Here is a 113,060-nt window from a genome sequence, read left to right as displayed (position 1 = left end):
TGGTCGTCTTCGTCGCAGTCTCAGCCGCGATCACATGCCTGAACATGGTCAATCAGCTTGGGGCACTGCTCGTCGCGACGCAGACCTCCTACCTCACCGCTTTGGGAGCGGACGGCTCCCACGCGCTGGTCCTGCTCCTGATGGACCTACAACACTACGGCTACCTGATCGCCCAATTCACTTGGCTGTGGCTATTCGCTCTTGGCCTGCTCGGTTACCGATCCGGCCTGTTCCCCAAATGGCTTTCATTCGTGCTCATGCTCGCCACCGTTTGCTACGTCATCGACGCCCTGACACGGTTCCTCGCCCCCTCATTAGCGGACACATCAGCTGCCATCTTCATCCTGCCGGAGATCATTTGCGAGGTCTCACTGTTGGCCTATCTACTCATCCGCGGTGTGAAGACGCCCCGCACCACAGCTGCCGGGATCTCATCCGAACCTGAACCAGCTCGCTAACAGCGCACCGTCCAGGAGTAGCCATGGAACATATAGAGGCAAGGATTGACCTTCCGGCAGAACCGTCGGTGGTCTGGAAACACCTGATAGACACAGCATCGATGGCAAGCTGGAACCCCTTCATTACCTCCATGTCCGGGGTCCTCGCGGTCGGAGAACGTCTCCAGGTGCGCATCGCCCCGGCAGGGGGCAGACCGATGACGTTCAAGCCGCGGGTCACTATTGTCCAGCCCGATCAGCGCCTGGAGTGGCTCGGAACCATGGGCATCCCCGGACTCTTCGACGGCCGGCACTCATTCACACTGATTCCGCTCGAACAAGGCCGCACCCGCCTGGTGCAAGCAGAGACCTTTTCCGGAGCCCTCATCCCCTTCACCGGGAAACTCCTGCAGAGGACCGAGGCGGGCTTCCAAGCAATGAACACGGCCCTCCTGACCCGACTCAAGGTAGCTGCGGTAAAGGTCAGCGGCACCGAAGGAGTCGATCTCGCCTTTATCCATGCCCCAGAGCGAGCAGTCACGATCGATGGTCCACCGATTGGGTTTCTCCAGAACGACCGGAACGAGTCCGTCGACGGCAGCACGCCACAGGATCCAATCTTGGACAACACCGCGAACATCAGGCTGAACACGTCTGCGCCGCGCCCTCCAGACCGCTCCAGCGGGGTGCCTCGCCCTCACCAATACCCTGATCGCGACAAAGACCGGCGCACGCCGGATCCCCGGAATAACCAATCGATCTCCGGGTCAACCAATCAAAGGGAAGTAAACGCCATGTCGCGAAGGATGGTCGCAATCATCGTAGGGGCCTTGTTTGTCGTTCAAATGATCACTGCGGTGATCGGAAATTCTTTGATACAAAGCTTCGGGGACGGCGGTACCGCAACGGCACCGCCAACGATGGGCGTGCTGCTCATGCTGTGTTCAGGCCTTGCCGTGGTCGGCATCGGGCTGCTGATGTATCCGGTCCTGAAAACGGTCAACAGGGAACTGGCCCTCTGGTACCCGATCCTGAGGATCGTCGAGTTCATCGTCTCCACCGTGGGCGGTATCTACCTCTTGACCCAGCTGCACGTAGTCCCCAACCAGATGCTCTGGGTCTACATTCCAACAGGCCTCGGCGGTCTTGTCCTGTGCTACCTGCTCTACGTCTCCCGACTGGTTCCGCGACCCATCGCCGTCACTGGCCTCTTCGGATACCTCCTGCTCTCCCTGGGCGTCCTCCTTGACCTCCTCGGCGTTCTTGACATGAATGCCGGACCGGGACAGTTGATACTGCTCCCCGGCGGACTCTTCGAGGTCGTGCTCTTGCCGGTCTGGTTGATCGCCAAGGGCTTCAACTCCCCCTCACTTCGAGGGCAACTCAAGCCATACGCCGTAACGCCCTAACAGCCCCTTGCACTGTCCGCCCCTCCGGAAACGAGCAGACAAACCGCCACCGGTTTCTACCCACCGTTCCACCTCGATCTGGGAGAGAACGAACCACCACCGCGGACAGCCCACCCGGCCCGGCCGGGATCTACCGCCAAGAAATCCGATGCGGTTCCATCCCTGCCGCCCGCCGCAACGCACCTATTGATCCATCCACGTTCCAAGGAGCACGCCATGGCCGCCAACACCCACATCACTCCGCCGATCAAAGCACCCATCCCGCGGCGCCGCATGCACCCGACGAGGCAGATCTCCCTGGCCGCCGGCATCCTGTACGTGCTCACGTTCGTCTCCATCCCCACCCTCGCCCTCTACAAAGCGGTGAAGGATGACGCAGGTGCTTTCGTCCTGGGAACCGGCAGCACCGCCGGGGTGCAGTTGGGCGCCCTGTCCGAGGTCATTGTCGGTCTGGCCGGCATCGGCACCGCCGTGGTGCTCTATCCGGTGGCCAAGCGGGTCAGCCAAACCGCGGCCCTGGGGTTCGTGGCCGCTCGACTCGTGGAAACCTGCCTCATTTTCGTCAGCGTCGTCAGCCTGCTCACGATCCTCACCCTGCGGAACGACGTTGCCGGGACCGCCGGGACGGACTCCGCCTCGCTCGTCACAGTCAGTCATAGCCTCATGGCAACCTACAACTGGACATTCCTGCTCTCCCAAAGCCTGATGCCCGCGGCCTGCGACCTGCTCCTGGGCTACGTACTCTACCGCTCTGCCCTGGTGCCCCGGATCCTGCCGATCATCGCATTCATCGGCGCCCCGCTGCTCCTGGCCTCTGACATCGCAATCTACTTCGGCGCCTACGGCGCGGTGTCCCCGATCGCCGTTCTTGCCGCACTGCCCGTCGCCGTGTTCGAACTGTCCCTAGGTATCTGGCTGATCGTCAAAGGTTTCAAGCCAACGCCGCTGACCACCGACCACGCCGACACCAGCCAGTCCACAGCAACCTGAGGGGAATAACCCCGTTTTTGTTGACGCCCTCAGGCTAAGGCTGGTTGACTGCACCGCCCGCTAAAGGATCGGCTTACGGGCAGCCGTAGAAGGACGAATTCGGCGCCTCTACTCTTGCTGATGCGGTGGGGGGTCCTTGCGATGGGACTGGACGTGAGTTGATTGGACGGCCGAACCGCTTCCGGCAACGATAGAGGGGTGAACGAAGGACACGACGTTTCGGATCTAACATTCTTCACACGCATGCCAGGTCCATACCGGGTGGGTGTGCTCATTTTCGGCTTGCTCACGACGTCTGCGGTTGTGATTCCGTTGAGCGCTGAGATCCCGATAGTGACGAGCCTGGTCCTCGCGATTTTGCTTGCAGCTCTGTTCACTGCCGTCTTTTTGATGCGAGCGGTCGTGCACCTTGTGGTGCGTGGGGTGCATATTCGGGTCGCGGGTGTCTTCACGACGACCATCCTCTATGACCAGATAACAGGGGCTGCCCCCGACCGGACCACGGGAATCCGCGAGGGAATGGGCTTGCGCATACTGCCGAATAAGACGACTGGCTACTTGGTGGGGGCCCCTCCGTGCGTATCAACGCCCGCGGAGGTACCGCTGTCCTAGTCTCATCAAGCACCCCGAACGAGCTTTCAGAAGCTGTTGTGCGTCGTTCATAAGGGACGACACGGTTGAGGACGGGCGCCGAGGATCCCAACCCGAGCGGTGGCAACGGCACGCATGAAAGGCTAACATCCGTGAGCATAGCGGCGTAGTTAAAGTACGCCCGCTGAAGGATTCCCTATCGGGCGCCAAGGCGTCCACAGAACCTTGGGCCTGCCGGCAGAGTCAGCTGCGATCGGCACGTAGGCGTCGGAGGCGCCGATACGCGCGGGCACGCGTCGAAAACCTTCGAAACTGACCGCGGAAATACCAGGTCAGAGCGAGCCCGAGGATGACGAGCGGGAGCAGCTCCGGGGCGAGGGCGAACGTGCCGAAGACGATGTCGAACGCCTCGAATCCGATCAGCGAGCCGGCCGCGAACCAGACCCACCCGCCGAACAGAGTGGCTCGCATAGCCGCACGGCGAAAGAGCCGACGCGCGAGCCTCCAAAGCAGTCCAAGGCGGCGGCGCGCCGGCCAGCGGTACCTCGGAGGCTTGCTTCGGAGTGGGAGTGAGGAGAAAAGGGTATCGGGGGACATGGCGATGAGCTCCTTGTGGCGGCAGTCAGAGAAGTGTTCTGAAGGTCGTCCGGGAGGGGCAGCGCACGCAACGCGGAGGCACGTTCCAGCCGTGTACGGCTAGAGTGCCGGAATCAGTCGGAGTCGGATTCTAGAGGGCTGCGTGGAGGCTCCCGGGGCGACGGGGACGTCCGCCCGGAGCGCGGGGACCTGTCCCACCGACGGGTGCGGATAGAACCAAAGATAGGAAGCCTGGACCGTGCAGGTCACGCTGACCCAGCGCGACAGAGTGGGCCCCTGGAGCCGGAAGGGTGCAGAGCAGAGCGCGGAAAGTATGCGCCATGAGGATTGCCAGGGCAACGACCAGAGCAACGAGAACGAGAGCCGGTACCGGAGGCACACCCGCGCTGGCCGTCGTGCGGATCGCAACGTCGGCCTGGACGAAACGCTCCAACAAGCCCCACCCGAGTAATAGCACTGTTCCTCCCCCAATCGCCCTCACGCTAACACCGGCTGAGCGGCCGATCAACGATCCCTTATCGGACACTGCCCACGCTGGTGCGCCATCACGGTCTCGCGCCAGCTTCAATCCGGCTGTGTTTCGCAACCGTTGCCCGTGGTTGCCCCGTGCCGACTATTAGGCTGGCGCCATGAAATTGTTGCCCAATGCTGCGCCCGGTGAATGGCTCAAGCCTCTGATGGATACCGTGTGGCATGACATGCACGCTGTTGTGCCACGGGGCTTCCCCGCCTACGCCAGGATCTTCCATCCGGTGACGCGGGACCGCCCGCAAGACACCGGCACGTGGCACGGACATCCCGTAACGGACGTCTTCCCCCTCGACGAGGAACAGGTCCGCTGGTCAGCCGTGGCGGGTGCGTTCGGGACCAAGATGCACCCGTTGGCCCAATTCCACCGACTCCTTGGGCAAGCACCGAGCCGGCAGGAAACATTCGACAGCGAGGGCTGGCGCTATTCGGAACCCCTAACCGGCAACCTCGCACCGGACACACTGGCAGCAGTGGCTGCCCGCCTCTGTGAACACACCTCCACACCAACCAAGGGCGTGACCGCCATATGGGAAGGATGGGGAGGCCTGACAAGTTCCATCGGCTATGCCCAGCTCACTTTTTCAGACGACAGGACTCCCGTGGAAAATACCTCCGATTCTGCCGCACTGAACACGGGACCTGGTTCGGGCCTTCTACCGGCAGAGGTGGTCAACGGAGAAACACTGAACCTGCCGGGGCGCGCCCACTACCTCTTCAATGCAGCGCCACAGTTTTACCGTGACCCCGGGTGGGTGAATCATGTCCCATGGCACCATTCCCCGCAATTTCCGCAGTCACCGAGCATCCTGTGGCCAGCTGACAGAAGTTGGGTCATGGTGACGGAAATAGACTTCGACTCCACAGTGGTCGCCGGCAGCCATGAACTCGTATCGGCACTAGTGCGGGACCCCGCCATCGAAGCGCTGCCCCTGAATGAGGGAGCAGACCTGACCTGGGACGCCGACGTTCCCAACCGTCCCGGGCAGTAGCCAAGTCTTCACTTCAAGGCCCCTCAAATGGTGCCGGACCACCTGAACCGTCTGCCCCGGCAACGTGGGGGGCTAGTTCCGCGGTGGCGTAAAGGGAGTTGAGCTGGCGGTAGAGGATTCGGGCGATGTAGCGCTTGAGGGATCTGCGGATTTCGCGGTAGCTGCGGCCTTCTTGGGCGCGTCTGGCGACGTAGTCCCGGGTTCCGGGGTCGTGCACCATTCGGGTCATGGTGATGGTGTGCAAGGCTCGGTTGAGGCGCCTATCACCGCCCCGGTTGAGCCTGTGCCGGACAGTGTTACCGCTTGAGGCTGGCAAGGGATTCACCCCTGCCATTGAGGCAAAAGCAGCTTCACTGCGAACCCTTCCTGGATGCGACCAAGCTGTCAGGACAGCAGCGACCGTGACGGCCCGGCGCCCACCATCTCCAACAGCGGCGCCGCTGGGCTTTCCTGGATCAGCTCTGTCATACGCTTCTGGTTCGCAGCCAGCTGGGTGGTCACTTCGAGAACGCGCCGCGCCAACCGAACTGCTTCCCCGCGCGCGATGGACAGTTCGATCTGCTCCTGTCGTTCCCGCCATCTGGTGATCGTGGCGATCTGGGCCGGCACCAGAGGTTTGCGGGCGTCGATTCCCAGATCGTGTGCCCGGAGTAAGGCGATGAGTGCATTGACATTCATTGTTCGGTCCCGGGTCAACTGGTCCCGGGCTGCGCTCAGGATCCTGAGCCCGGCACGGGTTCCTTCATCCCGGCGCGGGGCTCGGAGCTGGGACTCCTCTAAGGCCAGGACTGCGGTTCCGATGGCTGCGGCGTCCAGCGGGTCGGATTTGCCGATTCCCCGGCGCCCGCGGGCGTTCATCCGTGGAGCTTCGGCGACGTCATAGCCGGCATCGGTTACTGCCCTGGCCACGCGCGCCCCGTAAGAGCCGATACCCTCGACGGCCCATAGACAGGCGACATCGCCGTCTGTCCGTCGGCCTACCCAGGCAAGTGCTCGGGAAATCCCTGCCGGGGTGGTCGGAAACTGCTCGCACGCGATACGTCGCTTGGTGCTGGCCTCGATGATGGCGTAGGTGTGGGTGCGGGCGTGGCAGTCCACGCCGATGACGAACGGGCAAGACTGGCCGCATAGCGACCGGCACTGGACCTGGGAAGTATCACTTCGAGGCAAAACTGTGATGAGCCACAACCTCAAGAGGCTGGGCAAGCTTCTAATCAAGCCACCGACGTGAGACAGGTCAACGCCGGCCGCTCCACCCAGCGCGGACAGGTCGGGGGAAACGCACCCTGGGGGCAATTGTTTTTTCGAGTCACGCGCCAGGCAGAACGACCGGCATCAACACTGCCAGCTAGTCCCAGACCAGCCACGTAAAGACTCACAGTTGTTTTTTGGCTGCTGGCGGAGCTTGCGGAGCTGTGCCCGACGGAGGCCTGTCTACCCGCAGGGCAAGGGAAAGGAAATTCCCGAAGGAAATAAGCGACGAAGGAGCGCCGGAGGGACATTTCCTGCACCGCAGGCCCCGACGAAGGAGGGGCTAGACGGGCTGGAGCGGGCACGTACGATCCGAAGGAATCTCAATGATGTTGTCAACGGATGCTGGCGTGCGGTTCCGGATGTCCCGGCCGGTTGGCGGCCGGGACATCCGGGGGTTTTCTAGTCCGCCCAGCCGGGGTAGGGCTTCCGGTCCTCAGCGGGCAATTCGGCGGCCGTGGCCGGGAGGTTCTCCGGGCCGTCTGACTGGCCGGAGGCCCAGTGGAAAAACACTTCGGCGGTGATTGCTTCGAAGCAGGCGTCCTGGGACCGGAACCAGTGTGTGGAGGTGTCGCCCTCGACGTAGGTGCCGTAACTGAACAGTTCCCCGTTGCCGTCCCGGGTGCGGGCGACGGCGAAGATGATGTACGGCCAGGATCCGGCGTCCCATCCTTCGCTGCCCCAGTTCGGCAGCACGGACCAGCCGGTGCCCTCGAGGGTGTCCATCCAGTCGTAGCCGTCCCCCGCCCGGTCGTCGGCGGGAAGGACAGGGGCGGAGACCGGTTCGGCGGTGTCGCCTGTGGTCGCGTGGGTCAATGTTTGGGTGTTCATGTGGTGATGCTCCGTTTCGCTGGGGCGGGTGCCTGGAGTACCGGCTTCCCTCTCCCCCACCATGTTTTTTGCCTGCGGGCGGAGCATCGCGTAGCTGTGTCCGACGGAGCCGGGGCAACCCGCAGGGCAAGCAGCGGGTGGCTTGTGGGAGGAAAAAAGCGCAGCGCCGACGCGAGCCCTCCGGTGCGCTGCCGTCCGCAGGACGGTTGCGGCGGTGGAGCGGGCACGTAGGATCCAACGGACAGCAGCAAAGTTCTTTCGCTCTTGTTTGATACCGCTGGAAGAAGTGCGCCGGACGGTGCCCGCGCGACCCTCCACCCTGCCCATTTTTCGGCTTGCACGCCGCAGCCCCGGGGTCGCTGATGCTGATCCTGCACGCCGCAGCGACTCTGGCCACCGCCCTGGTGCTGGCCCGGGGCGAGGCAGCTGTGTGGGCTTTGGCCGCGTGGCTGAGACCCCTGATCCGGATCCTGACAGCGGTGGTCATTCCTGACTGGCCGCACGTTCCGGCCCCGCGCCTGACCTTCATTCCTTCCCGGTGGAGAAACCTCCGGCTGCCTGCCCTGCGCAGGCCGCCGGGCGTTCAGCCCGCTCTCTGAGCGGGACCTGACCCTACGCCGCTGACCCGGCCGGACCCTGCCCATCCCATAGGCAGAAACTCCGGTGTCGGGGGATCAGCCGTGACCCTCTCATATGCGCCGCCGCACGAGCGGCCCGTTCGCGCACCCACTTTTTGGAAGGCATGTTCATAAAACCTCAATCCGTCGTACCCTCAAAACCCTCACCGCCGCCACCGCAACGGCGGGGATGATCGTCCTGGGCGCCACCGCCGCTTCCGCCCACGTCACCGTGAACCCTGACGACACTGGCGCCAACGGCTACACGCACCTGACGTTCAACGTCCCGAACGAATCCCCGACCGCGAAGACCAGCAAGCTCGAAGTCAAACTGCCCACCGATACCCCGTTCACTTCGGTCTCGGTCAAACCTGTCGAGGGCTGGAGCGTCCAGGTCATCACCAGCGACCTGCCCAAGCCGGTCACCGTTTCCGGAACGACAGTCACCAAGGCCCCGAGCTCCGTGGTCTGGACCGCCGACGCAACACACCAGCTCGGACAGAACGAATACCAGGCGTTCTCCCTCTCCGTTGGCAGGCTACCGGCAGCGGGCACGACCGTGACCCTGAAAGCCGCCCAGACCTACACCGACGGGACCGTCGTGAACTGGGATGAGGAAAGCGCTCAGGGCCAGCCTGAACCCAAGCACCCGGCCCCGTCATTCACCACCACCGCCGAGGACGGAGCAGCCGCTGAATCTCCGGCTGCAGCGTCCCCGGCGGCCGCGGCCCGGACCTCGAAGGCTTCCAGCGACGGAGCTTCGGTGTGGGGCGTTGTCCTGGGGGCAGCCGGATTCGTCCTCGGCGCAGCCGCGCTGGGACTGGTCCTTGCCGGCCGGCGCACCCGGACCGCCGAAAAGTAAGGACGCCGCCCGGGCTGTGGCGGGGTGGGCACCGTCCCGCCACAGCCCCACGGATCCCGCTCCCGAAAGGACCCCTCATGAAAACAACACACCCTCGCGGGCCAAGACGCACGCTTGGGCGATGCCTGCTGATCGTGGTCACGGCAGCGTTCCTGATGGTTCCCGCCGCGGCGGCACAGGCCCACGATGTCCTCGAGACCACCGACCCGGCCAACGGCTCCACGATCCGCACCGTGCCCGCCAGGATCGGTCTGACCTTCGACCACACCCCCCTTGCCATCGGATCCGTCATCCGGGTGCAGGATTCTAAGGGCACCGACCAGGCCGATGGGCCCGTGGCCATCGTCGATAACCACGTCACCCAGGCCGTCAAAGCCGACGCCCCGGAAGGAAAATACACGGTCGTCTGGCGGGTCGTTTCCTCCGACGGCCACCCCATCGAAGGAACCTTCACCTTCAGAGCCGGCGTCGCGAACGCCACCACCGCGGCGACGCCATCGACGTCCGCCGCCGCGTCAGGCACCGGAGCGGGCATCCGGGCCGAACTAGTCACGGCCGGTGCGGTCGGGATCGTCCTGGTGATCGCATTCGTTGCGGGGGCCATCTTCATCAGACGCCGGCTCTCCATCGGGGCGCGGTAGCCAGCTCAATGCCCCGCACGTCAGTCGCAGACTGATCGCGTTGGGCTCACCGCAGTTGAGTATCAGGGCCACGCGGTGTTCCATTGTTTCTTCCCTCCGGCCCCCGGTACTCTCGCCCTATGGACAGACCGGTCCTGGGCTCCGGAGAGACCCCGCCGACACCGCTGGTGCGGTTGGGTGATACGTCCGCGCGGGACAATGTGAACCGGTCTGCGGCGGGCTTCCGCCGGGCGACCATGGTGCTTGCGGCCGCCCTCGTGATTGTGGTGGCTTTCTTCTTCCGCACACTGGTGCCGGAAGCTACTGCCGGCATTGAGGGCGCCGCCAGGGACTTTTTCACGCTCTCGATCAGCGTGGTGATCGAGTCTCTGCCTTTCGTGTTCCTCGGGATTTTGGTCTCGATCCTGGTGCAAATCTGGCTGCCCGCCGACTTTCTCTTCCGCCGGCTGCCGGCCTCGCCCGTCCTGCGGCGCTTGCTGCTCTCCCTGCTGGGGATGCTGATGCCCGTGTGCGAATGCGGAAATGTCCCGATGGCGCGCGGGCTGATGGTCAACGGGCTGACGGTGGGCGAATCAATGACGTTTCTGTTCGCGGCCCCCATCCTGAACCCCATCACGATCATCACCACCCAGCAGGCATTCGGGTGGGACAACGGCATCCTGGCGGGGCGGATCGCCGGGGGGTTCTTCATCGCCAACCTTGTCGGCTGGATGTACCGGGACCGACCGACCGGAAGCGTTCTAACGCCCGGATTCGAGCAAACCTGCGCAACCGAAGGTCATCACCACCGGACCGAAGGAAAAGTCAGGCAAAGTATCCAACTCTTTACCCGGGAAACGAACGCGATGATGCCGGCCCTATTCATCGGCGCAGGACTGGCCGGACTCATTCAGGTCGGCATCCCGCGGGAAGTGATGGTGACGCTCGGCAGTGACCCCGTATGGTCCGTGCTGGCACTGATGGCCCTCGCCTTCGTGGTCGCCATCTGTTCCACCGTCGACGCGTTCTTCATTCTTTCCTTCGGTGCGACGTTCCTTCCCGGCGCGGTGGTGGGATTCCTCGTGTTCGGTCCGATGATCGACGTGAAGATGCTCGCCCTGCTGCGCACCACGTTTACGACCAAAACCCTGCTCCACCTGACCTTGGTCATCGGGCTCTGCTCCGCCGTGCTGGGATGGGCGGTGAACCTTGCTTTTTAAAGGCTTCGCCGGCCGCCACGGCGTGATGCTCAGCCTGATCGGGATCATCGCGACGCTCTGGCTGGCAATCACCGGCAAACTCGACCTGTATATCCACCCGCGGTACACCGTTTTCACCGTGACCATGACCCTGATCGCGGCCTCAGCCGCCCTGTCCGCGTTCGTCATGGTCCCAGCAGCCCACGACCGACACCCGGAACCAGCAAAGACACCCGGCCGCCTCCGGGCAGCCGGCAGCCTGCTGATCGTGTCCGCCGCCCTTATCGGCCTCTTGTTCCTACCGCCGGCAACCTTGAGCTCCGCCGCGGCCAATCAGCGGGACCTAAACGTCTCGGGCACCCTGGGCCGGTACCAGACCAGCACCCTGATGGCAGATGATCCGGCGACCTTCAACATCCGCGGCTGGGCGTCGTTACTGCGCTACAGCCCCGGAGACGCCTACTTCACCGGTAAAACAGCTACCGTCACCGGGTTCGTCACGGCGGACAAGGACGACCCCGCCAACACCTTCTACGTCACCCGCTTTGTGGTCACCTGCTGCACCGTCGACGCGCAACCGGTGGGTGTTCCCGTCCACCTCCCCGGCTGGCAAAAACTCTACAAAACCGACAGCTGGGTCACCGTCAGCGGCCAATTCAGCCCCAACCCGGGGCATGACAGCGCCTCCCATCTTCTTCTCAACCCCGGACAGATCGCCGCAACCACCCAACCCCAACAGCCCTACGTCTACTAGAGGCAATCCGCACGCCGGACCGCAGGGCGGGCCCGTCACGGGGCCGGGCGGGCTCCCAGCGCCGGGCCCGGAGTGTAGGGGGTGCCGTCGTGGAGCATGGCCCAAAGGACGTTCAGCCGCCGTCTGGCGAGGGAGAGCATGGCCTGGATGTGGGTTTTCCCTTCGGTGCGTTTTCGGTCGTAGTAGGTCCGGGAAGCCGGGCAGCTTTTCAGCGCCGAAAGCCCGGAAAGGTAGAAGACGCGCAGCAGCCTGCGGTCGTAGCGGCGAGGCCGGTGGTGGTTGCCGCTGATTCTCCCTGAATCCCTGGGGGCCGGTGCCAGTCCTACGACGCCGGCGAATCGGTCGGCGGTCTGGAAGACGGTGAGGTCACCGCCGGTGGCGCCAAGGAACTCGGCGGCCAGAACTGGTCCGAACCCTGGCATGCTCAACAGCACCTCGGTGTGCTGGCGTTCGGTGACTTTCTCGCTGATCAGTGCATCGAGTGCGGCGAGTTCCTCGTTCAGGGTCAGGATTTCCCGGGCGAGTGCGGCGACGATCTGTTCCCCGAGGTGCTGGGCCGGGACGGTGGTGTGCTGGGATTTCGCGGCCTCGACGGCGGCTGCGGCAACTGCTGCGGAGGAGCGGGTGGCGTGTTTCTTCAGCCAGGCGTGCAGCCTGGTTTGGCCGGTGCGGCGGATCCCGTCCGGGGTGCGGTGCTTGGTCAACAGCAGCAGCGCTCCTTTGGAGCGGCTGTAGTCGAAGGCCCGTTCCAGGGCGGGGAAGTATTCGAGCAGCTGGGCCTGCAGGCGGTTGATTGCCCGGACCCGGTCCGCGGATTTGTCGGCCCGCCGGGCGGTGAGGATCCGCAGCCCGGTGCTGACCTCGTCACCGGCCCGCAGGGGTTGGAGGTCTTTGCGCATCCTGGCCTGGTCGGCGATGACGGCGGCGTCTTTGGCGTCAGTCTTGCCATCGCCACGGTAAATTTTGGAGGCGTGGTGCACGGTCCGGCCGGGAATGTAGAGGATGTTCTGGCCGTGGGCGACGAGGATGGCGATCAGCAAGGCCGGTCCCCCGTGGTTCAGGTCGGTCGCCCAGGTGACCTCATCTCCGGCCGCGAGTTTGAGGACGTTGACGATGAGGTCCAGCAGGGCTGGTTCGTCGTTGGGGATTTTCTGCGAGAGCAGCCGTGTTCCGTCGGCGTCGATCACGACGCAGTGGTGATCGACGCCGACGTCGATTCCGGCCCACAATTTTGTCAAAACAGCCTCCAGTCTGTCGGATGGGTGGAACCCGGCAGATAACCGCGCCGTCGTGTCCTTATCCGGCGATCATGTCGCGTTTCTCAATCAGCGGTCGGGTCATCGCGTGGTGGCGGGTGGCCAATCCTTCGGAGCCGTCACGGATGAAGCCGTCCGGCCACAGCAACAAAGCCATACCCGCCTCCCCTGGGTAGCCACGACCCTACAATGGCCGCGGAACTTCACCCGGTAACAACATAAGGACAGCAGCCAAAAAAGCGGTAATACTGGAACAGTCCTTGAGCCGGCGTGACCCAGCCAAAAATTGACGTACCAGGCGGCACTGTCTTCCCGACGATCTGTCCGCCGGCTCAAGGTCCGTTAAAAGGGGTGTCGGGCCAGGCGGACATGACCTCATAGGAGCCTGATACGACCAGTCCCATTACCGTTTTGTCTGCCCACCTGGCCCGCGCCCGATCAATCAGCATTCGACGCGACTGAGGGGCAATTTCCATCTTGGCAAGCGAACCAATAAAAGTCATCGCGGGTATCGACACCCACGCCGACACACACCACGTAGCCGTGATCAACGAACACGGCAAACCCCTTGCAGACAGGGAATTCCTGGCCGTGGGATCCGGATACCGGAAAATCATCGACTTCATCACTTCCTACGGCACAGTCGTAGCCGTCGGGGTCGAAGGAACAGGCTCCTACGGTGCCGAACTCGCCCGAACTCTTCGGGGTGAAGGGCTCACCGTGCTGGAGGTAAACCGCCCGAACCGGGCCGCCCGTCGCCTCAAAGGGAAGTCAGACCCGTTGGATGCCTACCAGGCCGCCAAGTCCGTGCTCGAGGGGCGGACCAAGGCGATCCCTAAGGCCAAAGACGGCCCCGTCGAATGCCTGCGGATCGTACGTTCCGGGCGCGCATCAGCCATCAAGGCCCGCACTGCGGCCATCAACCAGATCAAGGCGCTCCTCGTTTCAGCCCCGGACAAGATCCGGGCGAAATACCGGGCACTGGCCACCTCAGCGCTGATTCCTGCCCTGCAGCGCACGAGACCTTCCGGGCATATGGCTGACCCCGAGTACGTGACTCTGCTGACGCTCAAGGCGTTGGCAGCCCGATGCCAAGCGCTGGGAACGGAAATCGCGGCTGCTGACGCTGCACTCAAGGAAATCCTGGACGGCTATGCTCCGATGCTTTGTGATCTCCCAGGAGTCGGAACCGAAGTGGCCAGCCAGTTGTTGATCACCGTCGGGGACAATCCGGACCGTCTGGGGAACGAGGCCCAGTTCGCTTCGCTCGTCGGCGTCGCCCCGGTGCCAGCCTCATCGGGCAAGACAACCCGCCACCGGCTCAGCAGGGGCGGCGACCGCAGCGCCAATAATGCCTTGCACCAGGTTGTTCTGGTGCGCATGGGCTCGTGCCAACGGACCAAGGAGTACGTGGCTAAACGCACGTCAGAGGGAAAGAGCAAACGCGAAATCATGCGCTGCCTCAAACGCTACGCAGCCAGGGAAATCTACCGTCAGATCACCAATCCCCGGCCCGCACCCGACAACTCCGACCTCCGCCGCAGGCGGACAGACCTCGGCATGACCTTAACGACCGTCGCCGGCGAACTTGGTCAATGGGTTTCCATCATTTCGCGTCTGGAACGCGGACATATCCGCAACGATGCCCTGGCCGGCGCCTACCGGAAATGGCTCATCGACCAGGCCGAAATGCCACGCCGCACACCTCCGACGACAGCTGCAGCAAGGACAAATGCGTTACCGGGCGCCGTTAGCTGAGACTCAAGGCTTGACGCTTTACTCAAACCAGACTTACTCTAAAACCACAAGGTTATATAACGACAAGGTTATGGTTTTGATGCTTGATGAATTGAGTGCAGTGTTCGCGGCGTTGGCCGATCCGACTCGGCGGGCTATTCTGCAGCGGCTCGCTGACGGTGACGCGCAGGTGTCCGACCTCGCGGCGCCTTTCAGGATCAGCCAACCGGCGATTTCGAGGCATTTGAAGGTATTGGAAAATGCTGGCCTGATCTCCCGGAACCGGGTAGCGACTGCCCGGTTCAGTCATCTGGAGCCCGACCGGCTTAAGGAAGCGAGCGAGTACATGGAGCGGTACAAGAAGTTTTGGGGTGAGTCCTTCGACAAACTCGACGGCGCGCTGGCCTCGTTTCAGCGCGACACCCCACCTACGGGAAAGGGCCGAGATGTCTGAGGGGCGCCAGCAGGAAGTCACAGAACACGATGTTTTCATTTCCCGCTCTTTCGCCGCCCCCAGGGACACGGTCTGGCGGTTCTGGACCGAACCCCAACTCCTCGCCTCATGGTTCGGGCCTGAAGGAGTTCACGTACCCGTGGACAGCATCATCGTGGAGCTCGTGGAGCAGGGCCGGTGGGAGTTGACCATGGTCGACAACGCTACCGGGGCCAGCCACCCCATCCGGGGGCGCATCACCGCCTTTCAGGCACCGGAATCCCTCGAGATTCAACTGACAGCGCTGACCGAGGCTGGGCCCGTGGACGACGTCGTGCTGCGGCTTCAGTTCCACGATCACGGCGACCGGACGCGCATGACCCTCCATCAAGGCCCGTTCACCGACGAGATCCGGGACATGACCCACGCCGGATGGATACTGTCCTTCACCAAACTCGACACCCTCCTCGAAAGGCCCACAGCATGAAAACCAGCGCCGCCCAAAGCCAGGTCACCCAGATCACCTCAGCGGACGGAACCCCCATCTCCGTCGAACACATCGGCTCCGGCCCCTCCCTGGTCCTGGTTGACGGCGCCTTCTGCGGCCGGTCCTTCGGCCCGGCGCGGGCCCTGGCCACCACGCTGGCCGACTCCTTCACCGTGTACTTCTACGACCGTCGCGGCCGCGGCGACAGCGGTGATACACGGCCCTACTCCGTGGAACGCGAAATCGAAGACCTAGCCGCCGTCATCACCCATGCGGGCGGAGACCCCTACGTCTATGGCATCTCCTCCGGTGCGGCCCTCGCCCTCGAAGCAGCAGCGGCGGGTATCCCGATGCGCAAGCTCGCCACCTACGAGGCCCCCTACACGGGAATCGGGAACGTCGACGGAACGCCCGTCGACCACGCCGGGCACCTGAACTCACTGCTCGCCCAAAACAAGCGCGGCGCGATGGTCTCCTACTTCTTGGTCAAGATGATCGGCGTCCCTGCATTTGTGCCCCTCATGCTGCGCCTCATGCCAAAGATCTGGAAGAGCCAAAAGGACGCCGCCAACACCCTCCCCAATGAAATTGCCGTTACCAACAACTTCACCGCACCCACCGGCCGGTTCGCCAAAATCACGGTGCCGACCCTTGTCATGGTCGGTGGAAAAGCCGCCCCGGTCATGACCTCAGCTCAAGCAACAACAGCCGCCGCGATCCCCCAGGCCCTTCACCGCACCCTCGAGGGCCAAACACACCAAGTCTCAGACGCAGCAATGGCAGCCGAACTCCGCGGGTTCTTCACCAACTGACCCGTTGACCACTCTCACCAAATTCATTTCGCCCACAGACCGGAATAGACCATGCCCAAAATCAGCTATCAGACCGAACATCAGGGATCCCAACGACGCCCGCCCGCCTCCTCTGCCACGCGGGTATTGCTGGCCTGTGGCATCACCGCCGGCCCCCTATACCTTCTGGTCAGCTATGCCCAGGCGTTTCTTCGCCCGGGCTTCGACGCGGCACATAACGACCTCAGCGTCCTAGCCAACGGCGACCTAGGCTGGATGCAAACCACAAACCTGATCCTCACCGGCGCCCTAACCCTCCTGACCGCCGTCGGATTCCGTCGCGCACTCAACCCCGGACGAGGAGCCACCTGGGGGCCGGTTCTCGTCGGAATCTACGGTGCCGGATTAGTGGGTGCGGGGATTTTCACCGCCGATCCCATGAACGGATTCCCTCAAGGCGCACCTCCCGGACCCCCTATCTCCGGGTCCCTCCACGGGTTTCTTCACTTCGTTACCGCAGGGATTGGCTTTGCCGCCTTCATCGCTGCCTGCTGCGTTATGGCCCGCCGGTTCTACACATCCGAAAACCGGAGGCTCGGAGCATTCTCCCTTGCTACCGGAATCCTCTTTCTCGCCGCCTTCGTCGGCATTGCCAGCGGGTCAACGTCAGCCGTCATCGTTCTTAGCTTCACAGCAGCCGTAGTCCTCGCTTGGACCTGGCTGGCAATAACGGCCGCCCACCTACGACGCAGCCAACCCCTGCCTCCCACCGTCCGCACCAGCTGAGCGAGCCAACCACTAAAAAGCACGATCAACAGCAATTTGACGACTATAGGAGCATCGGTAAAGACGTGGGAAAGGGCCAGGGATCCCGGAGCTCGGCGACGGAAGCACTGGACCCAACAGCCGGCCGCGCCAGCGGACGCCCGAAAAGGTGCGAGCCCTGCGAGGCCCCTCTGGTTTAGTACCGGAACCCTCGCTCCAGGTCGAATCCGGCGCGGGGTGGTCTCATCCTGGTCATCCTGAAGCCGGGCGTGGCGAGCCCTGTTGACCGTGGGGGGCTGGCAGGTGATGCTGAGGGCACTTCGGTGACCAGGGGGATCATGGGAGTGCACAAGGGGGGATTGGATGCTGACCTACATTCGCGAGCGGCAAGAAGCATGATCCTTGTCCTCATGGGGTTGGTTTTTGCGGGCCTGGCACCTCAGTCGATTTTCTGGATCGTGTTCCCGGCGTCTGTCGCCCTGGACTTGGTCCTCACCAGAGGATGGATCAGAGAAGATGCGCTCAGGGCTCACCGGGCCGGGCAGGCTCAGTAAAATTGCTGTGCCCCCGTCAGTGTGATCGGCGTCCGACGGAAATGTGTTCCTACAGACAAGCCGTGTGAGAGGCTTGCTTTCGAAAAAGCTCACACTGGGGGAAACGCATTGGACATTGTTTTGATAATTGTCAGACTGGCGGCGGTCGCTGTGCCGGTAGTTCTCGCTGTACTGGCCCTGTACTGGATCATTCGCCTCGGAGTAAAGCACGGATTGCGCTCATACGAGACGGAAAGGGCCCGGCACTCGGACACTGTGGTCTAAGCGCTTCAAGTCGGCTCTCGGCTGCGGGCTCCTGTACCAGCTCCTCGCCCATACAGCCCAGACCATCCCTTGCCCCTGCCTGGATCATGCGGCGCTTGTAGGAGAGTAATCAGGCGACGAACAACGTAAACACCAGGGCCAGGGATCCCGGAGCCCTGCGACGGAAGCCGTGGACCCAACAGCCGGCCGCGCCAGCGGACGCCAGGGCCGCCTAGGTCCGGGCTTCCACCCCCGGGCGCTTCAACGCGAAGCGCCCAGGTTCCCGGCAGGGACCCCGAAACTGGACAGGCGTCCCGCGGATTTGCAAGGATGGCCGGACCGGGCCGATCGGACCCGGTTCGGTGAATTTCCGGGACGAATGTCTCCGTGATGGACGAGGGGAAGTGAGCATGCGCATCGCAACGATGTCTGCTGCCACAGTCAGCGGGGTGGCCGGTATGGCCTGCTTCGCGGCCGCGCACCTGCCAGCCTCCACCGGACCGTCCGCCGTCGCCGCGGACTAATTTCACCGGAAGTACCCGGTAACACCCGGAATCACAGGCTGGCATTCCCTTGCCCTAGACCGCCCCGGCGCGCCATCAGGCCCCGGGACGGAACCATCCGATGCCGAAAGATTCCGTCATGCAAAAACTCACGCCCCAGCAGATCCGCTCGTCCTTCGTGAACGCGAGCCGCTCCGAAGCGGCCAAACTCAACCTCCCCGCGAACTTCGACTCCCTCGACTGGGACAGCCTCGAATTCCTGGGCTGGCGCGACGGGAAAATGCCGCTGCGCGGCTACCTTGTCCTGCCGGGCCCGACCGGTCCGACCGGAATCATGCTCCGGGCCCCGGAGGGCGGCGCCAAGAAGAACCGCTCAGTCCTGTGCGAGCTGTGCCGGGACATCTTCTCCAAGGATGACGTGGTGCTCTGGGTGGCGAAGCGGTCCGGCCAGTCGGGCCGCAACGGGAACACCGTCGGCACGTTGATCTGCGCCGAATTCGGGTGCTGCCGCAATGTCCGGGTGGAACCGCCGGCCAACGAGATCAACCCCGACCCGGCCGCCGTCGTACTCCGGCAAATCGAGGGCCTGGCTGAGCGGACCTCCAGGTTCCTGGACCGCGTCCAGGGGAAGTAACGCAGCAGCCAGGCGCAGGACGGGCTGTCCTCAGCGCAGGACGATGTCCACAGGGTTCGCCTCGGAGCGCCATGCGCCCTCCGGGGCGGCCCCTGCCGTGATCACCGGGGCGGTCAGGACGCCGGACCGGTTGGTGCGTTTGTCCCGGAGGATTTCGGTCACCGAACCGAGGTGCCGTGAGAGGTCGATGACGTTTTCCGGCGCGGCCAGGAGCAGCTGGAATCCGAACTCGTGCAGCGCCTTGATCCCGGCGCCGGCGAATTCCTCCGAGGCCAGCACAAAGGCCTCGTCCATCATGACCGTGCCGTAGGTGGTGAACCCCTGCTCGGCGATGCCCAGCTGGTAGCTCAGGGCCGCGGCCATGATGAACGCGGTGAAGCGCTGCCGCTCGCCACCGGACATCGACCCGGTGTCCGCGTGCATGTAGACCTCGGTCTTCGCCGCGCGCGGCGTCCGGCTGCCCTTGGCGGCCGCGTTTGGCCCGGCGGGCTGCACCCCGCGGTGCTCCTTGCACTGGATGAACAGGTGGCCCCGGACATCCAGGACCTCGGCGCGCCAGCGCCGGTCCTCGGGCGCCTGGGAACCGAGCCGCTTAACCAGCGTCTCCAGCGACTTGTAACGGCTGGTCAGCTCGGCGTCGTCGTCCTGCCCGGCCGCCTGGCCCGCGGGCGCACCCGCGGCGGCAGCCTTCCCCGGACGGGTGTGGCGGACCTTCAGCGCGTTCTGGATGGCGTCCTTGAACTGCTTCGCGGTGGCGGGCAGCGTCTGCTTGATGTCCAGTTCCAAGAAGCTGCCCTCGTGGAAGTTCACCTCGGAGAGGACGCCGTTCAGCGGCAGGATCCGGCTGGTGATGGAACGGCGTTCCTCGTCCAGCAGGTGTAGCAGCGTGCTGAAGGACTCGTGTGTCCGCTGGTTAAAGAACTGCCGGAACTCGGCCTCCTGGGCGGGCAGCCCGTCGCTGACTATGGCGTGGTAGCGGCCTTCGAACTCCCCGGCAGCCCCGATCGAGGTGCCGTGGTCCGCGGAGATGGCCGTGCCCCATTCACGCACGAAGCCCTCGAAGATCCTGGTCAGCCGCTCGGACGTGGCCTGCCCGCGGGACTCGGCTGCGTGCAGTTCCGCGAGGAGCCGGGTGCGGACCAGGTTGGCGAGGTTGTCCAGTTCGTGCATTTCCAGGACGTCGCCGAAGTCCACGAAGTAGGGTTCCAGTGCCGCTGCTGTGGCGTCCGACGGCGGCTGTTGGGCCAGCCGCCGTCGTGCGGCGTCCAGCAGTGAATCCGCCGTGGTGAGCCTGGCGTCGAGTGCCTTGTACTCGCTTTGCAGCACGGCCGCGGCCTCGGTGCTGGACTGGTGTTTCTGCCGGGCCGCCTCAATGTTGGCACGGAGCGGCTCGAGGTCGGCCTGGGCGGCGAGGGCGTCTTTGAGCCGTTGCTCGATTCGGGCGAGCTCATCGGCGGCCACGGCCGCGGAGACCTGTTCCCAGGGCCGGTGGTCGTCGGCGACACGGCGGAGTGCGTCGAGTTGCCGGGTCATGCCCTGGTGGGATTCCTCCCGGCTTTGCGCCAGGTCGGCGGCCTTGGCGAGTTCCTGCTGGAGGTCCTCGACCTGCGCGGCGACGAGTTCCAGTTTGGCGGCGTTATCGAAGCCCAGGACGTAGTCCTGCCGGGAGGTGAAGCGGTCATCCTTTTCCACGGTGTGGCGGTTCCGCTTGACCACGCCGCCCAGGCTCAGTCCCTTGTCCAGCCGGGCCAGTTCGTCCGGATCCTCGACGCAGGGGTACGCGTAATCAAGGGCGATCCGCTCCCGGATCCATTCGCCGGCCGCCGCGGCCGGCCCTGCGGTGAGGATGTCCAGCTTGGTCAGCAGGTCGCCGTCGGCCGCATCCTCCACGGCCAGCGCGCCGCCGGCGAGCGGCTTGGAGACGTCGACGGCGCGCAGTGCGCCGCGGACCGGATGATCGTTGAGGTACCGGGTGACGGCGGTGAAGTGCTCGCCGGGGACCAGCAGCGTGGTGGCGAGGCTGCGCAGGGCCCGCTCAGCGGCCGGCCGCCACTGCTCGTGGCCCTCTGCGAGGTCGATCAGTTCGCCGCCGAACGGCATCAGCTCCTCGGCAACGCCCGTGGCAGCCGCGATGGCGCTGCGGTTTTCGATGCTTGAAGGCGGCAGCAGGGACTTCCGGGTTTTGAGCGAGACAAGTTCCTGCTGCGCGGCGGCGAGTTCCCGCTTCCGGGCAGCGTGCCCGTCGAACGCCTCGAACCGCAGCTCCTTGAGGGCCTCGGAGTCGTCCTTCAGCTCGGCCGAGCGGGCGGCCGCATGTTCGTGCGCCTGCTCCCAGCCGGCGGCCGTCCATTCGAGCTCAAGGCCCGCATCCGTCAGGGCTTTTCGGGCGGACTCTTCGACCTGCTGGCGGAGTTTGAGGCCCATCCGGGCGTTCTCCAGCGACTGTTCGATCGCGGAGATCGCGTTGCCGCCCTGGTTGTTGTAGTCGGCCTCGAGCTGGCGGAGCTCCTTGGCCAGTCCGTCGCGGACACCGCGCTCGGCACCGAGCTCGCGGGCCTTCTCCTGTGCCTGGGCCTTGACGCGTTCAAGCGTCTTTTCGTGCACCGTAACGGCCAGCTGCTGCTTGTAGGCCTCGAACTCCTCGCCCGTGAGGTCCCGGAGCCGGTTCGCGTCGAGCAGGGCCTGCGCGTACTCCTTGTTCAGCCCGGGGACGGGGGCCAGCTGGTCGCGCTGCTGCCGGACGTCTTCGAGCCGCTGCCGGATGGACATCAGGTTGCTGAATTCCTCGACGACGTCGTCCGCAGCGGCCAGCGTGGCGGGCGCATCCAGGACCTGGTCGCGGAAGAAGGTGTTGACGCTGCCGCCGAGACCCTTGCCCGCCTGGATGACGCGCAGCAGCGGCAGGGCCTGGTCCGAGTTGATCCCGAGGAGGCGCCGGAAACGCTCTGCGAAGGCTTTGTGCACGTCGAAGATCTGCGCATCCGGGAAAATCGCGTCCAGCGCCGACTTGGTGAAGCGCTTCTCTGCGATGCCCTCCACAGCGGCCAGGTCCAGCGGCTTGTTATCGATCAGGTAGTAGCGTCCGACGCTGGATTCGGTGCCGTTCTTGGGCAGATCAAACAGCGCCGAAATGGTCACCCGGGTGCCGGCCGCGTTGTCGAAGGTCAGGGCGACGGCGGACCAGGTGGCGCCGGGGCGCTGGAAGGCACTGGCCGAGCCTTCGCCGACGGCCTTGTCCCCTACTTTGCCGCGCATGTAGGTGAAGGTGGTCCTCTTGTCCTCCACGGCCCCGCCGGCGCGCTGGGCGGCTGCCTCGTTGGAGCGCGGGCGGGCGTCGAAGACCCGCAGCATCGCGTCGAACAGTGTGGACTTGCCGACGCCGGAATTGCCGGTCAGGAGGGTGCCATTGCGGTCCACGTGCATGGTGTGGGCGCCGTGGAAGGTGCCCCAGTTGACCACCTGCACGAGGGCCAGGCGCATCTGGCCGGGGTTGGTGAGCTCGCCCATAGGCAGCATGGTGGCGATGCTCATTCGGCGTCCTCCGCTTCGTCGGTCACGCCGTTGTGGTCGCCTATCGCGACATCACCGGACACATGCTCTGCATGCTCGCTCGTTCCGCCCCTCGGACCCCCTCGCCTCGCAAGCTCGGCCAGGGAACCCTGTCCGAGTGGGCCCAGCTTAGACGCATGCTGCCGCATGTCCCCGGCGCTGCCGCTGCTGTTAAGGAGCGAATCGTCGTCGTCACCATCGCTCTGCGTCACCGAAATGTCGTCGTCGCCTTCTGCATCATCCACCGGAACGGCCGCGTCGGCGTCGAGGTCCAGCAGCGGTTCGGTGCCCGACTGGTCGGTGCTGGCGGCGATCAGGGCATCGATTTGGGCCGGGATGTCGCCGATGTTTTCGAACGGGAGGGCCAGTGGGAGGGCGTTGGAGATGGTGTAGACGTCATCCAGGCCTGTGGCGAGGAGGAGCTGGCGGGCCAGGAGCTTGGTGATGGCGCGGGTGACGACGTCGGAGTCGCGCAGGGCGTCCTGCTGGCCGGCCGGCTGGTAGTGGGCCACGAGGTCGGCGATTTCCTCGCGTGTGATCGTGGGGTCGGTCTGGGCCGTGACGTGGCGGTCCAGGAGCAGGCGGAGGCGGAGCAGGACGATGGTTTCGACCCGGCTCAGGGCCCGCTGCTGGCGCAGGATGCTGGAGCGGGTGCTCCCGCCGATCGCTTCGGGGTCCACCGGGCGCAGCACAGCGATCTTGCGTTCATGGTCCAGCTGCAGGGTAAGGAATAGCTCGGAGAGGCGGCTGCGCAGGATGACCTGGTTGTCCAGGAGTGTGGTCCAGAGTTTTTCGTCGCGGCCGCCGTCGATGTAGGGCCCCTTCAGGAGTTTCACCAGCGCCTGGCGGACCTTCATGGGGAGCACTCCGGTGTCGCCGGGGAAGAGCGCTGCGCCGTCGACAAACGTGTCCCGGGCAGTCACGGCGAACGGGTCCGGGTGCACGTGTCCCGGTTCGCTGGCGGGTTCCGGCTGGTGCTGCGGCTCGGCGCCCGGCGCTTCGAGGGAGACTTCGCTCATCTTCAATCCTTCTTGAGTGTGACGACGGGCAGGTAGGCGGCGCGGGTGGACCCGTCGATTTGTTCGAAGTCCAGGGGCGCCCAGGCGTCCCGGTCGAAGCCGGCGCCTAGGTGCAGTGCGTGCGAGAGCAGGGCCCGGATGGAGTTGATGTGCCGTTCGCCGTCCGGCAGTTGCTCCCAGGCCTCGGCCAGTGTTGTGGCGCCCGCGGCCGCCGCGCGGATCGCCTCGGGGTTGGCCTTCCCGGTCCGCGGCGAGCGCACCCGGTCCGAGTCGCTGAAGGCGATCGGATCGGCCAGTTTGGGCGGCGCCGCGAACTCGTCCGGATCGAAGAGCTTGACCATGGCAAGGGACTCGAAGCCGGCGTTGAACAGCACCGGTCCCCGGACCAGGCCGGGACGCTCGCGCTCGTACGGCAATGAACGGATCGCCTGTTCGGCCTCTCGCAGCACCTTCCGGAGCCGGACAGACTGCCGGTAGTCGTCGCTTTGGACGTAGGTGTTGAGGCTTTCGCTGAGCTTGCCGTAAATCCGCTGGATCTGGCTGTGCTGGCTGCGCAGCTCGGCCACCAGGTTCTTCAGCGTCTCGCGTTCGTCCTGGCTCAGGTCGTCGGCGAACTGCCGGCTGAGCACTTCGCCGATGGCGGACCGGAAGCGGAGCTGCTGCTGCGGGTCCTCCAGGAACGCCGTGAAGGACCGGAATGTCCTTCCTTCCGGGCTTTGCCGCAGCCGCTTGTCCGCCTCAAGCACCTGCGCCATGGTGGCGCCCTTGCTCAGGGACTCTTCGATGATCTGGTTCCGGAGCTCGCCCACCAGCTCCTCGATCCGGTCGCGCATCTTCTTGTAGTCCGCGGGCAGGCTCGCGGCGAGGTCCAGGATATTGCCGGCCGCCTCGACGGCTTCCTCGTCGTCGAGCAATCCGTCGAATTCACCGGAACTGATCTCCTCGATCAGCTGGCGGCGTTCGCCGATCTCCTCCTCCAGGGATTCCAGCCGGGCGCTCTGGTCCGGGTTGGTCTCATTGGCGAGCTTCTCGACATCGCCCAGCAGGGTGCCCAGCCGCGAGCCGTTGAGCGTGGAGCGTTCACTGGACAGGCTGTCCAGGAAGGCAAGGACACGCGCCGCGGGCTCGGTGACCTCGTACACGATCTGGCCGGACTGGTTCCGCCGGGTCAGGAAATTCTTGCGGGTCCACTCGTCGCCGAAACCTTTGCCGTTCGCGGAGCCGCCCAGCCCCGGATCCTGGCGGCGCAGCTGCTCAAGGAAGGCGTCGACGTCGGCGTGGAACTGCTCCAGCGGAAGCTGCGGCCGGGTGCGGGTGAAGGAGGCCTGCAACACGGCGATCACCCAGGGCGCCGAACGGGTCAGCGCCCAGGCGGGCCCTTTGGTGAGCAGTTCCAGGTCCCGGAGCCGGGCGCTGATGGCGTCGGCGGGGGACACAGCGGACCGGGACACGCAGTTCTCCTATCGATGCCGGGGGTGGGGTGGGCAGTGGATCCAAGAAAACTGCCAACTACAAGGTTAACGCAGGGCCTCCGGAATCCCTGCTGGGTCCCCGGAATGGCGGCGCACACCGCGGCAGAGACTGCTGCGGCGGGGAAATCCGCGACCTCCCCGTGACCTACGTGCGGGTAGCATTTCGATCCCGTATCAACCCCTTCCGACCCGCACGGCGACTCTGGCTGGTCCGGCCCGCGGCGCCCTACGCTCGGGCTACTGGTCCAGCCGAAGCGACGGTGCAGGAGGAAGAATGCAGTTCGATCCAAGTGCGGTGGAAACGGGCACCATGGTGTTCCTCGGAACCCTGCTTTTCGCCCTGGTCATTGGCCTCTTCATTACGGCGGCCGCCTTCGTGGCGCTGGCCCTGCTGGGCGTGGGCCGGCTGGCCTGGTTCGTGGTGGCCGGAGCGTTGCTGGGCCTGGTCCACGGCATCAACGCCGGCTGGGACCGCCTGCTGCACCACGCCGCCGCGGTGGAGCTCACCACGGACTTTCCGGGCGAGTTAATCGGGCAGCCCTCCCCTAGTACGGGCACCTACCCGCGGGTAGTATTGCGGGACAGCTGAAGGGTCCTCCACCCGCGGCGGATCCAGGGCTCGAGCCGGACAACCCGGTTAGAGGAGATGCCCAATGAGCTCCGCCGTCGACAACCCAGCAACTGGCGGCCCCGCAACCGACAGCCCCGCCGCCGAAGTGCCGGTGCCGGCGCAAAAGATCGGCCGCGAGGCCACCGCCGCCGACGCCCGGGCCGTCGCCGAAGCCGCCAGGGAGGCCAGCTGGGAACGGCCCAGCTTCGCCAAAGGCCTCTACCTGGGCAGCTTCGACCTCGGCCTGGTCCACCCGTGGCCGCAGGCGCCGGCCGACGACGTCGAACGCGGCGAGGCGTTTATGGAGCGGCTCACCGCGTACTGCCGCACCATGTCCGGCCGCCTCATTGAACGCGACGCGAAGGTCCCCGACGCCTACCTGTCCGGGCTGGCGGACCTCGGGGTTTTCGGCATGAAGATCCCGCGCGAATACGGCGGCCTGGGCCTGTCCCTGGTGTACTACGGCCGGGCGCTTGCCCTGCTGGGATCGGTGCACCCCAGCCTGGGGGCGCTGCTGTCCGCGCACCAGTCGATCGGCGTCCCGGAACCCGTCAAGGTGTTCGGGACACCCGAGCAGAAACGCGAGTACCTGCCGCGCTGCGCCGCCGGGGCCGTGACCGCGTTCCTCCTCACCGAGCCCGACGTCGGCAGCGACCCCGCGCGGATGGGCAGCACCGCCGTCCCGGCGGAGGACGGCCAGTCCTATGTGCTGGACGGCGTGAAGCTGTGGACCACCAACGGCGTCATCGCGGAGCTCGTGGTGGTAATGGCCCTCGTCCCGGCCCACACCGACTCCGACGGCACCGAACACAAGGGAGGTATCAGCGCCTTCGTCGTCGAGATGGACTCCCCCGGCATCACGGTGGAGAACCRCAACGCGTTTATGGGCCTGCGCGGTATCGAAAACGGCGTCACCCGCTTCCATCAGGTCCGGGTGCCCGCGGCCAACCGGCTCGGCCGCGAGGGCCAGGGCCTGAAAATCGCACTCACCACGCTGAACACCGGCCGGCTGTCCATTCCCGCCCTCTGTGTCGCGTCCGGCCGCTGGAGCCTGAAGATCGCCCGCGAATGGTCCAACGCGCGCACCCAGTGGGGCCGCCCGGTGGGCCAGCATGAGGCGGTGGGCAAGAAGATCGCCTTCATCGCCGCGAGCGCTTTCGCCTTGGATGCCGTGTTCGAGTTGTCCGCCGAACTGGCCGACGCCGGCCAGAAGGACGTCCGGATCGAGGCCGCCCTGGCGAAGCTCTGGTCCACCGAAATCAGCTGCCGGATCGCGGACGAACTGGTCCAGATCCGCGGCGGCCGGGGCTTCGAGACGGCCGACTCCCTCGAGGCCCGCGGCGAGCGCGCCGTCCCCGCCGAGCAGCAGCTGCGGGACCTGCGGATCAACCGGATCTTCGAGGGGTCCTCGGAGATCATGCGGCTGCTGATCGCCAGGGAGGCGGTGGACGCCCACCTGGCCGCCGCCGGTGCCCTCGCGTCCGAGGAGGCCAGCCTGTCCGAGAAGGCGAAGGCCGCCGTCGGCGCATCCGGCTTCTACGCCCGCTGGCTCCCGAAGCTGGTGGCGGGCAACGGCCTGGACCCGCGCTCGTATAGCGACTTCGGCCGGCTCGCCCGGCATCTGCGCTTCGTCGAACGCGCGTCTCGGCGGCTGGCGCGCCAGACCTTCTACGGTATGGGCCGCTGGCAGGCGAAGCTGGAGCACAAGCAGGCGTTCCTTGGGCGGATCGTGGACATCGGCGCGGAGCTGTTCGCGATGGCTGCCTGCTGTTCCCGGGCGGAAATGCTGCTGCGGACCGCCCCGGAGCGCGGCGCCTCCGCCTACCAGCTCGCCGACGCCTACTGCGCGCAGGCGCGGGTCCGGGTCGAAGAGTATTTCGACCAGCTCTGGCGAAACACCGACGACGGCGACCGTGGCCTGACCCGCCAGGTGCTGGCCGGGGACTTCGAATGGCTGGAGGCCGGTGTGCTGGACCAGTCCGAGGGGACCGGGCCCTGGATCGCGGACGCCAGCCCGCGCGCGTCCGCAACGGAAAACCTGCACCGAACATACCGCTGACGTGGGGCAATGCCGGGCGGGCGGCAACCTCCCCTGAATAGTAAGCATCCTTGCTATGTGCGGGGATGCCGTGGTTAGGTGTGGGGAAGACCTGATGACGGTCGAAGCATTGCCGTGCCCGGCCCAAACAATGGGTTCGGGTCAATCAATGAAAGCGAGCAGCCATCATGAGCAGCACAGGCCCCGAAGACCGTATGCCCCGCCGCGTTCCCGAGGACGACCGGACCGTGGACCGGGACGGCCGGATCCACGACGCGCGCCAGGACGGCGTGACTGCAGAGCGGCCAACCGACGCGGAGACCCGCCACGAAGTCCGTGCCGAGGAACGCACCGACGCCCGGGCGGATGCGCGCTCCAACGACACCAGGGCTTTCCCCGCCGCCCCCGTCGCCGGGGCAGCCGCTGCGGGCGCGGCACGACGCAACGACCGTGTGGTCGACGACCGCGCCGCCGACGATCGCGTGATCCACGGCTCGCGCGATGAGCGAGGTTACGTCGAGAACGACGCCGTCGTCGAGGAGGTGCCCACCCGCGAGGCCGTCGTGGCCCGCGAGAAGGAACAGTTCGGCGGCGTCAAGATCGGCTCGGCGTTCTTCGGCTGGCTCGCCGCCACTGGCATGGCCGTGCTGCTCACTGCGCTGGTCGCAGCTGCCGGCACCGCCGTCGGCCTCGCCACCAACACCAACGTCAATGAAGCCGTCAACCAGGCCTCACAGAACCAGAGCGTGGGCCTGGTGGGCATCATCACCCTGCTCGTGATCCTTTTTGTCTCCTACTACTGCGGCGGTTACGTGGCCGGCAGGATGGCGCGGTTCAATGGCGCCCGGCAGGGTCTGATGGTCTGGATCTGGGCCCTGATCGCGGCCATCATCGTGGCTGTCCTGGCCATGACGGCCGGGCAGAGGTTCAATGTCCTGGCGAACCTGAACAGCTTCCCGCGCATCCCGGTCAATGAAGGCGACCTGACCGCGACCAGCATCATCGCGGCCGTTGTGGTGGCCGTGGTGGCCCTGATCGGCGCCATGCTCGGCGGGCTGGCCGGCATGCGCTTCCACCGCAAGGTGGACCGCGCCGGTTTCACCCCGGTGGAAACCGTCGAGGAGCGCTAGGCGAGCGTCACCGCGTCCAAGTAGTACCAGCGCCGGTCCTCCCGCAGGAACCGGCTGGTTTCGCGGTGCACGCCGGGCTCGCCGTCGTGCCGGTAATAGGCAGCGAACTCAACCGTTCCTTCCGTGTCCAGCGGGCCGCCGCGGTGCGTCGAGACGATGTCGAGGCGCCGCCACTGGGTTTCCGCATCGAGCTCCAGCGTGGCCGGGCGCGTCTCCGGGTGCCAGGTGCGGAGCAGGTATCCGGCGTCGAGCACCACGAAGGCGCTGTACCGCGACCGCATGAGCTGCTCCGCCGTGGACGCGTCCGAGTCGTCGCGGTGGAAGCGGCCGCAGCAGTCGGCATATTGCTCCCCTGACAGGCACGGGCAGTTTCCCTCGAAGGGGACGCCGTGGGGCTCGGAAGCGGCGGCCTGGGCGTCTGTCACGTGGTTCCTTCCGGCGGGCCGGACGGTTTCCGGCGGGAGTCTCCTCCGACTATAAACGCGGAACATATCAGCTTGGACACAACCCTCCCGGCCGGGGCTTTCCGTGCGTGTCAGCCCGAAAAATTCCGTATGGTTAAGAAGGGCTGTTGCCCGGCGAGACAATGCGGAACGGACCTCACTGCGGGCTGGATAACTGCAGGCTGGATAGGAGAGGCGAAGTGGAAGACCCGACAACGATCGCCATGCACCTCACGTTCTTCGGCACCCTCGGTGTGGGCCTCGTGATGTTCTTCGGCGTCTTTGTTGCCTTCGTCATTACCCTCCTGCTTGCCGGCCTCGGACGCCTGGTTTCCCTTCCCTTCGTTGCACTGACGCGCGGACGCGGCCCGGCCCCCGAAACGGTCAGGTCCCCGGATCTGACCATGCCGGCCGGGGCGACGGAACCGGCCGAACGGGCCCACCCCGCGAAAACCGCGAAGCCGGCCAGGACCGCCAAGCCGGCCCGCAAGGAACCCCAGCTCTCCGCAGACTGGGCCGCCGCCGTCGAGCGCGCGGACGCCCGTGCCAGTGCCCGCGCCAAAGCCGAAGCCGTTCCGGAGATCAAGGTCTCCGTCCGCGAACTGCCCAGCCCGGAAGCCCCGGTGCGGGACATCAAGAAGGTGGCGCCGTTGATCGCGTCCGCCACGGACCGGAACGGTGCCGGGCCCCGCGCTTTCGCGAAGCCGGCGGTTCCGGCCAAGAGCCCCGTCCTGGACACCGGCTCCCTCGCCGCGCTCAAGCACCAGCCTGCGCGCCAGGGCCAGCAGCGCAAGGCCAGCTGAGGCCTTACCCCGGACGCCCATCTGGGCTACGTTGGGACCCATGGAATTCAGATACCTGGGTCACAGCGGCTTCAAGATTTCGGAAATCACGTTCGGCAACTGGCTCACCCACGGCTCCCAAGTGGAGAACGACGTCGCCACCCAGTGCGTGCGGGCAGCGCTCGACGCCGGGATCAGCACCTTCGACACAGCGGACGTCTACGCCAACACCGCCGCGGAAACGGTCCTCGGGGAAGCACTGAAGGACGAGCGGCGCGAGTCGCTGGAGATCTTCACCAAGGTCTTCGGGCCCACCGGGCCGAAGGGGCACAACGATCTTGGGCTGTCCCGGAAGCACATCATGGAATCCATCAATGGGTCGTTGACACGCTTGCAGACCGATTACGTGGATCTCTACCAGGCCCACCGCTACGACTACGAGACGCCGCTGGAAGAGACCATGCAGGCCTTTGCCGACATCGTGCGGCAAGGGAAGGCCCTGTACATCGGCGTCAGTGAATGGACAGCCAACCAGATCCGCGACGGCCACGCCCTCGCCAAGGACCTTGGGTTCCAGCTGATCTCCAACCAGCCGCAGTACTCCATGCTGTGGCGGGTCATCGAGGCCGAGGTCGTCCCCACCTCCGAGGAGCTGGGCCTGTCCCAGATTGTCTGGTCGCCCGTGGCCCAGGGTGTGCTCAGCGGGAAATACCACCCCGGCAAGCCTGCTCCCGAGGGCAGCCGCGCCACGGACGCGAAGGGCGGCGCCAGAATGATCGAGCGGTGGATGTCCGACGACGTCCTGACCGGTGTCCAGCAGCTGAAACCCATCGCCGAGGAGGCCGGGCTCACCATGGCCCAGCTCAGCATCGCCTGGGTCCTGCAGAACAAGAACGTGGCGTCGGCGATTATGGGGGCGTCGCGGCCCGAACAGATCGCCGGGAACGTGGCGGCCGCCGGTGTGAAGCTGGACCCGGCCGTCATGGACAAGATCGACGCCGCCATCGGCTCGCTCGCCGAACGGGATCCGGCGCAGACCAAGTCGCCGGCCTCGCGGGAGGCCTGACCCATGGCCGCACTGCCGGACCTCGCCGTCACCGGGTCCACCGGCCAGCTGGGCGGACAGGTGGCGCGGCTGTTGGCGGCCGCCGGCACTGCGCAGCGGCTCGTGGTGCGCGATCCCGGCCGGGCCCCGCAGCTCGACGGTGCCGTGACAGCCACCGCCACGTACGCGGACGCCGCGCAGGCCCGCGCCGCCCTGGCCGGTGTGAAGACCCTTTTTATGGTTTCCGCCGCGGAAGCCGAGGACCGGTTGCAGCAGCACTACACGTTTGTGGACGCCGCGGCCGACGCCGGCGTCCAGCACATTGTGTACACCTCGTTTTTCGGGGCCGCCCCGGACTGCACCTTCACCCTGGGCCGGGACCACTACGCCACCGAGGAGCGGATCAAGGGCTCCGGGATGGACTACACCATCCTGCGGGACAACTTCTATCTGGACTTCCTGCCATTGCTGGCCGGCGAGGACGGGGTGATCCGCGGTCCCGCCGGGGACGGCGTTATGGCGGCCGTCACCCGGGGCGACATTGCCCGCGCCGCCCTGGCAGTCCTCCGCGATCCGGCACTGCACCGCGGCAGGAGTTACGACCTCACCGGCCCCGAGGACCTGTCCCTGGCCCGGGCCGCAGAGCTGCTGACCGCCGGCACCGGCCGGACCATCAGCTACCGGAACGAGACCCTGGCGGAAGCGTACGCCTCCCGGGAACCCTACGGCGCCCCGCCATGGCAGGTGGACGCATGGGTCAGCACCTACACGGCCATCGCGGCCGGGGAACGGGCGGGACCGACGTCGACGGTGCACGCGCTGACCGGGCGGGAACCGCTGGGGCTGGCGGATTTCCTGGCCGAGGCGCGTTCGCTCTAAGGGGCAGCGTCGGGCCGGCCCGGTATTGACGGCTTCCGGGCCGGAGCGTAGACCTGAAGACGGTGACACCGGTCCAAAACCGGGCTGGTCCGGAACAGAATCGCAGTCCCATGCCCAAGCAAATGTCCAAGCACACCTCCCCCGTCATGGCCCGGCGCCGGCAGTCCCAGCAGCTGTCCGCCCATCCCGGCGAGCCAAGCCACGGCCCGCTGACCGCCGAAGAGCTCCAGCTGGCGGTCCGGAACCATTCGATGCCATTGGAGGCCCTCCGCGACGACGTCACTCCGCCCGGGCTGCACTACCTGCTGGACCACTTCGACATCCCGGCCATCACGGAAGACCGCTGGCACCTGCGGATTGGCGGGGCGGTCCAGCGGTCCCTGGAACTGAATCTTCGGGCCATCCGCCGCGCCCCGAGCATCAGCGTCCCGGTCACCCTGGAATGCGCCGGCAACGGCCGGTCCCTGCTGAAGCCCCGGCCGCTCAGCCAGCCCTGGATGCTGGAGGGCGTCGGCACCGCCGTCTGGACCGGGGTTCCGCTGGCGTACCTGCTGACCCAGGCCGGCGTGGACGAGGGCGCCGTCGAGGTCGCCTTCACCGGGGCGGACGCCGGGATCCAGGGCGGGGTGCGCCAGCAGTACGCCCGGAGCCTGCGTATTAGCGAGGCGCTGCGGCCCGACGTCGTGCTGGCCTACCGGATGAACGGCGCGTCGCTGCCGCCGCAGCACGGCTTCCCGCTGCGGCTTGTGGTTCCCGGCTGGTACGGGATGGCGAGCGTTAAATGGCTCACGTCGATCAAGGTCCTGACGCGCCCCTTTGAGGGCTTTCAGCAAGCGGTGGCGTACCGCTACCAGCAGGACGCGGACGACGCGGGCACCCCGGTTTCCTGGATAAAAGTCCGTTCGCTGATGGTTCCGCCGGGCATCCCGGACTTCTTTACACGGCAGCGGGTCCTGCCAGCGGGCCCGGTCATGCTGACCGGGCGGGCCTGGTCCGGCCACGGAACTGTCCGCAGCGTCGAGGTCGGGATCGATGGCAAGTGGGCCCCCGCGCAGCTGGAACACCCGGCGGGCCCGTTTGCGTGGGCGACCTGGTCGATGCCGTGGGTGGCTGATCCCGGGCAACACGAGCTGTCCTGCCGCGCGACGGACTCCAGCGGCGCCATCCAGCCGCTCGAACCGGTCTGGAACTACCAAGGCATGGGCAACAACGTGGTGCAGCGGATCAAGGTCACCGTGGAATAGGCCCCAGGTGGATAGGCCCTAGCGGCCGCGCCTCAGGTGCTCCGCGTTTAGTGCGTCGAGCTCGCTGTCGGTGAGGTCGTCGAAGCCGCGGGCCTCACGCTTGTCGCTCCTGGAAAACCGCATGAACATCAGGATGATCAGGGGCAGGTCCACGGCCTCGCAGATGAACCAGAGGACGTCGCCGGCCAGTTGCTGGTCGCGCAGGGCATCCGGAAACCACCCGGGGCCCGGTTGCCGCGCGGTGACGTGATCGAGGACCTGGCCGTTCAGGCGCAGCAGGATTCCGGGCACGGCGTCGATCAGCAACTCAATGAAGACGAAGACGAACTCCAGGGTGATGAACGCACTGGAGCGCCTGAAGGCCTCTTCTTCGATGATGGGGAGTGCCATCAGCAGGCCGAGCACGGGAATGCCGAGGGTGAGGAGGGCCCCTGCCACCGGATTCGTGCGCAGGGTGGAGAAGGCCGGGGTCAGGAACGTCGAGAAGAGGGCAAGCCCCAGCAGCGGGGCCGCCAGGGAGTTGCTCAGGAACCGGACCGCCCGGTGTGCCAGCACGGCGTCCAGGCGCCGGACGCCGTCGTCCCGAAGTGCCATGCGGGCCAGCGAAATCGGCTTGCCCAGCCCGATCAGGAGCGGCACCACGAACAGCATCAGGGTGATCTTCAGTGTGAAGGCCCAACGGAGCTGGGAACCGTACACACCGGGAAATCCGCAGGTCAGCAGCGCGAACGAGCCAAGGCCCAACGCGTAGAAGGCCACGGTCCGCCAGATCGGCCACCGGCTGCCATGTCTTGCCGCGGCCCGGAGTGCGAGCGCGTACAGCCCGCCGAAGGCCACCATGATGGCGAGGGCGGTCCAGTCAATCTGCCAGGCAGTGATGACGACGTCGAGAGGAGGCACGGGGTCAGGATAACGGTGGTTCCTAGGATTTTGCCGGGCCGGGTTCCGGCGGCGGGCTGCCCGGGCCACCCCGGCCTTCCTGGACCTCGGGCGGCACGGTTGCTGAGGGGCCGCCGATCCCGTAGAAGCCCGGCGGAGGCGGCTGGTATGGCCCATGGTCACCAGCCGGGCCCGAAGGCGGCCCGGGAGGCGGCCCGGCCGGTGGCCAGGGTGTCGGAACGGGGTGCGGGTCGCCCGGGTCCGTCGGCCCCATATCCAGGTGGAACGGCGGGTACTCGTCACGCATCAGCGCCACATAGGTGATGACCCGGTAGATCCAGCGGTTCAGGCCCATCAGGAGGTCGAACAACCCCCGCCAGTACTGGCCGGTGAACAGCAGGATGACGCCCGCTATCAGCACCAGCAAACCGATCAGCGAGATGCCGGCGTTTTGCCGGACCCACTCCCCGTCGGCCCAGTACCCGTCGCGGCCGCCCCAGCTGCGGGTCGTTCCGGTGAGGACGGCCACGATGAGCAGATGCGGGATGGCGAGCAGCCAGGACTTGACCAGCACCAGGCCATGGGAGAGCTTCTCCGGGTAGTCGACGTCGAAATCCGCGGGGTAGTCGGTCCGTGCCAGCGTGAACGGCGGGTATCGGTCCGTGCCGATCGCCGCATAGGAGTAGAACGCCACCCGCCAGCTCCAGCGGATCACCCCGACATTGAAGTTGAACAGCGAGCGCGGATACCGGCCGGTGAAGAGAATCGCGAAGCCGGCCACAATCGTTGTGACCACCAGGGCGAACCAGAGGAAGAACAGCACGATGTAGTGCGGGATGGCCAGGAACCACTTGACCAGCCACAGCCAGCGTGACAGCTGTGGATCCAGGTAGCCGCTGAGCCGCGAGGGGTAGACGTAACTGCCGGGCGGCGCGCCGGCGGGCACCGGACCGGCCGGATATGCGCCGGCGGAGTGCTGCTGGCCCGGGTACGGAACGGCGTACGGCGGCCCCGGTGGCGGCCCAGGGTACGGCTGCTGGCCCGGTCCGTGCGGCGGCCCGGCGCGGCCCAGCCCCGCCGCGCCCGCAACAATCAGGGGGACACCCACGGCCAGGAGCACAATGCCGCCGATCAGGAGGCCCAGGAAGACCGGCCACAGGAGGTCCGACCTGGCGCCCCCGCGGAGATCGACCGCGACGGGGCTGGTTGAGTCGGCGTTCATCACCACAACGGCCCAGTTTCCCGAGCGCAGGTCCCACGTGAGTTCCTGGCTGCCGGCGCCGGTGGCGGACGCGGACCAGAACTTCTGGTCGGCCGGGCGGGCGGGCGGCTTGGTGCCCTCAACGTCACGGTACTCGGCCCGGAAGGGCGAAAAGCGGACCTCGGTGAGCTCCGTGTGCTTGACCCCGTTGAGGTACGCCGCGACGTCGGCCTGGGGTCCGATCCCGATGAAGATCCGCTGGGCGGAGTCCGCGGCCGAACCGCGGAGCATCAGGCTGCCGGCCATAGCAGCCGGGTCGACGCCGGTCGGTCCGGGCCCGGTCATAACGTTCAGCCGCGGGGACGTGAGGGCGTACGAATCCACCGTGTACCGCTCGGACGGCGTGGTGAAGTACCCGCCGTCGCGCTGCTGGTAGTTGGCCCAGCCGGTGAAGCCGGCGCCGGCAAGCATCCCCAGGCCCAGCAACGCGGCAAGCGTCCCGAGCACCAGCATGACTATCCGGCCGGGTTTCATGACCGTTCCAGCGCCTCGAGCAAAGACTTGCCCCACCGTGAGGCTTTCTCCAGTTCACCGGGACGCAGTGGCCCCTCGCTCCCTTGCACGAAGAACGGCATGGGCTCGGAAATGATGTCCGCGCCATTGTCGCGGAGGGTGTGCGCCATCTTCTTGGCCGCGTCGCCGTGGACGAACATCCGGATGCGGGTATCGAACGCGGCGGCTTTGACGCCCGCCAGCTGGCCGTTTCCGAGCGTCGAGAGCAGCGCGGTGATCTTCGGCGTCGGACGCCATCCGTTGATGGGGCTTCCAACCACCAGCAGGTCCCCGGCGGCGAGGTCGCCCGGGTGGAATTCGCTGACGGAGACGGTGGTGGCCTCGAGTCCCCCGAGCGAGCCGGCGACGGCCTCCGCCACGGATTTGGTGTTGCCAAAGGCCGAGTCGTAGACAACATGGGCTTTCATGCGCTGATCACCACTTTCAGGGCCTTGGTCTCGGCGGCACGGGCGAAAGTGTCGTAGGCGTCCATGAACTGGTCGAAGCCGAACCTGTGGGTGGCGAACTTCTCGGCCGGCACCTTCTTCTGCGCCACGAGCTTGAGCAGCATCGGGGTGGTGTTGGCGTTCACCAGGCCCATGCTGATGTTGATGTTCTGGATCCAGAGGTTCTCCACGTGCAGTTCCACCGGCTTGCCGTGGACCCCCACGTTGGCCACGTTCCCGCCGGGCCGCACGATCGCGGTGCACATGTCGAAGGTGGCCGGGATGCCGACGGCCTCGATGGCCACATCCACGCCCTGGCCGTCGGTGAGCGCGAGGACCTGGTCCTTCCAGTCGGCGTCGCCGGACAGCACCACGTTGGTGGCGCCGAACTCACGGGACTTTTCCAACCGGTTGGAGTCAAGGTCGACGGCGATGATGGTGGCGGCACCGTAGAGGCCGGCCGTGGCGACCGCGGCGAGCCCGACCGGGCCGGTCCCGATCACGGCCACCGTGTCTCCCGGCTTGACCCGCCCGTACTGCACCCCGATCTCGAACCCGGTAGGCAGGATGTCGGAGAGCATCACGGCCTGCTCGTCGCTGACGCCCTCGGGCAGCAGGTGGAGTGAGTTCTCGGCGTACGGGATACGGACATACTCCGCCTGGGTGCCATCGATCAGGTGGCCGAACACCCAGCCGATCCCGGACTGCCCCTCCTCACCCATGCAGTGCGAGTACAGCCCGGTCTTACAGTTGGCGCAGTGCCCGCAGGACTTGATGCACGAAATGATGACGCGATCGCCCACTTTGAGGGCGGTCACGGACTGGCCGACCTCGGTGATGGTTCCGACGCCTTCATGGCCGAGGATCCGTCCCTTGGTCACAGCGGGCACGTCCCCCTTGAGGATGTGCAGGTCAGTGCCGCAGATGGTGGTGGTATCCACCTTGACGATCACGTCGCTGGGGTTCTGGATCTCCGGATCAGGGACGTCAGTCCAGGATTTTTGGCCGGGGCCGCCGTACACGAGGGCTTTCATGCAAGCTCCTTGGTTCTGAGAATGACCGGCGGATCGACGATCCGCAGGCGGCACGGGGTGACGGACGCATCGATCCCGGAGGAGACGATCGACTGCCGGGCGTGGTCGTGGAGTTCGTCGAAGGCCGCGGCAGTTACCCGCGCGTGGGCAAGATCCACCACGAGCTCATAACCGGACAGTTTGGCCGTGACCCGGCGGCATACGACGTAGAGGGCGCGGATGTTGGCCGTGGTGACGACGCCCCGCACCTCGACGCGGGCCAGTTCCGCGGAGGGGTCGATCCGGATGACTACCTTGATCCGGGGATCCCCGTGGGAGGGGTGCGCGTGGTAGGCCTTGGCGCGGCTGGCGGCGCTGACGTGGCGCAGCGGGCTCATGCGCTCTCAGCGCTCCCCCGCGGCCGCAACGTTGCGGCGGCACGCGAACTGGCGACTGCTGCGATTGCTTCGTGAATCGACATAGCGGCTGGTCTCCTGCCTTTCCTGCCCAAGCTGGAAAGTGCACTTGCCATTTCCTCACCCCAGGTCCTAGCGAGACCGCAACTGCCCCAATGTGGTTCATCCCCAATGGCCGTGCAGGAACCGCCCCAACTCCAGAATGACCTCGCCGCCAAGGACGGGCAAGGGGACGAAAGTCCCTTGCAGGGCGCGGAAATTGACGCCCTGTAACCCGTGTGCAGACAGTGGCCAAAGTGGCCGGAATTGCTGCGGCCACACCCCGGCCCTAGCCTGTTTCTATGCCGACCACCGCCACCTCTGCCGCCGCGTCCGCCCTTGTCCTGGCCTCGGTCCGGCAACCCGGCGAGGCGGCGCCCTCCGACATCTTTATTGCGGACGGAGTGGTCACCCGGATCGCGCCTGCCGGATCCTGGGAAGGGTCCGCAGGCGGTTCCGCGGCGGGTTCGCCGGCCAGCTTCGAGGTGGTCGACGCCGACGGTCGCTTCGTCGTTCCCGGACTGTGGGATGAACATGTCCATATGACCCAGTGGGCCCTGGCGACCGGCAGGATCGACCTATCCGGGGCCGCCTCGGCGGCAGAAGCGGCCGCCGTCGTGCGCTCGCGCCTGAACGGCACGACAGCTGCGGCGACGGACGGGGCGACGCTGGTGGGCGTCGGGTTCCGGGATGCCGTGTGGGCCGATGAGCCCAGTCTCGCGCTTCTGGACGCGGCGACTGCCGGCGTACCAACGGCCCTGATTAGCCATGACCTGCACTGCGTGTGGCTGAACAGCGCGGCCGCTTCGCGGTACGGGACGGCGGTCGGCGCGGACGGGCTGCTGCGCGAGGACCCCGCATTCGAACTCACCCGGGAACTCGGGCGCCTGCCTGACGACGCCGTGGACGCCCTGGTCCAAAAGGCCGGAGAGGCTGCAGCGGCACGGGGCATCGTGGGGATTGTCGACTTTGAGATGGTCTGGAACCGGGATCCGTGGCTCCGGCGGATGGCGGCGGGCTTCGACTGCCTCCGGGTGGATGCCGCGGTCTACCCCCACGACTTGGAGCGTGCCGTCGGCGACGGCATGCGGACCGGCCAGTTGCTCCCCGGTGCCGGCGGGCTGCTGCGCGTCGGCCCGCTGAAGGTCCTGATCGACGGGTCGCTCAACACGCGCACGGCGTACTGCGTCGACCCCTATCCCCACGGTGGCCGCGGCCTGCTGACGGTCACCGAACAGGACCTGATCCGGCTGCTTGCCAGGGCGGGCGAGACCGGATTTGTCCCGGCAGTGCATGCGATCGGCGACGGCGCCAACGAGGTGGCGCTGAACGCCTTCGCGGCGGCCGGCGTCAGCGGCCGGATTGAGCATGCCCAGTTTGTCCGGCAACAGGACTTTGCCCGTTTCGGCCAGTTGGGCCTTACCGCGAGCGTGCAGCCGGCCCACGCACTGGACGACCGCGACGCCGCCGACTCGAACTGGGCGGGCCGGACGGAGCGGGCTTTCCCGTTGCGCTCCCTGCTCGACGCCGGGGCCAGCCTGGCGCTGGGATCGGACGCCCCTGTTGCGCCGCTGGAACCGTGGACGGCGATGTCCGCAGCCACCACGCGGGCCCGCGGGGATGGCCGGCTCCCCTGGCATGCCGAACAGGCCCTGACCCGGCAGGAGGCACTGGCGGCATCAGCGCGCGGACGGCGCCGGATCAGCGTCGGTGACCCGGCCGACGTCGTTGTCCTCGACGCCGATCCGTTGGCGGTACCGGACGCCGGGTTTGCCGCCATGCCGGTGGCCGCGACGGTGCTGGCCGGACGGTTCACGTACCGCAGCGGGGTCTAGCCTAGGTCCGCCTCACCCGGGCCTGGATCAGGTTGGCGAACGGCAGGCGGCCATGGTCCCCGACAAACACGGCGTGATACGCGGCCTCTGCCGCCGTGAGCTCCTCGACGGGGAGTTCCTTCCAGGCGATGATCAGCGTCTTCGCCCCCGCGAGCTGCCAGATCAACCGCCCGTCCCAGTGGCCCGGGGGCTTGCCGGCGCCGAAATCCACGAACTCCTGGATTTGCCTGCGCAGCCCGCGGTTGCCCTTGCTGCCGGGGCCGGCTTTTCCGATGTACAGGACGTCCGCGCCCACAATCCACTCGGCGGCCAACGCCTCCGGTTTCAGGCTGGGGTCCTTCTTCTTGAAGACCCCCGCGGTGCTTTTGGCCAGGAACTGCGGGTTGGCGCCTGTCTCGGGGCCCGAAGCGCCGCCGGGGAGGGTGCCGGCGGGCAGCAGCACGGCGAAGATACCGGGTTTCTGCGGGATCCGGTTGACCTCCAGGTCAGCGATGGGCCGGAACCCGGTGAAGCCGTCCTGCTTCAGGGATTGTCTGGTGATGGGCATGGGGTCCTTGGCTCGGGTCGTTTCCTCAAGCTTACGGAGCACACGGGCACTACGGCGGGGCTTGTTGCCCGGGGCTTTTTGTCCGGCGCTTTTTGTCCGGCGCTTTGATGTCACAGGTGCCTGATTGACTGGATCTATGGACGGCAAGCAGGTGCCCGAAGTGGGCGCGGTAACAGTGACGGCAGCGGTGACCGACATCATCCGCGGCCTGGCTGGTGCACGGCCCCCGGCGGAGAGCGCAGCGTTGATCGACGAGCTCCGCATCCTGGAGGATTTGAAGTCCGCAGCTGCTGCCCGGCAGGCCCGGCTTGCCGTCGCACTCGACGGGCGCCAGCGGCACGATCAGTCCCGCGCCGGCGTGCCCCCGGACCAGCTCGGTACCGGAGTGTCAGCGCAGCTCGCCCTTGCCCGGCGCGAATCACCCGCCAAAGGAAGCCGCCTCCTCGGCCTGGCCAAAGCCCTCGTGACCGAAATGCCGCACACCCTCGCCGCACTGGAAACCGGGCACCTCAACGAATGGCGCGCCAGCCTGATCGTCCGCGAGACGGCCCGCCTGTCCGCGGCAGACCGGGCCGCCGTCGACGAAGAACTGGCGCCCGACGCCGGGGAGTTCGTTGGAGTTGGCGACCGCGCCTTGGTCGCCGCGGCCCGGGCTGCCGCCTACCGCCGCGACCCCCGCTCCGTCACCCAGCGCGCCGCCCGCGCCCAGACTGAACGCCACGTCAGTCTCCGCCCGGCACCGGACACCATGTGCCTTTTGACCGCACTCCTCCCGGTGGCCCAGGGCGTCGCGGTCCACGCTGCCCTCGCCCGCCATGCAGGCGCCATGCGTTCTAGCGGCGACGAACGCTCCCGCGGCCAGCTGATGGCCGACGCCCTGGTGGAGCGCATCACCGGAACGGCGGGCGGTATCAGCGGCATCGAAATCCAACTCGTTATGACCGACCGCACCCTGTTCCAGGGGGAGAGCGAAGCCGCCCAACTCCCTGGCTACGGCACCGTACCTGCCGGGTGGGCAAGGACACTACTCGGTCCGGATCCGGGGCAAGGCGTAGATGTCTGGCTCCGGCGGCTGTACACCGCCCCAGCCACGGGCGAGCTTGTCGGCATGGACTCCCGCGCCCGCCTTTTCCCCGCGGGGCTGCGGCGGTTCATCGAGGCCCGCGACCAGACCTGCCGGACACCGTACTGCGACGCCCCGATCCGCCACCTGGACCACATCATCCCCTGGCACGGTGGAGGTGCCACCAGTGTCACTAACGGCTCAGGTCTCTGCGAAGCGTGCAACCACACCAAGGAAGCCCCTGGCTGGAGCGCTCAACCCCGGCCGGGGCCCAGGCACACATTCCAGCTCACGACACCCACAGGGCACAGCTACTTCTCCACGGCGCCGCCACTTCCGGGGACGGTCCACCCTTCCAGGGCCGCGTCCGGCCGGCGGCACGAGCTCCGGCACCGCGCGAAATTACTCAGATTAGGCAGGGACAGGACGGCCACCGCAGCCTGATGCCGGCAGGCCTCCGGGCCGGTTAAAGGCGAAACCTGCAGGTACCTTCGCGATCTCGCTATGAGGCGGCTCGGACATTTTCACGTCCAGAACGACCCGGCTTAATCAATTGGCTACCTGCAGGCGATTTAAGCCTACGCCCGGTCCGGGACCCGTGACTAGGGGTCCGCCGTCTCTTCCGTGACGCTCGGAAACGCCGCTCGACGCAGAAGCGTAGAGTGGAACGAGACGCCTGATTCTGGACGCCGAGTGCTGAGGGAGAAATCGTGACGATTGACTGGGACGAAAAAAAGGCCCTGTTGCAGGAACCGAATATTGCGGCCGTGACACAGCTTTGCGACGAACTGATGGAGAAGAAGCCGGGGTCCGTAGTCCCGTACATCGACCCCGTCCACGACGAAGACGAATGCAGGATTGTCAGCCTTCATATCGCTCCCGGCAAGGGCTGCGAATCAGGATTTGTCTCGCACTTCAACGAGGACGAGGCCGCACGCCGGGCAACGTCCATCTACGAGGCAGTCGAACTCGACCCCCGCTACGTGATGCCGTGGAACGCGTACCCCTGGGTCCGGGACCCGGAGCTCCCCTCCGCCCTGAACGTCCAGGAAAAGACCGATGGCCTGCGTCCTTTCCGGCAGTTCATGAAGATCAACAAGCGCACGTCGGCCATCATCGCGCACGGCGCCGACGCCCACGCATTCCTCACGCTCTTCGAGAAGACCTACCACTCCTCGCTGAAGAACCGCGGCGTGAAGATATACAAGGCCACCGCCCTCGGCGGCCGCGCCTTCGCCGTGTCCCCGGCCAAGCAAGAGGAGCTCCTGGCCAAGAATGTGGGCGTTTACAAGGACGCCATGCAGCGGGCCGGGATCCAGCACCTCTAAGGGGCTCTTCGGCGCCAGCAGCAGGGAGGGGTCCATGTCCGCACATTCCGCATCCAAGCTGGCTGTCATCGGCGCCGGCAGCGTCGGCACGTCGTTGGCCTACGCTGCCCTCATCCGCGGCTCCGCCAGCCACGTTGCCTTGTTTGACGTCAACGCCGCCAAAGCCGAAGCCGAAGTCCTCGACCTGGCGCACGGTACCCAATTCACCGCGGCTGCGGCCACCGTCAACGGCGGTGCGGACATCAGCGTGACTGACGGAGCCGACGTCGTCGTCATCACGGCAGGGGCCAAGCAGGCGCCCGGCCAGACCCGCCTGGACTTGGCCGGTACCAACGTCCGCATCCTCGAACAGCTCATGCCGCAGCTGCTGGAGCACGCCCCGGACGCGGTCTATGTCCTGGTCACCAACCCGTGCGACGTGCTGACGGTCGCCGCCCAAAAGATCACGGGACTGCCGCCGTCGCGGATCTTCTCCTCCGGCACTGTGCTGGACACTTCACGGCTCCGTTGGCTGCTGGCGCACCGCGCCGGGGTGTCCGTCAGCAGCGTCCACGCCAGCATGGTCGGGGAACACGGCGATACCGAGTTCCCCGTCTGGTCCGGTGCGACCATCGGCCCGGTGCCGATCCGCGACTGGACGGTCGACGGCGAACGCATTTTTACGCCGGGCTACCTGGCCGAAGCGGCCCGGGAGGTTACCGGCGCGGCGTACAAGGTGATTGCCGGCAAGGGCGCCACGAACTACGCAATTGGTCTCTCCGGCGCCCGGATTGTCGAGGCGCTGCTGCGCTCCGAAAACGCGGTACTGCCGGTCTCCACCGTGCTGAACGGGCCCTACGGGATCAACGGCGTCGCCCTGTCGTTGCCCAGTATCGTCGGGAACGGCGGGGTCCGTGCCGTGCTGGAGACGCCGATGGACGAGGGCGAACTGGCATCCCTCCACCATTCCGCCGAGACGCTACGCCAGAGCCTCACCTCGCTCGGCATCTGACCGGCCGGAGGGCTCGCCGGGTTGGGCCGCTGCGGACCCCACCGCCGGGACCACCATCACCGAGCCGAGGTGCGGCAACGCGGCCCGGGCACCCTCTTCCAGGCTGGCGGCCGCGGCGGCAACGTCTGCCATGGTGGCTTCGGGACCGAGCGGAACGGTGATCTCCGCGTGCAGCCGATGGCCGGACCAGCGCAGCCGCGACGTTCCCCCCTGCGGCGAGCGCTCCCGGACGACGGCGGCCAGGGCGTCGCTCAGCTTGGGGTCGACGCCGTCCATAAGCCGGCGCCCGACGTCGCGCACGGTCCCCCACAGCAGCCCCATGATCGCCACGGAAATCAGCAGCCCGACGATCGGATCCGCCAGCGGGAAGCCCAGCCAGATGCCCACGACGCCGGCGACCACCGCCAGCGAGGTGAAGCCGTCCGTCCGGGCGTGGATGCCGTCGGCAATCAGCGCCGCCGAGCCTATCTGCCGTCCCACCCGGATGCGGTAGATGGCCACCAGCTCGTTGCCCGCGAAGCCGACCAGTCCGGCGGCGAGCACCCACCCGAGGTTCTGCACGGGCTGCGGCTCGAAGAAGCGGCGGATGGACTCGACGGCGGCGACCACCGCCGAGAGGGCAATCATGGCGACGATGAAAAGTCCGGCCAGGTCCTCGGCGCGGCCGAAGCCGTACGGGTAGGTGCGGGTGGGCTTCCGCCGGCCCAGGAGGAACGCGATCCAGAGCGGGACCGCCGTCAGCGCGTCGGAGAAGTTGTGCACCGTATCGGCCAGGAGCGCCACCGAGCCGCTGACCAGGACGATTGCGAGCTGGAAGAGCGACGTGGTGCCCAGGCCGAGCAGCGAGATCTTGACGGCCCGGATGCCCTGGGCACTGGATTCGAGGGCCGCGTCAATGGAGTCCGCTGAGTCATGCGAGTGCGGGACAAAGAGTTCGTGTAGCCAGCCCTTCAGTCCCGGAGCGTGGCTGTGGCCGTGGGCGTGGTCATGGTCTCCGTGGGCGCCGTGCGTATGGTCATGATCGTGACCGTGCCCGTGGCCGTGGTCGCCATGCGGGTGGTCGTGGTCATGCCCGTGATCGTGGCCGTGCCCGCCAACGGGATCGTGGCTGCGCCCGCCAACGTTGTGGTCCTTCCCGCTCATGCTCCGTGCCTCGGGGCCGTGCCGAGCGCGTGCTCCGCCTGGTGCACGGCATCCATCACCAGCTGGCGGGCGTGGTGGTTCTGCAGCCGGTAAAAGACCTTGGTGCCCTCCTGCCTGGTGGCGACCATCCCGCCGAGCCGCATCTTGGCAAGGTGCTGCGAGACGGTCGAGGCCGGCTTGCCCACGCGTTCTGCCAAGGCGTTGACCGGCAACTCCCCCTCCCCCAGGGCGAGAATGAGCCGCACCCGCGTGGCGTCGGCCAGCATGGCGAAAACCTCAACGGCCAACTCCACATGGGGACTGTCGACCTCAATCTGCATATCTGCATTCATACGCAGATAATGCCACATTCAAGACGGTATACCAACTCCCGGACGGGCGGCCGACTGCAGTCCCTGGACTCGGACCGACCCCGGCGGCGCGCGTCACGCGGTTGACACCCCGATGTGACCTCTGCCATATTTGAAATGTGAACCTGTCAGACAGCCGGACAGCAGGACAGCCCCTCGCCCGTCTCAGCGCGGCCGAGGCGGTCTTCAACGTCCTCCGCTCCGAAATCGAATCCGGCAAGCTGGGCATTGGCGCCAAGTTGAGCTCCGAGGCAACGCTTGCCCAGCAGTACGGGGTGAGCCGCTCGGTGGTCCGGGAGGCCCTCCGGTCGTGCACCGCACTGGGGCTGACCATCACCAGGACAGGGCGGGGAACGTTCGTCGTCGCTGACCACGTGGCCAAGGACCTGGTCCTGGGGCAGTACTCGGCCCTCGACCTCACCGAGGCCCGCCCCCACATTGAGGTTCCTGCCGCCGGCCTCGCCGCCGAACGCCGTTCACCTGAAGAGCTCGACACCCTCCGGGACATCCTGGCCGCCATGAACGCCGAGGACGACCCCGAGGTCTGGGTCGGCCTGGACTCGAACTTCCATGCTTTGATCGCCAAGGCCAGCCGCAACAAGGTCTTCGAGAATGTCGTCGCTGAGATCCGCGAGGCCCTGGCCCATCAGTCCGAAACCCTGAACATGGTCGCGGACCGCCAGCACGCCTCCGATGAGGAGCATGGACGCATCCTGGCCGCCATCGAGGCAGGCGACGCGGCCACGGCCCGCATCGCCATGAGCCAGCACCTGCACGCCGTCGGCGTTGCCCTCGCCTCAATCCTGGACCCCCGCACCGACTCCTGACCCCGCCGGCGCCACCGCCCGGCCGGCCTGCCGGCAGCCCCGCAGGCCACGAACCACACCCCAGCCAAAGGACCCCATGATTTCTCCAGCCCTCGCCCGCATTCCGACGCCGCCCGCCCCGGCGCGGCTACCGGAGCACGCCCCGCTTGCGGTCCAGACCCGCGACGGCGTGGTTGAGAGCGTCCACTACGGCTCCGCCGTCGCCACCGGGACGGACGACCGGACCCTCCTGGCCGCCGGCGACCCGCTGGCCGCCTTCTACCCCCGCTCCGCGCTCAAGCCCCTTCAGGCCGTGGCCATGGTCCGGGCCGGGCTCGACCTCCCGGAAGAACTCCTCGCCCTGGCCGCCGCGAGCCACTCCGGTGCCGCCATCCACCGCGACGGCGCACAGCGCATCCTGGACCTGCACGGACTGAGTGCCGCAGACCTGGAGAACAGCACCGATCTTCCGTACGGTGTCAGCGAGCGTGAGGAGTGGCTGGCCAGCGGCGGGAAGGCCACGCAGCTGACCCAGAACTGCTCCGGGAAGCACGCCGCGATGGCCGCCACGTGTGTCATCAACGGCTGGCCGGTCCGGGGCTACCTCGACCCGCAGCACCCGCTGCAGCAGCTCGTGGCCCGGACAGTGGTGGAGCTGACCGGCGAGGACCCCAGGGCCACCAGCACCGACGGCTGCGGGACCCCGCTCTTCGCGCTTACCCTGCCGGGCATGGCCCGCGCCTTCGGTACGCTGGCCGCGAGCGAGGACGCCGCGGAGTCCGCCGTCGCCAACGCCATGCGCCGGCACCCCGTGATGGTTGCCGGCGAGCACCGGGATGTCACAGCGCTGATGCGCCTGATTCCGGGCCTCCTGGCGAAGGACGGCTTCGAAGGGGTCCAGCTGGTGGGCCTTCCGGACGGACGCGCCGTCGCCGTCAAGATCTCCGACGGCGGGGACCGCGCCCGGATGCCCGTCACCGTCCGTCTCCTGGCAGCGCTCGACGTCGACACCTCCCCCCTGGCGGGTCTCGCGGCGACGGACGTGCTGGGCGGCGGCCGACCCGTCGGCACGCTGCAGGCCACGGATTTCCTCGCTGCCGAAACCCCCACGACTCCCACCACCTCCGAAGACCTGTAAGGACCGACCGTTATGACTTCGATCGACGAAATCGCAGAATTCCGCTCCGAGCACGACCTCCTGGGCGACCGTGATGTTCCGGCCGGCGCGTACTGGGGCGTCCACACCCTCCGTGCCGTGGAGAACTTCCCCATCACCGGCCAGCCGCTCTCGTCCAACATGCACCTGGTCCGCGGGCTGGCCGCGGTGAAGCTCGCCGCCGCCCGCACCAACCACGAACTCGGACTCCTCGACGCCGAACGCGCCCGGGCCATCGAGGACGCCTGCGCCGACGTTATGGACGGCAAGCTCAGCGAGCAGTTCGTAGTGGACGTCATCCAGGGCGGGGCCGGAACGTCGTCGAACATGAATGCCAACGAGGTGATCGCCAACCGGGCCCTGGAAATCCTCGGCCACCCGAAGGGCGACTACGCCCGGCTGCACCCGAACGACCACGTCAACCTCAGCCAGTCCACGAACGACGTCTACCCCACCGCGGTCAAGCTCGGCACCATCTTTGCCGCCCGGGAACTGCTGGCTGCCCTCACCGAACTGGAAGACGCTTTCGCCGCCAAGGCCCTGGAATTCCGCACGGTGGTCAAGATGGGCCGCACCCAGCTCCAGGACGCCGTCCCCATGACACTCGGCCAGGAGTTCGGCACCTACGCCATCACGATCGGCGAGGACCGGCTCCGGCTGGCCGAAGCCGACCTGCTGATCCACGAGATCAACCTCGGCGCCACGGCGATCGGCACCGGCCTGAACGCACCGGCCGGCTATGCGGAGGCCGCCTGCCGGCACCTGGCCGAGATCACCGGCCTGCCCCTGGTCACCGCGCCGGACCTGATCGAGGCCACCCAGGACGTGGGCGCCTTTGTGCACCTCTCCGGCGTGCTGAAGCGGGTGGCCGTGAAACTCTCCAAGATCTGCAACGACCTCCGGCTGCTCTCCTCCGGCCCGCGCGCCGGATTCGGCGAAATCAACCTCCCGGCCGTGCAGTCCGGCTCCTCGATCATGCCCGGCAAGATCAACCCGGTCATCCCGGAAGTGGTGAGCCAGGTGGCCTACGAGGTCATCGGCAACGACGTCACCATCACCATGGCCGCAGAAGCCGGCCAGCTCCAGCTCAACGCCTTCGAACCGATCATCGTCCACAGCCTCCACAAGAGCATCTCGCACCTGGAAGCCGCCTGCCGCACCCTCACGGCCCGCTGCGTCCGGGGTATCACCGCCAACACCGAACGGCTCCGCCTTACCGTGGAACAGTCGATCGGCCTCGTCACCGCCCTGAACCCGCAGCTGGGCTACGCGACGGCCACGGCCATCGCGCAGGAAGCCCTCGCCACCGGCAAGGGAGTCGCGGAACTCGTCCTCGAACACGGGCTGCTCACCGCCGAGCAGCTCACCGAACTGCTCAGCCCGCAGCGCCTGGCCAACCTGAGCAAGTAGCAACTCCGCCCCCCCAAAGGATTCCCCCATGACCCATCCAGAAACTGCCCGCGCCCAAAAACCGCCGGTGCAGGACCAGCCAACCCGGCAGCAAGCCGTCTCCGACCACACGATTCCGGCCCACGCCCACGCGTCCGAGGCCGCCCTCCATGCCGAAGACCAGGGCTATCACAAGGGCCTGAAACCCCGGCAGGTCCAGATGATCGCAATCGGCGGCGCCATCGGCACCGGCCTGTTTATGGGCGCAGGTGGCCGGCTCGCCGCCGCGGGCCCGGCCCTGATCATCAGCTACGCCCTCTGCGGATTCTTCGCGTTTATGATCCTGCGGGCCCTCGGTGAACTCGTAATGCACCGGCCGTCGTCGGGCTCTTTCGTTTCCTACGCCCGGGAATTCTTCGGCGAGAAAGCCGCGTTTGTCACCGGCTGGCTCTACTGGCTGAACTGGGCCATGACGGCGATCGTGGATATCACCGCCGTCGCGCTGTACATGAACTTCTTCAAGAAGTACTGGGCGCCCGTTGCGGACGTCCCGCAGTGGACCTGGGCGCTGGCCGCCCTCATCCTGGTGCTGGGCCTGAACCTGATCAGCGTCAAGGTGTTCGGCGAGCTCGAATTCTGGTTCGCGCTGATCAAGGTCGTGGCGCTGGTGTCCTTCCTGGTGGTCGGGATCTACTTCGTCATCTTCGGCACCCCGGTGGAGGGCCACGAGGTGGGCTTCAGCCTCATCGCGGATAACGGCGGCATGTTCCCCAACGGCCTGCTGCCGGCCATCGTGGTGATGCAGGGTGTGGTGTTCGCCTACGCCTCGATCGAGCTGATCGGCACCGCGGCGGGCGAGACGGAAAACCCGGAGAAGATCATGCCGCGGGCCATCAATACCGTGATCGTGCGTATCGCCGTGTTTTACGTCGGCTCACTCGTGCTGCTCTCGCTGCTGCTGCCTTACAGCTCCTACAAGGCAGGCGAAAGCCCGTTCGTGACGTTCTTCGGCTCCATCGGTGTGGACGGGGTGGACGCCATCATGAACCTGGTGGTTCTCACCGCGGCCCTCTCCTCGCTCAACGCCGGCCTGTACTCCACCGGCCGGATCATGCGGTCCATGTCCGTCTCGGGGTCCGCACCGAAATTCGCCGCCCGGATGAACAAGGCGGGTGTGCCCTACGGCGGCATCGCCCTCACCGCCGGCGTGGCCGTCCTGGGTGTCATCCTGAACGCCGTGGTCCCCGCCGAGGCCTTCGAGATCGTCCTGAACGTCGCGTCGCTGGGCATCATCAGCACCTGGGCCATGATCGTGCTGTGCCAGATGCAGCTCGCCCGGCTCGCGGCACGCGGCGAACTCCTCCGCCCGTCCTTCCGGATGCCCGGCGCCCCGGTCACCGGATGGATCACCCTGGCCTTCCTGCTGGCGGTCCTGGTCCTGATGGCCTTCGACTCCCCCGTCGGCACCTGGACCATCGCGTCGCTTGTTATCATCGTCCCGCTCCTGATGCTCGGCTGGCGCCTCTGCCGACACCGAATCCTGGAAATCGCGGCGGTCCGTGACGGTTTCACCGGCCCGTACCCGCTGGTGGCCAACCGTCCCTCCGGGCGCTCCGGAAACGCCGGCAGCTCCGGCACTTCCGGCACCGAGTAGCCCGCGGGCAAACCCGGCGGCGGCGTAACGCGGGTAACCGGTTCGCCGCCGCCGGGCACCGTTCGCCTAAGCTCGGAGGAACCGTTCCACCTGGCTCAGCGACGAACCACCCGGGAGACTTCTCATGACCACCTGGCGAATCAGGGATTTTCATTCCGCCGACCTGGACGGGATCCTGCACCTGTGGGAGTCCCTCAAGGCCACCAATGTCGAGCCGGTGTACGCCCTGTCCGAGGTCCTGGCCTCCTGCGAAAAGGACCACGCCGTCGTGGCAGTCCAGGGCGAGCAGGTGGTGGGCGCCGCCGCCGGCCGTGCCGCGCACGACCAGGGCTGGATCGTCTTCCTGGCCACCCTCCCCGAATTCCGCGGCCGCGGCATCGGCACGTCGCTGCTGGCCGCCGTCGAAAACCGGATGGCCCCGCACGGGCTGAACAAGCTCTCCGCGCTGATGCCGGAATCCGAGACCCGGGTGGAGGCGTTCCTGAGCCGGGGCTTTGTCCTGAAGCAGAACCTCCGCTATTTCGAACGCAAGATCCCGGTCCAGCGCCAGGAACTCGAACCGCTGAGCCAGCTGGGCGGCCGGATCCTGGCCCGTGACCTGTGGGAAAACGTCGCCGGGATGCGCAACGAGAAGGAACTCCTGGAACGCCGACTGGTGTTGCCCCTCGCCGAGGCGGACCTCGCCGACGAGTACGGGGTGGTCCCCCCGCGGGCTGTGGTGCTGTTCGGCCCGCCCGGGACCGGGAAAACGACGTTCGCCAAGGCCATAGCGTCCCGCCTGGAGTGGCCCTTTGTGGAAGTGTTTCCCTCCCGGCTGGCCGCGGATCCGCTGGGCCTGGCCGGCGCCCTGCGTGAGACGTTCCTGGAGATCGCCGAGCTCGAGCACGCCGTCGTCTTCATTGACGAGGTGGAAGAGATCGCCTCGCAGCGCGCCGGGGATCCGCCGTCGCCGCTGCAGGGTGTCACCAACGAACTCCTGAAGATCATCCCGGCGTTCCGCGAACAGCCCGGCCGGCTCCTGGTCTGCGCCACCAACTTCATCCGCGCGCTGGACTCCGCATTCCTGCGCCACGGCCGGTTCGACTACGTCATCCCGATCGGCCTGCCGGACCGGCTGGCCCGCGAGGCCATGTGGCAGCGGTTCATCCCGGCCACCGTGGTGGACGACGTCGACGTGGAGCTGCTCGTGGACCGCATCGAGGGTTTCTCCCCCGCGGACATCGAATACGCCGCCCGCAGCGCCTCCCAGCGTGCGCTTGAGAAGGCAGTGTACGACGACGGCGGTGCGGCCTCAGGCGGCCCGGCAGCTGTCCGCGACGCCGTCCGGAAGGGGCCCGCCACCCAGGATTACCTGGATGCCATCGCGGACACGCGGACCACCGTCAGCGCCGAGGTGCAGCAGGAGTTCCTGGAGGACATTGACCTGCTGGGCCGGGTCTAGTCTTCGGACCCGTCGCCGTACGAGAGGTTTTCGTAGTCGGTGTCGTCGGCCTCGTCGAGCATGTCGTCGAGCTCGTCCAGCAGCCAGGGGTTGATCCGGGCCAGGATCTTGCGGGTTTCTTCCACCGGCACCGCGGCGTAGAGGACCGGCCGGGCGTCGGCGTAACGGGTGACCGGGGGCTTGTCCGGCCATTTCTCGGCCAGCGCCTTAACCCGTTCCGGCAGGGAGTTGTGGGCATTGTCGGCGATTTTGACCAGGGTGGCGTCGTGGTCCTCGGCGATGTAGCGGATGCCTGACTGGTAGTCATCCGGGTTCTCGTGCAGACGCGTGGTGACCCGCTCGATGATGTCCACGGCCCGTTCCGGGACGCCCATTTCCAGCAGCGCCTGCCGCGTCATGGGCGTGTCTTCCGCGATGTCGTGCAGGTATCCGGCGATCCGGACATTGTCATCGAAGTCGGCCAGCGCATCTCCGACGGCCAGCACGTGCTCGCGGTAGGGGCGCTTGAGCTTGTCCTTCTGGCGGTTGTGGGCCACTTCGGCGAGGACCCGCGCCGTGTCGACGGTGAAGCCGGCTTGGGGCACGGACGCTTCGTTTGACTCTGGTTCTGACATGGTTCCAGCCTACGCGGCGGAGCCCCCGGCGCCGGGCCACACCCAGGGCTCCCGGGGCAGCGTGGCCGGATCGAAGACGCGCAGGGCCTCCTCCAGGGTGCCCGGGGGCAGGCCCAGGGACTCCAGCAGGGTGTCGCGCACCTGCCCGACGGCGGTGCCGGCAGCAGCGAGGTCGGCCAGGGTCACCGCACCGTCGCGTTTGGCGAGCCGGGCGCCGTCGGCGTTGACCACCAGCGGCACGTGGGCATATTCCGGAACAGGAATATTCAAAAGGGAGGCGAGGTGGGCCTGCCGGGGTGTGGAGGGCAGGAGGTCATCGCCACGGACCACCTGGTCGATTCCCTGCGCGGCGTCGTCCACCACCACCGCCAGGTTGTACGCGGCCACCCCGTCGTTCCTCCGCAGCACGAAGTCGTCCACCATCCCGGTGTAGGTTCCATGCAGCACGTCCTGGACCGTCGCTTCGGCCACGCCAGCGCGGAGCCGGACTGCCGCGGGACGGATCGCCCGTTTGCGGGCGCGCCCGGCCGCATCCAGGTCCCGGCAGGTGCCGGGGTACGCGCCCTGCGGGGCATGCGGGGCATGCGGGGCGGAGGGGGCCTCCTGGATTTCACGGCGGGTACAGAAACATTCGTACGTCAGCCCGGCGTCGGCGAGCCGCTCGATCGCCGCGGTGTAGTGCGCCTCGCGCTCCGTTTGCCGGACAATGTCGCCGTCCCAGGTAACGCCGATCGCCGCGAGGTCCCGGAGCTGCCCGGCCTCGGCACCGGCGCGTGCGCGGTCCAGGTCCTCGACGCGCATCAGGAAGCTGCGGCCCGTGGACCGGGCGAAGAGCCACGCGAGCATGGCGGTACGAAGGTTGCCGACGTGGAGCTCACCGGAGGGGCTGGGGGCGAAACGTCCGGCAGGGGTCATGGGATAAGCCTATGCGGGCCAACGCAAGAGCCCCTCAGCCACCGATGACTTCGGACATCCGACGTCGGGGGCTCAGGGGCTCTTGCCGTAAAGGGGTGCGGAAAGACGATGCGTGAACAAGAGTCATTCAGCGGCGGGCTCCTTGCGGGGCGCCTCATCCAGAGTCCGGGAGGTGTACCGGGGGATCTGTAGCCTTGCGGGTCCCCGGCGGTGGCCGGGGTCCCGTGTTGCCACTATTTGAGCAGTAGTCATACAGTTGGTGCAACGGACAGGCAACTGATTGGTCAGACTGACCAATGGCAGTCCGGGCGACTAGCAGGAAGTGGTCAGATTGCAGCAGCTCGACCCGACGGATCGCCGGATTCTCCTGGCCCTTGATGCCGACCCCCGGGTTCCCATCATGGTGCTGGCGCAGAAACTTGGCCTGGCCCGCGGGACCGTCCAGTCCCGCCTCGAGCGCATGACAGCGTCGGGCGCCCTGCGGGCCAACAGCAGCCGGGTGCTGCCGTCCGCGCTGGGGCGCGGGGTGGCCGCTGCCGTCAGCGCCGAACTGGACCAGAGCCACCTGGACGAGGCGATCGCCGCGCTGCGGAACATCCCCGAGGTGCTCGAGTGTCATGCGCCCGCCGGCGACACGGACCTCCTGATCCGGGTGGTAGCCACCAGCCCGGACGATCTCTACCGGGTGTCCGAGGAGATCCGGCTGTGTCCCGGGATTGTGCGGACCTCCACCAGCATGTTCCTGCGCGAGGTCATCCCGTACCGGACCACGGGGCTGCTGGGCGGCTGAGCCGGCGGCTCAGACGGGCGGGCCGGCGTTCGCCTTGAGGTTCTTCATCACCAGGGTTGAGGTCAGTCGCTCGACCCCGGGCAGCGAGGTCAGTTCGGCGTCGTAGAAGCGCTGGTAGGCGGGCAGGTCCTCGGCAATAACCTTCAGCAGGTAGTCCGGTTCCCCGAACAGCCGCTGGGCCTCGACGATGTTGGGGTTCTCGGCGACGCGGTTCTCGAAGATTTCCATGGTGGCACGGTCCACCTGCCGCAGCGTCACGAAGACTATCGCCTCGAAACCCAGCCCCACGGAGGCTGGATCAATATCGGCCCGGTAGCCCCGGATGACGCCTGACGCCTCCAGCTCACGGAGCCGGCGGTGGCAGGGCGCCACGGTCAGTCCCACCTTGGCCGCGAGCGCTGTCGCGGTCATCCGGCCGTCTTCACGAAGGTAGCGCAAAATACTTCGGTCAATATGGTCTATCACGCAAATATCGTATCGTCGGCGCGGAAAGGAGGGCGAAAAGGGGGAGCACTTTTGGGCCACAAATTCCTAGGCTTACTCCAGTCACCCGTTGGACAGGAGTAAGCCGTGAACCCCCAGTTGTTTCTTGCCTTTATTGGTGTGGCCGTTGCCCTGGCCTGCACCCCCGGGGTGGACTGGGCCTACTCCATCAGCGCCGGACTCCGGGAACGCAGCTTTGTCCCGGCAGTCGCCGGGCTGTGTGGCGGGTACGTTGTGCACACCGCGCTGCTGGTTGCGGGGCTGGCGGCCGTGATCACCGGGCTGCCAGGGCTGATGGGCTGGCTCACCGTGGCCGGCGCGGCCTACCTGCTGTGGCTTGGTGTCAGCACCGTGCGTTCCTGGCGCGGGGCAAGCTTCGGTGCCCGGCCGGGCGATCCTGTCCGGGACAACCAGTTCCGGGTCTTCCTCCAGGGCATGGGCACCAGCGGGATCAACCCCAAGGGGCTGCTCTTTTTCGTGGCCCTGGTCCCGCAGTTCGTCAGCCGTGATGCGGCGCTTCCGGTCCCGCTGCAGTCCGGCCTGCTGGGACTGACGTTTGTGGTGCTGGTGGCCGTGATCTACACCTGCGTGGCGCTGATGTCCCGGAAGCTCCTGCATTCCCGCCCGGGGGCGGCCCGGCGGGTGACGCTAGCCAGCGGGATCATCATGGTGGGCCTGGGCCTGGTCCTGCTGGCCGAGCAGCTGCTTCCCCTGGTTGGCAGGATCGCGGCGGCGGCCGGCTGACACCCGGGCCTGCTGATGCGCAGCGGCCGGTACCGGTCAGGCGGACGCCGCGACCCAGACGCCGATCACCCAGGTACTGGCCGCCAGGCAGGCCAGCCCGAATTCCGTGATCATGCCCAGCCCGGTGGCTTTGAGCGCGGCCCAGCTGGAAACCACCGCGGTACGCCAGACCCGGGTGCGGTGGAGTTCGCTCAGCAGCAGGCCGGCCGCGAACCCGACGAAGAGCCCCACCACCGGGATCACGAACATCCCCACCACGCCGAACACGAGGCCGGTGACGACCGAACGGCCCGGCACGCTGTGCTGTTTGAGTTTCCGGCCGGTGAGGACAGCGGACGCGGCCATCCCGGCCGCCACGAGCGCCAGCCCGATTCCGAAAACCACCCAGCCGGTGACCCCGGCCCCTCCCCAGAGCGCCCAGGCCAGCAGGCTCAGGGCGATCAGGATGCTGCCGGGCAGCACCGGGATGATGATGCCCGCGACGCCCACCAGGATGGCGAGCCCGCAGAGGATCGTGACGACGGTTCCGGGGTTCATGGCCCCAGTCTAGGCTCGGCGGCCGCGACGGCCCGTTACTCCGCTGCGACGGCCTCTGCGACGGCGGCTGCCACGGCCGGGGCGACGCGCGGGTCCAGGGGGCTCGGGACGATGTAGTCGGCGGAGAGCTCGCCCTCGGCCAACCCTGCAATGGCGCGGGCGGCTGCCAGCTTCATGGCCGGCGTGATGCGCCGCGCCCCGGCGTCCAGGGCTCCGCGGAAGATCCCGGGGAAGGCCAGCACGTTGTTGATCTGGTTCGGGAAGTCGCTGCGGCCGGTCGCGACGACGGCGGCGTACTTGGCCGCGACCTCCGGCAGCACCTCCGGGTCCGGGTTGGACAGGGCGAAGACAATGGCGCTGTGGTTCATCAGCTTGAGGTGCTCTTCATCCAGCCGCGAGGAGGAGACACCAATGAAGACGTCCGCGCCGAGTAGCGCCTCGCCGGGGCCGCCGGAGACACTGCGGGGGTTGCTGCGGGCCGCGAGTTCGGCCTTCTTGCTGTTCGGATCTGCGGCGATGTCGGTGCGGTCCTTGTGGATCACGCCGCGGGAGTCAAGCAGGACGACGTCGTCGATTCCGGCGGCCAGCAGGATCTCGGCGACGGCGATGCCCGCGGCGCCTGCCCCGGAGACCACCACGCGGAGGCTCCCGAGTTCGCGCTCGGTCACCTTGGCGGCGCCGGTCAGGGCTGCCAGGACCACGACGGCGGTGCCGTGCTGGTCATCGTGCATCACGGGGCAGTCGAGGGCTTCGATCAGCTTTTCCTCGAGCTCGAAGCAGCGCGGTGCCGACACGTCCTCGAGGTTGACCGCGCCGAAGCTGGGGCGCAGGCGGACCAGCGTTTCGACGATTTCGTCCACGTCGGTGGTGTTCAGGACCAGCGGGATGGAGTCGAGGTCGCCGAAGGCTTTGAAGAGCGCCGACTTGCCTTCCATCACGGGCAGGGACGCGCTGGGGCCGATGTTGCCCAGGCCCAGGACGGCCGTTCCGTCGCTGACCACCACTACGAGGCGCTCGGCCCACGTGAGGGTCCGGGCGAGGCCCGGTTCGGCCGCGATCGCGCGGCTGACCTGTGCGACCCCGGGGGTGTAGGCAATGGACAAATCGCGTTTGCTGGCCAGCGGGACGGTGCTGGTGATCGAGAGTTTGCCGCCCTGGTGGGAGGCGAAGATTTCCTCGTCGCCGAGTGCGGCGAGGGGGGCGTCTTCAGCCCCTGCGGAGGAGGTGCGGGCAGAGGGATTGATCGTTTCAGTGGACACGTCGTTGTCTCCTGGGGCTCACCGTGGGCGTACGGCACTTTGGCTGCTGGGGCACCGCGGTGCCCCGGATGGTCTGGGAAAACTCCGGGGCGGCCCCGGGGTGGCGGGCCTGCGGTATGGAGTTTCCGGAAGTGCTGGCGCTGGCGCCGCTCCGGTCCTGCCATGGTAAGCAGCCCGGTTGCCCGCCGAAGATTCGGCCGGACACATAGCGGTAACTGGTCTAGACCGGAGACCCGTTCCCGCCGCCGCGGGCCAGCAGCGAGCAGGCCTTCTTCAGATCTTCCTCCGCCTCGAACAGTGACAGGCGGCGGCACCGGACGGCCTGCACCAGGCCCGTGACGGTCAGGAGCAGGACCCGCGAGACGGCCGGATCGCCACTGACGGCGGTCACAGCCTTCTCCGCGGTGGCGTCGATGTCCCGGAGCAGCCGGGTGGTGTCTGTGTCCTTGGCGTACACCGTGCGGTTCAGGCATTGCTCGACGGCGGGCTGCATCAGGCGCATGTGGAAGATCTCCATCGCCGCTCCCGCCAGGGCGTGCGCGGGCGCCTTGGTGCCTGCCGGCCATTCGCCCTGGTGCAGTTCGCCAAGTTGCTTGCGGTAGAGCGCCAGCATCAGCTGAGTCGAGGAAGGGAAGTAGCGGTACAGGGTGCCCAGCGGCACGTCCGCTCCGGCGGCCACTTCGGACAGGACCACGGAGTCCAGGCCCTTCCGGGCGAAGCCGGCGGCGACGTCGAGAATCCGGGCATAACGCCGGCGCTGCCGGGGCAGCGTGGGCGGCGGGGCCATTGGCGGAAGATCCGAAGGGAATTCAGGCATCAGCAGCGTTCCGGGGGTCGTTTTTCTCGGCAGCCGGGAGGGTCAGTCCACAGCGCTGCCGCGGCAATCCCGTCCACTATACGGCACGGGACAGGGCCTTCCGCCAGTCATACAGTCCGGCTGGACGCTAGTCCACACCCTTGATTTTGACCACAAAAACGGCGCCCAGCAGACCGATGACCGCGGCCGCCACATACAGCGATACGTAGCCGCCCCAGAGGGCCACAAAGGGATAGGCGATCAGCGGGGCGAGCACCTGGGGCAGCGAATTAGCGATGTTGATAACACCCAGATCCTTGCCCCGGCTAAGCGCCGTCGGCAGCACCTGGGTGATGAGGGCGAAGTCCACGGCCAGGTAGGAACCGAAGCCGATACCCAGCACCGAGGCGCCGATCAGCGCCCCGGTCCAGGTGGGGGCGAACGCCAGGATCAGGGCGGCCGCGGCGATGACGACGGAGGAGAGGATCACCAGGGGTTTGCGCCGGCCCATCCGGTCGCTGATCCGGCCGCCGACCACGCTCGTAATGATGACCATCACCGCGTAAAGGCCGGTCAGGATCAACACGCCGAGCTCCGCCCCGATGCCCTGTGTCTGCGTCAGGCGCACTGCATCGGTGAGGAAGAAGAGCAGGTACAGCGTCACCATGTGGTTGCCGATGTTCACCAGCAGCCGGGTCAGCCAGGCCCACGCGAAATCCGGGTGGCGGGCCGGGGAGATCCAGAAGCTGCGGAGAAATGCGCCCAGCCGGAAGGCGGACCTGCCCTCCGCCGGCAACGCGACGTCGTCGTTCTTGAAGAAATACAGGACGACGCCGGCCAGCAGCGCCACTGCGGAGAACACGTACCCGAGCGCGAAGTTGCCCGAAACGACGGCCGCGATGACGGCGCCGAGGAGGATGCCCACGGTCTGGCCCATGGCGGCCAGCCCTCCGACGGTGCCGCGCTGGGGAACCGGCACCCGGTCCGGGATGGCGGCGGTGACGGCGGCATAGGCGGCGTTGCAGCCGGCCTGGACGAGGCACCAGAGCAGTGTCATCATGGCGACGTCCGGGGCGCCGGCCAGCGCTACCAGCGCGGCCGCCCCGAGGATCGCGCCGAAGAGGACCCACGGCACCCGCCGGCCCCGCCGTGCGGTGGTCCGGTCGCTCAGTGCCCCGAACAACGGGTTGGCAACCAGGGACACGGCTGCCCCGGCCCCGGTGACCAGGGCCAGGATGGCTTCCTTTTCGCCCTCGTTGAAGGCGGCTGCCTGTTGGCCGAGCAGCACCTGCAGCGGACCGAAAAACGCGGCGTTGATGCCCACGTTGACCAGGACCACCCCGGCGGTCCAGACCGGCCGGACGCGCTGCCGGGGTTCGGCGAGCGCCGGTGCGTCGGTGTTGGACAGGCTCATGTGGTTCCCCCGGAACGGATGACTGATGATCAGTGTGGGCCCAGACTATCGTGGGCATCACCCATGACCGCCGTTGAACCCCTCCAAGGAGAACCCGTGCCGGATGCCCCCACGAACCCTGTCAACACCGCCGACCTCTACGACGAGCGCGGCGGGGAGCTGGACTCGATCGCCCTGCAGTTCCAGTCACTCGGCGGCCGCACGCACTTCAGCGGCCCGGTCCGGACCATCCGCTGCTTCGAAGACAACGCCCTGGTCAAGGAAACCCTGGCCACGCCGGGACACGGAGCGGTGCTGGTGGTCGACGGCGGCGGCTCGCTGCGGACCGCGCTGATGGGGGACCTGATCGCGGCGAGCGCCGTCCGGAACGGCTGGGCCGGCGTCGTTATCAACGGCGCCATCCGGGACCGGGTGGCCGTGGCCGGGCTGGAGCTGGGCGTCAAGGCCCTGGGCAGCAACCCGCGCAAGAGCGCCAAGGCGGGCGCCGGGGAAACCGACGTGGAGCTGGAGATCGACGGCGTGGCCATCCGGCCGGGACAGCGGATCTGGTGCGACCCGGACGGGATCCTGCTGGAACGCTAAGCCGCGGCCCGGGCCGCCGGAAAAGTGGGCGGGCGGGAACAAAGCACACAGTAAGATAGTTACTGAAAGCAACCTTCCTGCTTAACCCCACTTTCTTCCCCTTGGAGCAGTTATGTCCAAAACCACATCCACCCGCCTGCCCGGCGAGGTCCTGACGCACCGCCAGACCATCACGGTCATGGTGGGCCTGATGCTCGGCATGTTCCTCTCGTCGCTGGACCAGACCATCGTCTCGACCTCCATTTACACCATCGCGAATGACCTCGACGGCCTTTCGCTGCAGGCCTGGGCGACGACGGCGTACCTGATCACCTCCACGGTCAGCACACCCCTCTACGGCAAGCTCAGCGACATCTTCGGCCGCCGCCCGCTGTACCTCGCGGCGATCCTGATCTTCCTGGCCGGCTCGCTGTATGCAGGCTCGGTCCACTCCATGACCGAGCTCGCGGTGGCCCGCGGCATCCAGGGCATGGGCGCCGGCGGCCTGCTGGCCCTCGCGCTGACCATCATCGGGGACATCGTGGCACTCAAGGACCGCGCCAAGTTCCAGGGCTACTTCATGTCCGTCTTCGGCATCTCCTCCGTGCTGGGTCCGGTGATCGGCGGCGCCTTCGCCGGTTCCGCGACGATCCTCGGCTTTGACGGCTGGCGCTGGGTCTTCTTCATCAACATCCCGATCGGCCTGGCTGCCCTCGCTGTGGTCTTCCTGTACCTGCACCTGCCTGCCAAGCACCTGAAGCAAAAGATCGACTACTGGGGCGCGGCGGCCATCACCCTGGCGATCGTGCCGCTGCTGCTCGTCGCCGAACAGGGCCGCACGTGGGGCTGGAGCTCCACCGGAGCCTTCCTCTGCTACGGCCTCGGCGTCCTCGGCATCATCGCGTTCCTGCTGGCCGAGAAGCGCGCAGGCGACTACGCCCTGATTCCGCTCCGGCTGTTCCAGAACATCACCTTCGGGCTCTCTTCGCTGCTGAACTTCATCATCGGCGTTGGTATGTTCGGTGCCATCGCGATGCTGCCGATGTACCTGCAGCTGGTCAAGGGCCTCACCCCCACCGAGGCCGGCCTGATGATGATCACCTTCACCGTGGGCATCCTGACCGGGTCCATCACCGCAGGGCGGACCATCTCCGCGTCCGGGACGTACCGCATCTTCCCGATCCTGGGCACCGCGGTCCTGACCGCGGCCGCCGTCGTTATGGGATTCTCGCTGGGCGTTGACACCCCGCTCTGGGTTCCCGGCGCCATCGCCGTGTTCTTCGGCCTGGGCCTGGGCTTCTGCATGCAGCCGCTCACCCTGGCCATGCAGGTCTCCGTTCCCGCGAAGGATATGGGCGTGGGTACGTCCTCCGCCGCGTTCTTCCGGTCCATGGGCGGCGCCGTGGGCACCGCGGTGTTCATCTCGATGCTGTTCAGCCTCGCCGCCGACAAGATCGCCACGGGGATGAAGGACGCCGTGAAAAACGCGGACTACCTCAAGGTCCTCAAGGATCCGGCCGTGGCCGCCGACCCGGCCAACGCCAAGCTCTACGAGTTCTTCAAGAACGGCGCCAGCAACGACTCCCTCAACGACACGAGCTGGCTGCACACGGCGAACGCCGCCCTGACCCGGCCCATCACCGAAGGATTCGCCCAGTCGATCGACGCCGTGATGCTCACCGCCGCCGTCCTGACCGGCGTCGCGTTCCTGATCAGCTTCGCTTTGCCGAACAAGAAGCTGACGGACCCCAAGGCCGCGGCGTCGGAATCCGTCCCGGCCCACTAGGCACAGAGGGCCCCGCCGGCGCCGCCGCGAACCGTATGTTTCACATCACTTGGCAAGCATGTGACATGCATCGCGGCGGCGCCAGTGCAAGACTGGGTAGTTGCGGCGTGAGCCGTCTACCGAGAATTGCCAAGGGAGCCTCATGACCACCACCCAAGACCAGACCGCCGCCAAGATCCCCAAGCGGGTCATTTGGCTGGCCGTGGCAGGCGCCGTTGGCGGCTTCCTCTTCGGTTTCGACTCATCGGTCGTCAACGGCGCAGTCGACGCCATCAAGGAAGAATTCGCGCTCAGCGAGGCCGTGACCGGCTTTGCTGTCGCCGTGGCCCTGCTGGGCTGCGCCGCCGGCGCCTACCTCGCCGGCAAGGTCGCTGACCGGTACGGCCGCATCCCCGCGATGAAGATCGGCGCGCTCCTGTTCCTGGTCAGCGCGTTCGGCACCGGCTTCGCGTTCGGCGTCTGGGACCTGATCTTCTGGCGTCTGATCGGCGGCCTGGGCATCGGCCTGGCCTCCGTGATCGCCCCCGCCTACATCTCCGAGATCTCGCCGCGGCACGTCCGCGGCCGCCTGGCGTCGCTGCAGCAGCTCGCCATCACCACCGGCATCTTCGCCGCCCTGCTCTCGGACGCGGTCTTCGCCAACGTCGCCGGCGGCGCGGACCAGACCCTGTGGCTCGGCATCGAAGCCTGGCGCTGGATGTTCATCGCCGGGGCCGTCCCCGCGGTGGTCTACGGCTGGATCGCCTTCACCCTGCCCGAGTCGCCGCGCTACCTCGTGTTCAAGGGCAAGGATGAGGAAGCCCTGAAGGTGTTCCAGTCCATCGCCCCGGACGATGACACCGACCGGCACCTGCGGGACATCAAAAAAGCCATCGAAGAGGACAAGGTCGCGGGCCAGAAGGGCTCGCTGCGCGGCAAGGCCCTGGGCCTGCAGCCCGTGGTCTGGATCGGCATCATCCTGTCGGTGCTGCAGCAGTTCGTGGGCATCAACGTGATCTTCTACTACTCCACGACGCTCTGGAAGGCCGTGGGCTTCCAGGAGAAGGACTCCCTCACCATCTCCGTGGCCACGGCCATCACCAACATCCTGGTGACCCTGGTGGCCATCGCGCTGGTGGACCGGATCGGCCGCCGTCCCATCCTGCTGGCAGGTTCCATCGGGATGGCCGCCTCCCTGGCGACCATGGCTGTGGCCTTCGGTTCGGCCACCGGCTCCGGCGAGGCGATCACCCTGCCCGGCGCCTGGGGTCCGGCAGCCCTGGTGGCAGCCAACGTCTTCGTCATCAGCTTTGGCGCCTCGTGGGGTCCGCTGGTGTGGGTGCTGCTGGGTGAAATCTTCCCGTCCCGCATCCGTGCCCGCGCCCTGGGCCTGGCCGCGGCCGCCCAGTGGATCGCCAACTTCGCGATCACGCTGAGCTTCCCGGTGATGGCGGCGGCGTCGCTGCCCCTGACCTACGCCATGTACGCCCTGTTCGCGGCGGCGTCGTTCTTCTTTGTGATGTTCAAGGTGCCCGAAACCAACGGCATGTCCCTGGAGCACGCAGAGACGCTGTTCGTCCCGAAGGGCTCCGCCAAGAAGTAGCGGCAACCGTTCGAACAGCAGACGAGGCCCATGTTCCACGGAACATGGGCCTCATCTGTTGTTAATGCAGGGACCGTACCCCTAGACCAGGTGCGGCTCGTGTGAGCTGAGGTACCGGCGGCCGCCGAGGACCACCGCGATCGCCAGCGCCATGGCGCCGGCCGCCGCGAAGAACGGAACCTGGGGCCCGAAGTGCTCACCCAACTGCGCCGCGGCGAACGGCGCCAGCGCACCGCCCATCCAGCGCACGAAGTTGTATCCGGCGGAGGCCACCGGCCGCGGTGAATCCGAGACACCCATGGCAAGTTCGGTGTAGATCGTGTTGTTGATTCCCAGCAGGGCACCCGAGACCACCACCAGGACGACGACGGCGGGGACGGAGTGTCCGGCGGCCAGGCCGAGGCCGGCCAGGTCCAGGAGGAGCAGCGCCAGCGTGCCGCTCAGCACCCGCACGGCGCCGAAGCGCCGCTGCAGCGCGGGGGCGACGAATACCGAGAAGACGGCGACAGCGACGCCCCAGCCGAAGAACACCCCGCCGATCCCGTAGGCATCCATCCCCAGGATGAAGGGCGTGAAGGCGAGGATGGTGAAGAAGCCGTAGTTGTAGAACAGGCCGCTGGCCGCCGTCGTCCGCAGTCCCTTGTGGCCCAGGGCCAGCAGCGGGTCCCGGAGCCGGACCTTTCGTGCCGGCAGCGGGGTCTTGGGCAGCAGGGCGATCAGGGCGATGAAGGCCGAGGCCATGAGCAGTGCGGTGCCGAAGAACGGGGCACGCCACTGCCAGCCGCCCAGCAGGGCCCCCAGCAGCGGACCGAGCGAAATGCCCAGGCCCAGGGCAGCCTCGTAGAGGATGATCGCGGTTCCGGCCCCGCCGCTGGCGACGCCGACGATCACGGCAAGGGCGGTGGCGACGAACAGGGCGTTGCCGAGCCCCCAGCCGGCCCGGAAGCCCACCAGTTCCGTAACGCTGCCGGACATCCCGGAGAGGGAGGCGAACACCACGATGATCGCGAGACCGGCCAGCAGCGTCCGTTTGCCGCCGATCCGGGAGGAGACAAACCCGGTGATCAGCATGGCGATGGCCGTGACCAGGAAGTAGCTGGTGAACAGCAGGGATACCTGGCTGGGGGTGGCATCAAGGTTCTTGGCGATGGCGGGCAGGATGGGGTCCACCAGTCCGATGCCCATAAAAGCGAAGACTGCGGCCAGGGCGGTGGCCCAGACAGCTTTGGGCTGCTTGAGTAGTGAAGCCTTTTCGGCCTCGAGGGTTGATGTTGCTTCCGGCGCGGGGGCCGTGAGCTGGCCGTCCATGGAGGGCGCTCCTCAGGTGTTGTGGTTTGTTCTATTCGTTGGTTCCAGCGGCTGGCTTTCCCGAAGGGAGCGGCCGTCAGGGCTGGAGGGTCTCGTTGATCCTGCCGATGACCGGGATGGCGGCCGCGAGGGCCCGCCGGTCCGCGTCAGTGAGTGAGCCGAGGATCTCCGCCATGACCGTGTTGCGGCGGTGGTTGGCCGATTCGACGGCGGCGTGCCCCTCGGGGGTGAGCCTGACCCGGACGGCCCGGGAGTCCTCGGGATCCGCCTCCCGCCGGACCAGTCCGGCGCGTTCGAGCTTGATGATCTGCTCGGTGGCGCTGGGGACCTTGACGCCCAGGTTGCGGGCAATTTCACCCACCCGCGCACCCGCGGCGCCGGCGCTGTCGCCGGAGTCGTCCACGAGCATCTTCAGTGTGCTGAGCTGGGCGGCGCTGAGCTCGCCATCGGCGTCCAGCCGGCGGACCAGGTAGATGCTGTGGCGGAGGGCCTCGCGGAAATCCCCGGCGAGGGCAAGCAGGCCGGCGTCCGGCAGCGGGTTCTCACTCATAGTTAGGTAGCCTAACAGTTAGGGTGCCTAAGAGTCAATGGGCGGGACGTAGGGGCGCGGCGAAGGGCCGAGCAGGTTCAGAGCTGGAGCTTCATGCCTTCATGGCTGGCCGCGAAGCCCAGCCGTTCGTAGAAGCGGTGCGCGGCCGTCCGGGACTTATCGGTGGTCAGCTGGACGAGCGAACAGCCCCGGCGCCGCGATTCCTCAAGTGCCCAGCCGACCATCGCCGCCCCGACGCCCTGGCCCCGCAACTCGGGGGCCACCCGGACCGCCTCGAGCTGCGCGCGCCACGAGCCGCGCCGTGACAGGCCCGGCAGGAAGCTGAGCTGGAACGTGGCCACAAGCCGGGAGGGGGCGCCCTGCTCCGGGGCGAGTTCCCCGACCAGCAGCAGGTGGGCGGGGTCCGCGTCGATCGCCTCGAAGGCGGCCTCGTAGGGCGCCGGATCCGAGGTTTCCTCCCGTACGGCCCCCAGCCGGTCGTCGGCGAGCAGCCGGAGAATGGCGGGCAGGTCCGCGCGGGCAGCGGGGCGCAGGCTGAACGTCCCGCCGTCGACGCCGAATGTTAGCAGGGGGGCCGGGCCGGCTGAAGTCGAAGTCACGTGCCCAGCCTGCCATGACGCCGGAGCGGCCGCCGGCAACGCGCCACGATTTCTAAGCCTGTACTTTAGAGAGGCTGATTTGTAACCGCCGTCACCCAATGCGGCGGACCACACTAAGGATTGTTGACATGTCCGAACAGACAACCGCGGAGCAGAGAACTGCCTCCAGCCGGGACACCGAGCCCCACCTTGCACGCTCGCTGAGCAACCGGCACATCCAGCTCCTGGCCATCGGCGGCGCCATCGGCACCGGCCTCTTTATGGGCTCCGGCAAGACCATCTCCGTCGCCGGGCCGTCCGTGATCTTCGTGTACATGATCATCGGCTTCATGCTGTTCTTCGTGATGCGCGCCATGGGCCAGCTGCTGCTCTCCAACCTGAACTACAAGTCCTTCAGCGACTTCGCAGGCGACCTGCTGGGACCCTGGGCCGGCTTCTTCACCGGCTGGACGTACTGGTTCTGCTGGGTGGTCACGGGGGTGGCCGACGTCATCGCGATCGCCGGTTACGCCGAGGAACTCTGGCCGGGCATCCAGCTCTGGATCCCGGGACTGGCCACCATCATCGTCCTGCTCCTGCTGAACCTGCCGACCGTCAAGGCCTTCGGCGAGACCGAATTCTGGTTCGCCCTGATCAAGATCGTGGCCATCGTGGCGCTGATCGTGGTGGGCCTGGTGATGATCTTCACCGGCTTCCAGTCCAACGCCGGCACCGCCAGCTTCAGCAACCTGTGGAACCACGGCGGCTTCTTCCCCAAGGAGTTCATGGGCTTCGTGGCCGGCTTCCAGATCGCTGTGTTCGCGTTCGTAGGGATCGAGCTGGTGGGCACCGCCGCGGCCGAAACCAAGAACCCGGAAGACAACCTGCCCCGGGCCATCAACGCCATCCCGCTGCGCGTCATGCTGTTCTACGTCGGCGCCCTCATCATCCTGATGTCCGTCACCCCGTGGACCGGCTTCAAGGCCGGGCAGAGCCCGTTCATCGCCATGTTCTCCCTCGCCGGGCTCGGCATGGCCGCCACCGTGGTGAACCTGGTGGTGCTGACCTCCGCAATGTCCTCGGCCAACTCCGGCATCTACTCGACGTCCCGGATGGTCTATGGCCTGGCCAACGACGGCGACGCACCCAAGCTTTTCGGCCGCCTTTCCACCCGCAAGGTCCCGCAGAACGCCCTGTTCCTTTCCTGCGTGCTGCTGCTCGCAGGCGTCGCCCTGCTCTACGCGGGCAAGGACGTGGGCGTGGCCTTCGACATGGTCACCACAGTCTCCGCGGTCTGCTTTATGTTCGTCTGGAGCATCATCCTGGCCAGCTACCTCGTGTTCCGGAAACGCCGCCCCGGGCTGCACGCCGCCTCGACGTTCAAGATGCCCGGCGGCATCCCCATGGTGTGGGTGGTGTTCGCGTTCTTCGCGTTCCTGGTCTGGGCGCTGACCACGCAGGCCGACACCCTGGCGGCCCTCCTGGTCACCCCGGTCTGGTTCGTGGTCCTGGGCGCGGCCTACGCCGTCGTCCGGCGCTCCCCTCTGCACCAGGCGCGGGTGGCCGAGTGGAAGGCCATGGCCGCCGCCGAAACGGCCGCCGCCGGCCGGGCCTGACGCCCGCCGCACGCACGACACCGGCCGACACAACAAACCCTCCCCTACCGTCAGGTGGGGGAGGGTTTGTTGTTCTGGTGCAGCAGGTGCGGCCGGGGAGGTTGCCGCTAGACGGCGGCCTGGGCCTCCTCGACGAGGGCACGGACGGCCGGGAACAGCGGGTGCTCGGCGGCCAGGCCCGTGATCTTGGTGGTGGCGTCCTCCGGGGCGGAGGAGTTCAGGATCTGCGCCAGCTCAACGGCCTCCGCATCGGCGGGATCGTTGAACCGCAGCGCGGCGGCAATCGCGCCGAGCAGCGCCTCGGGGACGATTCCGCGTTCGGCAAGCTCCGCCGCGGGGCCGATGAAGCGCTCGTGCCGGCTGAGCTTGCGCAGCGGCGCACGCCCTACCCGGTTCACGGTGTCCGGGAGGTGCGGGTTGGAGAAGCGGCCGAGGATCTTCTGGACGTAGGCCTCCTGCTCCTCGCGGTTGAACCCGTGCTTGGACACCAGGAGTTCCTTGGTCTCGTCCAGTACGGCGCGCACGTCCGCGGCAACGTCCTGGTCGGCCATGGCCTCGGAGATCTTGCCCAGTCCCGCCTCGAACCCGAAGTAGGCGGCCGAGGCGTGCCCGGTGTTGACCGTAAAGAGCTTCCGTTCGATGTACGGCGCGAGGTCTTCCACGAAGGTCGCCCCCGGGATGACCGGCTCCTTGCCCGCGAACGGCGTCCGGTCGATCACCCACTCGTAGAACGTCTCCACCGTGACGTCCAGGCCCTGGCCGGGCTCCTGGTTGGGCACAATCCGGTCCACCGCCGTGTTCGCGAACACGGCGGCCCCGTCCAGGGAGCCGGCGGCCGGATCCCACTGGGCGGCGATTTCGGTCTTCAGCAGGTCCGTCGCGTTGATGGCGTTCTCGCAGGCCATCACCTGGAGCGGCGCCAGCCCGGCCGCCCGGGCCGCAATCCCCCGGGCGATCACCGGCGCCACGAACTTCAGGATGTGCGGGCCCACCGCGGTGGTGACGATGTCCGCCGTCGCGATTTCAGCCACGACGTCGGCCTCCTGTGTACCGGAATTCAGCGCGCGGAAGTTGTCCACGGTCCGCTCGGCGGGACTGTCCCCCACCTCGTGGACCTGGTAGCTGTCCGCCGCGGCGAGCTGGGTGATCAGGGCGTCCGCGACGTCGGCGAACACCACCTCATACCCGGCCTCGTGCAGCAGCAGCCCTACGAATCCGCGGCCGATGTTTCCGGCTCCGAAATGAACAGCCTTCACTAGGAATTGACCTTTCCGAACAGGTCGAGCACTTCGTCGACGGTGGTGGCCGCCTCCAGCTGCGCGACCTGTGCCTTGTTGGTGAAGACCTTGGCGATCGAGGAGAGGATCTGGAGGTGCTCGTTGTTGATGCCGGCGACGCCGACCACGAACTTGACCTCCTTGCCGTTCCAGTCAATGCCGTTCGGGTAGCGGATGACCGATACCGCGGACTTCATGATGTGGTCCTTGGCGGCGTTGGTGCCGTGCGGGATCGCGAGGTAGCTGCCCATGTAGGTCGAGACGGATTCCTCGCGCTCGTGCATGGCGGCCAGGTAGCCGGTGTCGACGGCTCCGCGGTCCAGCAGCAGCCGTCCCGCCTCGTCGATCGCGGCGTCCCGGGTGGTCGCCGTGCCGCTGAGGACCACGCTTTCGGCCACCAGGATGTCGGACGGCGCGGCGCCGGTGACGGCCTCGGGAGCCGCAGGGGCCGCAGCCGTACCAGCCCCCGTACCCTCGCCCACGCCGGACGCGTCGGCCGGCGCGTTGCTGCTCTTGACCAGTTCCACGATCTCGTCGTATTTCGGCGAGTTCATGAAGTTGTCCACGGAGACGTGCACGGCGCTGGACGTCGCGGGCTTGGCCCGCTCGGTCAGGTCCTGGTGGGTGATGACGACGTCGTACGTGTCGCTGAGGTTCGCGATTGCGGAGTTGGTGACCTTCACGTCCGGGTAGCCGGCCGCCTTGATCTTGTTCCGCAGCACCGAGGCGCCCATGGCGCTGGAGCCCATGCCGGCGTCGCACGCGAACACGATGTTCTTGACCGGCCCGGCCAGCACCGCGACGCCACCCGCACCGGCACCCGCCAGGGCGGAGGACACGGAGCTCTTTTTGCCCTTCATGCTTTCCATCCGGGTGGTGGCTGCGCCGAGGTCGTCCTCGGCCGGGGCCTTGCTGGTCTTCAGGATCACCGAGGCGATCAGGAAGGACACGGTGGCGGCCAGGAGCACGGACAGGGCCACGCCCAGGAGGCTGTCCGCCGGGGTCGCGGCGAACACGGCGAGGATGCTGCCCGGGGCGGCCGGGGAACGCAGGCCGGCGCCGGTCAGGACGAGGGTGAAGATACCGGTCATACCGCCGCCGATGGCGGCGAGGATGATGATCGGCTTCATCAGGACGAACGGGAAGTAGATCTCGTGGATGCCGCCGACGAACTGGATCAGGGCCGCACCGGGGGCGGATGCCTTGGCCATGCCCTTGCCAAAGACCATGTAGGCGAGCAGGATGCCCAGGCCCGGGCCGGGATTGGCTTCCAGCAGGAAGAGGATGGACTTGCCCTGGGCGAGCGCCTGTTCAGTGCCCAGCGGGGTCAGGATGCCGTGGTTGACGGCGTTGTTCAGGAACAGGACCTTCGCGGGTTCGATGAAGATGCTGGTGAACGGCAGCAGGCCGTTGTGGACCAGGAATTCGACGACGGCGCTGGCGCCGTTGCTGAAGGCCTTCACTACCGGGCCGATCACCAGCATGCCGAAGATGGCCATGATGGCGGCCACGATGCCGGCGGTGAAGTTATCGATCAGCATTTCGAAGCCGGGCTTGACCTTGTTCTCCCAGAGGCTTTCGATCTTCTTCATGATCCAGGCCGTGAGCGGGCCCATGATCATGGCGCCGATGAACATCGGAATGTCCGTGCCGACGATCACGCCCATGGTGGCGGCCGCGCCGACCACACCGCCGCGGACGCCGTAGACCATCCGGCCGCCGGTGTAGCCGATGAGGAGCGGCAGCAGGTAGGTGATCATCGGGCCCACCAGTTTGGCGAGCTCGGTGTTCGGGGTGAAGCCCGCCGGGATGAAGAAGGCGGTAATGATGCCCCAGGCGATAAAGGCACCGATGTTGGGCATGATCATTCCGGACAGGAAAGTGCCAAATTTCTGCACACCTACCCGCATGCTGGTCCGGGGTGTCGCAACTGTCTCTGTTGCCATGTGATTTCCTAACCGTGATTCCTGCTGCACCGCAGGATTGTCCGATATTTTTTCGACGAGCTAGCTGGTGGCGCTGGTGGAGATCCGGTGGAGCCATTCGAGAAAGAGCTTGAGTTCGGAGCTGGAGAGCTGGTCCGAGTGCGAGGCCTGCAGCGCCGCATTCAGGGCGATGGCCGCCACCACCACCGGGGACTTGCCGGGGTCTTCGGGACCGGCGGCCCGCGCCTCCTCCGTGGAAACGGCGAAGATCATCGCATCGCGGGTCATGCTGGAGAGTTCGAGGTTCCGGTCCGGCGCCTTTTCCGTGATCAGCATGAGCGTCACGCCGACGTTGGCTGCCAGGATGCTGCGGGCGGCCTCCCGGGGCGGGACGTTGAGCTGACCGGCGACGGCGGCCTTGTTCAGCATCTCCTCCATCAGCGCCTCGGCGTCGGCGACGACGGCGGGGCGGCTTTCAGGACGGATATTGCCGAACATCACGAGGTACAGTTCCGGCTGCTTGAGCCCGAACTGGACGTGCTGGTCCCACATTCGCCGGATGTCCACGAGCGGCTGGCCGGACGGGGCAAAATCGCGTTCGCCGGCAACATATTCCTCAAAACCGGCGGCGACGACGGCGTCGAACAGTCCCTCTTTGTCACCGAAGTGGTGATAGAGCGTGGGTGCGGTGACCCCGGCCAGCTGCGTGATCTGGCGGGTCGAGACCGCCGCTCCCCCGGACTTGGCCAGCAATCCGGCAGCTGCACGCAGCAACCGGGTTTTGGGCGGTAGCTGGCCATCGATACTCATAACCGCTACCCTAGCACCTATAGCAACGCTATATGAAGTGCATCACATACACTTTTTTCAGGTACCGCAATTAGCCGGTTGACGTAGTGGCCAGCCGCAGGAAATCTAGGATCTAGCGGTTCAGTGGCGGCACCTGGACTGACTTACTGGCTCACGGCAGAGAATGAGGACTTTCAGTGCAGAACTTCCAAGGAGTAGGCGTCAGCCCCGGCCGGATCATCGGCACCATCCGCCAGATGCCGAAACCGGTCAGCGAACCGCCGGCCGGCGAACAGCTCCCTGAGGGCGTCTCGGCGGAGGACGCGACGGCGGCACTGAAAGCCGCAGCGAAAACTGTGCACGACGAGCTCAAGGCCCGGTCCGAGACGGTCAGCGGGGACGGCAAGGCGGTGCTGGAGGCCACGGCACTGATGGCCACGGACACCATGCTCCTGAAATCCGCCGCCAAACTCATCGGCCGCGGCACCTCCAACCAGCGCGCCATCTGGGAGGCCGGCGCCTCCGTCTCGGAAATGCTGCACAACCTCGGCGGGTACATGGCCGAACGGGCCACCGACGTCCTGGACGTGCGGGCACGGATCGTCGCAGCACTGCGCGGCGTGCCGGCCCCGGGCATCCCGTCCTCCCCCACCCCCTTCATCCTCGTAGCCGAGGACCTCGCCCCGGCGGACACGGCAACGCTCGACCCCGCGAAGGTATTAGCCCTGCTCACCGCCGGCGGCGGCCCGCAGTCCCACACCGCCATCATCGCCCGCTCGCTGGGCCTGCCCGCCGTCGTCGCCGCGGCCGGCGTGGACACCGTTCCGGACGGCACGGAGGTCTACGTCGACGGCGCCGCCGGCACCGTCACCGCAGAGCCGGACGACTCCCAGCGCGCCGCGGCCGAACAGTGGGCCGCCACCGCCTCCCTGCTCGAGGAATTTGACGGTACCGGCACGACGGCGGACGGCCACCTTGTGCCGCTGCTGGCCAACGTCGGCGGAGCCAAGGATGCCGTGGCCGCGGCCGGACTCAACGCCCAGGGTGTGGGGCTGTTCCGGACCGAATTCTGCTTCCTCGAACGGGACACCGAACCCTCCGTCGAGGAACAGGCCGCAGCCTACAAGGGTGTCTTCGACGCCTTCCCCGGCAAGAAGGTGGTGCTCCGCACCCTCGACGCCGGCGCGGACAAGCCCCTCCCGTTCCTCACCGACGCCACCGAGCCCAACCCTGCACTGGGCGTCCGCGGCTACCGGACCGATTTCACCACTCCCGGCGTCCTGGAGCGCCAGCTGCAGGCCATCGCCCGCGCCCAGCAGGAGTCCGACGCGGACGTCTGGGTGATGGCCCCGATGATTTCCACCGCGGAGGAAGCCGCACGCTTCGCCTCGATGTGCGCCGACGCCGGGATTCAGACCCCCGGCGTGATGGTGGAGGTGCCCTCCGCGGCCCTGACGGCGGAGGCCATCCTGCGGGAAGTGGGTTTCGCGAGCCTGGGCACCAACGACCTCACCCAGTACGCCATGGCCGCGGACCGGCAGCTCGGCCCGCTCGCCGGGCTGAACACCCCGTGGCAGCCTGCCGTGCTTCGCCTGGTGGGCCTCACGGTCGAAGGCTCCGCTGCGGAAGGCCACAGCAAGCCGGTCGGCGTGTGCGGTGAGGCTGCGGCGGACCCTGCCCTCGCCGTCGTACTGACCGGACTGGGGGTCACCACCCTGTCCATGACCGCGCGGTCTATCGCCGCCGTCGCCGCCGTACTCAAGACGGTCAGCCTCGCCGAGGCGCAGGAGCTGGCCAAACTGGCCCTCTCCGCGCCCAGCGCCGCGGACGCCCGCTCCTGGGTGCGGGCCAAGCTGCCCGTCCTGGAGGAACTGGGCCTGTAACCGGAGCCGTTGCCGCGACCCGGGGCGCTAGGATGCAGTCCATGACACTGATTGCTCCCCGGGTGACGGCCGGCCTGCCGGCTGACGACGCACACAAGCTCCAGTACGCGCTCAGCGGCAGCAACGACGTCACAGTGTTCGTCGATGGCACCGTCCACCGCCTGCCGCCGGCCGCGCGGGACGCCGTCGTTGACCTGCTGGGCCGCTTCAGCCGGGGTGAGTCGGTCACCGTCAGCAGCGTTGAGGAGATGCTGACCACCTCCAAGGCCGCCGAGTTGGCCGGGATCTCGCACACCTACCTGCGCAACATGACCGACCGGGGCGAGATCCCGGTGGAGTACCGCGGCACGCACCGGCGCATCCGGCTGGCCGACATCATGGCGTGGCTCGAGACCCAGAAGAAGAAAACCGCCGCGGAGAATGCAGCTGCGAACGCAGCGCCGGCGTCCGGCGGCGGCGAGCCCGCCGACGGCAGAGACGGCGCCACCGCCGATGCCTAGCGGCGGCGTGATAAGGATCAAACAACGATCCCGGCCGGGCGCGGAAACGCGGCGGAGGCCGGGGTTACGCTTGAATTGTGGATAAGTTCAGAGGGTGGCACATCCTGGCCGGCATCGCCGCCATGGTGCTCACCGGCATCCTCGGAACCGTCATGGGGCTGAACAACACCGCAGCCTTTATGTCCTCCTGCGTGGCGTTCGTGGCCGTCGCCCTGTGGACCGAGAGCCGGCTCTCCCGGCGCAAGCGGGACGCGGCGGGAAACCCTGGCGGGGACCGTGGCCTCGAACCGGGCCGGGAGCCGGACCGCGCACCCGACCGCGCACTCCGCGACGAACAGCAGTAGCCCCACCGGACCGGGTCCCCGGCCGAACTAGATCCTCGGCCGGGCCGCCCAGCGCCGCGCCTTCAGCGCCGCGTGCAGTTCCAGCCGCACCATTCCCTTGAGCGGGTCGACACCGAGCAGCTGGCGGATCCTGGCCAGCCGGTTGTAGATACTGCTCCGGTGCAGGTGCAGTTTGGCCGCCACCTCCTGGACCGACCCGTCGTTGTCATAGAACAGCTCCAGTACCGGCAGCAGCTCCCCGTTCCGGTCATGGTCCTCCAGCATCCGGAAATACACCGATCCCGCATCCGCCCACGCGCCGGCGCCCCCACCGGCGGAGGCCAGCAGCTGGTAGGGCCCCGTGGCTCGGCAGTCCACCAGTTCGCCCAGCTGCGGATCCACGGCCGCGGCCTGCGCGGCCTGCCGGGACTGCCGGTACGCTTCGGCCAGTTCCCGGGGCCGGGAGAAGCCCTCCGACGTGCCGAGAATGATCCGGCGGACGGGGCGTCCTGCCCGTTTGGCCAGTTCCAGCTGGTAGTGGACCAGCACCTGCGCGTGGTCGGCCCGGCCCGTGGATTCCTTGAACAGCACCACGGCGTGCGTCTCTGTGCCGGCGCTGAACAACGCGGCATCCACGCCGATGGTGGCCTGCAGCGCGGAGGACCGGTGGATCAGCGTCGCCGCGATCGGGTCCGACCCCTCGGCCCAGCCGTCGGCATCCAGGACGGTGACCAGCTGCCACGGCCCGCGGCCCTGCACTTCCTTCCAGCCCCCGACGGCCGCGACGGCGTTGGCCTCGCCCCGGCAGGCAGCCAGGAACTCCTGTTCGCGCCGGCGGCGGAATTCGGATTCGGCGGTGTTGGAGTCCAGCAGCAGGGCCGAGAGCTGTTCGAGCTCCTGCGCGGCCTCGGGGAGGCGGGCGAGCACGGAGCCGGCGGTGGGTTCTTCGGCGTCGAGCTGGACCCAGAGGTACCCCACCCGGAAGCCGCGGACCAACAGCGGGACGCAGACGCGGCCGAGCATTCCCAGCTCGGCGTTGGCGGGGACCACCACCGGCCGCACCGCCGTCGCGATCCCGTGGGAGAGCTGCCAGGCGCTGACGTCGGCGGCCACGCGCTTGCTGAGCAGGAAGTTCACCCGGACCCGGTCGGCGTGGGACTGGTTGGAGCTGTAGGCAAGGAGGACGCCGTCGAGGTCTTCGAGAGAGAGCCCGCGGCCCAGCCTGAGGGCCACGCGCTCGACGAGCTGCTCCACGTCCTGCTGCTGCATGCTGCCACACTACTGCCCCGCGGGGCGCGGCCGCGAGCGGAACCCCGACGGACAGCAGGCGACACCTGACGCTCCGGTGCTCGACAAATGTCGAACCATGATTTCGCTGGACCCCGGAAACACGGGGGCTGGGCCGGCGGCGGCCTCTCGGGTCCTGTCGCCTGCCTCACAGCCGGATCTATTCTGGAATCACGACTTCCCCCGCACACCAGGCCCAAATCGGCCGCCATCCCTGGAGCTGAAAAATGATCATCGGTGTCCCCAAAGAGATCAAGAACAACGAATTCCGCGTCGCCATCACCGCTGCCGGCGTGCACGAATTCCGCCACCACGGCCACACTGTCCTGGTGGAGCGCGGCGCAGGCCTGGGCTCCGGCATCACCGACGAGGAATACGCCATCGCAGGCGCCGAGATCGTCGCCGAAGCGGATGACGTGTGGTCCCGCGCGGACATGGTCATGAAGGTCAAGGAGCCGGTGAAGGCCGAGTACCACCGCTTCCGCAAGGGCCTGATCCTCTTCACCTACCTGCACCTGGCCGCCGAGCCGGAACTGACGCAGGAACTCATCAATTCCGGCGTCACCGCCATCGCCTACGAGACCGTCCAGGAAGGCCGTGCGCTGCCGCTGCTGGCCCCGATGTCCGAGGTGGCCGGCCGCCTCTCCGTCCAGGTCGGCGCCACCTCGCTGATGGCTCCCGCCGGTGGCAAGGGTGTGCTGCTGGGCGGCGTCCCGGGCGTCCGTCCGGCCAAGGTGGTTGTGCTGGGCGCCGGTGTGGCCGGCACCAACGCCGCCGCCATGGCCCTGGGCCTCGGTGCCGACGTCACCATCCTGGACATCAACATCAACCGCCTCCGCGAACTCGACGCCCAGTACCAGGGCCGCCTGAAGACCGTGGCCTCCAACGCCTACGAGATCGAAAAGTCGGTCGTGGACGCCGACCTCGTCATCGGCTCCGTGCTGATCCCCGGCGCCAAGGCACCGAAGCTGGTCACCAACGAGCTCGTGTCCCGCATGAAGCCGGGCTCCGTGCTGGTCGACATCGCCGTGGACCAGGGTGGCTGCTTCGAGGACACCCACCCCACCACGCACCAGGAACCGACGTACAAGGTCCACAACACGATCTTCTACTGCGTGGCCAACATGCCGGGTGCCGTCCCGAACACCTCCACGTACGCCCTGACCAACGTGACCCTGCGCTACGCGGTGGCGCTGGCCAACCTGGGCGTCAAGGCCGCGTTCGAACGCGACGCCGCCCTGGCCGCGGGCCTGAACATCGCCGCCGGCCAGGTGGCGCACCGCTCCGTCTCCGAGGCGCACAACCTGCCCCTCGTCGCCGACTGGCACGCCCTGGTCTCCGCATAAGGATCAGTCAGCCGTTTGAACGGCAGTCATCCAACGCGTGCTGCTCCCCGCCGCTCCCCTCGCCTCGCAAGCTCGGCCAGGGAACCCGAACGGCGTGGGCCCACTTCGTCGCTTTGACGCACGCTTTCTGGATGGCTGCCGTTCAACGTTAAGCCCTCTGCGTCGCCAGTTCCCGTGCCTGCTCGATCAGCCGGAGGACCTCCAGCGGTCCCGCGGGATCCACCGGGAGCGGAAGCGGGGAGCCTGCCCCGCCGTCGTTGATCTTCTCCGCCAGGATCCGGTAGAACTCCGGGTACGCGCCCCGTTCGGTGGGCAGCCGGTCCAGGTGGCCGTCACGGCCCAGCAGCCCCGCCCAGGCGCTGTCCTCCACCCCGTAGCCGGCATCGAGCGGGCTGCCGCCGGCCAGGATGTACGGCTCCTGCGGGTCGATGCCGTGCTTGGTGAAGCCGCCGTCCGCGCCCAGCAGCCGGTACCGCGGACCCTGCTGGGCGCACATCAGGTTCATCCACAGGTGGCTCACCACCCCGCTGTGGTGCCGCAGCGCGATGAACACGTCGTCGTCGGCCCGCTCCCCCGGCCGGCGGGCAGCCAGCTCCGCGTGGGTCACTGTGGCGGGGCCGAACAGCTGCAGCGCCTGGTCCATCAGGTGGGTGCCCAGATCAAACAGCACCCCGCCCCCGTCGTTGGCGGTGGCTGCGGCCTTCCAGGCCTTCGTCACGTCCGGCGCCCAGCGTTCAAAGCGTGATTCGAACCGCGTCACCGGGCCCAGGGCGCCGCTGTCCAGCAGGGCCTTGACCGTCAGGAAGTCCCCGTCCCAGCGCCTGTTCTGGAAGACCGTGAGCACCCTGCCGCGCTGCGCGGCGAGCTCCATGAGCTCCCGGCCCTCGGCGCTGCGGACCGCGAACGGCTTATCAACGACGACGTCGAGGCCCGCCTCGAGCGCGGCCTTGGCCAGCGGGTAGTGCGTGGCCGGCGGGGTTCCCAGCACCAGCAGGTCCAGCCCGTCGGCGCGCTCAAGGATTCCGGCCGGGGTGTCAACGATCCCGGCGGCCGGCTACGCCGCGGCCGCCGCGGCCTTCCTGCCGGCGTCGGACGTGGAAATCAGGTCCAGGGAGTAGGCGGGGTTGGCAGCGATGAACGGCGCGTGGAACACGCTGCCGGACAGGCCGAAGCCGGCGATGGCGGTGCGGATCGGGGCGGTGCCGGGGGTGGCGGAAGCGGAAGTCATGGCACCCACGCTACCCCCGGCGCCGGCGGCCGCGGAGTCGCCGGCGGCGTGACCAAGGCCGGCGGCTCAACGGCGGAGGCCGGCACCTCCCGGACAGGATCCAGGGGGTGCCGGCCTCGACGGGCGGCCGCTAGGGCCGAACCAGGCTGGGGCTTACTTCTGCCAGCCGACGACGCTCCAGTCCGGGGTCTGGAACAGCGACGCGCCGTAGTTGGCAAGGCCGGTGCGGGCGAAGTAGATCTGCGGGCCGTTCATAATGACGCCCATGGAGAAGTACTTCTCCATGTGCTTCTTCTCAACGTCCATGGCCGCCTTGTTGCGCTGGGCATCGTCCTGGATGGAGGCGAGGTCCTTGATGGCCTTGTCCAGTTCGGCGTCGCCGAGCTGGTTTTCGTTGGTCTTGGAATCGTAGAACTGCTTGACGCCGGAGGTGGCGTCAGAACCGACGGTGTAGCCGCTGATGGTCAGCTGGAAGTCGCGGCTGCCCACGACCTTGCCGAAGTCGGCGTCGCCGCGCTGGTCGATGCCGATCTCCATGCCGGCAGCCTGGAGCTGCTTCTGCAGGGTCTGCACGGTGGCCAGGGAGGTGGGATCGTCACCGAAGTTGGTGATCTTGAAGGAGACGACCTTGCCGCCCTTTTCCATGACGCCCTTGGCGTTGGGGGCGTAACCGGCGTCCGTCAGGACCTTCTTGGCAGCGTCCGCGCCGATATCCTTGACCGGGTAGTTGTCCTGGTAGTACTTGGAGAACGGCATCAGCATCATGGATCCCGAGCTCTCCTCCTGCCAGTTCAGGCCGCCGAAGCGCACGGCGCGGATGGCCGGACGGTCCACTGCGGTGAAGATCGCCTTGCGGACGGCGACGTCGGTCAGCGGAGCCTTCAGGGCGTTGAGGTTCAGGCCGCCGGCGAAGAGACGCTGACCGCGGCGGACCTCGGAGTTTTTGGAGCCCTCAAGCTGCTTGTACTTGGTGAGGGTACGGCCGTCGGCCATATCGATTTCACCGTTCTTGAAGGCGGCGATCTCGGCGCTGGCCTCAAGCTGGCGGAAGACCACCTTGTCGAGGACCGGCTTTTCGCCCCACCACTTGTCGTTCGGGACCATGGTGACGGTCTTGGCGGCGGAGTCGAACTTGTCCACCTTGAACGGGCCTGCCATCCACTCGGGGTGCAGCTGGCCGGAGAAGCCGGTGTTGAAGATTTCCGGGGTGTTGACGGTCTGCGGGATGAAACCGCCGAAGATGTCACTCAGCGGGTAGACCGGCTGGGTGGTGGTGACAACGACTTCCTTGTCGCTGCTGCCGGCCTTGACGGAGTCGATGAACTCGTAGGCGCCGGACGAGACGATGTCGATGTCCTTGTTCTTGCCGTTGAGCATCTTCCAGGTGTTCACGAAGGTGGCGGCGTTGATGGGGGTGCCATCGTTGTACATCGCCTTCGGGTTGATCTTGATGGTGATGGTCTGCTTGCCATCCTTGACTTCGCTCTTGAAGTCCTCGCAGAAGTTCTTGTTCAGGTTGGCGGTGCCGTCGAAGTCGAGCTTCCAGCAGCCAACGTAGCCGGCCTCATCGATCGGGTAGTGCAGCTCGGTGTTGTCTGCCGAGTTGCCCGCGTTGGAGAAGCCGTTGAAGTCCGGGCCGATGTTACCGACCGGCAGCGTCACGGTGCCGCCCTGCTTCAGCTCGTCGGCCTTTTTGGCGTTGACGCTGATGAGCTTGCTGATGTCGCCGGAGGCATCCTGTGCCTTGGCACTTTCAGCGGTCGTGGTCGCGCCGCCTCCGCCGCAGCCGGTCAGCGCGAGGGCTGCCACTACGGCAGCCACCCCGCCGATCTTGGTCAGATTCTTCATAATGATCCCCTTCATTTTTGGTGCGAGTAGTGATGCAGGTGCGGTTTGGTGCGTCAGAGGGACTCGTGGACAACCAACATGTCCGCGTCCAGTTCGCCGTCCGGATAGAAACAGGCGAATTGCTGGTCTGTGGGGGCCGACGGCGGAACGTCGGGCCGGGAAGCGGAGGCCGTTGCCGTTTCCAGCGGCGGCTCCAGGGTGAGGCACTTTTCCTGCTTGGCGGCGGGAAGTGCGGCAAAGACGGGGCAGCGGGTGGCGAAGTTGCAGCCCTTGGGGGCATCCAGCGGCGAGGGCAGGTCGCCCTCCAGGATGATGCGTTCGCGGGTGCGCTCCAGCTGAGGGTCCGGGACCGGAATCGCGGAGAGGAGGGCGCGGGTGTAGGGGTGGCGCGGGTTGTCGAAGACGCTGTCCACGTCCCCGATCTCCACGATTTTGCCCAGGTACATCACGGCCACGCGGTTGGAGATGTGGCGTACCACCGAGAGGTCGTGGGCCACCATGAGGTAGCTCAGGCCGAGTTCGGCACGGAGCTTGTCCAACAGGTTGATAACGCCGGCCTGGACCGAGACGTCCAGCGCGGACACCGGCTCGTCGAGGACCACCAGTTTCGGGTTGACGGCCAGGGCCCGGGCAATGCCGATGCGCTGGCGCTGTCCGCCGGAGAACTGGTTCGGGAAGCGGTTGACGTGGTCCGGCTGCAGGCCCACGAGCTCCATCAGCTCCATGATCCGTTTCCGGACGGCCGGCTTGGCCATCCCGGAGTTCTCGAGCGGTTCGGCCAGCACCTCGTAGACGGTGAAGCGCGGGTCCAGGGCACCGGTGGGGTCCTGGAACACCATCTGGAGTTCCTTGCGCATGGCGGCCTTGGTCCGGGCGTCGGAGGCGGCTTTGTTGCTGAGCCCGCCGATGGTCACCTCGCCGTCCTGGTCGCGGTGGAATTCCATGATTTCCAGCAGTGTGGTGGTCTTGCCGCAGCCGGACTCGCCGACGATGGAGAAGCACTCGCCTTCCCGGATGTCGAAACTCAGCCCGTCGACTGCCTTGACCGTGCCGATGCGGCGCTTGAGCAGCGCGCCCTTCATCAGCGGGAAGTGCTTCTTGACGTCCTTGAGCTCCAGGACCGCCTTGCGTTCGGCGCGCGGGACGGCGTCGAACCGGGACACCGGCACCTCGGGGGCGTGGAAGATCTCGTGGACATCCATGTCCCCGCCGAGCGACCCGGTCTTGATGCACGCGGCCTTGTGATCCAGGGTTCCGCCGCCGGTGCCGCTGACGGGCCAGAGCTCGGGTTCGCCTTCCAGGCAGGCTTCGCTGGCCAGCGGGCAGCGAGGGGCGAAGGAGCAACCGGTCGGCGCGTGGATGAGGTTCGGCGGGATGCCCTCGATGGGCACCAGCGAGGACTTCTCGGCCACGTCCACCCGGGGCACGGCGCCCAGCAGGCCCATGGTGTAGGGCATCCTGGCGTTGTAATAGATGTCGTCGACGCTGCCGGTCTCCACCGGTTTCCCGGCGTACATCACCATGATGTCGTCGGCCATACCCGCCACCACGCCGAGGTCGTGCGTGATCATTACGACGGCGGCGCCGGTCTCCTCCTGCGCCGTGTGCAGCACCTCCAGGACCTGCGCCTGGATGGTGACGTCCAGCGCCGTCGTCGGCTCATCGGCGATGAGCACGCGGGGGTTGTTGGCGATCGCGATGGCGATCATCACGCGCTGGCGCATGCCGCCGGAGAATTCGTGCGGGAACGCCTTGAGCCGGTCCTTGGGGCTGGGGATCCCCACCATGGCCAGGAGTTCGACGGCGCGCGCCTCCTTCGCCTGCTTGCTCATGGTGGGGTTGTGCACCGTGAGGGCCTCGATGATCTGGTTGCCCACGGTGTAGACCGGGGTCAGCGAGGACAGCGGGTCCTGGAAGACCATGGCGATGTCGTTGCCGCGGAACCGGCACATGGCCTTGTCGCTGAGGCCCAGCAGTTCGGTGCCTTTGAGCCGGACGGAGCCGGTGACCTGCGCGGTCTCCGGCAGGAGGCCCATGATGGCCATGGAGGTGACGGACTTACCCGAGCCGGATTCGCCCACGATACCCAGGGTCTTGCCCGGCATCAGGTCGAAGTCAATGCCCCGGACGGCGTGGACCACGCCGTTCTCGGTATTGAACCGGACGTTGAGGTCGCGGACGGAGAGCACGGCGCCCGCCGGGGCGTGCAGTCCGGCAACGTGCAGCCGCTCCGCGGTGCTCAGGTCGGTGGCGGTGGTGTCGGAGCTCATGAGGTCATCTTCTTTACGCTGTCGGTGCTCTTCCGGGCGGCATTCTTCTTCTTGGCGCTGCCGATCGAACTGGAGCTGGGGTCGAACGCGTCCCGCAGGCCGTCGTTCATCATGGCGAGGGAACCGGTCAGCAGGAACATGACGGTCAGCGGCACCCAGAACATCCACGGGAACGTGGAGACCTGGGACGTGGCCTGGCCGATCAGCACGCCCAGGCTGACGTCCGGAACCTTGATGCCGATGCCGATGAAGGAGAAGGCCACCTCGGCGAGGATCGCACCGGTCACTCCGCGGGTGATGTCCAGGACCAGCAGCGAGCCGATGTTCGGCACCAGGTGCCGCCAGACGATGCGCCGCGGCGGTATGCCCATGTACTGGGCGGCTTTGACGAAGTCGCGCTGCATCAGGGACATGGAAAGCGAGCGGATCAGGCGGGCGGTGCCCATCCAGTTGAAGATCAGCAGGACGATGATCAGCAGCAGCCAGCTGGGCAGGTTCTGCTGCAGCCCGTTGCCGCCGCCGCTGGTGGCCACGGCCACCACCAGGAGGGCCGGCATCATGATGAGGGCTTCGAGGATGAACAGCATGACCTTGTCCACCTTGCCGCCGAAGTAGGCCATGGTGCAGCCGTAGACCGCGGCGATCAGCACCGAGACCAGGCCGACGACGAGGCCGATCAGGATCGAGACCCGGGTGCCTTCCACCGTCAGCGCGTAGAGGTCGATGCCGGCCTGCGAGGTGCCCAGGAGGTGGTCCGAGGAGGGGCCCATGCCGATGGCGAACGGGTCGATGGTCTCCTTGTCCCAGCTCGAGAAGAGTCCGCCGATCAGGGACAGCACGGTCAGCAGCAGGAAGATCACCAGGCCGGTGACGGCCGTTTTGTTCCGGAGGAAGCGCCGCACGATGATCGTCGACTTCGCGATCACGACGTCGTTTTTCTCGATCTTTGCTTCTTCGGCGACGGCGGCCGGATCGATGGCGTTCAGGTTTGTCATGGCTACTGCACCCGCACTCTCGGGTCGACAAGGGTGGTGGCGAAGTCGGCGAGGATGGCGCCGATCGCGAAGATCACGGAGCCGTACGCCAGGGTGGCCGTCGCGGCGTTGACATCCTGTAGGGAGATCGCATCGATGCTCCAGGAGCCGACGCCGTGCCAGGCGAAGATCTTCTCGGCGAAGAAGCCGCCGGCGAAGATGGCCGGGATGGTGAAGGCGATGCTCTGCGCCACCGGGATAAAGGACACGCGGAGCGCGTGCCGGGTGATGGCCTGGTTCCGGGTCAGGCCCTTGGCGCGGGCGGTGCGGACGAAGTCGGCGTTGACGTTATCCAGCAGGTACTGCCGCTGCGCGATCTGGTACGCGCCCCAGCCCACGATTGTGATGGCGAAGGTCGGCACGGCGTAGTGGGCGAGCATGTCGATGAATTGCGCCCAGCCGTCACCGTCCATCCCGGGCGTCGAGATGCCGGTGACGAAGAAGATGCGTTCGCCGACGGTCTCGTTGATGTTGATGGCGCCGAGCTGGACCAGGAAGTACGCGATCGGCGCGGGCACGATGTAAACGAGGTAGCTGTAGGAGGTGATGGCCCGGTCGGAGAACTTGTACTGGCGGGCCGCGGTGTAGACGCCCAGGGCGACGCCGATGATCAGGGTCAGGACGATCGAGGCGAGGAACAGCCGGGTGGAGATCCAGACCCGGTCGCCGAACTCGGCATTCACAAAGGCGCCGTTGGGGCTGCGTCCCCAGTCCCAGCGCGTGACGATGCCGGTGAGCCAGTCAACGTACCGCTCCCAGGGGCTCTGCGCCGGGTCCAGGCCCTTGAGCCGGAAGGAGTTGGCAACCTGTTCCGGCGTCGGACGCGGGATTTTTTCCTGCTCCAGCAGCGCCGGCTTGAGGCTGGTGACCGCCAGGAAGTACCCGGCGCTGGTGGTCAAGAAGATCATGAACGCGTACGTGACGGCACGCTTGGCTAGGTATCGGAGCATGGGACTAGTTCAGGATCGCCGGTGCCTGCATGGTGCCGGGCGCCGCCGGAAGGGCTGGACCTGCCTGGCCGGGAGCCGGTGTCATTACAAGATTCACAGCATGGATCCTTCCGTTGTCCCCCCATGCGGCAGGGGGTGTCCGCTGCCGATCCAGGATCTTGGCCAGCGGGTGCCTGGCCGCCCGCACGCCTTCCGGCCAGCCCGGTGGGGCTATGTTGCGGGTCACATTCCAGAGGAAACTACCACATAGGAATTGCGTGGAGGCGCGCCAAAGAGGGCGAAACGGTATGCCCACTACCAGATCGTTATGAATAACTCACTTGGATTGATTTGACTTGGCAGTGCCCGCGAAGATCGGTTAGCCTACGCGCCGCTGACCACCCGGGAGACCAGCTCCCGCCAGGACTCAACCAGCCGGTCCGGGGCCACCCCGTGCACCCGGACCGAGTGCAGGATTCGCTCGGGTTCGAGGGTCACGCTGAGGGCCCCGGCCATCAGCCAGGGGTCCGCCGTCACGCCCGCGCCGCGCAGCAGCATCTCCAGGTGCCGGCGCCAGAGCACCGCGGCCGGAACATCAAACCGGTTGTAGGCAGAGACATCGGCGGCGCGGGCCAGTTCGCCGAACTCCAGCACCCAGCCCACGCGCTCGGCCCCGGAGGCAACGAGCCGCTCCAGCGCCGGCGCGCCCGGCCCCAGCGGCGGCGGCCCGAACATGAACCGGCTCTGGAACTGCGCCTCCGCGTCGCTGAGCAGCGTCATCATGAGCCCTGCCCGGCTGCCGAACCGCCGGAAGACGGTGCCCTTGCCCACCCCGGCGCGTCCGGCCAGGGACGCCATCGTGAGGCCGTCCGCGCCGTGTTCCTCTATGAGCTCCCGGGCGGCCCGGAGCAGCAATTCGCGGTTGCGGGCAGCGTCCCGGCGTTCGGACTCGGCGGCGCCGCCGTTGCCGGGGCGGGCCGCGGGGATGCCGGGGCGGATCGGGATGAGGCTCACAGGGCCAATTCTAGCCCCGGGGAATATTAACCGGACCGCAGTCCGTTTAGCATGAGTGAAGGCCCCAAAAGCCTCCGCGACCATCAAGCCGCCGAACCTGCGCGGCCCGATACAAGGAGTCCCCATGACCACCAACACCGTCCTCACCCTGGTCGGCAGCCTGCGCGCCGGCTCCACCAACGCCCAGCTCGCCGAAGCGATCCAGCTCAACGCCCCCGAGCAGGTGGAGGTTGTTATCCACGAGAGCCTGGGCAACATCCCGTTCTACAACGAGGACATCGACGTCGAGGGCCAGGTCCCGGCCGCTGCCGCGGCGCTGCGTGCCGCCGCCCACGAGGCTGACGCCCTGCTCCTGGTCACCCCGGAATACAACGGCACCGTCCCCGCGCCGCTGAAGAACGCCATCGACTGGCTCTCCCGCCCCTTCGGCGCCGGCGCCCTGAGTGGCAAGCCCACCGCCGTCGTGGGCACCGCCTTCGGCCAGTACGGCGGCGTCTGGGCCCAGGATGAGGCCCGCAAGGCCGTCGGCATCGCCGGCGCCCGCGTCCTCGAGGACGTCAAGCTCGCCGTTCCCGGCTCGATGGTCCGCTTCGCCGAGGTCCACCCGAAGGACGACGCCGAGGTTGTCGAGCAGATCAAGGGCGTTTTCGATGCCCTTGCTGACGCGCGCAGCACCGAAGCGGCCTAGCAGCAGCCGCCCCTCCGGACGCCCCCGGCAGCCTTCGCTCCCGGGGGCGTCCTACGTCAGGGCCCGGCGGGGCCGCCGTGGCGTGATTTTGTGAACAAAAGTTTTCCCTGTGACAACGCGGGCCTGTATCCTTGGAATTGTGACCCACGAAACACTTGATGCCGCCGCAGAGTTCCTTCCGGCCGAGGCAATTGACGCAATCGAACGTGCGGCTACGTCCGCCCACCGCCACGAGAGTCTCTTCTCGGAGCGCGCAGCAAATATCAAGCAGTCGGCCGTCCGGGACGTCTTCGACATCTCCCTGCGCCCGGGCCTCGTGTCCCTCGCCGGCGGCAGTCCCTACCTCCAGTCACTCCCCTTGGAGCGGCTTGGGCAGTCCGCGGCGAAGATCATCGCCGAGCAGGGCATGACGGCACTGCAGTACGGCGGCGGCCAGGGTACCGAGGAGCTCCGCACCCAGATCTGCGAGGTGATGGCGGCCGAGGGGATCCTGGACGCCAAGCCCGAGAACGTCATCATCACTGCCGGTTCGCAGTCCGCGCAGGACGTGGCCACAAAGGTCTTCTGCAACCCGGGCGACGTCGTCCTGGTCGAGGATCCCACCTATGTGGGCGCGCTGAACACCTTCGAGGCCTACCAGGTGGAGGTGGGCACGGTCCCGATGGACGGCGACGGAATCATTCCGGAGCTGCTCGAGGCCAAGATCGCGGCCCTGCAGACGGCCGGCAAGAACATCAAGTTCCTCTACACCATTCCGAGCTTCAACAACCCGTCCGGCATCACCCTCTCGGCCGAGCGCCGCCAGCAGGTGGTCGACATATGCCGCAATGCGAATATTCTGGTGCTCGAGGACAACCCGTACGGTCTGTTGCGCTTCGACGGGCAGCCGCTGACGCCCCTGCGGGCCGAGAACCCTGATGACGTCATCTACATGGGTTCGTTCTCCAAGATCTTCGCCCCGGGCCTCCGGATCGGTTGGGCCCTGGTTCCGGCGCACCTGCAGCGCCGCTACTACCTCGCCTCCGAGGCCGTCACCCTCTGCCCGCCCACGCTGAACCAGATGCTCGTCTCCGCCTACCTGCGCGACTACGACTGGCGCGGCCAGATCGCCACCTACCGCGGCCTGTACCAGGAGCGGTGCGAGGCCATGCTGGCGGCCCTGGCGAAGCACATGCCCGAGGGCCTTAGCTGGACCCGGCCGGAGGGTGGCTTCTTCGTGTGGGTGACGCTGCCGGAGGGGGTCGACACCTATCCGCTCCTGCAGAAGGCCATCGATGCCGGCGTCGTCTTCATCCCCGGGGCGGCTTTCGCGCACTCGGACGAGCCGTCCAACAAACTCCGGCTCGCCTTCAGTGCGGTGCCGCCGGATGCCATCGAGGAAGGCGTCCGCCGCCTGGCGCCGGTGCTGCGGGAAGCCATCGAGGCGTTGTAGCCTGAATCATTGTTGTGCCCTGAACCGTGCTTGACCAGAGGAGACCCTTAATGACCGGAATCATCGTTGTCGGCGTCGATGGCAGTGAAACTGCCCTCAAGGCCGCCCACTCGGCCCGTGACCTGGCGGTGTCGCTGGGCGCCACTCTGCATGTGGTCAGCGCCTTCGACAGTGACCGGACCGAGGTGTTCGGCAGCGGCAGCGACCGTTTTATTGTCTCTGACGCCGATGAGGCGGAAAAGGTCGCCAAGGGCGTCGCCGCAACGCTGCGGTCAGACGACATCAAGGTCACCTACACCGCCGCCCGCGGCAAGCCGGCGGAAGCCCTGATCCAGGAGGCCGAGCGTGCCGGCGCCCGGATGATCGTGGTCGGTAACCGCCGGATGCGCGGCCTGGGCCGAGTCCTGGGCAGCGTTGCGAACAGCGTGGCCCACAACGCCCCCTGCGACGTCTACATCGCCAAGACCGACACTTCCGACTAGGAAGGGACCGGCCGGAGAGCCGGCGCCGCGGCCCTAGGGCTGCGGCGCCGGCTCTGCCGTTTTAAGCATCCGGCGCAGGATCTTCCCGGAGGCCGACTTGGGCACGGCATCGATGAACTCGACACGCCGGATCTTTTTGAACGGCGCCACCCTTGCAGCCACGAATTCCTCCACTGCCGCCTCGTCCAGGTGCTCGCCGTCGGGCGAAGGCTGGCGCACCACAAAGGCCATCGGCACTTCCTGGCCGTCGGCGTCGAGGGTTCCGATCACCGCCGCGTCGGCAATGCCCGGGTGCGTGAGCAGGAGGGCCTCAAGTTCGGCGGGGGCGATTTGGTAGCCCTTGTATTTGATGAGCTCTTTGAGCCGGTCCACGATCGTCACCACCCCGTCTGCCCGGACAGTGGCGATGTCGCCGGTGTGCAGGTAGCCGTCGGAATCGAGGGTGTCTGCCGTTTCCTCGGGCCTGTTCAGGTAGCCCAGCATTATGTTGGGCCCGCGGCACAGCAAGTGGCCGGGGTCGCTTGTCCCCTCGGCCGGTACCTCGATCTCGCCGCCGGTGGCCGGGTCGATGAGCCGGCACTCCATGTTGGGCACCGTGTACCCCACGGAACTGACGGGCACGTCCGTGGCATCGACCGGAATGAGGTGCGAAACGGGACTCATCTCGGTCATCCCGTAGCCCTGGAGCACCCGGCAGCCGAGCCGTTCAGCCAGCCGCGTCCCCAGTTCGCCGTCCAGCGGCGCGGCGCCGGAGAGCGTGGTGTGGACCGAGCTGAGGTCGTAATCGGCCACTAAAGGGTGCTTGGACAACGCGACCGCCACCGGCGGGGCAATAAAGAGGTAGCTGCACCGGTGGTCCTGGACTATCCGGAGGAACTCCGCCAGATCAAACTTGGGCATGGTGACCAGCCGGGCGCGTTCCCTCAGGGCCAGGTTCAGGAGCACCGTGAGCCCGTAGATGTGGAAGAACGGCAGCAGGGCCAGGAGGCGGTCATCCGGACTGACCCGGAGCAGCCCGCGGGATTGCTCCACATTGGCCATAAGGTTCCGGTGGCTCAGCATGACACCCTTGGGCCGGCCGGTGGTTCCGGAGGAGTAGGGCAGGACGGCGATGTGGGTGGCCGGATCGAAGTTGATGTCCGGCGCGGGCGCGCCGCTGGCCAGCAAGTCCGCAAGCGACGGGTGGCCCTCGGCGCCGTCGAGCACCACCAGGCGGCTGGCGGGGATGCCGACCCGGCCGGCGGCCTCGCTGGCGGCGGGCAGCAGGGCCGAGATGGTGAACAGCCAGCTGGCTCCGGCGTCGGTGAGCTGTTTTTCGATCTCATCGGCGGTGTACAGCGAGTTGACCGTGGTGACGGTGGCTCCGGACCGGAGGAGGCCGTGGAAGACCACGGTGAAGGCCGGAATGTTCGGGCAAAGAACAGCGGCCACGCCGTTGATGCCCAGCCCCTGGGCGGCCACGGCTCCGGCCAGCGCGTCCACCCGGTCCCGGAGGACACGGTAGCTTGTTTCCGCACCGCTGGCTCCGTCCACGACGGCGACGCGGTCCAGGTCCTCCTCCGCCAGACCGCCGAAGAGGTAGTCGTAGAGGCTGACATTGGGAATCTCAACGGCGGGGAACGGGCTCGAGAACACGCAACATCTCCTTTGATCGGCGTTCGCCGGCTCGGCGGCGGCTGGTGCAACTCTAGTGCCGCCCTGCCGGTTCGGGACAGGGTTGCCCCCGATTTGACCCCCGTCACGCCCCGGGGTGGGCAGCCTCACCGGTTTTGGGCCCGTCCGGGCCACGGCGCGGCGGTAAAATGGGGAGTGCCCCCGATGGCGCGGACAGTCCTACCCGCCCTAATCCCGGGAGAGCCCTTGCCAATCCTTCAACGCCGCCAGCTGGTCGGGCACGACATTTTGCTGGCCCGGCACGGAAACCACATCAGCACCATGCGGGTGGACCGCGCCGCCGGCCGGGTGGTGGCCTACCTCGACGACGGATCCGTCGACAGCGCCCCCAACCTGATCTCCCCCACTCTGCGGATGCCGGACACGGTCCGGAGCATCCTGCGCGAGGACTGGAAGTTCCTCACCGGAGTGACGGCAGTCAGCTTCGGCCTGGCCGGCCTGGTGTTCGTCGCGGCCATCGTGGCTGCCGGGCTGGGCGGCAGCCCCGGCATGGCCACCCTGCTCGCGGCGTATTCCGGCTAAGAGCGCCGGCGTCAGTCGAGCAGCAGTGCTGGTTCTTCCAGGATGGAGGCGACGTCGGCCATAAAGCGGGCCGAGAGGTCCCCGTCCACCACGCGGTGGTCGAACGAGCCGCCAAGGGTGGTGATCCAGCGCGGGATCACCTCGCCATCCAGCACCCAGGGCTTCTGCTTGATAGTCCCGAACGCCACGATGGCCACTTCGCCGGGATTGATGATCGGCGTGCCGGTGTCGATGCCCAGGGCCCCAATGTTGGTGACCGTGAGTGTGCCGCCCTTCATCTGCGCAGGCTGGGTCTTCCCGGCCCGCGCGGTGGTGGCCAGCTGGTTGAGAGCGAGCGCGAGTTCCTTCAGCGAGAGGTCCTGCGCGTTCTTGATGTTCGGCACCATCAGGCCGCGCGGCGTCGCGGCGGCGATGCCGAGGTTCATAAAGTGCTTGACGTGGATCTCGGCCGAGTCGCTGCCGTCTGCGGCATCCACCCAACTCGCGTTGACGCTCGGGTTGCGCGCCGCCGCCCAGATAACAGCCTTCGCAAGGATCAGCAGGGGCGAGACCTTGATGCCCTCGAAATCGCGGGAGGCCTTGAGCCGCTTAACGAACTCCATGGTGCGGCTCGCGTCGACGTCGACAAAGATGCTTACGTGCGGGGCGGCGAACGCCGACTCCACCATGGCCCGGGCGGTGGCCTTGCGGACGCCCTTGACCGGGATTCGCTCGATCCGCTGCTCCTGGGGGCGGCCGGTCTTGCCCCAGAACGAATCCGCCTGGTCCAGTTCGGCGTCGCGCTGCGCCTGGTAGCTCACCAGGTCCTCCCGCGTGACCTCGCCGCGGGCGCCGGTGGGCACCACGTCGGCCAGATCGATGCCGAGGTCCCGGGCGATCTTGCGGACCGGGGGCTTGGCCAGGACGCGGCTCACGAGTCCGGTGATGGCGCCGCCCAGCGTCGGTCGCGGGTCAACGGCGCCTGACGGGACGGCTGCCGGGGCGGCCGCCGGGGCGAATGCTTCCGGGCTGATGCGGATGTCGTGTGCATCGACGGCGTCGACAGCGCGGGGCTCGACGGCGGCCGGCGCTGGGGCTGCCGGGGCTGGGGCTGCGGCGGAGATCCTGCGGCGCCGCTTGACGGCGTCGGCCTTGGGCCCGGACCCGACCAGCGGACCGCCGGCAGGCGGGGCACCGGCGTCGGAGGTGTCAGCCTCCAGCTTTCCGTACATCGGCGCAGGTTCGACGGCGGGCGCGGCCGGCGCCGGCGCGGCGGGCGCGGCGGAAGCGGCGGGCTGGACGGCGGGCACCGGCGCGGCGGGTGCACCGGCGTCGTCGGAAACACTGATGATCGGCGTGCCGACGTCCACCGTGACACCCTCGGCGACCAGCAGTTCGGCGACCCTTCCGGCGTACGGGGACGGCAACTCGACGAGGGACTTGGCGGTCTCGATCTCGCACAGCACGTCATTGACGGCCACGGTGTCGCCAGCCTTGACCTTCCAGGACACGATTTCGGCTTCGGTGAGGCCCTCGCCGACGTCGGGAAGGTTGAACTTGTTCACGGTCATGGAAATCCCCGTCAGTAGGCGAGGGCGCGGTCCAGCGCCTCTAGGATGCGGTCGATGTCCGGCAGGTAGTCTTCCTCCACTTTGGCGACCGGGTACGGCATATGGAAGCCGCCGACGCGGATGACCGGGGCTTCCAGGGAGTGGAACGCACGTTCGCTGACCCGGGCGGCGATCTCGCCGCCGATGCCTCCGAACGTGGGTGCCTCGTGGGCGACGATCAGCCGTCCCGTCTTCCGGACAGACTCCGTGACGGTGTCGAAATCGATGGGCGAGATGGAGCGCAGGTCGATGACTTCGACGCTGTGGCCGTCCTCGGCCGCGGCTGCGGCCGCCGCGAGGGCGACGGGCACCAGCGGGCCGTAGGCCACGACGGTCGCCTCAGTCCCGGCCCGCAGCACGTGGGCCTTGAACGGGTCGTCGGACTGGCCGGGGGAGGCGGTGTCGACGTCGCCCTTGAGCCAGTACCGCCGTTTCGGCTCGAAGACGATCACGGGGTCCAGGCAGTCGACGGCCTGCTGGATCATCCAGTAGGCGTCCTGCGGGTTGGACGGGGTGATGATTCGCAGCCCGGCGGTGTGGGCGAAGAGCGCCTCGGGCGACTCCGAGTGGTGCTCGATCGAGCCGATGCCGCCGCCGTAGGGGATGCGGATCACCACGGGGACGGTGAGGTTGCCGTTGCTGCGCGAGTGCATCTTGGCCAGCTGGGTGGTGATCTGGTTGAAGCCGGGGAAGACAAAGCCGTCGAACTGGATCTCGCAGACCGGCCGGTAGCCGCTCAGCGCCAGGCCGATCGCGGTACCGATAATGCCAGACTCGGCCAGCGGGGTGTCCACCACGCGGTCTGCACCGAATTCGCCGATGAGTCCGTCGGTAACCCGGTAAACGCCGCCCAGCGGGCCGATGTCCTCGCCCATCAGCAGGGTGCGGGGGTTGTTGGCCAGGGTCGCGCGCAGGCCCTCGTTGATGGCCTTGGCAATGGTCATGGTGGTCATCGCTGCGCCCCCTCCGTGTCGGCCTCGGCTGCTTGCTGCCCGGGGGCGCCGGTCTCATCGGCAAAACCTGCACTGTATTCCTCGAACCACGCCAGCTCTTCGGCCACCAGCGGGTGGGCCTCGGCATAGGTGTTGGCGAAGGCCGTCCGGATGTCCGGGGTTCCGAGGTCATGGATGGTCCGGCGCACATAAGCTGCGAGTTCGTCGCCGTCGGCCTTTACCTGTTCGAAGAACGCGTCATCGGCCAGGCCCTGGGCCCGAAGGTACTTTTCCAGGCGCTCCAGCGGGTCCTTGGCGCGCCAGCTGTCCTCTTCCTCCGAGGGGCGGTACTTCGTGGGGTCATCGGCCGTGGTGTGGGCGCCGACGCGGTAGGTGAAGGCCTCGATCAGCACCGGGCTCTTGCCTTCGCGGGCGCGCTCCAGGGCCCATTCGGTCACGGCATGGACGGCGATCACGTCGTTGCCGTCCACCCGGATGCCCGGGAAGCCGTAGCCCTTGGCGCGGTTGGAGAGCGGAATGCGGGTCTGCACGGCTGTGGGCACGGAGATGGCCCAGTGGTTGTTCTGGCAGAAGAACACAACAGGGGCGTTGTACGAGGAAGCGAAAACCATGGACTCGTGGACGTCGCCCTCGGAGCTGGCGCCGTCGCCGAAGTAGACCATAACGGCGGCCTTGGGTGCCGCCGCGGCCGGCGCACCATCCCCGGCGGCCGCGTTGGCTGCGGCCAGCTTCTGGTCGCGCTGGATGCCCATGGCGTAGCCGACGGCGTGCGGGGTCTGCGCGGCGAGGACCAGCGTGTAGAGATGGAAGTTGGTGTCTTTGGGGTTCCAGCCGCCGTTGGACACACCCCGGAATTGCCGGAGCAGCTCGGCGAGATCGACGTCGCGGGTCAGCGCCACCCCATGCTCCCGGTAAGTGGGGAAGATGTAGTCCTGCGGCTGGCTCGCCCGCCCGGAACCGATCTGCGCCGCCTCCTGGCCGGTCAGCGGCACCCAGAGCGCCAGCTGGCCCTGCCGCTGCAGCGCGGTGGCTTCGACGTCGAACCGCCGGATCTTGGCCATATCGGCGTAGAAACCGCGGAGTTTGCCGGCATCAAGGCGGGCTGCGTACTCGGAAAACACCGGATCGGAGCCGAGGGTCCCGTCCGGGCCCAGGAGCTGGACCATCGGCACGTCCGGGTCGCCCAGCACAGCCTCGGCCTGCGCCTCGCGCTGGTCGTCCACGTCGGTTCCATCGAACTCGGTAGCGGGCAGATGTGTGGCGCCCATACCGTCTCCTTGCCTGCCGCACTCGCATGCGTCGCAATAGCTGGGATATATGCCGGATCAGGAATACATTCCTGATCCGGCATATATTTTGGCTTACTCGTCCCTACTTTATCCGTAGCGGGTTCCCGGCGGGCGTCATGTTAAGCGCTAGGAACGCCGCGGGCCTTTTGTATAGATCGCACACAATTCCAGGAAGCGCGTGTTGGCCTCGGATTCGCCGATGCTAACGCGGACCCCTTCGTTGCCGAAGGCCCGCACGGACAGCGCCCGCTCCCCCGCCAGTGCGGCGAATTCGGCGCTGTTTTCGCCGAGATTGAGCCAGACGAAGTTCCCCTGGGCGTCCGGAACGAACCATCCCAGATCCCGCAGCCCGGCCGTCACGCGATCGCGCTCCTCCACCAGGCTTTGTACCCTTTCTACAACCTCGTCAAAATGCTCCAGCGAGGTGACGGCGGCGACTTCGGCAATCTGGGATACCGCGAAGGGTGTAGCCGTGACGCGCAGGTGCTGGGTGAGCTCGGGGCGCGACACGCTGTAACCCACGCGCAGGCCGGCCAGGCCGTGCGCTTTGGAGAACGTGCGGAGCACCACGACGTTCGGGTGTTTGCGGTACATCGCGATGCCGTCGACGGCGTCCTGGGCCCGGACAAACTCCTGGTAGGCCTCGTCAATGACCACCACAACGTCCGACGGGACGGTTGCCAGGAAACGCTCGGTCTCCCCCGTGGTGAGGATGGGCCCGGTGGGGTTGTTCGGGGTGCACAGCAGGATCACCCTCGTGCGCGCGGTCACGGCAGCAGCCATCGCGTCGAGGTCGTGCCGGCCGTCTGCCAGCAACGGGACCTGGACACTCTCGGCACCGGCAAGACCAACGCTGATTGGATAAGCCTCGAAGGACCGCCAGGCGTAGATCACCTCGTCGGCCTTGCCGTCGTCGTTCTGGCCTGCGAACGTGGCCAGAAGCTGGTTCAGGGCGCCGAGGCTGCCGGCACCCGTGACGATGTCCTCGGCGGGAACGTCCAGGAAGCTTGCCAGCGCCCCGCGCAACTTGCTGCTCAGGGGGTCCGGGTACCGGTTGAAGTCTGTCTGCGCTGCGATGGCCTGCTGCACTGCAGGAATCGGGGGCAGGGGGTTTTCATTGGAGGAAAGTTTGTAGCTCACGAGCCCCTCGACCGGAACCGGGGGTTTGCCGGCCGCGTAGCGGGGAAGGAGGTCTACTACCGGCCGCGGGCGGATCTCGCCGGCCTGGTTGTCTGATGAAGTCATGCTTCTTAGCCTACTTCGCCCTCCTGCCGGCACAACGGATCATGTGACAGCATGGGGCCATGCGCTCACTTTTCGTGCGGGTCATCGTCAATGCACTGGCCCTGTGGATCGCCAGCTGGATCCTCCCCGGCCTGGACATCTCCACCACCGCAACCACGGGTGCCGTGGCCAAAAGCGGCGTCACCCAGGGCACGGACACGATCGGGATCATCCTGGCGTATCTGTTCATCGGGCTCATCTTCGGGCTGGTCAATGCCTTGGTCAAGCCCTTGGTCAGCCTGCTCTCGCTGCCACTCACCATCCTCACCCTGGGCCTGTTCACGATTGTCATCAACGCCGCGATGCTTTACATCACCTCCTGGCTGAGCGCCTACACTCCGGTCCACTTCACCATTGATTCGTTCTTCTGGACCGCTGTCCTCGCTGCCATCATCATCACGGTGGTCTCCCTAGTGGCAGGCCGGCTTCCGGGCGGCCGCCGGCGCTAACCCGGCACCCCGGCCGGCACAGGCTGCGGGGCCTGCCCGGAGCGCGGCGCGGGACGGGCCGAGGGCAGGCCAGGCCGCGCCGCCGGCGGTGCCAAGGACGGGCCGGTGACAACGCGGCCCGGGCCCGGGCCCGGAGCCGTCACGACGCCCTTCGCGGGCGGCAGTTCGCGCCGCAGGGAAAAGCGCGTCACGGTCGCGCGGCCACCCGCACCCACCACACCGGCGAGCGCGGCAGTGGAAGCCTGCAACGAGGGATCCGTACTGGCCGAAACGGCTTCGGCCCCTTCTGCGTAGTTTTCAAGGTTGTGGCCCGGTCCGAGGCCAAACCCCTGCTCCGGAGGCAGTGCGAGGTCGTTGGTCAGCGTGACCGTGACACGGTCCTTTGTGTCGGCGTTGGCTTGCCCGTCGGCCCCCGGCACCCAGTCGTGCTGGTGTTCAAGGTGCAGGCTGCTGATCCCCGGCTCCGGGGTAATGCCGCCCACCGGTGAGCCGGCGGTCAGGACGTACTTGAGGTCGAATTCGGACAGGAATGCCTTGTCCCGGCTGAGGTTCATGGCGTGAATTCCGCCCTGGCTGTAGCCGACCACTGCGATCTGCTCGCCAGCTTCCGCTCCTGCCTCCCGCATAGCCTGCCGGATGGCCACGCTGGTCGCTTCCGAGTCGTAGCCAAGCCCCTCGGCGATACCGGCCGTGTCGAAGGGGTTTGATCCCGCCGGCAGTCCGCCCAGTTGCGTCCCGGGGATGATGAGCACCCAGGCGCGCCGGATCCCGCCGTCGATCCGAATCACCTCGATGTCACCGCTGTTCCGGCCCACAGCCCCGGCCCGCCGCAGCAATCCGGCCGGGGAGACGTCGACGTCGGCCACCGTTGTATCGCTGCCCACGACGGTGACCGGGCGTGGTTTCAGGAATCCCAGCCCCGGCGTGTTGGCGAGGTCCCGGACGGCTGACCGGACGTCGGCGGGGCCGCCGAGCGCATAGATGGCACCGGCGAGCGGGAACTGCAGGCCCAGGAGCAGCGCCAGCCCACGCGGCGCCATCGCAACGCCGCGTTCCACTTGGTCGCGGACTCCCGGGAGTTCGAAGAGCCCGGGCGCAGAGCCGTAGCCCGGGGCGGAGATGCCCAGCCGGAGCAGCAGGGCATTACGGGACTCGGTGTATTCGTACTCCCGGTGACTGGCCCGGACCCCATTCGCGATGTGTTCCAGCTCGGCCCGCACGGCGCCGACGTCCCGCCCGGCCTCGCCTACCGCGATGATGGCATCGCTGCCGCTGCGGTAGGAATCCTGCTGGTAGTCGAAGAGCGCCCGGCGCACGGCGTCGGCTCCGGCCTCCACGGCGTAAAGCTGGCGCACAATGCCATCCAGGGCAGCCGCGCCCGCCAGCAGCTCCTCGAACTGGAAACTCACGCCGCCGATTCCGCCCCGGATCTGCAGCATCCCGTCGGGCCGCGGCGGAGCAGGACGTGGAACCTCGCCGGACCCGGACGGCGTTACTTCCGCCATCAGTAGCCCGCACGTCCGGAGGAGAGCACCACGTTCCCGGCATGCCGCAGGACCACGCCGGCCGCGTCCTGCAGGTGGTCACGTGCCCGGCGCAACGAGGCCGCCTCCAGTGACATCGTGACGCGGTAGGCGCGGCCGGCCGGAGATTGCCAGCCGTGAAGTTCAAGCTGGCTGAGCCGGGCCAGGGCCTCCCCGGCCTGCTCGGCGCAGGACACCGTCCTGGCCGCCAGTTCCTGCACCTCGTACCCTCGGGAGGCGCACGCTGCAGCCTCTGCGGCCGTAACTGTGGCGCTCATGGTTAGCTACCTTCCCTCGCCGTCTTATTGGTGATTCGACGTTAGGTCCCGGGTGTGGGCCGGGATAAGGCGGCCGGGACACTATGTGGAAAACCTTCCTCGGGCGGGGGTTGGGGAGCGGAAAGCACTCTGCTGGATGTCATACGCAACGGCCCGCTTCAGGCCCGGCGGGACTTCATGAAAGAATTGGACCATGCCTGAAACTGCCGCCACAGCTGAGACCCGCACGCCTTCCGGACGCCTGGCCCTTGCCGCGTCCGACCACCAGATCGCGCTCGGCCCGCTGGACGGCCGCTACCAGTCGGCGGTCGCCCCGCTGGTTGACTACCTGTCCGAGGCCGCCCTGAACCGTGACCGGGTCGCCGTCGAAGTTGAATGGCTCATCCACCTGACCAGCAACAACGTGCTGCCCGGAGCCGGCCCGCTGACAAGCGCACAGCAGGATCAGCTGCGCGCCATTGTTACCGAATTCGACGCCGCGTCTGTGTCCGAGCTGGCCGAGATCGAGGCTGTCACCGTGCATGACGTCAAGGCGGTGGAGTACTACATCGGCCGGCGGCTGCCGGGCATCGGGATCGAACACCTGACGGCCATGGTGCACTTCGGCTGCACCTCGGAGGACATCAACAACCTTTCCTACGCGCTCGGGGTCAAGGGCGCCGTCGAGGACGTGTGGCTGCCCGCAGCCCGCAAGCTCGTCGCCCAGATCAGCTCGATGGCCGAAGCCAACCGTGCGGTTCCGATGCTCTCCCGCACGCACGGCCAGCCGGCGACCCCCACCACGCTGGGCAAGGAGCTGGCCGTGATCACCCACCGGCTGACCCGCCAGCTGGACCGCATCGCCCGGACCGAATACCTCGGCAAAATCAACGGCGCCACCGGCACCTACGCCGCACACGTCGCCTCCGTACCGGGCGCCGACTGGGAGCAGGTCGCCAAGAGCTTCGTGGAGACGCTCGGCCTGGACTGGAACCCGCTGACCACCCAGATCGAAAGCCACGACTGGCAGGCCGAGCTGTACGCCGACGTCGCACGCTTCAACCGCATCCTGCACAATGTCTGCACCGACATCTGGAGCTACATCTCGATCGGCTACTTCGCGCAGATTCCGGTCGCCGGAGCCACCGGGTCTTCGACCATGCCGCACAAGGTCAACCCGATCCGCTTCGAGAACGCCGAGGCCAACCTGGAGATTTCCTCCGGGCTCCTGGACGTGCTGGGCTCCACCCTGGTGACCTCGCGCTGGCAGCGCGACCTCACGGACTCCTCCTCGCAGCGCAATATCGGTGTGGCATTCGGCCACTCCCTGCTGGCCATCTCCAACGTGGCCAAGGGACTGGACCGCCTGGACGTCGCGGAGGCCGTGCTGGCCAAGGACCTGGACACCAACTGGGAGGTCCTCGGCGAGGCCATCCAGATGGTGATGCGCGCCGAGGCGATCGCCGGCGTCGAAGGCATGGAAAACCCGTACGAACGGCTCAAGGACCTGACCCGCGGCCAGCGCGTCGACGCCGCCCGGATGCAGGAATTCGTGCAGGGCCTGGGGCTGTCCGCGGACGCCGAAGCCCGGCTCCTGGCCCTGACCCCGGGCAAGTACACCGGCATCGCGGAGAAGCTGGTCGACCACCTGGCGTAGCCGCAGCCACTCGGATTTAACCTTCCGGCAGGCCGCCGTTTACGCGGCCGTCGAGGACCGGCCAGCTTCCGGGGGAAAGCTGGGACTGTTACCGACACGAGGAGACCCCTTGCCGACCGACACTGAGTCGAGAGCACGGACTATTCCGGCCGGCCCCCGTCCGGCCGCCGACACGGACCCCGGACCAGGCCCACGCCCGGATCCCGACGACCCCCGCGCGGCCGGGCTGAGCCTGATGAGCTTCAACATCCGCTGCGACATCCCGGCGGCCCTTCCCGGCGAGGCGGACTACTGGCCGGAGCGCATTCCCGCCCTGCAGGCCGTCCTGGCCGAGGAGCTGCCCGACGTGCTGGGCATCCAGGAGGGCCTCGAGCACCAGCTGGCCGTCATCGATGAGGCCCTCCCCGAGCATTACCGGATGATCGGCCATGGCCGCGACGGCGGCAGCGCCGGCGAGCACTCCAGCATCTTCTTCGATTCCCGCCGCCTCACGCTGCGGGACTGGGACCAGTTCTGGCTGTCGGACACCCCCGCGGTGGTCGGCTCGGCGACCTGGGGGAACAACGTCACCCGGATCGCCACGTGGGGCCGGTTCGAGGACAACCGCACCGGCCGCGAGCTAATGGTGGTCAATACCCACTTCGACCACGAATCGGAGAACGCCCAGCTGCGCAGCGCCGAGGCCCTCGTGGACCACGCCACGCGCTTTGAACAGGGCCTCCCCACCGTCCTGATGGGCGATTTCAACGCCGACGCCGGCGCCTCCGGGGCGTACAGCACACTGGTGGACAGCGGCGCGTTCCGTGACTCATGGACGGTCGCGCAGGAACGCCTGACCCCGGCCTACGGTACTTTCCCCAACTACAAGGACCCGGTGGTGGGCGAACGGCGCATCGACTGGATCGCCGTCACCCCTGACATCCACGTTGCCGAGGCCGCCGTCAACACGTTCCGGCTCGGCGACCGTTATCCCAGCGACCACGCCCCGATCCAGGCCACCGTCCTGATCCCCTAGGTAATGCCCGCCCGGGCCCGCTTCCCCGCCGGTAAACTCGCTGGCATGAGGCTTTTGCTGATCCGCCATGGGCAGACTCCGGGCAACGTCCTGGGGCAACTGGATACGGCCCACCCCGGGCCCGGCCTGACGGAACTCGGTGAACGCCAGGCGGCCGCCCTGGCCCGCTCCCTGGCCACCCAGCGGATAGGCCTGCTCTACGCCTCGACCCTGCTGCGCACCCAGCTCACCGCCACGCCGCTCGCTGCCGCCCGCGGCCTGGAGATCGAGGTGCTGGAAGGCCTGCGGGAAATCGAGGCCGGTGCGCTGGAGAAACTCACCGACCGCGAATCCCACCTGCGCTACCTGGGCACCGTGTTTGCCTGGGCCGCGGGTGACCTCGACCGGCGGATGCCAGCGGGGCCCAGCGGCCATGACTTCTTCGAACGGTACGACGCGTCCATCGCCAGGATCGCGGCGGCTGCCGCCGGCCGCGGGGACGACGACGCCGTCGCCGTCGTCAGCCACGGCGCCGCAATCCGCGTCTGGACCGGTTTGCGCGCCGGCAATGTCGGGGCAGAGTTCGCCGCGCGGCACGTGCTCGCCAACACCGGCATCGTGGCCCTCGAAGGGGATCCCGACGCCGGGTGGCGGCTGATCCACTGGGACGACAGCCCGGTGGGTGGCCTCGCCCTGGCGGACCCGACGGCCGAAGACCCCACGGGCCGCCCCGCCTGAGCTGAGCCGGGGCCGCGTGCCCACGGCCGGGGGCCGGGAATTCTCGCACCCCTTACGCGGCGGAAACACCACGGAAACGGCGCCTGCCTAGCCTAGGTCTGCATAACCCTTCGGCGAATCGAGGCAATGATGCAGACCAACCCGCGTCTCAACATCAGGCAGGTCCCCTGGTCGCACCCGGTGGGCGCCGACCTGCGGGCTGCCCAGCAGGCGGAACTGGATGCACGCTTTGGCCACGGTGAACACGAGGCCGGGGCGCCGCCGTCGGAAGCCGACTCGGCGGTCTTCCTCGTGGCGCACGACAAGGCGTCCGGCCAGCCCGTCGGCTGCGGCGGCCTCCGGCTGCTTGATGAGCACACCGCCGAGATCAAGCGGCTCTACGTGCTGCCGTACACGCGGGGCTCGGGAGTGGCCAGCTCCATCCTGGCCGCCCTGGAAGGCCACGCCCACGCCCTGGGCATCACCACGCTCACTGCCGAGGCAGGATCGGTGCAGACCGACGGCCGGCAGTTCTACCAGAATTCAGGCTTCACTCCGGTCCCCAACTTCGGACCGTACGTGGGCCTGGACCACTCGTACTGCTTCGCCAAGGCGATCGACTCGCACAGCGCCGCCCACACGGCCATGGCCTAGGGGTTCGCTCAGGTCCAGAAATCGTCCGCTTTGGCCGTGTCCTCGAAATACTCCCGGCCTTCAGCGACTTTTCCGTCGCGGAGCACAAACGTGATGATGGTTCCCATGTCGAGGGTCTTGCCGTTGGCTTCGCCGTGGGTGCGCTGGATCGCTACCGTATGCTTGTCACCGCCAACAATGTCCTCAACGTCGGCCCGGAAATTGCCCTGCGTGCGGGCGCCCAGCTCGCCGAAGTACGCCAGGACGGCATCGCGGCCCTGCTTGGTTCCTGACAGCACGCCGCTCCCCGCAACGTGCCAGACTGCGTCCTCCGCGAAGATCTCGACAAGAGTCGCCATATCCCCTGAATTGAAGGCCTCGTATCCTCGCCGGACCAATTCAACATTCTCTGCGTTTCCCATGATCGGACACCTCTCTACCGTCCTTGGCGGGTCATGCTGGGACGGTTAAAGGCTAGTCCCGGCCCGGGGTGCTGTCGATGGCGAATCGGCCAGCCGGCGCCCGATTCCGCGGGCCGCGGTCTGCAGTGCCGGCACCAGCGCCTGCAGCCGCATTTCCTGCAGTGGAACCACGACGCCGAGGGCCGCGACGGTCCGCTTCCGGGCGTCCCGCACGGGTACTGCGATCCCCCACGTATCGGCATCGACCACCCCGGCCAACTGGGCGAACCCGTCGGCGGCGGCTCCGCCCAGCAGGCGCCGGACGTCACCGGGGCGGAGGGCGCCGGCAGGATCGTTGAACTGGCGAAGATACTCCGCCTGGACCGCGGCAGGCTGGTGGGCCATCAGGGCCAGCCCGGCCGAGGACAGGTGCACGGGCATCCGGCCGGCAACCTTCGCCCGGTTCACCACCGAGCCGCGCCGCGAGAGGCGCTCGACGAACAATGCATCCCAGCCGTCCAGCACGGCGAGGTTCACATTCTGGTGCAGCACCTGCTGGATGTCTTCCATAAACGGCATGGCAGCCTGCCGCAGGGCCAGGGTGGGCGAATTCCGGTTCACGAGTTCCCACAGCCGCAGCCCCAGCCGGACGGACCCGCCGGCGCCGAGTTCCAGCAGCCCGTGCCCGGCCAGTTGCCGGACCAGCCGGTGGGCCGAGGTCAGTGGAAGGCCGGCCCGGTCGGCGAGATCGGAGAGTGGCAGGGCCGAACCCTCAGGGAACGACTCCAGCAGGCGGACAACGCGGTCCACCACGGAATCCCCCGACCCGGAATTTGCCACGCTTCCCGCCTCCGCACTGTTGACCGCCCCGACTGGTGCCTAACGGTGCCAGTCTTCCATTGAACGGTCAGGCGCGCCCGCGTGACGGCGGGACCATCCGCCGCCACGGCGCGGGTGCCAGCACAACGCCGACGCCGACGGCGGCTCCGATGAGGGTCTCCATCAGGCGGTCCCGCAGCAGCGTTCCAGCGGGCACCGGGGCCACCAGGAGGGTTGAGATCAGCGCGAGGGGGGTGACGAACACCTGCGCCAGCATGTACTGCCGGGCAATGAACATCTCGGCGCCGAACTGGCACGCGGCGATCACCAGGACGGTCTGCCAGGGGGCCGGCTGCAGCAGCAGGATCGCCGCCAGCAGCACCAGTCCCAACGCCGTGCCGATGATGCGCTGCACCCCGCGGCTGATCCGGTGCCGGGTGCTGTGCCCGACCAACGGCACAACGGCCGCCACCATGGCCCAGTAGTTGTGGCCGAACCCGAGGCTTCCGCCCACCAGCGTGGCCAGGCTGCCCGCCAGGCCCGCGGCGACCAGATACCCCACAGCTTCCAGGCCCGCGACGCGGCGTTCGGCGGCGTTCAGGCGCGGCGGCGGCGACCACACCCACGGCTGCCGCCGGCTGGGCGCGACGCGGGCGGACAAACCGATCAGCAGCGAGAACACCACCGTCAGGACAGCCACCAGCATGCCCTGCCACAGCGGCGGCTGGCTGGGGATCGAGGCGATGGCCGCGAACGCGAAGATATGGAACAGCGACCCCGCGGGGCGCAACCGCCACCACGCCACCACCAGCGAGCAGCCGCCGGCCACCAGGGTGGTCGCCAGGACCTGCAGCCAGATGGTGCCGCCGGGGGTCAGCGCCAAGGCCGTGCCGGCGCGGGCCGTCAGCGCGCTGAGCAGCATCACGGCCAGCATCAGGGTGCCGGCGCGCAGCTGCAGGACAAACCGCCGGCCGTGGGGCTCGTTGCGTCCGTAGATACCGGTGAAGGCGCCGAACGAAGCGAAAATGGCCAGATCCAGCCGGCCAAGAAGCACCAGGGTGATCAGCGGCACGAAGACACCGACGGCGCAGCGGATCGCGACCTGGTGGTCCTTGTTGGCTGGCGCCACGGAGAACATTTCGGCGAAGAAGTTAGCAGCCTTCACGGACGGGAACGGCCTTTCCTGGCAGTCGGTTGGGGTCGACGGCGGCACTGGCATCCAGCTGAATCGTATGCTTTCCCGGTGGCCTGCGGCCCCTTGGCTTCCGTTCAACGGAAGGGCGGGGCCGGCGGCGGAGGTGGTAGCGTCTATCGGTTGAACCACCCGTACGGCTCACTCCGGAGGACCCATGCTCAAAGGATTCAAAGACTTCATCCTTCGCGGCAACGTGATCGAACTGTCCATCGCCGTCGTCGTCGGTACCGCCTTCACGGCCCTGGTCACCGCGTTCACTACCAACATCGTCAACCCGATCATCGCGGCAGCGGGCGGCGTGGAGACCCAGGGCCTCGGTTTTTCCGTATGGCCCGGCAACGCCAAGACCTTCGTGAACATCGGAGCTGTGATGACGGCGTTCGTAACGTTCCTCATCACGGCCGGGGTGGTGTACTTCATCTTTGTGGCCCCGATGAACAGGATCAACCGGATGGTCAAGCACCGGCTGGCCGCCCCGGAACCCGAGGAGAAGCCCATCCCGGCGGACACCGCGTTGCTGGCGGAGATCCGGGACCTGCTGGCGTCGCTGGCCGGCAGCGGAGCGGGCGCGGCGGATCGCGGCAGCGCGGACGGCGCTGGCGTCGCGACGGATAGCGACGGCGCCGCCGCAGAGTCTCGCGAGGGAGCGGGGTCTCGTGAGGGAGCAGAGCCTGGCCGGACGGCGGAGTTCACCGGCGGACGCTCCCGCTAACCGGGCCGGGCGCGGCAGCGGTGCGCGCGGCCGGCCCGGCGGTGAGGGCTAGGCCGCCTTCGTCATCCTGATCGTCAGGGCTTCGTGCTCCACCTCAACCATGAGGTGCTTGGCCTTGCCAATGTGGTCGCCGTCGAGCTGGAACTCCTGCTCGTGGTCGAGGCTGATTTCCGCGGACTTCCCGGCGAAGTACTCCACGGCCTTGCTCTTGCCCTTCTTGCGGCCGAACATGCCGGCGAGGACGTTGAACCAGCCGAACCTGCCTACCGGGGCCAGGAGCAGGACGTCCAGGATGTTGTCATCGATCTTGGCGTCAGGGAAGACTTCGATGCCGCCGGTGATCTTGCCGCAGTTGCCCACCATAACGCTGCGGATCCGGCGGCGCACCGGGTGCTGTCCGTCGATGCTGATCCTGGCTTTCACCGGCTTGCCGGGCAGGTGCCGGATACCGGCCTCCACGTAGGCGAGCCAGCCCACACGGTCCTTGAGTTCGTCCACGGTGTTCGCCATGATCGCCGCGTCGTAGCCAAGGCCGGCCATGACCAGGAAGACCTGCTCGTCCTCGGAGTGGTCAAGGCGTGCCTTCACCACGTCCACCTTGATGTCGGAGCCGTTCAGGACGTCGTAGCTGGCGGCCACCGGATCCGTGATGTCGACCCCGATGTTGCGGGCCAGCAGGTTGCCCGTACCCATCGGGACCAGGCCCATCGGGGTCCCGGTGCCCGCAAGGACCTCGGCCACACAGCGCACGGTTCCGTCGCCGCCGGCGGCAATAACGACGTCGGCCCCTGCCTCGAGCGCCTCGCGCGCCTGGCCCAGGCCGGTGTCCTCGGCCGTGGTCTCCAGCCAGAGCGGTTCCGCCCAGCCCTGCGTCTCGCAGAGGCGGTAGAAGGAGGCCTTGAAATCCTCGCCGGAGGACTTCATGGGGTTGATGATCACGGCGGCGCGCTTGAGCTGGACGGAGGAGTCCTGTGCGGCATCGGCCTGGACGGATTCGTCCTGCGCGGCATTGGTCTGTGGCATGGTGTCCTTCGGGCGTGTGGGCGGGATGGGTCCCGCAGGGAAATCCTATAGCGAGAGAGCGGTTTTACCGGCCCGGCAGTGCACTGCATGGACGGTGCCGCCTGCCCCTGCGTAGCCAGTCCCGTAATAGCTGCGGGGCAAATCATCATTTCCGGGCCGGGTTGTGCCAGACTAAGCGGGATTTACCGGCCCAGAGGGGACCGGAATCACTCATCTCATTTGGGGGAATGATGACAGAGCGCTCAGATTTTGACGCCAGAAATGAATCCGAGTCCGTTGGGGGCGCCCGGCCGGTTCACGGCCAGCACTGGCCGGACGGGGCGCCGTGGCCGGATTCTCCCGGCCACCGGCAGGCACAGGCGCCGGCCTTCCCGATTCCCGCCGTCCGGGCCGCTGCACCGGAAAACACCGTACGCGGGGTGGTCTTTGCCCTGGCGATGGTGCCGGCCGGCGTCGCCCTTTGGCTGGTCCTATGGAAGCTGGGCTGGATGGCCTCGATCGTTGCCTTCCTGACGGCCGCCGGAGCCGCGCGGCTGTACATCGCCGGCAGTACTGCGGGCCGGGGCGGCACCATCACCAGGCGCGGTGCGTGGGCGGTGGTGGCTGTGACCGCGGTGACCGTGCTCGCGTCGTTCCTGGGCAGCATCTGGCTGGACCTGGCCGACTACATTGGCGGGTCACCGGTTGAACTGCTGTTCGAGCCCGGGGCCTGGGAGCTGTTGGGCGACAATCTGGCGAACAACGCCGACCTCGTCGAGGGCTACAAGGGCGAGTTCCTCATGGCGTTGCTGTTCAGCGCGCTGGGCTGCTTTTTCACCCTGCGGCAGCTCTTCGCCCAGTCACGCCGCGGCTAGCCGCGTCCCGCCCCCAGCACAGCCGCGAGGTCATAGTTGACCGGCTCTTCGAGCTGCGCGTAGGTACAGGACTCCGGCTCCCGGTCCGGCCGCCAGCGGACAAACTGCGTGGTGTGCCGGAACCGGGGCCCCTCCATGTGGTCGTACTTCACCTCCACCACCCGCTCCGGCCGCAGCGGCGTGAAATCCAGGCTCTTGCCCGCACTCCAGCGGCTTGCCTCGGCGTTGCGCGGCGTCCGGACGCCCTCCTCCTGCTGGGCCGGCGCCCAGGGATGGCCGGCAAGATCGGTGACCAGCGGCTGGAGCTCCTCGAACAGCTCCTGCCGGCGCTGCATGGGGAACGCGCCCACCACGCCCACGTTGGCGAGGCTCCCGTCGTCGTCGTACAGCCCTAAGAGCAGGGAGCCGATCCGGTCCGGGCCGGAGGTGTGCACCCGGTAGCCGGCGAGCACACAGTCAGCGGTGCGTTCGTGTTTGACCTTGAACATGGTGCGTTTGTCCGGCTGGTAGCTGGAGCCCAGGGCCTTGGCCACGATTCCGTCCAGGCCGGCGCCCTCGAACTGCCGGAACCACTGCGCCGCAGTGTCCCGGTCCCTGGTCGCGGCGGTCAGGTGCACAGGCGCAGCACTGCCCGCCAGAACCTGCTCCAGGGTCGACCGGCGCTCCTCGAAGGGCCGGGCGGTAAGGTCCTCGGCGTCAAGGGCCAGCAGGTCGAACGCGACGAAACTGGCGGGCGTTTCTCCGGCCAGGAGCCGGACACGGCTCGCCGCCGGGTGGATCCGCTGCTGGAGTGCATCGAAGTCCAGCCGGTCCCCGCCCCGTCCCACGAGGATGATCTCGCCGTCGAGCACACAGCGCTGCGGCAGGTTTATTTTCAGGGCCTCGACCAGCTCCGGGAAGTATCTGGTCAGGGGTTTTCCGTTGCGGCTGCCGATCTCCACCTCGTCGCCGTCGCGGAAGATGATGGAGCGGAAGCCGTCCCATTTGGGCTCGAAGCTCATGGGCCCCTCGGGCAGGTCGCGGACGGCTTTCGCCAGCATCGGCGCGACAGGGGGCATCAGGGGCAGTTGCATAGGCCCCATTCTGGCGTGGCCCGGCGCCGGCGTCGATCCCTTGGCACGGAAAACTAACCGGGTCCTTACCGGGCCGAAACGCGGCGGCAACATTAGCGCCGGACACTGGAAGTGCCGGCAAGAGCAGGCGCCAGCTCCAGTCCAGGAGGCCCCCATGTTGAAGGAAGCCAAAGCCCAGATAACCCGGATCCGTGCCCTCGACCAGCTGCATCGCGGCGATGAGATCGAAGCCCGGCTGCGGATCGGCCCGAACTACGACGACGTCGTGATCCGCCGCGGCCGCGTCCAGGAGACGGCACCGGGGATCGGCGTCGTGTGGATCCTGGACCGGCAGTCGGGCACCCGCAAAGCGGTCAACACGGATGAGTGCAGCCTCTGGCGGGTCGCCTGAGCCTTAACCGCCGGCGACGGACTGGATGATCAGGACCTCCTGGCCCGGCGCCACTTCCGTTGCCAGGCCCTGCAGCCGCCGGATTTCATTCCCGTTGACGTATATATTCACGTAACGGCGTACGGATCCGGTTTCGTCCCGCAGGCGCCTGGCCAACGCGGGAAACTCTCCCGCCACCGAATCCAGCAGCCACCGAACCGTCACGGCACTGTCCGCGGGTGCAGTCAGGATGGACTGCCCGCCGGCCAGCGGCTGGAGGACGCTGGGCAACAAGACGCTAATCTCCACGGAACGCCTAGGCGGAAAAGGCGGCGTCGGACCGCTGGGCTCCGGCGAGGGGTGCCCCGACGACGGCGGCGGCCCGGACGCAGAGTACGTCCGGCAGGTGGGAGGCCACCTCAGTGAAGTGTTCGCCTTCGTCATGACTGGCGTAGACGCTACCCCCGCGGGTTCCGAAGTAGACCCCGGCGGGCTCTCCCCCGTCGACGCAGGCAGCATCACGGAGAACAACGTTGTATTCGGACTCCGGCAGGCCCGCGTCCAGCCGCTTCCAGGTGGCGCCGGCGTCGTCGGTCCGGTGCACGGCAAGTTTGCCCTCCGGCGGGATCCTTTCGCCGTCGGCCTTCAGTGGGATCACCCATGCGGTCCCCGCGCGCCGCGGGTGCGTCAGCATCACGAAACCGAAGTCCGCCGGCAGCCCGTCGGCGATCGACTCCCATGTCTCGGCGTTGTCGTCAGTCCTGTAGACGCCGTGGTGGTTTTGCGCGTACAGGCGGCCTTCCACGGAGGCGTCGGCGGCGATCTTATGCACACACTGGCCGAATTCAGGGTAGGGGTCGGGGTTGAAGCGGGCAGAGATCCCCTTGTTCCGCGCCTCCCAGGACGTGCCGCCGTCGAGTGAGCGGTATACCCCGCCGGTACTCATCGCGATGTGCACCTTTTCGCCGTCGGGGTTCACAACAATGGAGTGGGCCGCGGCGCCGCCGTAGCCGGCCCCCCACTCGCTGCGATGCGGGTGGTCCCACAGCCCACGGTTCAGTTCAAAGTGCTCGCCGCCGTCGGTCGATTTCCAGACCGAAATAGGCTCGCAGCCGGCCCAGACGACGCCGGGCCGGGATTCCGCGTCCGGGTACAGCTGCCAGACGCGCTCGAGCGCCGCGTCAGTACCCTGGGGGAACTGGATGGCCCCGTTCTCGGGCTCCGTCCACGTTTCGCCGAGGTCATCGGAGTGGAAGACAGTGGGTCCCCAGTGTTCCGAGCGGACGCCCACCAGGATGCGGGTCCGGCCTTCGCGTGTGTCGATGGCGATGCTGGGGACCTCGCTCATGAGGAAATGCGGACCGGTCAGCGACCAGGTGCGGCGGTCCGGGCTGGTAGCCAGCCAGAGGCCTTTTTTGGTGCCGATCGCCAGGACATAACTTTCTGCGGTTGCCATGCCCTACATGCAACCACCGGGGTCCCGCGGCCGCAATGGTTTGCGGGGATTCAATCGACGAATTCGGACTGGATCTCCACGAAGTCCCAGTCCGCGGCACTGAGCACCCCGGTGGGCCGGTCCGGATGCGGGCCGCCGGCCTCCGCGATGCCCTGCAGAACCTGCAGCGGGAGTTCATCGGCGCGCAGGTTCTCCCGCAGCCACTCCTTGCTGGAAAGATCCAGGTCCAGCCACCACATATAGATGTCCACCGCCGCCACCTCTCCGTTGCCGTGCCCCTGTTTCCCGACGGTAAAGCCGGCGCCTGGGCCGGGCAAGGGCCACTGGTCCCGGGCGTTCGAGGGCGGGACCCGACCGGGCAGGAAGGCCCTAGCCCGGGCCGGAGGGCGCGAGCCACAATGGGGCATGCCCGCCGAGCCAACGGGCACCGCTCCGCTGGTGGTCGGCGTCCTCCCCGGCCAGCCTCCGGAGGTGCTCGAAACCGCCGCGACCCTGGCCACGCGCCTTGCCGCCCCGCTGGTTTGCGCCTTCGTGGACGAGGCCAGCTACCTCGTCGAGTGGGATCCGGCCCGCTCCGCCCACCGCCTTTCCCTCCATCCGGGCGCCGACAGCGCGGAAATCCTCGCCACCACGGAGCGGCTGCGCGCTGTTGTGGCCGACGTGTGCGAGGGCCGCGGTGTGGATTGGAGCCTGCGGACCCTTGCCGGGGATCCGGCCAGGGCCCTTGGCCGGCTGGCCGCCGACGCAGGCGCCGTAATGATCGTTGTGGGCACGCCGGCGCCTGGCCTGGGACACCGGCTCACCGCGGCCCTCAACGGCTCGGTGGCGGCGTGGCTCAGCCACCACCAGGAGCGCCCGGTCCTGATCGTTCCGGTGCGGGACGCCGCGCCCGGCCACCGCCACGGGGGCCCGTGAAGGCCCCGGAGAAAGTAAAGCGAAAGTAGTTATTCGAGGTGCTGGCGCATCGTCTCTACTGCCGAGTAAGGTTGTATCCGTAGGCGGGAAACCCCTACCCCATAAGCTGCTCCGGAGTGCGTATCCCCCAATAACGCACTCCGGAGCTCTTTAATTTCCGGGGACTTTCCGGCCGGCGCTCCGTCCCGGCAGACGGTTGCCTGATACCCCTAGGGGGTATATGTTGGTGGCATGAGCACGCCCGACCCCACCATCACCGAGCCGGAACAGGGTGCCGTCCCGCACCAGCACGGGTATACGGCCAACAAGGACGCGTACCTGAAACGGCTGAAGAGGATCGAGGGGCAGGTCCGCGGCATCGCCCGGATGGTCGATGAGGACAAGTACTGCATCGACGTCCTCACCCAGGTCGCTGCCGTCACGAAGGCCCTGCACGCGGTCAGCCTGGGGCTCGTCGAAGAGCACATCGGCCACTGCGTCGTGGGGGCGGCGGCAGAGCCGGATCCCGGGTTGCGGGCCGAGGCCATTGACCTCAAAGTCAAGGAGGCCACCGATGCCATCGGGCGCCTGCTGCGGTAGCGGCACCACCACCCACCACACCATCGGACTGGCGCACCCCGTCCAGTCCCGCACAGAGGAGGACCCCATGAGCACCGTTTCCACCATCGTCGAGGTATCCGGCATGACCTGCGGGCACTGCGTCTCTTCGGTCTCCGAGGAACTCGAGGCGCTGGCCGGCGTCGAAAGCGTCGACGTCGCCCTCAACGCCGGCGGCATCTCCACAGTCACCATCACCTCCGACAAAGCCCTGTCCGCCGCCGAAATCGGCGAGGCCGTCGCCGAGGCCGGGTACCTGGTGGTCGCAAACGAGGCCTGAGGCTGCCGGACCGAAAGGGACCACCGTGAGCAACGCCGAACTACTGGACGTGCCCGGATCCAGGGTGATCGAACTCGACATCGAGGGCATGACCTGCGCCTCCTGCGTCGGGCGCGTCGAACGGAAGCTCGGCAAGCTCGACGGCGTCCAGGCCGTGGTCAACCTGCCGCTGGAATCCGCCCGGGTCACCGTGCCGGACGCCATCTCGGATGACCAGATCACCGCAACCGTCAACGCCGCCGGCTACAAGGCAACTGTCCGGCCGCCACAGAAACCCGCCGCCACCGGCGGGGAGCTCGCCCCGGGCCACGCCGCGGCCCTCAAACCCCGGCTTGTTGCCGCGGCGGTCCTCACCGTCCCGGTCTTCGCCTTCTCCATGATCCCGGCCGCCCAGTTCCCGCACTGGGGCTGGGTCGCCGGCCTGCTGGCCCTGCCTGTGGTCACCTGGGCGGCATGGCCGTTCCACCGCGCCGCCGCAATCAATGCCCGGCACCTCGCGTCCACCATGGACACCCTGGTCTCGATCGGAGTGGCGGCCGCGTACCTCTTCTCGGCGTGGCAACTCATCGCCGATCCGCTCCTGACCGAGCACCCCGGCATGGAGGGCACGGGCTCTGCCGGGCTGTACTTTGAAGTCGCGTCCGTTGTCACCACCTTCCTGCTGCTCGGCCGCTACCTGGAGGCCAACGCCAAGCAGAAGGCCGGCGACGCACTCAGGGCCCTGCTGGACCTCGGCGCCAAGGAAGCCACCGTCCTCGCGGACGGTATGGAGTTCCAGGTCCCCGCGGACCGGCTCCGGACCGGCGACATCATTGTGGTCCGCCCGGGCGAGAAAATTGCCGCCGACGGTGTGGTCGTCGAAGGCTCCTCAGCGGTCGACGCCTCGCTGGTGACCGGGGAATCCGTTCCCGTCGAGGTCGGCCCGGACAGTCCTGTCACCGGCGCCACCATCAATACTGCGGGCCGGATCCTTGTCCGTGCGACGCGCGTCGGCGCCGACACCACCCTCGCCCACATGGGCCGGCTGGTGTCCCAGGCACAGTCCGGCAAGGCCCCTATCGCGCGTCTCGCAGACCGCATCAGCGCCGTATTCGTTCCCGTGGTTCTCGCCCTGGCCGTCGTCACGTTCGGGGCATGGCTGCTCGCGGCCGGCCCCAACATCAGCGGCACCGAACTGCGCGCCGCCTTTACGGCCGCCGTCGCCGTCCTGGTCATCGCCTGCCCCTGCGCCCTCGGCCTGGCCACACCGGTGGGGCTGCTCACCGGGACAGGCCGGGGCGCCCAGCTGGGCATCCTGATCAAGGGCCCGCAGGTCCTCGAGGACACCCGCACCGTGGACACTATCCTGCTGGACAAGACCGGCACCGTCACCTCGGGGCACCTGGCAGTTTCCGGCGTCACCCCCCTCGCCCCGTTCAGCGGGACGGACGTCCTGCGGCTCGGCGGCGCGGTGGAGGCCGCGTCCGAGCATCCGATCGCGCGAGCCATCGCCGCGGCGGCGCTCACCGCGGCTCAGGCGGACGACGACGACGCGCGGCTGCCCGCCGTCGCCGGTTTCCATTCAGCTCCCGGCGGCGGCGTCAGCGGCACCGTGGAGGGGCGGCGCATCACCGCGGGCCGCGCCGGCTGGCTGCGGGAAAACGGCGCCACCATTTCCGCAGCCCAGCAGGAGGCCCTGGCCGCCGCCGAACAGACCGGGGCGACCGCCATCTGGGTGGCCGTGGACGGCGCGCCTGCCGGAATTATCAGCCTGCGGGACACCCTCAAGCCGGGATCGGCGACAGCCATCGCCCGGCTTCGCGAACTGGGACTGCGGCCTGTCCTGCTGACCGGGGACAACGCCGCCGTGGCCGGCCAGGTGGCCGCCGCGGTCGGGATTGCGCCGGAGGACGTGTTTGCGGGGGTTTCACCGCAGGGCAAGGTGGACGCCGTGCGCACGCTGCAGGCCGGCGGCGCCACCGTGGCGATGGCAGGGGACGGCGTGAATGACGCTGCCGCGCTGGCCCAGGCGGACCTCGGCATCGCCATGGGATCGGGCACCGACGTCGCCATCGAAGCCGCGGACCTGACCGTGATGGGCAACGAACTGGGACAGGTCGCCCAGGCCATCGAGCTCTCCCGCCGGACTCTGGCCACCATCAAGACCAACCTTTTCTGGGCCTTCTTCTATAACGCCGTGGGCATCCCGGTCGCCGCGTTGGGGCTGCTCAACCCGATGATTGCAGGCGCGGCCATGGCGGCCAGTTCCGTCCTGGTGGTGGCCAACTCGCTGCGGCTGCGGCGGTTCGGCAGCTAAACAGGGGCGGCGGCGGGATGGGGAGTGCTGCCCATCGACAGTGTTTTCCGGGGCAGGGTAGGTTCTAGGTATTGGATCTTCCGGATCAGCCGGAGGCCGTTGGGGATGCCGACAGTGATCGGGTCCGGTGAACTAAGGAGATTGTCACATGGCTATGTGGGGCGCAGATGTTACTCAGCTCAAGGCACTGGGGCACTGG

106 protein-coding genes and 2 pseudogenes (1 of these 108 running past the window's edge) are annotated in these 113,060 nt (G+C 67.4%); 57 read left to right on the top strand and 51 right to left on the bottom strand.

The window, feature by feature from the left end:
* The 3 genes from AC1DHY_RS13595 to AC1DHY_RS13585 all read left to right on the top strand — a co-directional run.
* On the top strand, positions 1–458 hold the 3' portion of the coding sequence (locus AC1DHY_RS13595) for a DUF4386 domain-containing protein (RefSeq protein ID WP_476880146.1). The gene continues 304 nt to the left of window position 1, outside the view; only the last 458 of its 762 coding nucleotides appear in the window; its start codon lies beyond the left edge, outside the window; it ends in the stop codon at positions 456–458.
* Between the two features lie 23 nt (positions 459–481).
* On the top strand, positions 482–1,846 hold the full coding sequence (locus AC1DHY_RS13590; protein ID WP_476903767.1) for a DUF4386 family protein: 1,365 nt from the start codon (positions 482–484) through the stop codon (positions 1,844–1,846).
* 216 nt (positions 1,847–2,062) lie between these two features.
* Positions 2,063–2,836 carry a DUF4386 domain-containing protein gene (locus AC1DHY_RS13585; RefSeq protein ID WP_476903766.1) on the top strand — a complete coding sequence of 258 codons (774 nt, stop codon included), beginning with the start codon at positions 2,063–2,065 and terminating at the stop codon, positions 2,834–2,836.
* 834 nt (positions 2,837–3,670) lie between these two features.
* Here the strand turns inward: AC1DHY_RS13585 and AC1DHY_RS13580 are convergent.
* A complete protein-coding gene (locus tag AC1DHY_RS13580; RefSeq protein ID WP_476880040.1) occupies positions 3,671–3,898 on the bottom strand; it encodes a hypothetical protein in 228 nt (75 codons plus the stop codon).
* Between the two features lie 755 nt (positions 3,899–4,653).
* Here AC1DHY_RS13580 and AC1DHY_RS13575 point away from each other — a divergent pair.
* Positions 4,654–5,544 (top strand): hypothetical protein, encoded by an 891-nt coding sequence (locus AC1DHY_RS13575; protein ID WP_476880039.1) that lies wholly within the window; start codon positions 4,654–4,656, stop codon positions 5,542–5,544.
* 13 nt (positions 5,545–5,557) lie between these two features.
* Here the strand turns inward: AC1DHY_RS13575 and AC1DHY_RS13570 are convergent.
* A pseudogene (locus AC1DHY_RS13570) lies at positions 5,558–6,714 on the bottom strand (IS110 family RNA-guided transposase).
* Positions 6,715–7,197: 483 nt separating this feature from the next.
* Positions 7,198–7,626, bottom strand: a complete 429-nt coding sequence (locus AC1DHY_RS13565) for a hypothetical protein (protein ID WP_476880038.1) — start codon at positions 7,624–7,626, stop codon at positions 7,198–7,200.
* A 335-nt stretch (positions 7,627–7,961) separates the two neighbouring features.
* Between AC1DHY_RS13565 and AC1DHY_RS13560 the strand changes: the two genes are divergently transcribed.
* The 5 genes from AC1DHY_RS13560 (at position 7,962) to AC1DHY_RS13540 (ending at position 11,678) form a co-directional block, all read left to right on the top strand.
* Positions 7,962–8,225: a hypothetical protein gene (locus AC1DHY_RS13560; protein WP_476880037.1), complete on the top strand. Its 264-nt coding sequence runs from the start codon at positions 7,962–7,964 to the stop codon at positions 8,223–8,225.
* Positions 8,226–8,433: 208 nt separating this feature from the next.
* Positions 8,434–9,105: a YcnI family copper-binding membrane protein gene (locus AC1DHY_RS13555; protein WP_476880036.1), complete on the top strand. Its 672-nt coding sequence runs from the start codon at positions 8,434–8,436 to the stop codon at positions 9,103–9,105.
* 77 nt (positions 9,106–9,182) lie between these two features.
* Positions 9,183–9,746, top strand: coding sequence for a copper resistance CopC family protein (locus AC1DHY_RS13550; protein ID WP_476903765.1), 564 nt, complete (start codon positions 9,183–9,185; stop codon positions 9,744–9,746).
* 119 nt (positions 9,747–9,865) lie between these two features.
* Positions 9,866–10,945 carry a permease gene (locus AC1DHY_RS13545; RefSeq protein ID WP_476903764.1) on the top strand — a complete coding sequence of 360 codons (1,080 nt, stop codon included), beginning with the start codon at positions 9,866–9,868 and terminating at the stop codon, positions 10,943–10,945.
* Positions 10,935–11,678 carry a TIGR03943 family putative permease subunit gene (locus AC1DHY_RS13540; protein WP_476903763.1) on the top strand — a complete coding sequence of 248 codons (744 nt, stop codon included), beginning with the start codon at positions 10,935–10,937 and terminating at the stop codon, positions 11,676–11,678. The genes AC1DHY_RS13545 and AC1DHY_RS13540 overlap by 11 nt, the downstream gene beginning before the upstream one ends.
* Positions 11,679–11,713: 35 nt before the next feature.
* Here the strand turns inward: AC1DHY_RS13540 and AC1DHY_RS13535 are convergent, their stop codons facing one another.
* Entirely contained in the window at positions 11,714–12,916 is a 1,203-nt protein-coding gene (locus AC1DHY_RS13535; protein ID WP_476880131.1) for an IS110 family RNA-guided transposase, read from the bottom strand.
* 495 nt (positions 12,917–13,411) lie between these two features.
* Here AC1DHY_RS13535 and AC1DHY_RS13530 point away from each other — a divergent pair, with 495 nt between their 5' ends.
* From AC1DHY_RS13530 to AC1DHY_RS13505, 6 genes are all read left to right on the top strand, one after another.
* On the top strand, positions 13,412–14,692 hold the full coding sequence (locus AC1DHY_RS13530) for an IS110 family RNA-guided transposase (RefSeq protein WP_441410707.1): 1,281 nt from the start codon (positions 13,412–13,414) through the stop codon (positions 14,690–14,692).
* 79 nt (positions 14,693–14,771) lie between these two features.
* On the top strand, positions 14,772–15,125 hold the full coding sequence (locus AC1DHY_RS13525) for an ArsR/SmtB family transcription factor (protein WP_476880129.1): 354 nt from the start codon (positions 14,772–14,774) through the stop codon (positions 15,123–15,125).
* Positions 15,118–15,591 carry an SRPBCC family protein gene (locus AC1DHY_RS13520; RefSeq protein WP_441410705.1) on the top strand — a complete coding sequence of 158 codons (474 nt, stop codon included), beginning with the start codon at positions 15,118–15,120 and terminating at the stop codon, positions 15,589–15,591. The genes AC1DHY_RS13525 and AC1DHY_RS13520 overlap by 8 nt, the downstream gene beginning before the upstream one ends.
* On the top strand, positions 15,588–16,403 hold the full coding sequence (locus AC1DHY_RS13515) for an alpha/beta fold hydrolase (protein WP_285242557.1): 816 nt from the start codon (positions 15,588–15,590) through the stop codon (positions 16,401–16,403). The genes AC1DHY_RS13520 and AC1DHY_RS13515 overlap by 4 nt, the downstream gene beginning before the upstream one ends.
* 51 nt (positions 16,404–16,454) lie before the next feature.
* Positions 16,455–17,168 carry a DUF998 domain-containing protein gene (locus tag AC1DHY_RS13510; protein ID WP_285242556.1) on the top strand — a complete coding sequence of 238 codons (714 nt, stop codon included), beginning with the start codon at positions 16,455–16,457 and terminating at the stop codon, positions 17,166–17,168.
* 1,418 nt (positions 17,169–18,586) lie between these two features.
* Positions 18,587–19,081, top strand: a complete 495-nt coding sequence (locus tag AC1DHY_RS13505; RefSeq protein ID WP_476880167.1) for an FBP domain-containing protein — start codon at positions 18,587–18,589, stop codon at positions 19,079–19,081.
* 30 nt (positions 19,082–19,111) lie between these two features.
* On the opposite strand, the gene AC1DHY_RS13500 is transcribed toward AC1DHY_RS13505, so the two are convergent.
* The 3 genes from AC1DHY_RS13500 to AC1DHY_RS13490 are packed head-to-tail and all read right to left on the bottom strand — an operon-like array spanning position 19,112 to position 25,100.
* Entirely contained in the window at positions 19,112–22,612 is a 3,501-nt protein-coding gene (locus AC1DHY_RS13500) for an ATP-binding protein (RefSeq protein ID WP_476903762.1), read from the bottom strand.
* Positions 22,609–23,649, bottom strand: a complete 1,041-nt coding sequence (locus AC1DHY_RS13495) for a DUF4194 domain-containing protein (protein ID WP_476880169.1) — start codon at positions 23,647–23,649, stop codon at positions 22,609–22,611. The genes AC1DHY_RS13500 and AC1DHY_RS13495 overlap by 4 nt, the downstream gene beginning before the upstream one ends.
* Before the next feature lie 2 nt (positions 23,650–23,651).
* Complete coding sequence (locus AC1DHY_RS13490; RefSeq protein WP_476880170.1) at positions 23,652–25,100, bottom strand: DUF3375 family protein; 1,449 nt, start codon at positions 25,098–25,100, stop codon at positions 23,652–23,654.
* A 295-nt stretch (positions 25,101–25,395) separates the two neighbouring features.
* On the opposite strand from AC1DHY_RS13490, the gene AC1DHY_RS13485 reads away from it, so the two are divergent.
* The 3 genes from AC1DHY_RS13485 to AC1DHY_RS13475 all read left to right on the top strand — a co-directional run bounded on the left by AC1DHY_RS13485 (position 25,396) and on the right by AC1DHY_RS13475 (position 28,899).
* Positions 25,396–25,710, top strand: a complete 315-nt coding sequence (locus tag AC1DHY_RS13485) for a hypothetical protein (protein WP_476880171.1) — start codon at positions 25,396–25,398, stop codon at positions 25,708–25,710.
* A 64-nt stretch (positions 25,711–25,774) separates the two neighbouring features.
* Positions 25,775–27,790: an acyl-CoA dehydrogenase family protein gene (locus AC1DHY_RS13480; protein WP_476903761.1), complete on the top strand. Its 2,016-nt coding sequence runs from the start codon at positions 25,775–25,777 to the stop codon at positions 27,788–27,790.
* 164 nt (positions 27,791–27,954) lie between these two features.
* Positions 27,955–28,899, top strand: coding sequence for a YrzE family protein (locus tag AC1DHY_RS13475; protein ID WP_476879969.1), 945 nt, complete (start codon positions 27,955–27,957; stop codon positions 28,897–28,899).
* On the opposite strand, the gene AC1DHY_RS13470 is transcribed toward AC1DHY_RS13475, so the two are convergent.
* Entirely contained in the window at positions 28,896–29,324 is a 429-nt protein-coding gene (locus AC1DHY_RS13470; RefSeq protein ID WP_476879966.1) for a YchJ family protein, read from the bottom strand. The two genes, AC1DHY_RS13475 and AC1DHY_RS13470, sit on opposite strands and share 4 nt — an antisense overlap.
* Before the next feature lie 218 nt (positions 29,325–29,542).
* Between AC1DHY_RS13470 and AC1DHY_RS13465 the strand changes: the two genes are divergently transcribed.
* From AC1DHY_RS13465 to AC1DHY_RS13450, 4 genes are all read left to right on the top strand, one after another.
* Positions 29,543–30,145 (top strand): hypothetical protein, encoded by a 603-nt coding sequence (locus tag AC1DHY_RS13465; protein ID WP_476879965.1) that lies wholly within the window; start codon positions 29,543–29,545, stop codon positions 30,143–30,145.
* A gap of 40 nt (positions 30,146–30,185) precedes the next feature.
* Complete coding sequence (locus AC1DHY_RS13460) at positions 30,186–31,190, top strand: aldo/keto reductase family protein (protein WP_476879964.1); 1,005 nt, start codon at positions 30,186–30,188, stop codon at positions 31,188–31,190.
* Between the two features lie 3 nt (positions 31,191–31,193).
* Complete coding sequence (locus AC1DHY_RS13455) at positions 31,194–32,048, top strand: SDR family oxidoreductase (protein ID WP_476879963.1); 855 nt, start codon at positions 31,194–31,196, stop codon at positions 32,046–32,048.
* 122 nt (positions 32,049–32,170) lie between these two features.
* Positions 32,171–33,292: a sulfite oxidase gene (locus tag AC1DHY_RS13450; RefSeq protein ID WP_476879968.1), complete on the top strand. Its 1,122-nt coding sequence runs from the start codon at positions 32,171–32,173 to the stop codon at positions 33,290–33,292.
* Between the two features lie 18 nt (positions 33,293–33,310).
* Here AC1DHY_RS13450 and AC1DHY_RS13445 read toward each other — a convergent pair whose 3' ends face one another.
* Genes AC1DHY_RS13445 through AC1DHY_RS13425 form a run of 5 tightly spaced genes read right to left on the bottom strand, consistent with a single transcriptional unit; the run spans position 33,311 to position 37,781 of the window.
* Complete coding sequence (locus tag AC1DHY_RS13445; RefSeq protein WP_476903760.1) at positions 33,311–34,192, bottom strand: cytochrome c oxidase assembly protein; 882 nt, start codon at positions 34,190–34,192, stop codon at positions 33,311–33,313.
* A 22-nt stretch (positions 34,193–34,214) separates the two neighbouring features.
* Positions 34,215–35,906 carry a DUF4389 domain-containing protein gene (locus AC1DHY_RS13440; protein ID WP_476880227.1) on the bottom strand — a complete coding sequence of 564 codons (1,692 nt, stop codon included), beginning with the start codon at positions 35,904–35,906 and terminating at the stop codon, positions 34,215–34,217.
* Positions 35,903–36,352, bottom strand: a complete 450-nt coding sequence (locus AC1DHY_RS13435) for a flavodoxin family protein (protein ID WP_476880228.1) — start codon at positions 36,350–36,352, stop codon at positions 35,903–35,905. The genes AC1DHY_RS13440 and AC1DHY_RS13435 overlap by 4 nt, the downstream gene beginning before the upstream one ends.
* Positions 36,349–37,404: a zinc-dependent alcohol dehydrogenase family protein gene (locus AC1DHY_RS13430; RefSeq protein ID WP_476903759.1), complete on the bottom strand. Its 1,056-nt coding sequence runs from the start codon at positions 37,402–37,404 to the stop codon at positions 36,349–36,351. The genes AC1DHY_RS13435 and AC1DHY_RS13430 overlap by 4 nt, the downstream gene beginning before the upstream one ends.
* On the bottom strand, positions 37,401–37,781 hold the full coding sequence (locus tag AC1DHY_RS13425; RefSeq protein ID WP_476880230.1) for a hypothetical protein: 381 nt from the start codon (positions 37,779–37,781) through the stop codon (positions 37,401–37,403). The genes AC1DHY_RS13430 and AC1DHY_RS13425 overlap by 4 nt, the downstream gene beginning before the upstream one ends.
* A 359-nt stretch (positions 37,782–38,140) precedes the next feature.
* On the opposite strand from AC1DHY_RS13425, the gene AC1DHY_RS13420 reads away from it, so the two are divergent.
* Positions 38,141–39,673, top strand: a complete 1,533-nt coding sequence (locus AC1DHY_RS13420) for an amidohydrolase (protein ID WP_476903758.1) — start codon at positions 38,141–38,143, stop codon at positions 39,671–39,673.
* A 1-nt stretch (position 39,674) separates the two neighbouring features.
* Here AC1DHY_RS13420 and AC1DHY_RS13415 read toward each other — a convergent pair whose 3' ends face one another.
* Entirely contained in the window at positions 39,675–40,220 is a 546-nt protein-coding gene (locus AC1DHY_RS13415) for a hypothetical protein (RefSeq protein ID WP_476903757.1), read from the bottom strand.
* A gap of 136 nt (positions 40,221–40,356) precedes the next feature.
* Here AC1DHY_RS13415 and AC1DHY_RS13410 point away from each other — a divergent pair, with 136 nt between their 5' ends.
* The 3 genes from AC1DHY_RS13410 (at position 40,357) to AC1DHY_RS13400 (ending at position 43,602) form a co-directional block, all read left to right on the top strand.
* Positions 40,357–41,727 (top strand): HNH endonuclease, encoded by a 1,371-nt coding sequence (locus AC1DHY_RS13410; protein ID WP_476878491.1) that lies wholly within the window; start codon positions 40,357–40,359, stop codon positions 41,725–41,727.
* Positions 41,728–41,993: 266 nt separating this feature from the next.
* Positions 41,994–42,611: a uracil-DNA glycosylase family protein gene (locus tag AC1DHY_RS13405; RefSeq protein WP_476878490.1), complete on the top strand. Its 618-nt coding sequence runs from the start codon at positions 41,994–41,996 to the stop codon at positions 42,609–42,611.
* Between the two features lie 34 nt (positions 42,612–42,645).
* Positions 42,646–43,602: an L-lactate dehydrogenase gene (locus tag AC1DHY_RS13400; protein ID WP_476878489.1), complete on the top strand. Its 957-nt coding sequence runs from the start codon at positions 42,646–42,648 to the stop codon at positions 43,600–43,602.
* On the opposite strand, the gene AC1DHY_RS13395 is transcribed toward AC1DHY_RS13400, so the two are convergent.
* Both AC1DHY_RS13395 and AC1DHY_RS13390 read right to left on the bottom strand, forming a co-directional pair.
* Entirely contained in the window at positions 43,570–44,745 is a 1,176-nt protein-coding gene (locus tag AC1DHY_RS13395; protein ID WP_476903756.1) for a cation diffusion facilitator family transporter, read from the bottom strand. The two genes, AC1DHY_RS13400 and AC1DHY_RS13395, sit on opposite strands and share 33 nt — an antisense overlap.
* Complete coding sequence (locus AC1DHY_RS13390; protein ID WP_476878487.1) at positions 44,742–45,065, bottom strand: ArsR/SmtB family transcription factor; 324 nt, start codon at positions 45,063–45,065, stop codon at positions 44,742–44,744. The genes AC1DHY_RS13395 and AC1DHY_RS13390 overlap by 4 nt, the downstream gene beginning before the upstream one ends.
* A 149-nt stretch (positions 45,066–45,214) precedes the next feature.
* On the opposite strand from AC1DHY_RS13390, the gene AC1DHY_RS13385 reads away from it, so the two are divergent.
* From AC1DHY_RS13385 to AC1DHY_RS13365, 5 genes are all read left to right on the top strand, one after another.
* The gene (locus tag AC1DHY_RS13385) at positions 45,215–45,922 is read left to right on the top strand and encodes a FadR/GntR family transcriptional regulator (protein WP_476878486.1); all 708 of its coding nucleotides are present in this window, start codon (positions 45,215–45,217) and stop codon (positions 45,920–45,922) included.
* A 76-nt stretch (positions 45,923–45,998) separates the two neighbouring features.
* On the top strand, positions 45,999–47,039 hold the full coding sequence (locus tag AC1DHY_RS13380; RefSeq protein WP_476878485.1) for an asparaginase: 1,041 nt from the start codon (positions 45,999–46,001) through the stop codon (positions 47,037–47,039).
* A 12-nt stretch (positions 47,040–47,051) separates the two neighbouring features.
* Positions 47,052–48,467, top strand: coding sequence for an aspartate ammonia-lyase (locus AC1DHY_RS13375; RefSeq protein WP_476878484.1), 1,416 nt, complete (start codon positions 47,052–47,054; stop codon positions 48,465–48,467).
* Between the two features lie 28 nt (positions 48,468–48,495).
* The gene (locus AC1DHY_RS13370; RefSeq protein ID WP_476878483.1) at positions 48,496–50,100 is read left to right on the top strand and encodes an amino acid permease; all 1,605 of its coding nucleotides are present in this window, start codon (positions 48,496–48,498) and stop codon (positions 50,098–50,100) included.
* A 124-nt stretch (positions 50,101–50,224) separates the two neighbouring features.
* Positions 50,225–51,541, top strand: coding sequence for an ATP-binding protein (locus tag AC1DHY_RS13365; protein ID WP_476878482.1), 1,317 nt, complete (start codon positions 50,225–50,227; stop codon positions 51,539–51,541).
* Here the strand turns inward: AC1DHY_RS13365 and AC1DHY_RS13360 are convergent.
* Together AC1DHY_RS13360 and gluQRS are read right to left on the bottom strand one after the other, a co-directional pair.
* Complete coding sequence (locus tag AC1DHY_RS13360) at positions 51,538–52,155, bottom strand: HD domain-containing protein (protein ID WP_476878481.1); 618 nt, start codon at positions 52,153–52,155, stop codon at positions 51,538–51,540. The genes AC1DHY_RS13365 and AC1DHY_RS13360 overlap by 4 nt on opposite strands.
* A 9-nt stretch (positions 52,156–52,164) precedes the next feature.
* The gene (gene gluQRS, locus AC1DHY_RS13355; RefSeq protein ID WP_476878480.1) at positions 52,165–53,070 is read right to left on the bottom strand and encodes a tRNA glutamyl-Q(34) synthetase GluQRS; all 906 of its coding nucleotides are present in this window, start codon (positions 53,068–53,070) and stop codon (positions 52,165–52,167) included.
* Between the two features lie 331 nt (positions 53,071–53,401).
* On the opposite strand from gluQRS, the gene AC1DHY_RS13350 reads away from it, so the two are divergent.
* Entirely contained in the window at positions 53,402–53,860 is a 459-nt protein-coding gene (locus AC1DHY_RS13350) for an Lrp/AsnC family transcriptional regulator (protein WP_476878495.1), read from the top strand.
* 9 nt (positions 53,861–53,869) lie between these two features.
* Here the strand turns inward: AC1DHY_RS13350 and AC1DHY_RS13345 are convergent, their stop codons facing one another.
* Positions 53,870–54,325, bottom strand: a complete 456-nt coding sequence (locus tag AC1DHY_RS13345; RefSeq protein WP_476878479.1) for an Lrp/AsnC family transcriptional regulator — start codon at positions 54,323–54,325, stop codon at positions 53,870–53,872.
* Positions 54,326–54,430: 105 nt separating this feature from the next.
* Here AC1DHY_RS13345 and AC1DHY_RS13340 point away from each other — a divergent pair, with 105 nt between their 5' ends.
* Positions 54,431–55,087, top strand: coding sequence for a LysE family translocator (locus AC1DHY_RS13340; RefSeq protein WP_476878478.1), 657 nt, complete (start codon positions 54,431–54,433; stop codon positions 55,085–55,087).
* 36 nt (positions 55,088–55,123) lie between these two features.
* Here the strand turns inward: AC1DHY_RS13340 and AC1DHY_RS13335 are convergent, their stop codons facing one another.
* The 4 genes from AC1DHY_RS13335 to AC1DHY_RS13320 all read right to left on the bottom strand — a co-directional run bounded on the left by AC1DHY_RS13335 (position 55,124) and on the right by AC1DHY_RS13320 (position 59,093).
* A complete protein-coding gene (locus AC1DHY_RS13335; protein ID WP_476903755.1) occupies positions 55,124–55,624 on the bottom strand; it encodes a DUF456 domain-containing protein in 501 nt (166 codons plus the stop codon).
* Positions 55,625–55,659: 35 nt separating this feature from the next.
* Positions 55,660–56,868 (bottom strand): NAD(P)-dependent malic enzyme, encoded by a 1,209-nt coding sequence (locus AC1DHY_RS13330; RefSeq protein ID WP_476878494.1) that lies wholly within the window; start codon positions 56,866–56,868, stop codon positions 55,660–55,662.
* A gap of 235 nt (positions 56,869–57,103) precedes the next feature.
* On the bottom strand, positions 57,104–57,670 hold the full coding sequence (locus AC1DHY_RS13325) for a TetR/AcrR family transcriptional regulator (RefSeq protein WP_476878476.1): 567 nt from the start codon (positions 57,668–57,670) through the stop codon (positions 57,104–57,106).
* A gap of 157 nt (positions 57,671–57,827) precedes the next feature.
* The gene (locus tag AC1DHY_RS13320) at positions 57,828–59,093 is read right to left on the bottom strand and encodes an MFS transporter (protein ID WP_476878475.1); all 1,266 of its coding nucleotides are present in this window, start codon (positions 59,091–59,093) and stop codon (positions 57,828–57,830) included.
* 96 nt (positions 59,094–59,189) lie between these two features.
* On the opposite strand from AC1DHY_RS13320, the gene rraA reads away from it, so the two are divergent.
* The 3 genes from rraA to AC1DHY_RS13305 all read left to right on the top strand — a co-directional run bounded on the left by rraA (position 59,190) and on the right by AC1DHY_RS13305 (position 63,022).
* Positions 59,190–59,675 (top strand): ribonuclease E activity regulator RraA, encoded by a 486-nt coding sequence (rraA, locus tag AC1DHY_RS13315; RefSeq protein ID WP_476878474.1) that lies wholly within the window; start codon positions 59,190–59,192, stop codon positions 59,673–59,675.
* A 112-nt stretch (positions 59,676–59,787) separates the two neighbouring features.
* Complete coding sequence (locus tag AC1DHY_RS13310; protein WP_476878473.1) at positions 59,788–61,440, top strand: MDR family MFS transporter; 1,653 nt, start codon at positions 59,788–59,790, stop codon at positions 61,438–61,440.
* A 142-nt stretch (positions 61,441–61,582) separates the two neighbouring features.
* Positions 61,583–63,022 (top strand): sugar porter family MFS transporter, encoded by a 1,440-nt coding sequence (locus AC1DHY_RS13305; protein WP_476903754.1) that lies wholly within the window; start codon positions 61,583–61,585, stop codon positions 63,020–63,022.
* Positions 63,023–63,103: 81 nt separating this feature from the next.
* Here AC1DHY_RS13305 and AC1DHY_RS13300 read toward each other — a convergent pair whose 3' ends face one another.
* The 3 genes from AC1DHY_RS13300 to AC1DHY_RS13290 all read right to left on the bottom strand — a co-directional run bounded on the left by AC1DHY_RS13300 (position 63,104) and on the right by AC1DHY_RS13290 (position 65,479).
* The gene (locus AC1DHY_RS13300) at positions 63,104–64,330 is read right to left on the bottom strand and encodes an MFS transporter (protein ID WP_476903753.1); all 1,227 of its coding nucleotides are present in this window, start codon (positions 64,328–64,330) and stop codon (positions 63,104–63,106) included.
* Between the two features lie 76 nt (positions 64,331–64,406).
* Entirely contained in the window at positions 64,407–64,880 is a 474-nt protein-coding gene (locus AC1DHY_RS13295) for a MarR family winged helix-turn-helix transcriptional regulator (RefSeq protein ID WP_476879747.1), read from the bottom strand.
* A 77-nt stretch (positions 64,881–64,957) separates the two neighbouring features.
* On the bottom strand, positions 64,958–65,479 hold the full coding sequence (locus AC1DHY_RS13290; protein WP_476879748.1) for an N-acetyltransferase family protein: 522 nt from the start codon (positions 65,477–65,479) through the stop codon (positions 64,958–64,960).
* A gap of 128 nt (positions 65,480–65,607) precedes the next feature.
* Between AC1DHY_RS13290 and cycA the strand changes: the two genes are divergently transcribed.
* Positions 65,608–67,074: a D-serine/D-alanine/glycine transporter gene (cycA, locus tag AC1DHY_RS13285; protein ID WP_476879749.1), complete on the top strand. Its 1,467-nt coding sequence runs from the start codon at positions 65,608–65,610 to the stop codon at positions 67,072–67,074.
* 107 nt (positions 67,075–67,181) lie between these two features.
* Here cycA and AC1DHY_RS13280 read toward each other — a convergent pair whose 3' ends face one another.
* Genes AC1DHY_RS13280 through AC1DHY_RS13270 form a run of 3 tightly spaced genes read right to left on the bottom strand, consistent with a single transcriptional unit; the run spans position 67,182 to position 71,086 of the window.
* On the bottom strand, positions 67,182–68,330 hold the full coding sequence (locus tag AC1DHY_RS13280; protein ID WP_476879750.1) for a mannitol-1-phosphate 5-dehydrogenase: 1,149 nt from the start codon (positions 68,328–68,330) through the stop codon (positions 67,182–67,184).
* Positions 68,330–70,297 carry a PTS mannitol transporter subunit IICBA gene (locus AC1DHY_RS13275; protein WP_476903752.1) on the bottom strand — a complete coding sequence of 656 codons (1,968 nt, stop codon included), beginning with the start codon at positions 70,295–70,297 and terminating at the stop codon, positions 68,330–68,332. Before AC1DHY_RS13275 ends, AC1DHY_RS13280 begins: the two co-directional genes overlap by 1 nt.
* Positions 70,298–70,357: 60 nt before the next feature.
* Complete coding sequence (locus AC1DHY_RS13270) at positions 70,358–71,086, bottom strand: TetR/AcrR family transcriptional regulator (protein ID WP_476903751.1); 729 nt, start codon at positions 71,084–71,086, stop codon at positions 70,358–70,360.
* A gap of 176 nt (positions 71,087–71,262) precedes the next feature.
* Between AC1DHY_RS13270 and ptsP the strand changes: the two genes are divergently transcribed.
* The 3 genes from ptsP (at position 71,263) to AC1DHY_RS13255 (ending at position 73,792) form a co-directional block, all read left to right on the top strand.
* Positions 71,263–72,948, top strand: a complete 1,686-nt coding sequence (gene ptsP / locus AC1DHY_RS13265; protein WP_476903750.1) for a phosphoenolpyruvate--protein phosphotransferase — start codon at positions 71,263–71,265, stop codon at positions 72,946–72,948.
* A 41-nt stretch (positions 72,949–72,989) separates the two neighbouring features.
* Positions 72,990–73,448 carry a helix-turn-helix domain-containing protein gene (locus AC1DHY_RS13260; protein ID WP_476879753.1) on the top strand — a complete coding sequence of 153 codons (459 nt, stop codon included), beginning with the start codon at positions 72,990–72,992 and terminating at the stop codon, positions 73,446–73,448.
* A gap of 77 nt (positions 73,449–73,525) precedes the next feature.
* Entirely contained in the window at positions 73,526–73,792 is a 267-nt protein-coding gene (locus AC1DHY_RS13255) for a hypothetical protein (RefSeq protein WP_476879754.1), read from the top strand.
* Between the two features lie 27 nt (positions 73,793–73,819).
* On the opposite strand, the gene AC1DHY_RS13250 is transcribed toward AC1DHY_RS13255, so the two are convergent.
* Positions 73,820–75,040 (bottom strand): PucR family transcriptional regulator, encoded by a 1,221-nt coding sequence (locus AC1DHY_RS13250; RefSeq protein ID WP_476879755.1) that lies wholly within the window; start codon positions 75,038–75,040, stop codon positions 73,820–73,822.
* A 245-nt stretch (positions 75,041–75,285) separates the two neighbouring features.
* Between AC1DHY_RS13250 and ald the strand changes: the two genes are divergently transcribed.
* Positions 75,286–76,404, top strand: coding sequence for an alanine dehydrogenase (gene ald / locus AC1DHY_RS13245; RefSeq protein WP_476879756.1), 1,119 nt, complete (start codon positions 75,286–75,288; stop codon positions 76,402–76,404).
* Positions 76,405–76,552: 148 nt separating this feature from the next.
* Here ald and AC1DHY_RS13240 read toward each other — a convergent pair.
* The 6 genes and pseudogenes from AC1DHY_RS13240 to AC1DHY_RS13215 all read right to left on the bottom strand — a co-directional run bounded on the left by AC1DHY_RS13240 (position 76,553) and on the right by AC1DHY_RS13215 (position 84,727).
* A pseudogene (locus AC1DHY_RS13240) lies at positions 76,553–77,632 on the bottom strand (Gfo/Idh/MocA family protein).
* 153 nt (positions 77,633–77,785) lie between these two features.
* The gene (locus AC1DHY_RS13235) at positions 77,786–79,480 is read right to left on the bottom strand and encodes an ABC transporter family substrate-binding protein (protein ID WP_476903749.1); all 1,695 of its coding nucleotides are present in this window, start codon (positions 79,478–79,480) and stop codon (positions 77,786–77,788) included.
* A 53-nt stretch (positions 79,481–79,533) separates the two neighbouring features.
* Entirely contained in the window at positions 79,534–81,750 is a 2,217-nt protein-coding gene (locus tag AC1DHY_RS13230; protein ID WP_476879414.1) for an ABC transporter ATP-binding protein, read from the bottom strand.
* Positions 81,747–82,745, bottom strand: a complete 999-nt coding sequence (locus AC1DHY_RS13225) for an ABC transporter permease (RefSeq protein ID WP_476879413.1) — start codon at positions 82,743–82,745, stop codon at positions 81,747–81,749. The genes AC1DHY_RS13230 and AC1DHY_RS13225 overlap by 4 nt, the downstream gene beginning before the upstream one ends.
* Positions 82,746–82,747: 2 nt before the next feature.
* Positions 82,748–83,734 (bottom strand): ABC transporter permease, encoded by a 987-nt coding sequence (locus AC1DHY_RS13220; RefSeq protein ID WP_476879412.1) that lies wholly within the window; start codon positions 83,732–83,734, stop codon positions 82,748–82,750.
* A 363-nt stretch (positions 83,735–84,097) separates the two neighbouring features.
* Positions 84,098–84,727 (bottom strand): TetR/AcrR family transcriptional regulator, encoded by a 630-nt coding sequence (locus tag AC1DHY_RS13215; RefSeq protein ID WP_476903748.1) that lies wholly within the window; start codon positions 84,725–84,727, stop codon positions 84,098–84,100.
* A 124-nt stretch (positions 84,728–84,851) separates the two neighbouring features.
* Between AC1DHY_RS13215 and AC1DHY_RS13210 the strand changes: the two genes are divergently transcribed.
* The 3 genes from AC1DHY_RS13210 (at position 84,852) to AC1DHY_RS13200 (ending at position 87,329) form a co-directional block, all read left to right on the top strand.
* Positions 84,852–85,415: an NAD(P)H-dependent oxidoreductase gene (locus AC1DHY_RS13210; RefSeq protein WP_476879410.1), complete on the top strand. Its 564-nt coding sequence runs from the start codon at positions 84,852–84,854 to the stop codon at positions 85,413–85,415.
* A gap of 139 nt (positions 85,416–85,554) precedes the next feature.
* Positions 85,555–86,847, top strand: a complete 1,293-nt coding sequence (locus AC1DHY_RS13205) for an aminotransferase-like domain-containing protein (RefSeq protein WP_476879409.1) — start codon at positions 85,555–85,557, stop codon at positions 86,845–86,847.
* Positions 86,848–86,897: 50 nt separating this feature from the next.
* The gene (locus AC1DHY_RS13200) at positions 86,898–87,329 is read left to right on the top strand and encodes a universal stress protein (protein WP_476879408.1); all 432 of its coding nucleotides are present in this window, start codon (positions 86,898–86,900) and stop codon (positions 87,327–87,329) included.
* A 33-nt stretch (positions 87,330–87,362) separates the two neighbouring features.
* On the opposite strand, the gene AC1DHY_RS13195 is transcribed toward AC1DHY_RS13200, so the two are convergent.
* Positions 87,363–88,964 (bottom strand): AMP-binding protein, encoded by a 1,602-nt coding sequence (locus tag AC1DHY_RS13195; RefSeq protein WP_476879407.1) that lies wholly within the window; start codon positions 88,962–88,964, stop codon positions 87,363–87,365.
* A gap of 225 nt (positions 88,965–89,189) precedes the next feature.
* Here AC1DHY_RS13195 and AC1DHY_RS13190 point away from each other — a divergent pair, with 225 nt between their 5' ends.
* A complete protein-coding gene (locus AC1DHY_RS13190; protein ID WP_476879406.1) occupies positions 89,190–89,525 on the top strand; it encodes a hypothetical protein in 336 nt (111 codons plus the stop codon).
* Positions 89,526–89,536: 11 nt separating this feature from the next.
* Here AC1DHY_RS13190 and AC1DHY_RS13185 read toward each other — a convergent pair whose 3' ends face one another.
* The 4 genes from AC1DHY_RS13185 to AC1DHY_RS13170 form a co-directional block, all read right to left on the bottom strand.
* Positions 89,537–91,075, bottom strand: coding sequence for a dihydrolipoamide acetyltransferase family protein (locus AC1DHY_RS13185; protein WP_476903747.1), 1,539 nt, complete (start codon positions 91,073–91,075; stop codon positions 89,537–89,539).
* 11 nt (positions 91,076–91,086) lie between these two features.
* A complete protein-coding gene (locus AC1DHY_RS13180) occupies positions 91,087–92,067 on the bottom strand; it encodes an alpha-ketoacid dehydrogenase subunit beta (protein ID WP_476903746.1) in 981 nt (326 codons plus the stop codon).
* Positions 92,064–93,335 (bottom strand): thiamine pyrophosphate-dependent dehydrogenase E1 component subunit alpha, encoded by a 1,272-nt coding sequence (locus AC1DHY_RS13175; RefSeq protein WP_476878990.1) that lies wholly within the window; start codon positions 93,333–93,335, stop codon positions 92,064–92,066. Before AC1DHY_RS13175 ends, AC1DHY_RS13180 begins: the two co-directional genes overlap by 4 nt.
* A gap of 147 nt (positions 93,336–93,482) precedes the next feature.
* Entirely contained in the window at positions 93,483–94,601 is a 1,119-nt protein-coding gene (locus AC1DHY_RS13170; protein ID WP_476878991.1) for a histidinol-phosphate transaminase, read from the bottom strand.
* Between the two features lie 59 nt (positions 94,602–94,660).
* Between AC1DHY_RS13170 and AC1DHY_RS13165 the strand changes: the two genes are divergently transcribed.
* Positions 94,661–95,089, top strand: coding sequence for a phage holin family protein (locus tag AC1DHY_RS13165; RefSeq protein WP_476878992.1), 429 nt, complete (start codon positions 94,661–94,663; stop codon positions 95,087–95,089).
* On the opposite strand, the gene AC1DHY_RS13160 is transcribed toward AC1DHY_RS13165, so the two are convergent.
* Entirely contained in the window at positions 95,086–96,498 is a 1,413-nt protein-coding gene (locus AC1DHY_RS13160; protein WP_476878993.1) for a hypothetical protein, read from the bottom strand. The two genes, AC1DHY_RS13165 and AC1DHY_RS13160, sit on opposite strands and share 4 nt — an antisense overlap.
* A gap of 95 nt (positions 96,499–96,593) precedes the next feature.
* Complete coding sequence (locus tag AC1DHY_RS13155) at positions 96,594–96,890, bottom strand: hypothetical protein (RefSeq protein WP_476878994.1); 297 nt, start codon at positions 96,888–96,890, stop codon at positions 96,594–96,596.
* Positions 96,891–97,083: 193 nt separating this feature from the next.
* Between AC1DHY_RS13155 and purB the strand changes: the two genes are divergently transcribed.
* The 4 genes from purB (at position 97,084) to AC1DHY_RS13135 (ending at position 100,891) form a co-directional block, all read left to right on the top strand.
* Positions 97,084–98,526 (top strand): adenylosuccinate lyase, encoded by a 1,443-nt coding sequence (gene purB / locus AC1DHY_RS13150; RefSeq protein WP_476878995.1) that lies wholly within the window; start codon positions 97,084–97,086, stop codon positions 98,524–98,526.
* Between the two features lie 235 nt (positions 98,527–98,761).
* Positions 98,762–99,541 carry an endonuclease/exonuclease/phosphatase family protein gene (locus AC1DHY_RS13145; RefSeq protein ID WP_476878996.1) on the top strand — a complete coding sequence of 260 codons (780 nt, stop codon included), beginning with the start codon at positions 98,762–98,764 and terminating at the stop codon, positions 99,539–99,541.
* Positions 99,542–99,586: 45 nt separating this feature from the next.
* Positions 99,587–100,258 (top strand): histidine phosphatase family protein, encoded by a 672-nt coding sequence (locus tag AC1DHY_RS13140; protein ID WP_476878997.1) that lies wholly within the window; start codon positions 99,587–99,589, stop codon positions 100,256–100,258.
* A gap of 129 nt (positions 100,259–100,387) precedes the next feature.
* Entirely contained in the window at positions 100,388–100,891 is a 504-nt protein-coding gene (locus AC1DHY_RS13135; protein WP_476879003.1) for a GNAT family N-acetyltransferase, read from the top strand.
* 8 nt (positions 100,892–100,899) lie between these two features.
* On the opposite strand, the gene AC1DHY_RS13130 is transcribed toward AC1DHY_RS13135, so the two are convergent.
* The 3 genes from AC1DHY_RS13130 to AC1DHY_RS13120 form a co-directional block, all read right to left on the bottom strand.
* On the bottom strand, positions 100,900–101,292 hold the full coding sequence (locus AC1DHY_RS13130; RefSeq protein ID WP_476903745.1) for a nuclear transport factor 2 family protein: 393 nt from the start codon (positions 101,290–101,292) through the stop codon (positions 100,900–100,902).
* A gap of 45 nt (positions 101,293–101,337) precedes the next feature.
* Positions 101,338–102,111, bottom strand: a complete 774-nt coding sequence (locus AC1DHY_RS13125; RefSeq protein ID WP_476878999.1) for an IclR family transcriptional regulator — start codon at positions 102,109–102,111, stop codon at positions 101,338–101,340.
* Between the two features lie 67 nt (positions 102,112–102,178).
* Positions 102,179–103,255 carry an FUSC family protein gene (locus tag AC1DHY_RS13120; RefSeq protein ID WP_476879000.1) on the bottom strand — a complete coding sequence of 359 codons (1,077 nt, stop codon included), beginning with the start codon at positions 103,253–103,255 and terminating at the stop codon, positions 102,179–102,181.
* 184 nt (positions 103,256–103,439) lie between these two features.
* Between AC1DHY_RS13120 and mscL the strand changes: the two genes are divergently transcribed.
* Complete coding sequence (gene mscL, locus AC1DHY_RS13115) at positions 103,440–103,997, top strand: large conductance mechanosensitive channel protein MscL (protein WP_476879001.1); 558 nt, start codon at positions 103,440–103,442, stop codon at positions 103,995–103,997.
* A 48-nt stretch (positions 103,998–104,045) separates the two neighbouring features.
* Here the strand turns inward: mscL and AC1DHY_RS13110 are convergent, their stop codons facing one another.
* A complete protein-coding gene (locus AC1DHY_RS13110) occupies positions 104,046–105,020 on the bottom strand; it encodes a diacylglycerol/lipid kinase family protein (RefSeq protein ID WP_476879002.1) in 975 nt (324 codons plus the stop codon).
* Positions 105,021–105,247: 227 nt separating this feature from the next.
* Here AC1DHY_RS13110 and AC1DHY_RS13105 point away from each other — a divergent pair, with 227 nt between their 5' ends.
* Positions 105,248–105,874, top strand: a complete 627-nt coding sequence (locus AC1DHY_RS13105; RefSeq protein ID WP_476903744.1) for a hypothetical protein — start codon at positions 105,248–105,250, stop codon at positions 105,872–105,874.
* Here AC1DHY_RS13105 and AC1DHY_RS13100 read toward each other — a convergent pair.
* Positions 105,871–106,947, bottom strand: a complete 1,077-nt coding sequence (locus AC1DHY_RS13100) for an ATP-dependent DNA ligase (protein ID WP_476880014.1) — start codon at positions 106,945–106,947, stop codon at positions 105,871–105,873. The genes AC1DHY_RS13105 and AC1DHY_RS13100 overlap by 4 nt on opposite strands.
* A gap of 154 nt (positions 106,948–107,101) precedes the next feature.
* On the opposite strand from AC1DHY_RS13100, the gene AC1DHY_RS13095 reads away from it, so the two are divergent.
* The gene (locus AC1DHY_RS13095; protein WP_476880013.1) at positions 107,102–107,338 is read left to right on the top strand and encodes a hypothetical protein; all 237 of its coding nucleotides are present in this window, start codon (positions 107,102–107,104) and stop codon (positions 107,336–107,338) included.
* Positions 107,339–107,341: 3 nt separating this feature from the next.
* Here AC1DHY_RS13095 and AC1DHY_RS13090 read toward each other — a convergent pair whose 3' ends face one another.
* The 3 genes from AC1DHY_RS13090 to AC1DHY_RS13080 are packed head-to-tail and all read right to left on the bottom strand — an operon-like array spanning position 107,342 to position 109,024.
* Positions 107,342–107,626: a MoaD/ThiS family protein gene (locus AC1DHY_RS13090; RefSeq protein ID WP_476880012.1), complete on the bottom strand. Its 285-nt coding sequence runs from the start codon at positions 107,624–107,626 to the stop codon at positions 107,342–107,344.
* A 7-nt stretch (positions 107,627–107,633) separates the two neighbouring features.
* Entirely contained in the window at positions 107,634–108,773 is a 1,140-nt protein-coding gene (locus AC1DHY_RS13085; RefSeq protein ID WP_476880011.1) for a WD40/YVTN/BNR-like repeat-containing protein, read from the bottom strand.
* 50 nt (positions 108,774–108,823) lie between these two features.
* On the bottom strand, positions 108,824–109,024 hold the full coding sequence (locus tag AC1DHY_RS13080; protein WP_476880010.1) for a hypothetical protein: 201 nt from the start codon (positions 109,022–109,024) through the stop codon (positions 108,824–108,826).
* 154 nt (positions 109,025–109,178) lie between these two features.
* Here AC1DHY_RS13080 and AC1DHY_RS13075 point away from each other — a divergent pair, with 154 nt between their 5' ends.
* The 4 genes from AC1DHY_RS13075 to AC1DHY_RS13060 all read left to right on the top strand — a co-directional run bounded on the left by AC1DHY_RS13075 (position 109,179) and on the right by AC1DHY_RS13060 (position 112,861).
* Positions 109,179–109,688, top strand: coding sequence for a universal stress protein (locus AC1DHY_RS13075; protein WP_476880009.1), 510 nt, complete (start codon positions 109,179–109,181; stop codon positions 109,686–109,688).
* 231 nt (positions 109,689–109,919) lie between these two features.
* Entirely contained in the window at positions 109,920–110,267 is a 348-nt protein-coding gene (locus tag AC1DHY_RS13070; protein ID WP_476880008.1) for a metal-sensitive transcriptional regulator, read from the top strand.
* Between the two features lie 67 nt (positions 110,268–110,334).
* The gene (locus tag AC1DHY_RS13065; RefSeq protein WP_476880007.1) at positions 110,335–110,565 is read left to right on the top strand and encodes a heavy-metal-associated domain-containing protein; all 231 of its coding nucleotides are present in this window, start codon (positions 110,335–110,337) and stop codon (positions 110,563–110,565) included.
* A 25-nt stretch (positions 110,566–110,590) separates the two neighbouring features.
* Positions 110,591–112,861 (top strand): heavy metal translocating P-type ATPase, encoded by a 2,271-nt coding sequence (locus AC1DHY_RS13060; RefSeq protein WP_476903743.1) that lies wholly within the window; start codon positions 110,591–110,593, stop codon positions 112,859–112,861.
* The last annotated feature ends 199 nt before the right edge of the window (positions 112,862–113,060 follow it).

Source organism: Arthrobacter sp. 05L44 (genome assembly GCF_056397605.1).
The sequence above is the reverse complement of the archived record's forward strand: the minus strand, read 5'-3'. Positions and strand labels throughout refer to the sequence as shown.

Bases quoted from the DNA above. Each gene is read 5' to 3' on its own strand.
- AC1DHY_RS13200 (WP_476879408.1), top strand. From the start codon at position 86,898: ATGACCGGAATCATCGTTGTCGGCGTCGATGGCAGTGAAACTGCCCTC.
- AC1DHY_RS13415 (WP_476903757.1), bottom strand. From the start codon at position 40,220: ATGCCCATCACCAGACAATCCCTGAAGCAGGACGGCTTCACCGGGTTC.
- AC1DHY_RS13390 (WP_476878487.1), bottom strand. From the start codon at position 45,065: ATGCAGATTGAGGTCGACAGTCCCCATGTGGAGTTGGCCGTTGAGGTT.
- AC1DHY_RS13155 (WP_476878994.1), bottom strand. From the start codon at position 96,890: ATGAGCGCCACAGTTACGGCCGCAGAGGCTGCAGCGTGCGCCTCCCGA.
- AC1DHY_RS13545 (WP_476903764.1), top strand. From the start codon at position 9,866: ATGGACAGACCGGTCCTGGGCTCCGGAGAGACCCCGCCGACACCGCTG.
- AC1DHY_RS13440 (WP_476880227.1), bottom strand. From the start codon at position 35,906: ATGAAACCCGGCCGGATAGTCATGCTGGTGCTCGGGACGCTTGCCGCG.
- AC1DHY_RS13420 (WP_476903758.1), top strand. From the start codon at position 38,141: ATGCCGACCACCGCCACCTCTGCCGCCGCGTCCGCCCTTGTCCTGGCC.
- AC1DHY_RS13505 (WP_476880167.1), top strand. From the start codon at position 18,587: ATGCAAAAACTCACGCCCCAGCAGATCCGCTCGTCCTTCGTGAACGCG.
- AC1DHY_RS13100 (WP_476880014.1), bottom strand. From the start codon at position 106,947: ATGCAACTGCCCCTGATGCCCCCTGTCGCGCCGATGCTGGCGAAAGCC.
- gluQRS (WP_476878480.1), bottom strand. From the start codon at position 53,070: ATGACCCCTGCCGGACGTTTCGCCCCCAGCCCCTCCGGTGAGCTCCAC.
- AC1DHY_RS13500 (WP_476903762.1), bottom strand. From the start codon at position 22,612: ATGAGCATCGCCACCATGCTGCCTATGGGCGAGCTCACCAACCCCGGC.
- AC1DHY_RS13230 (WP_476879414.1), bottom strand. From the start codon at position 81,750: ATGAGCTCCGACACCACCGCCACCGACCTGAGCACCGCGGAGCGGCTG.
- AC1DHY_RS13220 (WP_476879412.1), bottom strand. From the start codon at position 83,734: ATGCTCCGATACCTAGCCAAGCGTGCCGTCACGTACGCGTTCATGATC.
- AC1DHY_RS13575 (WP_476880039.1), top strand. From the start codon at position 4,654: ATGAAATTGTTGCCCAATGCTGCGCCCGGTGAATGGCTCAAGCCTCTG.
- AC1DHY_RS13250 (WP_476879755.1), bottom strand. From the start codon at position 75,040: ATGCAGCAGCAGGACGTGGAGCAGCTCGTCGAGCGCGTGGCCCTCAGG.
- AC1DHY_RS13180 (WP_476903746.1), bottom strand. From the start codon at position 92,067: ATGACCACCATGACCATTGCCAAGGCCATCAACGAGGGCCTGCGCGCG.
- AC1DHY_RS13365 (WP_476878482.1), top strand. From the start codon at position 50,225: ATGACCACCTGGCGAATCAGGGATTTTCATTCCGCCGACCTGGACGGG.
- AC1DHY_RS13310 (WP_476878473.1), top strand. From the start codon at position 59,788: ATGTCCAAAACCACATCCACCCGCCTGCCCGGCGAGGTCCTGACGCAC.
- mscL (WP_476879001.1), top strand. From the start codon at position 103,440: ATGCTCAAAGGATTCAAAGACTTCATCCTTCGCGGCAACGTGATCGAA.
- purB (WP_476878995.1), top strand. From the start codon at position 97,084: ATGCCTGAAACTGCCGCCACAGCTGAGACCCGCACGCCTTCCGGACGC.
- AC1DHY_RS13320 (WP_476878475.1), bottom strand. From the start codon at position 59,093: ATGAGCCTGTCCAACACCGACGCACCGGCGCTCGCCGAACCCCGGCAG.
- AC1DHY_RS13110 (WP_476879002.1), bottom strand. From the start codon at position 105,020: ATGCCACAGACCAATGCCGCGCAGGACGAATCCGTCCAGGCCGATGCC.
- AC1DHY_RS13550 (WP_476903765.1), top strand. From the start codon at position 9,183: ATGAAAACAACACACCCTCGCGGGCCAAGACGCACGCTTGGGCGATGC.
- AC1DHY_RS13450 (WP_476879968.1), top strand. From the start codon at position 32,171: ATGTCCAAGCACACCTCCCCCGTCATGGCCCGGCGCCGGCAGTCCCAG.
- AC1DHY_RS13335 (WP_476903755.1), bottom strand. From the start codon at position 55,624: ATGAACCCCGGAACCGTCGTCACGATCCTCTGCGGGCTCGCCATCCTG.
- AC1DHY_RS13425 (WP_476880230.1), bottom strand. From the start codon at position 37,781: ATGAGCCCGCTGCGCCACGTCAGCGCCGCCAGCCGCGCCAAGGCCTAC.
- AC1DHY_RS13380 (WP_476878485.1), top strand. From the start codon at position 45,999: ATGATTTCTCCAGCCCTCGCCCGCATTCCGACGCCGCCCGCCCCGGCG.
- AC1DHY_RS13140 (WP_476878997.1), top strand. From the start codon at position 99,587: ATGAGGCTTTTGCTGATCCGCCATGGGCAGACTCCGGGCAACGTCCTG.
- AC1DHY_RS13410 (WP_476878491.1), top strand. From the start codon at position 40,357: ATGGACGGCAAGCAGGTGCCCGAAGTGGGCGCGGTAACAGTGACGGCA.
- AC1DHY_RS13130 (WP_476903745.1), bottom strand. From the start codon at position 101,292: ATGGGAAACGCAGAGAATGTTGAATTGGTCCGGCGAGGATACGAGGCC.
- AC1DHY_RS13165 (WP_476878992.1), top strand. From the start codon at position 94,661: ATGCGCTCACTTTTCGTGCGGGTCATCGTCAATGCACTGGCCCTGTGG.
- AC1DHY_RS13275 (WP_476903752.1), bottom strand. From the start codon at position 70,297: ATGGCAACAGAGACAGTTGCGACACCCCGGACCAGCATGCGGGTAGGT.
- AC1DHY_RS13075 (WP_476880009.1), top strand. From the start codon at position 109,179: ATGCCCGCCGAGCCAACGGGCACCGCTCCGCTGGTGGTCGGCGTCCTC.
- AC1DHY_RS13300 (WP_476903753.1), bottom strand. From the start codon at position 64,330: ATGGACGGCCAGCTCACGGCCCCCGCGCCGGAAGCAACATCAACCCTC.
- AC1DHY_RS13515 (WP_285242557.1), top strand. From the start codon at position 15,588: ATGAAAACCAGCGCCGCCCAAAGCCAGGTCACCCAGATCACCTCAGCG.
- AC1DHY_RS13455 (WP_476879963.1), top strand. From the start codon at position 31,194: ATGGCCGCACTGCCGGACCTCGCCGTCACCGGGTCCACCGGCCAGCTG.
- AC1DHY_RS13235 (WP_476903749.1), bottom strand. From the start codon at position 79,480: ATGAAGAATCTGACCAAGATCGGCGGGGTGGCTGCCGTAGTGGCAGCC.
- AC1DHY_RS13305 (WP_476903754.1), top strand. From the start codon at position 61,583: ATGACCACCACCCAAGACCAGACCGCCGCCAAGATCCCCAAGCGGGTC.
- AC1DHY_RS13485 (WP_476880171.1), top strand. From the start codon at position 25,396: ATGCAGTTCGATCCAAGTGCGGTGGAAACGGGCACCATGGTGTTCCTC.
- AC1DHY_RS13400 (WP_476878489.1), top strand. From the start codon at position 42,646: ATGTCCGCACATTCCGCATCCAAGCTGGCTGTCATCGGCGCCGGCAGC.
- AC1DHY_RS13590 (WP_476903767.1), top strand. From the start codon at position 482: ATGGAACATATAGAGGCAAGGATTGACCTTCCGGCAGAACCGTCGGTG.
- AC1DHY_RS13435 (WP_476880228.1), bottom strand. From the start codon at position 36,352: ATGAAAGCCCATGTTGTCTACGACTCGGCCTTTGGCAACACCAAATCC.
- AC1DHY_RS13210 (WP_476879410.1), top strand. From the start codon at position 84,852: ATGACCACCAACACCGTCCTCACCCTGGTCGGCAGCCTGCGCGCCGGC.
- AC1DHY_RS13085 (WP_476880011.1), bottom strand. From the start codon at position 108,773: ATGGCAACCGCAGAAAGTTATGTCCTGGCGATCGGCACCAAAAAAGGC.
- AC1DHY_RS13145 (WP_476878996.1), top strand. From the start codon at position 98,762: ATGAGCTTCAACATCCGCTGCGACATCCCGGCGGCCCTTCCCGGCGAG.
- AC1DHY_RS13325 (WP_476878476.1), bottom strand. From the start codon at position 57,670: ATGGCCCCGCCGCCCACGCTGCCCCGGCAGCGCCGGCGTTATGCCCGG.
- AC1DHY_RS13565 (WP_476880038.1), bottom strand. From the start codon at position 7,626: ATGAACACCCAAACATTGACCCACGCGACCACAGGCGACACCGCCGAA.
- AC1DHY_RS13395 (WP_476903756.1), bottom strand. From the start codon at position 44,745: ATGAGCGGGAAGGACCACAACGTTGGCGGGCGCAGCCACGATCCCGTT.
- AC1DHY_RS13555 (WP_476880036.1), top strand. From the start codon at position 8,434: ATGATCGTCCTGGGCGCCACCGCCGCTTCCGCCCACGTCACCGTGAAC.
- AC1DHY_RS13585 (WP_476903766.1), top strand. From the start codon at position 2,063: ATGGCCGCCAACACCCACATCACTCCGCCGATCAAAGCACCCATCCCG.
- AC1DHY_RS13525 (WP_476880129.1), top strand. From the start codon at position 14,772: ATGCTTGATGAATTGAGTGCAGTGTTCGCGGCGTTGGCCGATCCGACT.
- AC1DHY_RS13185 (WP_476903747.1), bottom strand. From the start codon at position 91,075: ATGACCGTGAACAAGTTCAACCTTCCCGACGTCGGCGAGGGCCTCACC.
- AC1DHY_RS13360 (WP_476878481.1), bottom strand. From the start codon at position 52,155: ATGTCAGAACCAGAGTCAAACGAAGCGTCCGTGCCCCAAGCCGGCTTC.
- AC1DHY_RS13095 (WP_476880013.1), top strand. From the start codon at position 107,102: ATGTTGAAGGAAGCCAAAGCCCAGATAACCCGGATCCGTGCCCTCGAC.
- AC1DHY_RS13260 (WP_476879753.1), top strand. From the start codon at position 72,990: ATGACACTGATTGCTCCCCGGGTGACGGCCGGCCTGCCGGCTGACGAC.
- AC1DHY_RS13520 (WP_441410705.1), top strand. From the start codon at position 15,118: ATGTCTGAGGGGCGCCAGCAGGAAGTCACAGAACACGATGTTTTCATT.
- AC1DHY_RS13225 (WP_476879413.1), bottom strand. From the start codon at position 82,745: ATGACAAACCTGAACGCCATCGATCCGGCCGCCGTCGCCGAAGAAGCA.
- AC1DHY_RS13065 (WP_476880007.1), top strand. From the start codon at position 110,335: ATGAGCACCGTTTCCACCATCGTCGAGGTATCCGGCATGACCTGCGGG.
- AC1DHY_RS13070 (WP_476880008.1), top strand. From the start codon at position 109,920: ATGAGCACGCCCGACCCCACCATCACCGAGCCGGAACAGGGTGCCGTC.
- AC1DHY_RS13430 (WP_476903759.1), bottom strand. From the start codon at position 37,404: ATGAAAGCCCTCGTGTACGGCGGCCCCGGCCAAAAATCCTGGACTGAC.
- AC1DHY_RS13295 (WP_476879747.1), bottom strand. From the start codon at position 64,880: ATGAGTGAGAACCCGCTGCCGGACGCCGGCCTGCTTGCCCTCGCCGGG.
- AC1DHY_RS13270 (WP_476903751.1), bottom strand. From the start codon at position 71,086: ATGAGTATCGATGGCCAGCTACCGCCCAAAACCCGGTTGCTGCGTGCA.
- AC1DHY_RS13175 (WP_476878990.1), bottom strand. From the start codon at position 93,335: ATGGGCGCCACACATCTGCCCGCTACCGAGTTCGATGGAACCGACGTG.
- AC1DHY_RS13580 (WP_476880040.1), bottom strand. From the start codon at position 3,898: ATGCGAGCCACTCTGTTCGGCGGGTGGGTCTGGTTCGCGGCCGGCTCG.
- AC1DHY_RS13105 (WP_476903744.1), top strand. From the start codon at position 105,248: ATGATGACAGAGCGCTCAGATTTTGACGCCAGAAATGAATCCGAGTCC.
- AC1DHY_RS13460 (WP_476879964.1), top strand. From the start codon at position 30,186: ATGGAATTCAGATACCTGGGTCACAGCGGCTTCAAGATTTCGGAAATC.
- ald (WP_476879756.1), top strand. From the start codon at position 75,286: ATGATCATCGGTGTCCCCAAAGAGATCAAGAACAACGAATTCCGCGTC.
- AC1DHY_RS13370 (WP_476878483.1), top strand. From the start codon at position 48,496: ATGACCCATCCAGAAACTGCCCGCGCCCAAAAACCGCCGGTGCAGGAC.
- AC1DHY_RS13135 (WP_476879003.1), top strand. From the start codon at position 100,388: ATGCAGACCAACCCGCGTCTCAACATCAGGCAGGTCCCCTGGTCGCAC.
- AC1DHY_RS13510 (WP_285242556.1), top strand. From the start codon at position 16,455: ATGCCCAAAATCAGCTATCAGACCGAACATCAGGGATCCCAACGACGC.
- AC1DHY_RS13375 (WP_476878484.1), top strand. From the start codon at position 47,052: ATGACTTCGATCGACGAAATCGCAGAATTCCGCTCCGAGCACGACCTC.
- AC1DHY_RS13495 (WP_476880169.1), bottom strand. From the start codon at position 23,649: ATGAGCGAAGTCTCCCTCGAAGCGCCGGGCGCCGAGCCGCAGCACCAG.
- cycA (WP_476879749.1), top strand. From the start codon at position 65,608: ATGTCCGAACAGACAACCGCGGAGCAGAGAACTGCCTCCAGCCGGGAC.
- AC1DHY_RS13170 (WP_476878991.1), bottom strand. From the start codon at position 94,601: ATGACTTCATCAGACAACCAGGCCGGCGAGATCCGCCCGCGGCCGGTA.